106 protein-coding genes, 1 other RNA gene, 1 pseudogene and 1 riboswitch (2 of these 109 running past the window's edge) are annotated in these 113,547 nt (G+C 60.4%); of the genes and pseudogenes, 54 read left to right on the forward strand and 54 right to left on the reverse strand.

The genetic code is table 11. From position 1 onward, the window contains the following. From rapZ to ACP7C6_RS23095, 9 genes are all read right to left on the reverse strand, one after another. Positions 1-819 carry the 5' portion of an RNase adapter RapZ gene (rapZ, locus tag ACP7C6_RS23055; RefSeq protein WP_028618857.1) on the reverse strand. It extends 39 nt beyond the left edge of the window, so the window shows 819 of its 858 coding nt (coding positions 1-819); it begins with the start codon at positions 817-819; its stop codon lies off the left edge, out of view. Positions 820-821: 2 nt separating this feature from the next. After that, complete coding sequence (gene ptsN, locus ACP7C6_RS23060) at positions 822-1,286, reverse strand: PTS IIA-like nitrogen regulatory protein PtsN (RefSeq protein WP_028618858.1); 465 nt, start codon at positions 1,284-1,286, stop codon at positions 822-824. Between the two features lie 10 nt (positions 1,287-1,296). Beyond that, positions 1,297-1,602, reverse strand: coding sequence for a ribosome hibernation-promoting factor, HPF/YfiA family (gene hpf, locus ACP7C6_RS23065; protein ID WP_003171804.1), 306 nt, complete (start codon positions 1,600-1,602; stop codon positions 1,297-1,299). Positions 1,603-1,677: 75 nt separating this feature from the next. Beyond that, positions 1,678-3,171, reverse strand: a complete 1,494-nt coding sequence (locus tag ACP7C6_RS23070) for an RNA polymerase factor sigma-54 (protein WP_016974289.1) — start codon at positions 3,169-3,171, stop codon at positions 1,678-1,680. 185 nt (positions 3,172-3,356) lie between these two features. Continuing rightward, positions 3,357-4,082, reverse strand: coding sequence for an LPS export ABC transporter ATP-binding protein (gene lptB, locus ACP7C6_RS23075; protein ID WP_003171806.1), 726 nt, complete (start codon positions 4,080-4,082; stop codon positions 3,357-3,359). Continuing rightward, positions 4,082-4,615 (reverse strand): lipopolysaccharide transport periplasmic protein LptA, encoded by a 534-nt coding sequence (gene lptA / locus ACP7C6_RS23080; RefSeq protein ID WP_028618859.1) that lies wholly within the window; start codon positions 4,613-4,615, stop codon positions 4,082-4,084. Before lptA ends, lptB begins: the two co-directional genes overlap by 1 nt. After that, positions 4,602-5,174, reverse strand: coding sequence for an LPS export ABC transporter periplasmic protein LptC (gene lptC, locus ACP7C6_RS23085; protein ID WP_028618860.1), 573 nt, complete (start codon positions 5,172-5,174; stop codon positions 4,602-4,604). The genes lptA and lptC overlap by 14 nt, the downstream gene beginning before the upstream one ends. Positions 5,175-5,182: 8 nt before the next feature. Then, positions 5,183-5,707 carry a KdsC family phosphatase gene (locus tag ACP7C6_RS23090; RefSeq protein ID WP_426109286.1) on the reverse strand — a complete coding sequence of 175 codons (525 nt, stop codon included), beginning with the start codon at positions 5,705-5,707 and terminating at the stop codon, positions 5,183-5,185. Then, positions 5,708-6,682 carry a KpsF/GutQ family sugar-phosphate isomerase gene (locus tag ACP7C6_RS23095; RefSeq protein WP_028618861.1) on the reverse strand — a complete coding sequence of 325 codons (975 nt, stop codon included), beginning with the start codon at positions 6,680-6,682 and terminating at the stop codon, positions 5,708-5,710. Positions 6,683-6,979: 297 nt separating this feature from the next. On the opposite strand from ACP7C6_RS23095, the gene ACP7C6_RS23100 reads away from it, so the two are divergent. The 10 genes from ACP7C6_RS23100 to hisC all read left to right on the forward strand — a co-directional run bounded on the left by ACP7C6_RS23100 (position 6,980) and on the right by hisC (position 15,021). Next, positions 6,980-7,789, forward strand: a complete 810-nt coding sequence (locus ACP7C6_RS23100) for an ATP-binding cassette domain-containing protein (protein WP_003171811.1) — start codon at positions 6,980-6,982, stop codon at positions 7,787-7,789. After that, positions 7,789-8,586: a lipid asymmetry maintenance ABC transporter permease subunit MlaE gene (gene mlaE / locus ACP7C6_RS23105; protein WP_028618862.1), complete on the forward strand. Its 798-nt coding sequence runs from the start codon at positions 7,789-7,791 to the stop codon at positions 8,584-8,586. The genes ACP7C6_RS23100 and mlaE overlap by 1 nt, the downstream gene beginning before the upstream one ends. After that, entirely contained in the window at positions 8,586-9,053 is a 468-nt protein-coding gene (gene mlaD, locus ACP7C6_RS23110; protein WP_003171814.1) for an outer membrane lipid asymmetry maintenance protein MlaD, read from the forward strand. The genes mlaE and mlaD overlap by 1 nt, the downstream gene beginning before the upstream one ends. 11 nt (positions 9,054-9,064) lie before the next feature. Continuing rightward, entirely contained in the window at positions 9,065-9,712 is a 648-nt protein-coding gene (locus tag ACP7C6_RS23115; RefSeq protein WP_028618863.1) for an MlaC/ttg2D family ABC transporter substrate-binding protein, read from the forward strand. Beyond that, the gene (locus tag ACP7C6_RS23120) at positions 9,709-10,014 is read left to right on the forward strand and encodes an STAS domain-containing protein (RefSeq protein ID WP_426109287.1); all 306 of its coding nucleotides are present in this window, start codon (positions 9,709-9,711) and stop codon (positions 10,012-10,014) included. The genes ACP7C6_RS23115 and ACP7C6_RS23120 overlap by 4 nt, the downstream gene beginning before the upstream one ends. Positions 10,015-10,128: 114 nt before the next feature. Next, positions 10,129-10,368, forward strand: a complete 240-nt coding sequence (locus tag ACP7C6_RS23125) for a BolA family protein (RefSeq protein ID WP_003188597.1) — start codon at positions 10,129-10,131, stop codon at positions 10,366-10,368. A gap of 23 nt (positions 10,369-10,391) precedes the next feature. Further along, positions 10,392-11,657: a UDP-N-acetylglucosamine 1-carboxyvinyltransferase gene (gene murA / locus ACP7C6_RS23130; RefSeq protein WP_010213103.1), complete on the forward strand. Its 1,266-nt coding sequence runs from the start codon at positions 10,392-10,394 to the stop codon at positions 11,655-11,657. Positions 11,658-11,878: 221 nt separating this feature from the next. Beyond that, on the forward strand, positions 11,879-12,514 hold the full coding sequence (gene hisG / locus ACP7C6_RS23135; RefSeq protein WP_010213102.1) for an ATP phosphoribosyltransferase: 636 nt from the start codon (positions 11,879-11,881) through the stop codon (positions 12,512-12,514). 128 nt (positions 12,515-12,642) lie between these two features. Continuing rightward, a complete protein-coding gene (hisD, locus tag ACP7C6_RS23140) occupies positions 12,643-13,965 on the forward strand; it encodes a histidinol dehydrogenase (RefSeq protein ID WP_426109288.1) in 1,323 nt (440 codons plus the stop codon). A gap of 3 nt (positions 13,966-13,968) precedes the next feature. Then, entirely contained in the window at positions 13,969-15,021 is a 1,053-nt protein-coding gene (gene hisC / locus ACP7C6_RS23145; RefSeq protein WP_426109289.1) for a histidinol-phosphate transaminase, read from the forward strand. Positions 15,022-15,149: 128 nt separating this feature from the next. On the opposite strand, the gene ACP7C6_RS23150 is transcribed toward hisC, so the two are convergent. Beyond that, positions 15,150-16,424 carry a uracil-xanthine permease family protein gene (locus tag ACP7C6_RS23150; RefSeq protein WP_068938000.1) on the reverse strand — a complete coding sequence of 425 codons (1,275 nt, stop codon included), beginning with the start codon at positions 16,422-16,424 and terminating at the stop codon, positions 15,150-15,152. A 2-nt stretch (positions 16,425-16,426) separates the two neighbouring features. Next, entirely contained in the window at positions 16,427-17,065 is a 639-nt protein-coding gene (upp, locus tag ACP7C6_RS23155; protein WP_010213094.1) for a uracil phosphoribosyltransferase, read from the reverse strand. A gap of 164 nt (positions 17,066-17,229) precedes the next feature. Here upp and ACP7C6_RS23160 point away from each other — a divergent pair, with 164 nt between their 5' ends. The 4 genes from ACP7C6_RS23160 (at position 17,230) to ACP7C6_RS23175 (ending at position 19,141) form a co-directional block, all read left to right on the forward strand. Further along, positions 17,230-17,787: a hypoxanthine-guanine phosphoribosyltransferase gene (locus ACP7C6_RS23160; protein ID WP_028618868.1), complete on the forward strand. Its 558-nt coding sequence runs from the start codon at positions 17,230-17,232 to the stop codon at positions 17,785-17,787. A 3-nt stretch (positions 17,788-17,790) separates the two neighbouring features. Continuing rightward, positions 17,791-18,258, forward strand: a complete 468-nt coding sequence (locus ACP7C6_RS23165) for a WbuC family cupin fold metalloprotein (RefSeq protein ID WP_028618869.1) — start codon at positions 17,791-17,793, stop codon at positions 18,256-18,258. Between the two features lie 35 nt (positions 18,259-18,293). Continuing rightward, positions 18,294-18,779 carry a hypothetical protein gene (locus tag ACP7C6_RS23170; RefSeq protein ID WP_311894585.1) on the forward strand — a complete coding sequence of 162 codons (486 nt, stop codon included), beginning with the start codon at positions 18,294-18,296 and terminating at the stop codon, positions 18,777-18,779. 74 nt (positions 18,780-18,853) lie between these two features. Then, positions 18,854-19,141, forward strand: coding sequence for a PA4642 family protein (locus tag ACP7C6_RS23175; protein WP_003188614.1), 288 nt, complete (start codon positions 18,854-18,856; stop codon positions 19,139-19,141). A gap of 69 nt (positions 19,142-19,210) precedes the next feature. Here the strand turns inward: ACP7C6_RS23175 and mqo are convergent, their stop codons facing one another. Beyond that, a complete protein-coding gene (gene mqo, locus ACP7C6_RS23180) occupies positions 19,211-20,719 on the reverse strand; it encodes a malate dehydrogenase (quinone) (RefSeq protein ID WP_236318198.1) in 1,509 nt (502 codons plus the stop codon). A 718-nt stretch (positions 20,720-21,437) separates the two neighbouring features. After that, positions 21,438-21,671 (reverse strand): hypothetical protein, encoded by a 234-nt coding sequence (locus tag ACP7C6_RS23185; RefSeq protein ID WP_010213085.1) that lies wholly within the window; start codon positions 21,669-21,671, stop codon positions 21,438-21,440. Positions 21,672-21,865: 194 nt separating this feature from the next. Here ACP7C6_RS23185 and ACP7C6_RS23190 point away from each other — a divergent pair, with 194 nt between their 5' ends. Continuing rightward, positions 21,866-22,453: a YajG family lipoprotein gene (locus ACP7C6_RS23190; protein WP_323989088.1), complete on the forward strand. Its 588-nt coding sequence runs from the start codon at positions 21,866-21,868 to the stop codon at positions 22,451-22,453. Positions 22,454-22,510: 57 nt separating this feature from the next. Here ACP7C6_RS23190 and ACP7C6_RS23195 read toward each other — a convergent pair whose 3' ends face one another. Then, complete coding sequence (locus ACP7C6_RS23195; RefSeq protein ID WP_016978307.1) at positions 22,511-22,720, reverse strand: hypothetical protein; 210 nt, start codon at positions 22,718-22,720, stop codon at positions 22,511-22,513. A 182-nt stretch (positions 22,721-22,902) separates the two neighbouring features. Between ACP7C6_RS23195 and ACP7C6_RS23200 the strand changes: the two genes are divergently transcribed. Further along, on the forward strand, positions 22,903-23,160 hold the full coding sequence (locus ACP7C6_RS23200) for a hypothetical protein (RefSeq protein ID WP_311894588.1): 258 nt from the start codon (positions 22,903-22,905) through the stop codon (positions 23,158-23,160). A gap of 118 nt (positions 23,161-23,278) precedes the next feature. Here the strand turns inward: ACP7C6_RS23200 and ACP7C6_RS23205 are convergent, their stop codons facing one another. Further along, positions 23,279-24,442, reverse strand: coding sequence for a 1-acyl-sn-glycerol-3-phosphate acyltransferase (locus ACP7C6_RS23205; RefSeq protein ID WP_178083538.1), 1,164 nt, complete (start codon positions 24,440-24,442; stop codon positions 23,279-23,281). Between the two features lie 131 nt (positions 24,443-24,573). On the opposite strand from ACP7C6_RS23205, the gene ACP7C6_RS23210 reads away from it, so the two are divergent. Genes ACP7C6_RS23210 through ACP7C6_RS23220 form a run of 3 tightly spaced genes read left to right on the forward strand, consistent with a single transcriptional unit; the run spans position 24,574 to position 25,685 of the window. Beyond that, positions 24,574-24,756, forward strand: coding sequence for a CPXCG motif-containing cysteine-rich protein (locus ACP7C6_RS23210; protein WP_122686111.1), 183 nt, complete (start codon positions 24,574-24,576; stop codon positions 24,754-24,756). A gap of 11 nt (positions 24,757-24,767) precedes the next feature. Further along, positions 24,768-25,028: a putative signal transducing protein gene (locus tag ACP7C6_RS23215; protein ID WP_068938004.1), complete on the forward strand. Its 261-nt coding sequence runs from the start codon at positions 24,768-24,770 to the stop codon at positions 25,026-25,028. A 36-nt stretch (positions 25,029-25,064) separates the two neighbouring features. Further along, positions 25,065-25,685: an SOS response-associated peptidase gene (locus tag ACP7C6_RS23220; protein ID WP_068938005.1), complete on the forward strand. Its 621-nt coding sequence runs from the start codon at positions 25,065-25,067 to the stop codon at positions 25,683-25,685. Between the two features lie 58 nt (positions 25,686-25,743). On the opposite strand, the gene ACP7C6_RS23225 is transcribed toward ACP7C6_RS23220, so the two are convergent. After that, a complete protein-coding gene (locus tag ACP7C6_RS23225; protein WP_394365198.1) occupies positions 25,744-26,586 on the reverse strand; it encodes a methyl-accepting chemotaxis protein in 843 nt (280 codons plus the stop codon). A 15-nt stretch (positions 26,587-26,601) separates the two neighbouring features. Continuing rightward, positions 26,602-27,945, reverse strand: a pseudogene (locus ACP7C6_RS23230) (HAMP domain-containing protein); the annotation flags it as partial. Positions 27,946-28,123: 178 nt separating this feature from the next. Here ACP7C6_RS23230 and ACP7C6_RS23235 point away from each other — a divergent pair. Next, on the forward strand, positions 28,124-28,942 hold the full coding sequence (locus ACP7C6_RS23235; protein WP_010213075.1) for a M48 family metallopeptidase: 819 nt from the start codon (positions 28,124-28,126) through the stop codon (positions 28,940-28,942). 63 nt (positions 28,943-29,005) lie between these two features. Here the strand turns inward: ACP7C6_RS23235 and ACP7C6_RS23240 are convergent, their stop codons facing one another. From ACP7C6_RS23240 to ACP7C6_RS23250, 3 genes are all read right to left on the reverse strand, one after another. After that, positions 29,006-29,590: a TMEM165/GDT1 family protein gene (locus ACP7C6_RS23240; RefSeq protein ID WP_005784895.1), complete on the reverse strand. Its 585-nt coding sequence runs from the start codon at positions 29,588-29,590 to the stop codon at positions 29,006-29,008. An 88-nt stretch (positions 29,591-29,678) separates the two neighbouring features. Next, a riboswitch (yybP-ykoY riboswitch) is annotated at positions 29,679-29,800 on the reverse strand. A 50-nt stretch (positions 29,801-29,850) separates the two neighbouring features. Further along, positions 29,851-30,849 (reverse strand): methyltransferase, encoded by a 999-nt coding sequence (locus tag ACP7C6_RS23245; protein ID WP_426109290.1) that lies wholly within the window; start codon positions 30,847-30,849, stop codon positions 29,851-29,853. A gap of 30 nt (positions 30,850-30,879) precedes the next feature. Further along, positions 30,880-31,845, reverse strand: a complete 966-nt coding sequence (locus ACP7C6_RS23250) for a 2-hydroxyacid dehydrogenase (RefSeq protein WP_236318199.1) — start codon at positions 31,843-31,845, stop codon at positions 30,880-30,882. A gap of 85 nt (positions 31,846-31,930) precedes the next feature. On the opposite strand from ACP7C6_RS23250, the gene ACP7C6_RS23255 reads away from it, so the two are divergent. The 7 genes from ACP7C6_RS23255 to ACP7C6_RS23285 all read left to right on the forward strand — a co-directional run bounded on the left by ACP7C6_RS23255 (position 31,931) and on the right by ACP7C6_RS23285 (position 42,617). Then, positions 31,931-32,563 (forward strand): LysE family translocator, encoded by a 633-nt coding sequence (locus ACP7C6_RS23255; RefSeq protein WP_016978297.1) that lies wholly within the window; start codon positions 31,931-31,933, stop codon positions 32,561-32,563. A 131-nt stretch (positions 32,564-32,694) separates the two neighbouring features. Then, positions 32,695-34,377, forward strand: a complete 1,683-nt coding sequence (locus tag ACP7C6_RS23260) for a fatty acid--CoA ligase (protein ID WP_123478194.1) — start codon at positions 32,695-32,697, stop codon at positions 34,375-34,377. Positions 34,378-34,710: 333 nt separating this feature from the next. Then, positions 34,711-36,549 (forward strand): DUF1302 domain-containing protein, encoded by a 1,839-nt coding sequence (locus ACP7C6_RS23265; RefSeq protein WP_122686121.1) that lies wholly within the window; start codon positions 34,711-34,713, stop codon positions 36,547-36,549. A gap of 28 nt (positions 36,550-36,577) precedes the next feature. Next, positions 36,578-37,942: a DUF1329 domain-containing protein gene (locus tag ACP7C6_RS23270; protein WP_122554848.1), complete on the forward strand. Its 1,365-nt coding sequence runs from the start codon at positions 36,578-36,580 to the stop codon at positions 37,940-37,942. A gap of 249 nt (positions 37,943-38,191) precedes the next feature. Continuing rightward, the gene (locus ACP7C6_RS23275) at positions 38,192-40,921 is read left to right on the forward strand and encodes a LuxR C-terminal-related transcriptional regulator (protein WP_323989099.1); all 2,730 of its coding nucleotides are present in this window, start codon (positions 38,192-38,194) and stop codon (positions 40,919-40,921) included. An 85-nt stretch (positions 40,922-41,006) separates the two neighbouring features. Further along, positions 41,007-41,651, forward strand: coding sequence for an MBL fold metallo-hydrolase (locus ACP7C6_RS23280; RefSeq protein WP_028618886.1), 645 nt, complete (start codon positions 41,007-41,009; stop codon positions 41,649-41,651). Positions 41,652-41,843: 192 nt separating this feature from the next. Next, positions 41,844-42,617, forward strand: a complete 774-nt coding sequence (locus ACP7C6_RS23285) for an OmpA family lipoprotein (protein ID WP_012722283.1) — start codon at positions 41,844-41,846, stop codon at positions 42,615-42,617. Between the two features lie 59 nt (positions 42,618-42,676). Here the strand turns inward: ACP7C6_RS23285 and ACP7C6_RS23290 are convergent, their stop codons facing one another. The 4 genes from ACP7C6_RS23290 to ACP7C6_RS23305 form a co-directional block, all read right to left on the reverse strand. Next, positions 42,677-43,258: a BON domain-containing protein gene (locus ACP7C6_RS23290; RefSeq protein ID WP_012722284.1), complete on the reverse strand. Its 582-nt coding sequence runs from the start codon at positions 43,256-43,258 to the stop codon at positions 42,677-42,679. Then, positions 43,255-43,848: a phosphoheptose isomerase gene (locus tag ACP7C6_RS23295; RefSeq protein WP_007904374.1), complete on the reverse strand. Its 594-nt coding sequence runs from the start codon at positions 43,846-43,848 to the stop codon at positions 43,255-43,257. Before ACP7C6_RS23295 ends, ACP7C6_RS23290 begins: the two co-directional genes overlap by 4 nt. A 92-nt stretch (positions 43,849-43,940) precedes the next feature. Beyond that, the gene (locus tag ACP7C6_RS23300; protein ID WP_073860065.1) at positions 43,941-44,312 is read right to left on the reverse strand and encodes a YraN family protein; all 372 of its coding nucleotides are present in this window, start codon (positions 44,310-44,312) and stop codon (positions 43,941-43,943) included. Beyond that, positions 44,312-46,123 carry a penicillin-binding protein activator gene (locus ACP7C6_RS23305; RefSeq protein WP_426109291.1) on the reverse strand — a complete coding sequence of 604 codons (1,812 nt, stop codon included), beginning with the start codon at positions 46,121-46,123 and terminating at the stop codon, positions 44,312-44,314. Before ACP7C6_RS23305 ends, ACP7C6_RS23300 begins: the two co-directional genes overlap by 1 nt. Before the next feature lie 176 nt (positions 46,124-46,299). Between ACP7C6_RS23305 and rsmI the strand changes: the two genes are divergently transcribed. From rsmI to lpxC, 18 genes are all read left to right on the forward strand, one after another. Next, a complete protein-coding gene (gene rsmI, locus ACP7C6_RS23310) occupies positions 46,300-47,205 on the forward strand; it encodes a 16S rRNA (cytidine(1402)-2'-O)-methyltransferase (RefSeq protein WP_161634132.1) in 906 nt (301 codons plus the stop codon). 96 nt (positions 47,206-47,301) lie between these two features. After that, positions 47,302-47,655, forward strand: an RNA gene (gene rnpB, locus ACP7C6_RS23315) — RNase P RNA component class A. Between the two features lie 354 nt (positions 47,656-48,009). After that, positions 48,010-48,465: a division/cell wall cluster transcriptional repressor MraZ gene (gene mraZ / locus ACP7C6_RS23320; protein WP_003171868.1), complete on the forward strand. Its 456-nt coding sequence runs from the start codon at positions 48,010-48,012 to the stop codon at positions 48,463-48,465. Beyond that, positions 48,462-49,409: a 16S rRNA (cytosine(1402)-N(4))-methyltransferase RsmH gene (rsmH, locus tag ACP7C6_RS23325; protein ID WP_028618890.1), complete on the forward strand. Its 948-nt coding sequence runs from the start codon at positions 48,462-48,464 to the stop codon at positions 49,407-49,409. The genes mraZ and rsmH overlap by 4 nt, the downstream gene beginning before the upstream one ends. Continuing rightward, positions 49,406-49,699 (forward strand): cell division protein FtsL, encoded by a 294-nt coding sequence (gene ftsL, locus ACP7C6_RS23330; protein WP_016974953.1) that lies wholly within the window; start codon positions 49,406-49,408, stop codon positions 49,697-49,699. The genes rsmH and ftsL overlap by 4 nt, the downstream gene beginning before the upstream one ends. After that, positions 49,699-51,441 carry a peptidoglycan D,D-transpeptidase FtsI family protein gene (locus ACP7C6_RS23335; protein WP_017738701.1) on the forward strand — a complete coding sequence of 581 codons (1,743 nt, stop codon included), beginning with the start codon at positions 49,699-49,701 and terminating at the stop codon, positions 51,439-51,441. The genes ftsL and ACP7C6_RS23335 overlap by 1 nt, the downstream gene beginning before the upstream one ends. Further along, the gene (locus ACP7C6_RS23340) at positions 51,441-52,904 is read left to right on the forward strand and encodes a UDP-N-acetylmuramoyl-L-alanyl-D-glutamate--2,6-diaminopimelate ligase (RefSeq protein WP_426109292.1); all 1,464 of its coding nucleotides are present in this window, start codon (positions 51,441-51,443) and stop codon (positions 52,902-52,904) included. Before ACP7C6_RS23335 ends, ACP7C6_RS23340 begins: the two co-directional genes overlap by 1 nt. Then, complete coding sequence (locus ACP7C6_RS23345) at positions 52,897-54,267, forward strand: UDP-N-acetylmuramoyl-tripeptide--D-alanyl-D-alanine ligase (RefSeq protein WP_122686127.1); 1,371 nt, start codon at positions 52,897-52,899, stop codon at positions 54,265-54,267. The genes ACP7C6_RS23340 and ACP7C6_RS23345 overlap by 8 nt, the downstream gene beginning before the upstream one ends. Next, positions 54,267-55,349 carry a phospho-N-acetylmuramoyl-pentapeptide-transferase gene (mraY, locus tag ACP7C6_RS23350; protein ID WP_028618893.1) on the forward strand — a complete coding sequence of 361 codons (1,083 nt, stop codon included), beginning with the start codon at positions 54,267-54,269 and terminating at the stop codon, positions 55,347-55,349. Before ACP7C6_RS23345 ends, mraY begins: the two co-directional genes overlap by 1 nt. A 6-nt stretch (positions 55,350-55,355) precedes the next feature. After that, positions 55,356-56,702, forward strand: a complete 1,347-nt coding sequence (gene murD / locus ACP7C6_RS23355) for a UDP-N-acetylmuramoyl-L-alanine--D-glutamate ligase (RefSeq protein ID WP_028618894.1) — start codon at positions 55,356-55,358, stop codon at positions 56,700-56,702. Then, a complete protein-coding gene (ftsW, locus tag ACP7C6_RS23360) occupies positions 56,699-57,922 on the forward strand; it encodes a putative lipid II flippase FtsW (RefSeq protein ID WP_032864492.1) in 1,224 nt (407 codons plus the stop codon). The genes murD and ftsW overlap by 4 nt, the downstream gene beginning before the upstream one ends. Next, positions 57,912-58,982: an undecaprenyldiphospho-muramoylpentapeptide beta-N-acetylglucosaminyltransferase gene (murG, locus tag ACP7C6_RS23365; protein WP_028618896.1), complete on the forward strand. Its 1,071-nt coding sequence runs from the start codon at positions 57,912-57,914 to the stop codon at positions 58,980-58,982. Before ftsW ends, murG begins: the two co-directional genes overlap by 11 nt. Further along, positions 58,975-60,420: a UDP-N-acetylmuramate--L-alanine ligase gene (gene murC / locus ACP7C6_RS23370; RefSeq protein WP_028618897.1), complete on the forward strand. Its 1,446-nt coding sequence runs from the start codon at positions 58,975-58,977 to the stop codon at positions 60,418-60,420. The genes murG and murC overlap by 8 nt, the downstream gene beginning before the upstream one ends. Continuing rightward, entirely contained in the window at positions 60,417-61,373 is a 957-nt protein-coding gene (locus tag ACP7C6_RS23375; RefSeq protein ID WP_028618898.1) for a D-alanine--D-alanine ligase, read from the forward strand. Before murC ends, ACP7C6_RS23375 begins: the two co-directional genes overlap by 4 nt. A 4-nt stretch (positions 61,374-61,377) precedes the next feature. Further along, entirely contained in the window at positions 61,378-62,247 is an 870-nt protein-coding gene (locus tag ACP7C6_RS23380) for a cell division protein FtsQ/DivIB (protein WP_016974963.1), read from the forward strand. Positions 62,248-62,262: 15 nt separating this feature from the next. Next, complete coding sequence (gene ftsA / locus ACP7C6_RS23385; protein WP_010213031.1) at positions 62,263-63,525, forward strand: cell division protein FtsA; 1,263 nt, start codon at positions 62,263-62,265, stop codon at positions 63,523-63,525. A 65-nt stretch (positions 63,526-63,590) separates the two neighbouring features. After that, a complete protein-coding gene (gene ftsZ, locus ACP7C6_RS23390; protein ID WP_017526184.1) occupies positions 63,591-64,796 on the forward strand; it encodes a cell division protein FtsZ in 1,206 nt (401 codons plus the stop codon). Between the two features lie 112 nt (positions 64,797-64,908). Beyond that, a complete protein-coding gene (gene lpxC, locus ACP7C6_RS23395; RefSeq protein WP_003171886.1) occupies positions 64,909-65,820 on the forward strand; it encodes a UDP-3-O-acyl-N-acetylglucosamine deacetylase in 912 nt (303 codons plus the stop codon). A gap of 316 nt (positions 65,821-66,136) precedes the next feature. Here the strand turns inward: lpxC and ACP7C6_RS23400 are convergent, their stop codons facing one another. The 6 genes from ACP7C6_RS23400 to ACP7C6_RS23425 form a co-directional block, all read right to left on the reverse strand. Continuing rightward, on the reverse strand, positions 66,137-67,630 hold the full coding sequence (locus ACP7C6_RS23400; RefSeq protein ID WP_426109293.1) for a sensor domain-containing diguanylate cyclase: 1,494 nt from the start codon (positions 67,628-67,630) through the stop codon (positions 66,137-66,139). 86 nt (positions 67,631-67,716) lie between these two features. Then, positions 67,717-69,039, reverse strand: coding sequence for an OprD family porin (locus ACP7C6_RS23405; protein ID WP_426109294.1), 1,323 nt, complete (start codon positions 69,037-69,039; stop codon positions 67,717-67,719). Positions 69,040-69,389: 350 nt separating this feature from the next. Beyond that, the gene (locus ACP7C6_RS23410; RefSeq protein ID WP_100491465.1) at positions 69,390-70,754 is read right to left on the reverse strand and encodes a heavy metal sensor histidine kinase; all 1,365 of its coding nucleotides are present in this window, start codon (positions 70,752-70,754) and stop codon (positions 69,390-69,392) included. Continuing rightward, a complete protein-coding gene (locus tag ACP7C6_RS23415) occupies positions 70,744-71,421 on the reverse strand; it encodes a heavy metal response regulator transcription factor (protein WP_068933630.1) in 678 nt (225 codons plus the stop codon). The genes ACP7C6_RS23410 and ACP7C6_RS23415 overlap by 11 nt, the downstream gene beginning before the upstream one ends. A 26-nt stretch (positions 71,422-71,447) precedes the next feature. Next, positions 71,448-74,537, reverse strand: coding sequence for a multidrug efflux RND transporter permease subunit (locus tag ACP7C6_RS23420; RefSeq protein ID WP_028618903.1), 3,090 nt, complete (start codon positions 74,535-74,537; stop codon positions 71,448-71,450). Then, complete coding sequence (locus ACP7C6_RS23425) at positions 74,534-75,700, reverse strand: efflux RND transporter periplasmic adaptor subunit (protein WP_068933626.1); 1,167 nt, start codon at positions 75,698-75,700, stop codon at positions 74,534-74,536. Before ACP7C6_RS23425 ends, ACP7C6_RS23420 begins: the two co-directional genes overlap by 4 nt. 217 nt (positions 75,701-75,917) lie before the next feature. Between ACP7C6_RS23425 and ACP7C6_RS23430 the strand changes: the two genes are divergently transcribed. The 3 genes from ACP7C6_RS23430 (at position 75,918) to ACP7C6_RS23440 (ending at position 78,777) form a co-directional block, all read left to right on the forward strand. Further along, on the forward strand, positions 75,918-76,151 hold the full coding sequence (locus ACP7C6_RS23430; RefSeq protein WP_426109295.1) for a hypothetical protein: 234 nt from the start codon (positions 75,918-75,920) through the stop codon (positions 76,149-76,151). A 164-nt stretch (positions 76,152-76,315) separates the two neighbouring features. Further along, entirely contained in the window at positions 76,316-77,086 is a 771-nt protein-coding gene (locus ACP7C6_RS23435; protein WP_028618906.1) for a transporter substrate-binding domain-containing protein, read from the forward strand. Positions 77,087-77,193: 107 nt separating this feature from the next. After that, positions 77,194-78,777, forward strand: coding sequence for a methyl-accepting chemotaxis protein (locus ACP7C6_RS23440; protein WP_426109296.1), 1,584 nt, complete (start codon positions 77,194-77,196; stop codon positions 78,775-78,777). On the opposite strand, the gene ACP7C6_RS23445 is transcribed toward ACP7C6_RS23440, so the two are convergent. The 5 genes from ACP7C6_RS23445 to ACP7C6_RS23465 form a co-directional block, all read right to left on the reverse strand. Further along, the gene (locus tag ACP7C6_RS23445; RefSeq protein ID WP_028618908.1) at positions 78,755-79,498 is read right to left on the reverse strand and encodes a YkgJ family cysteine cluster protein; all 744 of its coding nucleotides are present in this window, start codon (positions 79,496-79,498) and stop codon (positions 78,755-78,757) included. The two genes, ACP7C6_RS23440 and ACP7C6_RS23445, sit on opposite strands and share 23 nt — an antisense overlap. A 107-nt stretch (positions 79,499-79,605) precedes the next feature. Next, positions 79,606-80,088, reverse strand: coding sequence for a GNAT family N-acetyltransferase (locus ACP7C6_RS23450; RefSeq protein ID WP_068933620.1), 483 nt, complete (start codon positions 80,086-80,088; stop codon positions 79,606-79,608). Beyond that, entirely contained in the window at positions 80,085-80,987 is a 903-nt protein-coding gene (locus tag ACP7C6_RS23455; protein ID WP_016974976.1) for a chemotaxis protein CheV, read from the reverse strand. Before ACP7C6_RS23455 ends, ACP7C6_RS23450 begins: the two co-directional genes overlap by 4 nt. Positions 80,988-81,178: 191 nt before the next feature. Beyond that, on the reverse strand, positions 81,179-82,153 hold the full coding sequence (locus ACP7C6_RS23460) for a 2-hydroxyacid dehydrogenase (RefSeq protein WP_028618910.1): 975 nt from the start codon (positions 82,151-82,153) through the stop codon (positions 81,179-81,181). 62 nt (positions 82,154-82,215) lie between these two features. Next, entirely contained in the window at positions 82,216-83,184 is a 969-nt protein-coding gene (locus ACP7C6_RS23465; protein ID WP_028618911.1) for a LysR family transcriptional regulator, read from the reverse strand. A gap of 182 nt (positions 83,185-83,366) precedes the next feature. Here ACP7C6_RS23465 and ACP7C6_RS23470 point away from each other — a divergent pair, with 182 nt between their 5' ends. Genes ACP7C6_RS23470 through ACP7C6_RS23485 form a run of 4 tightly spaced genes read left to right on the forward strand, consistent with a single transcriptional unit; the run spans position 83,367 to position 88,118 of the window. Then, positions 83,367-84,878 carry an efflux transporter outer membrane subunit gene (locus tag ACP7C6_RS23470; protein ID WP_323989134.1) on the forward strand — a complete coding sequence of 504 codons (1,512 nt, stop codon included), beginning with the start codon at positions 83,367-83,369 and terminating at the stop codon, positions 84,876-84,878. 10 nt (positions 84,879-84,888) lie between these two features. After that, complete coding sequence (locus tag ACP7C6_RS23475) at positions 84,889-87,066, forward strand: FUSC family protein (protein ID WP_068933615.1); 2,178 nt, start codon at positions 84,889-84,891, stop codon at positions 87,064-87,066. After that, on the forward strand, positions 87,056-87,256 hold the full coding sequence (locus ACP7C6_RS23480) for a DUF1656 domain-containing protein (protein ID WP_012722318.1): 201 nt from the start codon (positions 87,056-87,058) through the stop codon (positions 87,254-87,256). The genes ACP7C6_RS23475 and ACP7C6_RS23480 overlap by 11 nt, the downstream gene beginning before the upstream one ends. Positions 87,257-87,266: 10 nt before the next feature. Next, a complete protein-coding gene (locus ACP7C6_RS23485) occupies positions 87,267-88,118 on the forward strand; it encodes an efflux RND transporter periplasmic adaptor subunit (RefSeq protein WP_028618914.1) in 852 nt (283 codons plus the stop codon). 17 nt (positions 88,119-88,135) lie between these two features. Here ACP7C6_RS23485 and ACP7C6_RS23490 read toward each other — a convergent pair whose 3' ends face one another. Together ACP7C6_RS23490 and ACP7C6_RS23495 are read right to left on the reverse strand one after the other, a co-directional pair. Next, positions 88,136-88,537, reverse strand: coding sequence for a DUF4440 domain-containing protein (locus ACP7C6_RS23490; protein WP_311894629.1), 402 nt, complete (start codon positions 88,535-88,537; stop codon positions 88,136-88,138). Beyond that, positions 88,534-89,718 (reverse strand): MFS transporter, encoded by a 1,185-nt coding sequence (locus tag ACP7C6_RS23495; protein ID WP_426109297.1) that lies wholly within the window; start codon positions 89,716-89,718, stop codon positions 88,534-88,536. Before ACP7C6_RS23495 ends, ACP7C6_RS23490 begins: the two co-directional genes overlap by 4 nt. A 111-nt stretch (positions 89,719-89,829) precedes the next feature. On the opposite strand from ACP7C6_RS23495, the gene ACP7C6_RS23500 reads away from it, so the two are divergent. After that, positions 89,830-90,687, forward strand: a complete 858-nt coding sequence (locus ACP7C6_RS23500) for a LysR family transcriptional regulator (protein ID WP_028618917.1) — start codon at positions 89,830-89,832, stop codon at positions 90,685-90,687. Between the two features lie 2 nt (positions 90,688-90,689). Here ACP7C6_RS23500 and ACP7C6_RS23505 read toward each other — a convergent pair whose 3' ends face one another. The 17 genes from ACP7C6_RS23505 to yaaA all read right to left on the reverse strand — a co-directional run bounded on the left by ACP7C6_RS23505 (position 90,690) and on the right by yaaA (position 112,308). After that, a complete protein-coding gene (locus ACP7C6_RS23505) occupies positions 90,690-91,319 on the reverse strand; it encodes a TIGR02646 family protein (RefSeq protein WP_308908369.1) in 630 nt (209 codons plus the stop codon). Beyond that, on the reverse strand, positions 91,312-92,658 hold the full coding sequence (locus tag ACP7C6_RS23510; protein WP_426109298.1) for an AAA family ATPase: 1,347 nt from the start codon (positions 92,656-92,658) through the stop codon (positions 91,312-91,314). Before ACP7C6_RS23510 ends, ACP7C6_RS23505 begins: the two co-directional genes overlap by 8 nt. A 91-nt stretch (positions 92,659-92,749) precedes the next feature. After that, positions 92,750-93,562 carry an SDR family oxidoreductase gene (locus ACP7C6_RS23515; protein ID WP_308908370.1) on the reverse strand — a complete coding sequence of 271 codons (813 nt, stop codon included), beginning with the start codon at positions 93,560-93,562 and terminating at the stop codon, positions 92,750-92,752. Positions 93,563-93,576: 14 nt separating this feature from the next. Next, positions 93,577-94,041: a hypothetical protein gene (locus ACP7C6_RS23520; protein WP_028618919.1), complete on the reverse strand. Its 465-nt coding sequence runs from the start codon at positions 94,039-94,041 to the stop codon at positions 93,577-93,579. 144 nt (positions 94,042-94,185) lie between these two features. Further along, the gene (locus ACP7C6_RS23525; protein ID WP_028618920.1) at positions 94,186-95,637 is read right to left on the reverse strand and encodes a mannose-1-phosphate guanylyltransferase/mannose-6-phosphate isomerase; all 1,452 of its coding nucleotides are present in this window, start codon (positions 95,635-95,637) and stop codon (positions 94,186-94,188) included. A gap of 210 nt (positions 95,638-95,847) precedes the next feature. Then, positions 95,848-96,504 (reverse strand): alginate O-acetyltransferase AlgF, encoded by a 657-nt coding sequence (locus tag ACP7C6_RS23530; RefSeq protein ID WP_016978194.1) that lies wholly within the window; start codon positions 96,502-96,504, stop codon positions 95,848-95,850. 16 nt (positions 96,505-96,520) lie between these two features. After that, positions 96,521-97,693, reverse strand: coding sequence for an alginate O-acetyltransferase (locus tag ACP7C6_RS23535; RefSeq protein ID WP_028618921.1), 1,173 nt, complete (start codon positions 97,691-97,693; stop codon positions 96,521-96,523). A gap of 11 nt (positions 97,694-97,704) precedes the next feature. Further along, positions 97,705-99,246: an MBOAT family O-acyltransferase gene (locus ACP7C6_RS23540; protein ID WP_028618922.1), complete on the reverse strand. Its 1,542-nt coding sequence runs from the start codon at positions 99,244-99,246 to the stop codon at positions 97,705-97,707. Positions 99,247-99,482: 236 nt separating this feature from the next. Continuing rightward, on the reverse strand, positions 99,483-100,592 hold the full coding sequence (locus ACP7C6_RS23545) for a mannuronate-specific alginate lyase (protein WP_028618923.1): 1,110 nt from the start codon (positions 100,590-100,592) through the stop codon (positions 99,483-99,485). Between the two features lie 24 nt (positions 100,593-100,616). After that, entirely contained in the window at positions 100,617-102,062 is a 1,446-nt protein-coding gene (locus ACP7C6_RS23550) for an alginate O-acetyltransferase (RefSeq protein ID WP_028618924.1), read from the reverse strand. 11 nt (positions 102,063-102,073) lie between these two features. Continuing rightward, a complete protein-coding gene (gene algG, locus ACP7C6_RS23555) occupies positions 102,074-103,648 on the reverse strand; it encodes a mannuronan 5-epimerase AlgG (protein WP_028618925.1) in 1,575 nt (524 codons plus the stop codon). Beyond that, on the reverse strand, positions 103,648-105,135 hold the full coding sequence (locus ACP7C6_RS23560) for an alginate export family protein (protein WP_068932442.1): 1,488 nt from the start codon (positions 105,133-105,135) through the stop codon (positions 103,648-103,650). The genes algG and ACP7C6_RS23560 overlap by 1 nt, the downstream gene beginning before the upstream one ends. Continuing rightward, positions 105,132-106,523 carry an alginate biosynthesis TPR repeat lipoprotein AlgK gene (gene algK, locus ACP7C6_RS23565; RefSeq protein ID WP_028618927.1) on the reverse strand — a complete coding sequence of 464 codons (1,392 nt, stop codon included), beginning with the start codon at positions 106,521-106,523 and terminating at the stop codon, positions 105,132-105,134. Before algK ends, ACP7C6_RS23560 begins: the two co-directional genes overlap by 4 nt. 2 nt (positions 106,524-106,525) lie before the next feature. Next, complete coding sequence (locus tag ACP7C6_RS23570; RefSeq protein ID WP_028618928.1) at positions 106,526-107,692, reverse strand: alginate biosynthesis protein Alg44; 1,167 nt, start codon at positions 107,690-107,692, stop codon at positions 106,526-106,528. Between the two features lie 50 nt (positions 107,693-107,742). Then, positions 107,743-109,224, reverse strand: coding sequence for a mannuronan synthase (gene alg8, locus ACP7C6_RS23575; protein ID WP_161634133.1), 1,482 nt, complete (start codon positions 109,222-109,224; stop codon positions 107,743-107,745). Between the two features lie 83 nt (positions 109,225-109,307). Then, the gene (locus ACP7C6_RS23580) at positions 109,308-110,624 is read right to left on the reverse strand and encodes a nucleotide sugar dehydrogenase (RefSeq protein ID WP_028618930.1); all 1,317 of its coding nucleotides are present in this window, start codon (positions 110,622-110,624) and stop codon (positions 109,308-109,310) included. A gap of 904 nt (positions 110,625-111,528) precedes the next feature. Further along, positions 111,529-112,308: a peroxide stress protein YaaA gene (gene yaaA, locus ACP7C6_RS23585; protein WP_311894643.1), complete on the reverse strand. Its 780-nt coding sequence runs from the start codon at positions 112,306-112,308 to the stop codon at positions 111,529-111,531. 120 nt (positions 112,309-112,428) lie between these two features. Here yaaA and ACP7C6_RS23590 point away from each other — a divergent pair, with 120 nt between their 5' ends. Continuing rightward, a protein-coding gene (locus ACP7C6_RS23590) for a polysaccharide deacetylase family protein (RefSeq protein ID WP_123478252.1) crosses the window boundary here: on the forward strand, positions 112,429-113,547 show its 5' portion. 6 nt of this gene lie beyond the right edge of the window; 1,119 of the gene's 1,125 nt are visible here — the first part of the coding sequence; the start codon lies at positions 112,429-112,431; its stop codon lies beyond the right edge, outside the window.

Below are 113,547 nucleotides of genomic sequence, written 5' to 3' on the forward strand. Positions count from 1 at the left end.
GGTTTGTTGCAACACCTGGCCCAGGCGCTCAGTCAGGTAGACGGAGCGGTGATGCCCACCGGTGCAGCCGATGGCAATGGTGACATAAGCCCGGTTGCTGGCGGCAAAACGCGGAAGCCACTTAAGCAGGTAACTGGAGATGTCCTGAAACATCTCCTCCACATCCGGTTGCGCGGCCAGGTAATCGGCCACGGGCTGGTCCAGCCCCGACTGTTCGCGCAGTTCCGGCTTCCAGTAAGGGTTAGGCAGGCAGCGCACGTCGAACACCAAGTCGGCGTCCACCGGCATGCCGCGCTTGAAACCAAACGACTCGACCAGAAACGCCGTACCTGGCTCGGGCTGGTTCAGAAGGCGCAGCTTGATGGCATCGCGCAACTGGTACAGGTTGAGGCTGGTGGTGTTGATCTTGAGATCGGCGAGGTCAATGATCGGCCCCAGCAGCTTGGTTTCGTCTTCGATGGCTTCGGCCAGGGAGCGGTGAGGGCTGCTGAGGGGGTGACGCCGGCGGGTTTCCGAGAATCGCTTGAGCAGCGTCTCTTCGTCGGCATCCAGGTAAAGCACGTCGCAATGAATGTGCTTGGCCCGCACTTCCTCGAGCAATTGCGGGAAACGCTCAAGGTGGCTGGGCAGGTTGCGGGCATCAATCGAGACGGCGACCAGGGGTTGCGCCAGTTCGGTGTGAATCAACGCGCGTTCCGCCAATTCCGGCAGCAGGCCGGCGGGCAAGTTGTCGATGCAATAGAAACCGTTATCCTCAAGTACGTTGAGGGCGGTGCTTTTACCCGAGCCGGAGCGGCCGCTGACGATGATCAAACGCATGATTACTGCCCGTTCTGTTCATCCAGGACAACCTGATACAGCGCCTCGTTGCTGCTGGCACTGCGCAGTCTGTCGCGTACTTCCTTGCGGTCGAGCATGCTGGCGATCTGCCGAAGCAGTTCCAGGTGCGCATCGGTGGCGGCTTCCGGGACCAGCAGCACGAACAGCAGGTCGACCGGTGCACCATCGATAGCATCGAAATCAATGGATTTTTCCAGGTGCAGCAAGGCGCTGACGGGTGTCTCGCAGCCTTTGAGTCGGCAGTGGGGGATGGCGATGCCGTTGCCAAAACCGGTCGAACCGAGTTTTTCACGGGCAATCAGAGCCTCGAAGACATCCTGCATCTCCAGATCAGGCACTTGGCTGCTGATCAGGTTGGCAATTTGTTCAAGGGCTTTCTTTTTACTGCCGCCCGGCGCGTTCACAAGGGAACGGCCGGGGGTCAGGATGGTTTCAAGTCGGATCATGGGGGGAGAGTTAGCGACCTGTACCTTGCATCAGGTGCAGATTCTTTTCCTTATGCTTTATGAGTTGGCGGTCCAGCTTGTCGTAGAGCGAGTCGATCGCCGCGTACATGTCTTCATGCTCCGCATTGGCGACGAGCTTTGCATTCGGTACGTGCAGGGTGGCCTCGATTTTCTGCTTGAGCTTATCGACCTCCATGATGACCTGCACGTTTGTGATCTTGTCAAAATGCCCTGCCAGCTTGTTCAGCTTGCTTTCGGTGTATTCACGCAGGGGTTTGGTGACTTCCAGCTGGTGTCCACTGATGTTGACTTGCATACAGCTTCTCCTTCGTTGCCAGTGCATAAAGCGGCGGGTAGGAATACCCGCCACTGGAACGCTATGGCCCGCCCGTCACATCAAACGCTTACGCTCGCTGGAAGGCGCGATCCCGAGGGACTCGCGGTACTTGGCGACGGTTCGACGGGCGACCTGAATGCCTTGTGCCTCCAGTAAACCAGCGATCTTACTGTCACTCAATGGCTTTTTCTGATTTTCCGCGGCAACCAGTTTTTTGATGATCGCGCGGATCGCCGTGGACGAGCATTCACCGCCTTCGGAGGTGCTGACGTGGCTGGAGAAAAAGTATTTCAGCTCATATATACCCCGTGGGGTATGCATGAATTTTTGCGTGGTAACCCGCGAAATCGTCGATTCATGCATGCCGACCGCTTCGGCGATATCATGCAGCACCAGCGGTTTCATGGCTTCGTCGCCGTACTCCAGGAAGCCGCGCTGGTGCTCGACGATCTGGGTGGCCACTTTCATCAGGGTTTCGTTGCGGCTTTGCAGGCTCTTGATGAACCAGCGGGCTTCCTGCAGCTGGTTACGCATGAAGGTGTTGTCGGCGCTGGTGTCGGCGCGACGCACGAAACCGGCGTATTGCGGATTGACCCGCAGGCGTGGCACCGATTCCTGGTTCAGCTCCACCAACCAGCGCTCATTGTCCTTGCGCACAATGACGTCGGGCACTACGTATTCGGCTTCGCTGGACTCGATCTGCGAGCCGGGGCGTGGGTTGAGGCTCTGTACCAGCTCGATGACCTGGCGCAGGTCGTCTTCCTTGAGCTTCATGCGACGCATCAACTGGCTGTAGTCGCGACTGCCCAGCAGGTCGATGTAATCGGTGACCAGGCGCTGGGCCTCGGCGAGCCAAGGCGTCTTGGCCGGCAGTTGGCGCAATTGCAGCAGCAGGCATTCGCTCAGGGTGCGCGCGCCGATCCCGGCAGGCTCGAATTGCTGGATGCGGTGCAGGACGGCTTCGATCTCGTCCAGCTCGATATCCAGTTCCGGGTCGAACGCTTCAAGAATTTCTTCGAGCGTCTCGTCTAGATAACCCTGGTTGTTGATGCAGTCGATCAGGGTTACGGCGATCAGGCGGTCGGTGTCCGACATCGGCGCCAGGTTCAGTTGCCACAGCAAGTGGCTCTGCAGGCTTTCACCGGCGGAGGTGCGGGTGGTGAAGTCCCACTCGTCATCGTCGTTGCTGGGCAGGCTGCTGGCGCTGGTCTGGTAGACGTCTTCCCAGGCCGTGTCGACGGGAAGTTCGTTGGGGATGCGTTCGTTCCATTCGCCTTCCTCAAGGTTATCCACCGTTGGGGCGGTTTCCTGATAGGAAGGTTCCTGCACGTCGGAATTGGGTTTTTGCTCGATGTTATCGGCCAGCGGGTCTGCGTTATCGAAGTCGTCGCCTTCTTCCTGGCGTTCGAGCATCGGATTGGACTCCAGGGCCTCCTGGATTTCCTGTTGCAGGTCCAGGGTCGACAATTGGAGCAGGCGGATGGCCTGTTGCAGCTGCGGTGTCATCGTCAGCTGCTGGCCCATTCTCAGGACTAGCGATGGTTTCATGGCAGGGGCTTAACACCTTATTCGCCGGCGCAATGCGCCATCCACGACAGGGCGCGTGAGCGCCAAACATAAGCAAATTATATGCCTGATGTCGGGGGCTTTGCCTAGAGCGCGGTAACAATAAAAATCCGGAGGTTTTCATTGACTCCCGCGCACCTCGGCAAACGGCCGTGACACCACGGTGTTTACAGGCGGAACTCGTGACCCAGGTACACTTCCTTGACCAGTTCGTTGGCCAGGATGGTGGCGGAATCACCTTCGGCGATCAGTTGGCCATCGTTGACGATATACGCGGTCTCGCAGATATCGAGGGTCTCACGGACGTTGTGGTCAGTGATCAACACGCCAATGCCCTTGGCCTTGAGGTGATGGATGATCTGCTTGATGTCGCCGACCGAGATCGGGTCGACGCCGGCAAACGGTTCGTCCAACAAGATGAACTTGGGCGCAGTGGCCAGCGCGCGGGCGATTTCCACGCGACGACGCTCGCCGCCGGACAGGCTCATGCCGAGGTTGTCGCGGATGTGATTGATGTGGAACTCCTGCAGCAGGCTTTCCAGCTCCTTGCGACGGCCGTCACGGTCGAGTTCCTTGCGGGTCTCGAGGATCGCCATGATGTTATCGGCGACCGACAGTTTGCGGAAGATCGACGCCTCCTGCGGGAGATAGCCGATACCGGCGCGCGCACGGCCGTGCATTGGCTGGTGGCTCACGTCCAGGTCGTCGATCAACACGCGGCCCTGATCCGCCTGGACCAGGCCGACGATCATGTAGAAGCAGGTGGTCTTGCCGGCGCCGTTGGGGCCGAGCAAGCCGACGATCTGGCCGCTGTCGATCGACAGGCTGACGTCGCGCACGACCTGACGGCTTTTATAGGCCTTGGCCAGATGCTGGGCTTTCAGGGTTGCCATTACTCGGCCTTCTTCTTCGGCTGGATAACCATATCGATACGTGGGCGTGGCGCGGTGACCTTGGAGCCATTGGCGCGCCCGGCGTTAGCGATCTGTTTCACGGTGTCATAGGTGATTTTTTCACCTTCCGTGGAGTTGCCGTCGGGGCTCAGTACCTTGGCCTGGTCGATCAGCACGATGCGGTTCTGCTGGGCATGGTACTGGATAGTCTTGCCATAGCCTTTCATCGGGCCGGTATCGGTCGCGGACTGCTTCTGTTCGAAGTAAGCCAGGTTGCCTACCGACGTCACCACGTCGATATCGCCAGTTTGGGTGCGCGTAAGCGTCACGGTATTGCCGGTGATCTTCATCGAACCCTGGGTGATGATCACGCCGCCGGTATAGGTAGCGACGCCTTGCTTGTCATCCAGCTGCGCATCGTCAGCCGAAATGTGGATCGGCTGCTGGCTATCGTTCGGCAGAGCCCAGGCGCTCACGCTTCCCAGTGCTGCGCCCAGACCGAGCAAAATAGGGAGAGTTTTAACGAGCCTCATACTGTCCTCTTACGTTCGATAGCAGGTGTATCCTGCTTTCTTTCAAATACGCTTTCATTCCCTTGCCAGTCGATACACCGCCAGCGCCGTCGATTCTAACGTCTTGCTCGGTCTGCGCATATTGCTTCTGCGGGAATACGGTCATGCGACTGCTGGTAATCACGGTCTCACGATTTTTATCGTCGGTGCGCGCAACGCGCACCGAGTCGATCAGTTCCACCTCGGTACCGTCCGGGTTGACCTCACCACGCTTGCTGGTGACGTGCCATGGGAACTCGGTGCCGCGGTAAATGTTCATGTCAGGGTTGGTCAGCAGCGTAATTTCGCTGGCCTTCACGTGCTCGACCTTGTCTGAGGTCATCTCGTACTGCACCTTGCCGTCGGGCAGGAACTGCACGCTCTTGGCATTGATGGCGTAATAGTCGATAGCCCCCTCATCAACCTGCGCGGCAGGCTGGTCGAGAAAGCGCTCCGGGCTGATGTTCCAGTAGCCCACCGCCAGGAACAGCGCAGCGATGACCCCGAATATCAGAAAGTTGCGAATCTTTTTGCTCAGCATAAAACGCTCTATAAGTAGGCGGCGTGGGCCGCTTCAAGGCTGCCCTGGGCACGCAGGATCAGCTCGCAGAACTCGCGGGCGGCACCTTCACCGCCACGGGCGGTGGTGATGCCATGGGCGTGCTCGCGAACAAACGCCGCCGCATTGGCGACGGCCATGCCCAGGCCTACTCGACGGATCACCGGCAGGTCTGGCAGGTCATCGCCCAAGTAGGCGACCTGCTCAAAGCTTAGGTTGAGTTGGCCAAGAAGCTCGTCCAGAACCACCAGTTTATCCTCGCGGCCCTGATACAGGTGAGGAATCCCCAGGTTTTGTGCGCGGCGTTCCACAACCGGAGTTTTCCGACCGCTGATAATCGCCGTTTGCACGCCCGATGCCATCAGCATCTTGATGCCCTGGCCGTCGAGGGTGTTGAACGTCTTGAATTCGCTGCCGTCTTCGAGGAAGTACAGGCGGCCATCGGTCAGCACGCCATCAACGTCGAAAATCGCCAATTTGATGTTTTTACCGCGTTGCAACAGGTCGCTGGTCATTTACATCACTCCCGCACGCAGCAAGTCGTGCATGTTCAGGGCGCCGATCGGGTGGTCATTGCCATCGACCACCACCAGCGCGCCGATCTTATGGTCTTCCATGATTTTCAAGGCTTCGGCCGCCAGCATCTCGGGACGGGCGGTCTTGCCGTGGGGGGTCATCACCGCGTCGATGGTGGCGGTGTGGATATCAATGGTGCGGTCCAGGGTGCGACGCAGGTCGCCGTCGGTGAAGACCCCGGCCAGGCGGCCGTCGGCTTCTAGGATCACGGTCATGCCGAGGCCCTTGCGGGTCATCTCCATCAACGCGTCCTTCAGCAAGGTGCCGCGCTGGACGTGGGGCAGTTCATCACCGGAATGCATGACGTTTTCCACTTTCAGCAGCAGGCGGCGGCCCAGGGCGCCACCTGGATGGGAAAACGCGAAGTCTTCAGCGGTAAATCCACGGGCTTCCAGCAACGCCACGGCCAGGGCGTCGCCCATGACCAGTGCGGCGGTGGTGGAGGAGGTGGGTGCCAGGTTCAGTGGGCAGGCTTCATGGTCCACGTGAACATTCAGGTTCACTTCGGCGGCCTTGGCCAGCGTCGATTCCGGGTTGCCGGTGAGGCTGATCATCTGGATGCCCAGGCGCTTGATCAGCGGCAACAGGGTCACGATTTCGTTGGTGGTGCCTGAGTTTGACAGCGCCAGGATGATGTCATCCTTGGTGATCATGCCCATGTCACCGTGGCTGGCTTCGGCCGGGTGCACGAAAAATGCGGTGGTCCCGGTGCTGGCCAGGGTGGCGGCGATCTTGTTGCCGACGTGGCCCGACTTGCCCATGCCGACCACGACAACGCGGCCTTTGCTGGCCAGAATCATCTCGCAGGCGCGTACGAAATCTGCGTCGATATGCGCCAGCAAGCCTTCTACGGCTTCAAGCTCGAGGCGGATGGTGCGTTGTGCGGATTGAATAAGGTCGCTGGATTGGCTCATGTCTGAAATCGTATAGCCTGACGAAAAGTCGGCGATTATAGCGGTAATGATCAATTCCCTCACGCTAGTTCGTCAGGCTTTGTTCGCAATGCGCCTGAGATTCATCCTAAGCAACAAGTTTTCCCTGTCCCCAATCTGAACAAGCGCTGTTCCGGCCTTGGGCGCCTTGTACCAGCAGTGATATAGTTCGCCGCCAGTTCGGTCCGCCCAGCCCACGTGCCAACTATTGCACAACGGTTGCAAACGTTTGTCGCAAGCGTGGTGTCTGAGTGAGAGGCTGCATCCCAAGGAGTTTAGATGAGTGCCGATAACGCCTACGCGGTCGAGCTGAAGGGACTGACCTTCAAGCGCGGGACGCGCAGCATCTTCAATAACGTCGATATCCGCATTCCGCGCGGCAAGGTCACGGGCATCATGGGGCCTTCCGGTTGCGGCAAGACCACCCTGTTGCGCCTGATGGGCATGCAATTGCGTCCCAGCGCCGGCGAAGTGTGGGTCAATGGCCAGAACCTGCCGACGCTGTCGCGCAGCGATCTGTTCGATGCGCGCAAACATATGGGCGTTCTGTTTCAGAGCGGTGCGCTGTTCACCGACCTCGATGTGTTCGAGAACGTGGCCTTTCCGCTGCGGGTGCACACCCAACTGTCCGATGAAATGATTCGTGACATCGTGTTGCTGAAACTGCAGGCCGTAGGCCTTCGTGGTGCCATCGACCTGATGCCTGACGAGCTGTCCGGTGGGATGAAGCGCCGTGTGGCCCTGGCGCGCGCCATTGCCCTCGACCCGCAGATCCTCATGTATGACGAGCCCTTCGTCGGCCAGGACCCCATCGCAATGGGCGTGCTGGTGCGCTTGATCCGCCTGCTCAATGATGCGCTGGGCATCACCAGTATCGTGGTTTCCCACGATCTTGCAGAAACCGCGAGCATTGCCGATTACCTCTATGTGGTCGGCGATGGCCAGGTGCTGGGGCAGGGCACGCCTGAAGAGCTGATGAACGCAGACAACCCGCGCATTCGCCAATTCATGACCGGCGATCCTGATGGCCCGGTGCCTTTTCACTTTCCGGCAGCGGATTACCGCTCAGATCTTCTGGGGAAGCGCTGATGCGCAAGACATCTCTTATCGAGAAGGTTCGCCTTTTCGGTCGCTCGGGTATCGACATTGTCGAAGTGCTCGGCCGTTCGACGATTTTCCTGTTCCACGCCCTGCTCGGTCGCGGCGGTATTGGCGGCGGCTTCGGCCTGCTGGTCAAGCAGCTGCATTCGGTCGGCGTGATGTCCCTGGTGATCATTGTGGTCTCCGGGGTGTTCATCGGCATGGTGCTGGCGTTGCAGGGCTTCAATATTCTTTCCAGCTACGGTTCGGAGCAGGCGGTCGGGCAGATGGTCGCCCTGACGCTGCTGCGTGAGCTGGGGCCGGTGGTGACCGCCTTGCTGTTCGCCGGGCGTGCGGGTTCCGCGCTGACCGCCGAAATCGGCAACATGAAGTCCACCGAACAGCTGTCCAGTCTGGAAATGATCGGTGTGGACCCGCTCAAGTACATTGTTGCCCCACGCCTGTGGGCCGGCTTCATTTCCCTGCCACTGCTGGCGATGATCTTCAGCGTGGTCGGTATCTGGGGCGGTTCGTGGGTGGCGGTGGACTGGCTGGGCGTCTACGACGGTTCCTACTGGGCCAACATGCAAAACAGCGTGACCTTCAGCGGTGACGTGCTCAACGGCATCATAAAGAGCATCGTCTTCGCCTTTGTCGTCACCTGGATCGCCGTATTCCAAGGCTACGACTGTGAGCCCACTTCAGAAGGGATCAGTCGCGCCACCACCAAGACCGTTGTGTACGCCTCACTGGCGGTACTGGGCCTTGACTTCATTTTGACCGCCTTGATGTTTGGAGATTTCTGATGCAAAACCGCACTGTGGAAATCGGTGTCGGCCTTTTCTTGCTGGCTGGCATCCTGGCTTTACTGTTGTTGGCCCTGCGAGTCAGTGGCCTGTCGGCCAGTCCCACCGCCGACACTTATAAACTTTACGCGTACTTCGACAATATCGCCGGTTTGACTGTCAGAGCTAAAGTGACCATGGCCGGTGTGACTATCGGCAAGGTCACGGCAATCGATCTGGATCGCGACAGCTTCACCGGGCGAGTGACCATGCAACTGGACAAGAAGGTAGATAATCTGCCAACTGACTCCACTGCATCTATCCTCACTGCGGGTCTGCTGGGCGAAAAATACATCGGTGTCAGCGTGGGTGGGGAGACAGCCCTGCTCAAGGATGGCTCGACAATCCACGACACACAGTCGTCGCTGGTGCTTGAAGACCTGATCGGTAAATTCCTGCTTAATACGGTCAATAAAGACGCCAAATGAGGAATCTGTTCATGATCTCTACCTTGCGACGTGGCCTGCTGGTGTTGTTGGCAGCGCTGCCGCTGATGGCTAACGCTGCAGGTTCTGCCCACGACCTGGTGCAGGACACTACCAGCAAGATGCTGGCTGACCTGAAAGCCAACAAAGAACAGTACAAGCAAGACCCTTCCCGGTTTTACGAAGCACTCAACACCATTGTTGGTCCGGTGGTCGATGCTGAAGGCATTTCCAAAAGCATCATGACGGTCAAGTATTCGCGCAAAGCTACCCCTGCGCAGATGCAGACGTTCCAGGAAAACTTCAAGAAGGGCCTGTTCCAGTTCTACGGTAACGCTTTGCTTGAGTACAACAACCAGGGTATTACCGTCGCTCCAGCCGGTGACGAGTCCGGTGATCGCACCAGCGTCAACATGAGCGTCAAGGGCAACAACGGCGCCGTCTACCCGGTCCAATACACGCTGGAGAAGGTCAACGGCGAGTGGAAGCTGCGTAACGTGATCATCAACGGGATCAACATCGGCAAGCTGTTCCGTGACCAGTTCGCCGACGCCATGCAGCGCAATGGCAACGATCTGGACAAAACCATCAATGGTTGGGCCGGTGAAGTCGCCAAGGCCAAGGAAGAAACCGATAAAGCTGCCGGGAAGCCTGCGCAATGACCGAGTCGGCTGTTCGTCTAGGCGATGCCGGCGAGCTGTTCATCAGTGGCGTGCTGGACTACCGTTCCGGGCCTGACCTGCGCAAGCAGGGCCAGGCCTTGATCAAGACCAGCACTGCCCCTGCGCTGGTGCTGGATTGTTCGGCTGTGACCAAGTCCAGCAGCGTCGGCTTATCGTTGTTGCTGTGCTTCATTCGTGATGCCGAAGCGGCTAAAAAGTCCGTCAGCATCCGTGCTATGCCCGAAGACATGCGTGAAATCGCCGAAGTTTCCGGGTTGACCGAGCTGCTGGCGCATCCTTAATACACATTATTAGAGAGGCCCCCCGTCAGAGTCCTGCTATGCGGGGTTCGCAGGCGCGGGGCTTTTTTGTATGATGTGCGACCCGCGCGCACTGGGCGCCGATAGAGGTTGAGCATGCAGGCCCTAGAAGTTAAGAGCTTTCTTGAAGGAAAGCTGCCGGAAACGACCGTTGAAGTTGAAGGCGAAGGCTGCAACTTCCAGCTGAACGTGATTAGCGATGAACTGGCGGCACTCAGCCCGGTCAAGCGTCAACAGCAGATCTATGCCCATTTGAACCCGTGGATCACCGATGGCAGCATCCATGCGGTCACTATGAAATTTTTCAGCCGCGCGGCCTGGGCCGAGCGCACCTGAGCCCCCAAGGCGTCGAGATTCTTATGGATAAATTGATTATTACCGGCGGTGCCCGCCTTGATGGCGAGATTCGCATCTCCGGTGCAAAAAACTCCGCCTTGCCGATCCTGGCAGCGACCCTGCTGTGCGATGGCCCGGTCACCGTGGCCAACCTGCCGCACCTGCACGACATCACCACCATGATCGAGCTGTTCGGTCGCATGGGCATTGAGCCGGTGATCGACGAGAAACTGGCTGTCGAAATCGACCCGCGCACTATCAAGACCCTGATCGCCCCGTACGAACTGGTGAAAACCATGCGTGCGTCGATCCTGGTGCTGGGCCCGATGGTTGCTCGTTTCGGTGAAGCCGAAGTCGCCCTGCCTGGCGGTTGCGCCATCGGTTCGCGTCCGGTGGACCTGCACATCCGTGGCCTCGAAGCCATGGGCGCAGTGATCGACGTCGAAGGCGGCTACATCAAGGCCAAGGCGCCGGAAGGCGGCCTGCGTGGCGCGAATTTCTTCTTTGATACCGTCAGCGTAACCGGTACCGAGAACATCATGATGGCCGCTGCCCTGGCCAAAGGCCGCAGCGTGCTGCAGAACGCCGCGCGTGAGCCGGAAGTGGTCGACCTGGCCAACTTCCTGAACGCCATGGGTGCCAAGGTTTCCGGTGCCGGCACCGACACCATCACCATCGATGGTGTAGAGCGCCTGCACACCGCTACCTATAAGGTCATGCCAGACCGCATCGAGACCGGCACCTACCTGGTTGCCGCCGCCGTGACCGGTGGCCGCGTCAAGGTCAAGGACACCGATCCGACCATCCTGGAAGCGGTCCTGGAAAAACTGCGCGAAGCCGGTGCCGAAATCACCACCGGTGAAGACTGGATCGAGCTGAACATGCACGGCAAGCGTCCTAAAGCCGTCAACGTGCGCACCGCTCCGTACCCGGCGTTCCCGACCGACATGCAGGCGCAGTTCATTTCATTGAACGCCATTGCTGAAGGCACCGGCGCCGTGATCGAGACCATCTTCGAAAACCGCTTCATGCACGTGTACGAACTGCACCGCATGGGCGCGAAGATCCAGGTTGAAGGCAACACCGCCATCGTTACCGGCACCGAGAAACTCAAGGGCGCGCCAGTGATGGCCACTGACCTGCGGGCTTCGGCCAGCCTGGTGATCTCGGCGCTGATCGCCGAAGGCGATACCCTGATCGACCGTATCTACCACATAGACCGTGGTTACGAGTGCATTGAAGAAAAACTGCAGATGCTCGGCGCAAAAATCCGCCGCGTACCGGGCTAGTTGCTGTTTGTAGTGAGCGGGCTTGCCCCGCGCTGGAGTGCGAAGCGCTCCCAAGATTTTTAGGGCCGCTTCGCAGCCCAGCGCGGGGCAAGCCCGCTCACTACAAATTAAAGAAGCAGTATGCTGAATTTGTTTCAAATCGAGGCTGTAATGGCCTCGATCTGTGTCCGGCGCCGTTTGCGACCGGGCAGCAATAGCCTGATGAAGGACTGACGTTTCCCATGTTGACCATCGCACTGTCCAAGGGCCGCATCCTTGACGACACTTTGCCGCTTCTGGCTGAAGCGGGCATCGTGCCGACCGAGAATCCGGACAAGAGCCGCAAGCTGATCATCCCCACGACCCAGGACGACGTTCGCCTGTTGATCGTGCGGGCTACCGACGTGCCGACCTACGTTGAGCATGGCGCGGCCGACCTGGGTGTCGCCGGTAAAGACGTGTTGATGGAATACGGCGGCCAGGGCCTGTACGAGCCATTGGACCTGCGTATCGCCCTGTGCAAGTTGATGACCGCTGGCCGTGTCGGTGATGTCGAGCCCAAAGGCCGCCTGCGCGTCGCGACCAAGTTCGTCAACGTTGCCAAGCGTTACTACGCCGAACAAGGTCGTCAGGTCGACATCATCAAGCTCTACGGTTCGATGGAGCTGGCGCCGCTGATCGGCCTGGCCGACAAGATCATCGACGTGGTCGACACCGGCAACACGCTGCGTGCCAACGGTCTTGAGCCGCAAGAATTCATTGCCGACATCAGTTCCCGCCTGATCGTCAACAAAGCATCGATGAAGATGCAGCACGCCCGTATCCAGGCGTTGATCGACACCCTGCGCAAGGCAGTGGAGTCGCGACACCGCGGTTGACTTACCTGCGTAGCCGGAAGGCTGCGCCCGTCTATCCGCCTCATAGCCAGAATTCTCAGGTGCCCAAGCGGAAACGACTGCTAGTTTAGGGCGCCTGAGTTTTTGCCAATTCTATTGAGGCCCTCGCTATGACCACGTCCACTGCAATTGCCCGACTCAACGCTGCCGATCCGGATTTTGCCCATCATCTGGATCATCTGCTGAGCTGGGAAAGCGTGTCCGACGATTCGGTCAACGGGCGAGTACTCGACATCATCAAGGCCGTGCGCGAGCGCGGTGATGCGGCGCTGGTGGACTTCACCCGCCAGTTCGATGGCTTGGACGTCGCGTCGATGTCCGACCTGATCCTGCCCCGTGAACGCCTGGAACTGGCCCTGACACGCATTACTTCACCTCAGCGCGAAGCCCTGGAAATTGCGGCGGCGCGCGTGCGCAGCTACCACGAAAAACAGAAACAGGACTCCTGGAGCTACACCGAGGCCGACGGCACCGTGCTGGGCCAGAAGGTCACGCCACTCGACCGCGCTGGCCTGTACGTGCCGGGCGGCAAGGCGTCGTACCCGTCGTCCGTGTTGATGAACGCGATCCCGGCCAAAGTGGCGGGCGTGACCGAAGTGGTTATGGTGGTGCCAACCCCGCGCGGTGAAATCAACGAGCTGGTGCTGGCCGCCGCCTGCATCGCCGGTGTCGACCGCGTGTTCACCATTGGTGGCGCCCAAGCCGTCGCGGCCTTGGCTTATGGCACTGAGAGCGTGCCGAAAGTCGACAAGGTGGTCGGCCCTGGCAATATCTACGTCGCCACCGCCAAGCGTCACGTGTTCGGCCAGGTCGGTATCGACATGATCGCCGGCCCGTCGGAAATCCTCGTGGTGTGCGACGGCCAGACTGATCCGGACTGGATCGCCATGGACTTGTTCTCCCAGGCCGAGCACGACGAAGACGCCCAGGCGATCCTGGTCAGCCCGGACGCGGAATTCCTCGACCAAGTCGCCGCCAGCATCAACAAGCTGCTGCCGACCATGGATCGCGCCGAGATCATCGAGAAGTCGATCAATGGCCGTGGCGCGTTGATCCTGGTGCGTGACATGGAGCAGGCCATTGAAGTGGCCAACCGCATCGCGCCGGAGCACCTGGAGCTGTCCGTCGCCGATCCGCAAGCCTGGTTGCCGTCGATCCGCCACGCCGGTGCGATCTTCATGGGTCGCCACACCAGCGAAGCCCTGGGCGACTACTGCGCGGGCCCGAACCACGTGCTGCCGACGTCCGGCACTGCGCGTTTCTCGTCGCCGCTGGGGGTGTATGACTTCCAGAAGCGTTCGTCGATCATCTTCTGTTCGCCACAGGGTGCCTCCGAGCTGGGCAAGACCGCCTCGGTGCTGGCCCGTGGTGAGTCCCTGAGCGCTCACGCCCGTAGCGCTGAATACCGCATCCTTGAAGAGAAGGGGAACTGAGACATGAGCAAATTCTGGAGCCCTTTCGTCAAGAACCTCGTGCCTTACGTGCCCGGCGAGCAACCCAAGCTGACCAAACTGGTCAAGCTCAACACCAATGAAAACCCCTACGGCCCATCGCCCAAGGCGTTGGCCGCGATGCAGGCCGAGTTGAACGACAACCTGCGCCTGTACCCGGACCCAAACAGCGACCTGCTCAAGCAGGCGGTCGCCAAGTATTACGGGATCGATGCTGGCAAGGTGTTCCTTGGCAACGGTTCCGATGAAGTCCTCGCGCACATTTTTCACGGCCTGTTCCAGCACGATCTGCCGCTGCTGTTCCCGGATATCAGCTACAGCTTCTATCCGGTTTACTGCGGGCTCTATGGCATCAAGTCCGCTCCGGTGCCGCTGGACGAACAGTTCCAGATCCGCGTGGCGGACTACGCCAAGCCGAACGGCGGGATCATCTTCCCCAACCCGAACGCGCCCACCGGCTGCGTGCTGGCGCTGGACGCCGTGGAGCAGATCCTCAAGGCCAGCCCGGACTCGGTGGTGGTGGTCGATGAAGCCTATATCGACTTCGGCGGTGAAACCGCCATCAGCCTGGTGGACCGCTACCCGAACCTGCTGGTGACCCAGACCCTGTCCAAATCGCGCTCACTGGCCGGTTTACGCGTGGGCCTGGCCGTGGGTCACCCGGACCTGATCGAAGCGCTGGAGCGCGTCAAGAACAGCTTCAACTCCTATCCGCTGGATCGCCTGGCGATTGTCGGCGCAGCGGCGGCGTTCGAGGACCGTGAGTACTTCGAGAAGACCTGCCGATTGGTTATCGATAGCCGTGAGAAAGTCGTGGCACAGTTGGAAGCTAAAGGCTTTGAAGTGTTGCCGTCGGCAGCCAACTTCATCTTTGCCCGTCACCCACAGCATGACGCGGCGGGCCTGGCGGCCAAGTTGCGTGAGCAAGGGGTGATTGTTCGTCACTTCAAGCAGGAGCGGATTGCCCAATTCCTGCGGATCAGCATTGGCACGCCGGAGCAGAACCAGGCGCTGATCGACGGCCTCGGCGAGCTCTAAGCCACACTGAAGATCAAAAATGTGGGAGCGGGCTTGCTCGCGAAGGCGGTGTATCAGTCAAACATGTATCGACTGACACTCCGCCTTCGCGAGCAAGCCCGCTCCCACATTTGGTTTTGCGGCGTTAGTTACAGCAGCGGTTCGTCAGGCTTCTTGTTCTTCCAACCATCATTGCCCGGCAGCAGCAGGTTCAAACCAATCGCCACCACCGCACACAGGGCGATGCCCTTGAGGCCGAAGTCATCCGGGCCGGTGCCGGTGCCGACCAGCACACCGCCAATCCCGAACACCAACGTCACCGACACGATCACCAGGTTGCGCGCCTCGCCCAGGTCGATCTTGTGGCGGATCAGCGTGTTCATGCCCACCGCAGCAATCGAACCGAACAGCAGGCACAGGATCCCGCCCATCACTGGCACGGGGATACTCTGCAGCAGTGCGCCGAACTTGCCGATGAACGCCAGGCTGATGGCAAACACCGCCGCCCAGGTCATGATTTTCGGGTTGTAGTTCTTGGTCAGCATCACCGCGCCGGTCACTTCCGCGTAGGTCGTGTTAGGTGGGCCGCCAAACAGGCCGGCGGCCGTGGTGGCAATGCCGTCGCCCAGCAGGGTGCGGTGCAGGCCGGGCTTCTTCAGGTAGTCGCGACCGGTCACGCTGCCGACCGCAATCACACCGCCGATATGCTCGATCGCCGGGGCCAGGGCCACGGGGACGATGAACAGGATCGCCTGCCAGTTGAATTCCGGCGCGGTGAAGTGGGGTAGGGCGAACCACGGTGCGGCGGCGATCTTCGCCGTGTCGACCACGCCAAAGTAGAACGACATGGCAAAACCCACCAGCACGCCGGAAATGATCGGCACCAGGCGGAAAATCCCCTTGCCGAACACCGCCACGATCAAGGTGGTCAGCAGCGCCGGCATCGAGATCAGCATCGCCGTCTGGTAATGGATCAGCTCGGTGCCGTCACCGGCTTTACCCATCGCCATGTTGGCGGCGATCGGTGCCATGGCCAGGCCGATGGAGATAATCACTGGCCCGATCACCACGGGCGGCAGCAGCCGGTCGATAAACCCGGTGCCCTTGATCTTCACGGCCAGGCCCAGGAAGGTATAAACGAAGCCGGCGGCCATCACCCCGCCCATGGTCGCCGCGAGGCCGAACTGGCCCTTGGCGAGAATGATCGGGGTGATGAATGCAAAGCTCGACGCCAGGAAGACCGGCACCTGCCGCCCTGTCACCAGCTGGAACAGCAACGTGCCCAGGCCCGCGGTGAACAGTGCGACGTTTGGATCAAGACCTGTGATCAGTGGCATCAACACCAGCGCGCCAAATGCTACGAAGAGCATTTGTGCGCCAGACAGGATCTGGCGCCAAAGCGGGTCGTTGAATTCATCCTGCATGCTCACGCGTCCTTCTGCTTGGTGCCGAAGATCTTGTCACCGGCATCGCCCAGGCCTGGGATGATGTAGCCGTGTTCGTTCAGGCGCTCGTCGATGGACGCGGTGTAGATCTGCACGTCCGGGTGGGCCTTCTCGACGGCCGCAATGCCTTCGGGCGCAGCGACGAGAACCATGGCGCGGATGTCCCGGCAACCGGCTTTTTTCAGCAGGTCGATGGTGGCAACCATGGAACTGCCGGTAGCCAGCATCGGGTCGATGATCATCGCCAGGCGCTCGTTGATTTCCGGAACGAGTTTTTCCAGGTAGGTGTGGGCTTCCAGCGTCTCTTCGTTGCGGGCTACGCCCACGGCGCTGACCTTGGCGCCCGGGATCAGGCTGAGGACGCCTTCAAGCATGCCGATACCGGCGCGCAGGATCGGGACCACGGTGATTTTCTTGCCAGCGATTTTTTCCACCTGGACGGGACCGGCCCAACCGGGGATCTCGTAGGTTTCCAGGGGTAAATCCTTGGTGGCTTCGTAAGTGAGCAACGCTCCGACTTCCTGAGCAAGCTCACGGAAGTTCTTCGTGCTAATGTCGGCGCGGCGCATAAGGCCGAGCTTGTGTCGGATCAGCGGATGGCGGATCTCGCGAGTGGGCATGGGAAAGGCTCCGGCGGCGGGCAAAAAAACCGGCCTAGATTAATCTATCCGAGGGTGTTGTCCTATAGACATCTAGTACGTTAGTCCATTAAGGCTTGCTCGGAGCGCACGAGAAGCGTACCTTCGCCCGCTTTTCTTGCCACAGCACCCCCTTGGAGAGCGCCATGTCCGCTGATCTCGAGCATATCCGTCAAATCATGCGCGAGGCTGACTGCCTGTACACTGAAGCGCAAGTCGAAGAGGCGATCGCCAAGGTCGGCGCGCACATCACCCGCGAAATGGCCGACACCAACCCGGTGGTCTTCTGCGTGATGAACGGTGGCCTGATCTTCGCCGGCAAATTGCTGACCCACCTGCAATTCCCACTGGAAGCCTCCTACCTGCACGCCACCCGCTATCGCAACGAAACCAGCGGCGGCGACCTGTTCTGGAAAGCCAAGCCGGAAGTCTCGTTCATCGACCGCGACGTGCTGATCATCGACGACATCCTCGATGAAGGCCACACCCTGGGCGCGATCATCGACTTCTGCAAGCACGCTGGCGCGCGCAAAGTGCACACAGCCGTATTGATCGACAAAGAGCACGACCGCAAAGCTCGCCCAGACCTGAAGGCCGATTATGTCGGCCTGCCGTGCATCGACCGCTACATCTTCGGTTACGGCATGGACTACAAAGGTTACTGGCGCAATGCCAACGGGATCTACGCCGTCAAAGGGATGTAAGCGATGACCCGTTTTCTTGATCAGACGCTGTTTGCCGAGCTGGCCGAGAAAGCGGGCGCGAGCCCTCGTGGCCGCCACCATCACAATTTCCATCAGATGGAAGAGCCCTGCCATCGCCTGGCGGTGGGCCTGCAACCGGACACCTACGTGCCGCCTCACCGGCACCTGAGCGCGGACAAGGCGGAAACCTTGCTGGTGCTGCAGGGCCGTTTGGGTTTGCTGGTGTTCAGCGAAACGGGCGAAGTGCTCGCCAAGCGTGTGATGCAGGCCGGTGGTGAATGCGCCGGCGTCGATCTTCCGCCCGGTGTATTCCACGGTTTGGTGGTGCTGGAGCCCGACACCGTTATGTTCGAGTGCAAGGCTGGGCCCTATCGTCCGGTGGGCGAAGGCGAATTGGCCGACTGGGCCCCCCGCGAAGGCGATGCCGGCGTGGCCGAGTATCAACGCTGGATGCTTGACCAGTTCGATTGAGCTACAGTGCTGGGCCCATCTTGCCGGAGCGGCCCATGAGCCTGTTGATACGCACCTGCGCCGCCCTGGCGCTGACCCTCAGCCTGCCGCTGGCCGCGGCGCCTGCACCGATGCACAGCCAGTTCCTGCCCTCGGACGACCTGAGCCTGCGCGCCGAAGCGCCGGATCAGCAGCAATTGCTGCAAGTCACCGAGTACGCGGTGGTGGTGGGCAACCAGCGCCAGTCCAGCCAGCAGCCGATCCCGGTGACCTCGCCGCTGATGATCCGCCTCAAGGGTAAGCCCCTGAACAAAGGTGCGACCATCGCCCAAGTGGTGCTCAATTTCGACGCCGAAAGCAAAAGCCTGAAAAAGCCGGGCTACGATGACAAGAGTAAAACCCTGACCTTGTCCTACCCGGTGGCCCAATACCGCGTGATTGTCGACCTGCTGCGCAATGACGCCGTGTATGTGCAGTTTCTCAGTTATTCCAACGGGCATATCTGGGCGGATCTGCACACGGGTGCTGTAAAGGCCAGGTAGCCCCGCCTACACAAGCCTGCGCCTCACAGGTAGACTTCAAACCCCGTGTAAATGTCTGCAGGCTGGAGTCGGTAATGCGTAAAGATAAGAAACAGGTGATTGGTGACGAGATCGGCGACGATCAGATCAAGTTGTTCCTGGACTTCGAGCCGGTCGACGCGACTTCACCGTCCCTGCACAAACTGATCAAGGCCTACCGTGGCCTGCGTATCGACGACTTCGAACGGTTCCTGGGCTTCTTCAAGGAAGCCGGCCTTGACCTCGACGGCAAGGATGAACATGGCCAGACCTTTGTCGATCTGATCAAGGACCAGCGTAATGCCGCCGAGTACATCGAGCTGATCGATAACGCCCGCGGCTGATTATCCTAGACACACAAAAACGCCCCGCTCTCATCATGAGATCGGGGCGTTTTTTATGGCGTCACGACCTCAAGCGTAGCTTTCGGTCTCGGCGGCAGGTGCCACCAGCTCAAGGCTGATGTTGTTCTGCGTGTTGATCTTGCGATACAGCTCGGCATCCGTCTCCAGGACCTTTTCCCGCGCCGGGAAAATTTCCTGCAACTTGGCGGCCCATTCACCCGCCGCTTTGCTTGGGAAGCACTTCTCGATCAGTTCCAGCATGATCGAAACGGTCACCGAGGCACCTGGGGATGCACCCAGCAGGGCGGCCAACGAACCGTCTTTGGCCGCGACCAGCTCGGTGCCAAATTGCAGCACGCCACCTTTCTTCGGATCTTTCTTGATGATCTGCACCCGTTGGCCGGCCACTTCCAGGCGCCAGTCTTCGGCTTTCGCCTCAGGGTAGAAGCGGCGTAGGGATTCCAGGCGCTGTTCCATCGACTGGCGCACTTCGCTGACCAGGTACTTGGTCAGGTCCATGTTGTCGCGGGCCACGGCGAGCATCGGGCCGATGTTGCCGGCGCGAATCGACATCGGCAGGTCGAGGAACGAGCCGTGTTTGAGGAACTTGGTCGTAAAGCCGGCGTATGGCCCGAACAACAGGGACTTCTTGCCGTCCACCACACGGGTGTCCAGGTGCGGCACGGACATCGGCGGCGAACCCACGGCGGCCTGGCTGTAGACCTTGGCCTGGTGGTGCTTGACCACTTCCGGGTTGTCGCAACGCAGCCACTGGCCGCTGACCGGGAAGCCGCCAAAACCTTTGCTTTCTTCGATGCCCGAGGCCTGCAGCAGCGGCAGTGCTGCGCCACCGGCGCCGAGGAACACGAACTTGGCGTCCACTTCACGGCTGTTGCCGCTGTTGACGTCCTTGATGCTCACGGTCCAGCCCGCGCCGTTGCGCTTGAGGCCGGTGACGCGCTTGCAATACTTGACCTGGGCGTCTGCCGAGCTGGTCAGGTGGCTGAGCAGTTGGTTGGTCAGCGCGCCGAAGTTGACGTCCGTGCCGTTCATCACACGGGTGGCCGCGATTTTTTCGTCGAGCGGACGGCCCGGCATCATCAGCGGCATCCACTCGGCCATTTCGCTACGGTCTTCGGTGTAGTGCATGTCCGAAAACGCGTGGTGCTGGCTGAGGGATTCAAAGCGCTTCTTGAGGAAGTCCACGCCTTTTTCGCCCTGCACGAAGCTCAAGTGCGGCACCGGGCTGATAAAGGACTTGGACGAGCCAAAGGTGCCCTTTTTGGTCAGATACGCCCAGAACTGCTTCGACACCTCGAACTGGGTGTTGATGTGCACGGCTTTCTTGATGTCGATGGAGCCATCGGCGGCCTGGGGTGTGTAGTTCAGTTCACACAGCCCGGCGTGGCCGGTCCCGGCGTTGTTCCACGGGTTGGAACTTTCCGCGGCACCCGAATCCATCAGCTCAACGACTTCCAGCTTGAGACCGGGGTCGAGCTCTTTGAGCAGTACGGCCAGGGTGGCACTCATGATGCCGGCCCCTACCAGTACTACGTCGACTGCTTCGTTATGCGCCATTTAACGCGTCTCCAAAATCTGCAGCACCAAATTGACGGCATGGCTGCCAGGAGTGACGGGGCGGTTCACGTGTTGCCCCAGGTTACCCATGGCCAGGATCGCCATGTCCGATTCGCAATTCTTTGCATGTTCAGCGCACGCTTCCTGCCGGGCTAATCTGCCTATGAACGCATTCATGGGCGCCTGTGGCAATTCGACTTATGGTCAAAGCGTGCGATTCGTGCAACCAATCCGTAGCGGACAGGCTCAAGCTCCGGTTTTTAAGGCGTGCTCGGTCCTGTGTGGTTGGGCTGTTCCAGACGCTGATGGTGCTTGTACAAACGCCAAACTATTCATTTGCTCGCCACACTCTTGTGAAGTTGTGAAAACCCGTTTTTTCACGCTCTTTTGAAGACGTGAACCTCAAAAAAGGGCTGCCCCAGCTTGGCACCTGGCCCCTAGCCGACACGCGGCAAAACGGGCAAACAACTCAAGTGGCCGAGCGCAATGGCAGCTCTGGCAGATTCGGTAAAGGCGGGTGGTTTGCAAAGAAAACAGCAAGCGCGCCAGCTTCACTCGATCTGTGTGGGCGGCTCTCTGTGGGCGATTGGGGGGTTAGTGCCGAGGCATTAACGATGCTGCGAGGCCCGATCAGGAGACGTCCTTATAATCGGGGGGAGATTGTAGCGAAGAACGCCAAGGAAATGGGCGTGTTTTATGACTTTTATTAGGTGTTCGGTCAGGCGGCCAACGGCTGGTGCCGGGGCGACCGCGCAGGACGCGGGCTGACGCGGGCACGGGCCGGCAATGGGTGGTGCATCCAGCTCAGGCGGATTTCATCGATTTCCACCCAACCGTCACCTACAGGAGGCTGGCTGCATTCTTTGAAGGCCTGGCAACGACCTTGCGCATCCAGCAGGGCGAACTGGCGAAGGGCGGGCTTGCGCGTAAACAGTGACCAGAGAAAATGCATGGCGTCAGACCTCCTGAGATTGGGGCCAAGCTTGCCTGTCGGGCATGACGAGCCTGTGTATCAGTCGTGACATATCAGTGACATCGAACCGCTAGAGTCCACGCGGGTCTCAGGTTGTAACTGGCGCTAGTTCCCGGCACAGGCGCACCGCTATACTGCCGGCCTGTCGGACCCTGATTTCTGGAGAGAAAAGCATGTTGCAACGCCTGTTGTTCGGTTTGATCACTGTGACCAGTTTGACCCTGGTTGGCTGCGCCAACAGCCCGCAACAACTGACCCCGGAACCGAAGATCACCACGCAGCTGGCCCCTGTGGGCCACGGCCAGCCGGTGTCGGTGCGTGTGGTGGATGGTCGTCCTTCACCAACCCTCGGCTCGCGCGGTGGCTTGTACCCGGAAACTGCTCTGGTTTCGGTGAATGCCCAGGATGTGCTGCCCAAGTTGCAGGCCCAGGCTGAAGCCGCCGTGCGTTTGCTGGGTTTCACCCCAAGCCCCAACGCGCCGGGTGCGCCGCAGCTGACCATCACTCTGGCTGAACTGAAGTATCAGTCGCCTAAAGACGGCCTGTACGTGACCGAAGCGTCCATCGGCGCGACCTTCAAGTCCGACGTCAGCGCCGGCACCCGTCGCTACAGTGGTCGCTATGGCGCGTCCCTGAACCAGCGTTTCGGCATGTCGCCGAACCAGGAAACCAACACCAAGCTGGTCAGCGACGTTCTCAGTGATGCCTTGACCCGCCTGTTCAAGGACCCAAGCGTCGGTTCGTTGCTCAGCTCGCAGTAAGCGATTCAGCAAAAAGCCGGGCTCAGTGATGAGCCCGGCTTTTTTTCGTCTCCAGTTTCACGCGGCGGTGTCGATACAGAAATCCAGCAGGCTCACCCCTGTCAGCAGATCGGTCTCCGGCAGGTCCGCATGCTGGTGGCCGCCGAGGGCGCAATACACCAGCCAGTGGCGATCCTGGACGTTGAAGGCCAGGCCGCCAACCAGTGCTTCTTGCTCATCACTTTGGGTGATCAGGTACAGCCGATCCTGGTTTTGCGCGTGCAGCATGACAAGCTCCTAAGCGTCGAAGGGCAACAGAGTGGCTTGTTAAGGTGACGTTCAGGTGACGGCGTAAATTACTGGATACATTAGCCGTCAATGGAGGAGGGAGCATTTACGGCGCCGGAGGCCACTATCGTTCAGGTTTGTATCTGAACCGATACCAAAATACTGTTCTACCGAGGTTTGCGATGGCGCTGCCTGCCCTTTTTATCAACGTTGTTGCGTTAGCCGTGGCCTGCCCGGGGGCTGCGCTGCTGTTCATAACCCGCCTGCGCGAACAGCGCGCAATGGCCGACCTGACCGCGCAAGGTGAAGAGCGCGGGATCGACCAACCGATGTTGTTTCTGGATGTGCGCACCGAGCGGGCGCATCGTCTGGCTTACCGAATTGGGTTCGCCTGTCTTGGGCTGGCGCTGGCCATCTCCTGGCTCAGCACCCGCCTCTAAAACGCCACAACACAAATGTGGGAGCGGGCTTGCTCGCGAATGCGGTGTATCAGTCAATTATGTATCGACTGACATTCCGCATTCGCGAGCAAGCCCGCTCCCACATTTTTTTCAGTGTTTACAAAGGTATTCCGGCTTTAACACGATATTGATTACGCACCGGTGTTGCATATTGCACCACCAGAAACGGTCGGTGCTCGGCCGGGCATTCGTTCAAGCGCCGCTCCCACTCCGCTTTGGCCTTGGCCAGTTCGTCCGCCGGGAACACTTCGGCGGCGGTCGGCACCTGCAATTGCGGGTCGGCATCGCTCCACTGGGCGTAGGCCAGGTAATGCACCGGGAACAAGCGGTATCCGCCGAGAATCTGCCGGTCCATTTCTGCCGCCAGCAGCTTGGTGTCTTCGAAGCGCTCGGTGATCGGCGGTGCGAAGTTGATGTGCACCCGACCTTTGTAGCCGGTGATACCGAGGGCGATGCTCACGTCGTCCTCGCCCGGTGCCTTGCTGTAGGTGCCGGTGGTGGCGCGGATGTAGAGTTCGCGGGCCTTGGCGGTATCGCACGGGTCATATTCGTAGCTGATGGACACCGGCGTCAGGTTCAACGACTGGATTACCTCGGCAAACGGCTCATCCTTGCGGCTGACATGGAACATCTTGAGGATCGCTGATTCGGTGCGATCATCCCCATCCTTGGCGCGGCCTTCAGCCTGGGCGATCCAGATCGACGCCCCGTCGTTGCGGATCGAATGGTTGATGTAGGCCGACAGCAGGTTGAATGCCGCCATCTTTTCCTTTCGCCCGGTGATCGAGCGGTGCACGATAAAGCTCTTGTTCAGGCGCATCAGGTCGCTGACGAACGGCTTTTGCAGCAGGTTGTCGCCAATGGCGATGCGCGGCGTCGGCAGGCCGGCGTGGTACACGGCGTAGTTGACGAAGGCCGGGTCCATCACGATATCGCGGTGGTTGGCCAGGAACAGGTAAGCCGTGCCGGACTTGAGCTGCTCGACGCCCGTGTAGGTCACGCCGTCGGTCGCCCGGTCAATGGTATGGTCGACGTAGTACTCGACTTTGTCCTGCAGCGTGGCCACGGTGGTGACGCCGGCGAACTCACGGCGCAATTTGCGGGCGATCATCGGCTTGAGCAGCCAGCCCAGGGCGCCGGCAAAGCGCGGGAAGCGGAAGTGGGTCAGGATGTCCAGAAAGGCCTTGTCACTGAACAGACGTGCCAGCACTGCCGGGACTTCGCTGTCGTTGTAAGGTCGGATGGTATCGAATTCGCCCATCATGCTCTCTTGTTAGAAACGGCTAGGGTAAGTAAAGGAAATACCAGGGGGCGGACTGAGGAATGGCCCAGCCGGAAATAGCCCTGTAAATAGACCGGCGATTATACGCACAAGTCACCTTGGAGGCTGCGATGCTGGAAAACGCGACGTACGATTGTCCTTATTGCGGTGAAGAGGTCGTGACAACCGTGGATTTGTCCGGCGGTGACCAGACGTATATTGAAGACTGCCAGGTCTGTTGCCGGCCAATCACTTTCGATCTGCAGGTGCATGGTGACGAGTGGATGCTCGAAACCCGAAGCGAAAACGAATAACGGATACATCCATGCAGCGAATCTACGAACCGGAAAACCTGATGGAAGGCGAGCTGCTGCAACAGATGCTCGCCAGCGAAGGCATCGAGGCGCACCTGGTCGGTCGGCATTTGCTCGGCGGTACCGGCGAATTGCCCATCTTCGGCCTGCTGGGCCTGGAGGTGGACAATGACCGGGCTGCGTATGCCCGCGAGCTGATTACCGCCTACATCGGCGCACAGCCGCTACCCGGTGACGAACCCGACAGCTTCCCCGACGTGCTGGTCTGTTAGGCTGTCGGTCGGTTTACCCAAGAGTCGTGTTGCCCCATGTGTGGACGTTATGCCCTGTTTCGCTGGAATCCCGCCTTCGCTGCCTTGCCGGGCTTCCCCGCCGACCAGCAGGCTCAGTGGAACATCTCTCCGAATGATTCGGTGCTGATCCAGCGCGCCACCGACGGCCAGCGCACCCTGGCCCGCGCCCGTTGGGGCCTTACGCCGCCGTGGTTGACCGATCTTTCCCGCACGCCCGCCCATGCCCGCGCCGAAACCCTGGCCGAACAACCGATGTTCCGCGAAGCGTTCCGTCAACGCCGTTGCCTGCTGCCCGCCAATGGGTTCTACGAATGGCGCGGCACCCAGCGTAAACGCCCGTACTGGCTGACGCCGGGGGAGGGCTCCACGTTGTTTTTCGCCGCGATCTGGGAAGCCTATCCGGTGCAGGAGCAGGTGTGGCTGAGCACGGCGGTGGTGACCCAAGCGGCGCAGGCCCAGCGTCGCCCGCTGATTCTGGATGAGGCCGGGCAGGCAGCATGGCTCAATCCCGAGACGCCGTTGCATGTATTGCAAGGCCTGCTGGCCAGTGAACCCGTCGCGTTGCGCGAGCGAGTGCTGGCCAACATGGTCAACGATCCGAAGCTCAATGGGCCGGAGTGCCTGACGCCGGCGTGATTCAGTAAGTGTTGGGTTAGGTTGACTGGCCCCTTCGCGAGCAAACCACCGAAAATGCCTAGACTTTGAACTGATTGATCAGCCGGCGCTGCTGTTCCGCCAGCTTGGTCAAGTCCGCACTGGCGGCGCTGGATTCATCCGCGCCGCCTGCTACTTCATTGGCCACCTGGCCGATATTGATCACGTTGCGATTGATGTCCTCGGCCACCGCGCTCTGTTCTTCGGCGGCACTGGCGATCTGGGTGTTCATGTCGTTGATCACCGAGACTGCCTGGGTGATCGTTTCCAGCGCTTCGGCCGCCTTGGCCGCGTGTTGCACGCTTTCATCGGTGCGGTTCTGGCTGTCCTCCATCACCCGCACTACATCACGCGTGCCTTGTTGGAGCTGCTGGATCATGGTCTGGATTTCCTCGGTGGCCTTCTGGGTCTTTTGCGCCAGGTTGCGCACTTCGTCGGCGACCACCGCAAAACCACGGCCTTGCTCGCCAGCCCGCGCCGCCTCGATGGCCGCATTGAGCGCCAGCAGGTTGGTCTGTTCGGCAATCCCGCGAATCGCCGTGAGGATGGCGTTGATGTTCTCGCTGTCCTTGGCGAGCGCCTGCACGACGCCGACTGCCTTGCCGATTTCCTCGGCCAGTGCGCCGATGGAGGTCGAGGTGTCGCGCACAATGCGCATGCCCTGGCTAGCGGCCTGGTCGGCGTGGCTGGCGGCTTGTGCGGCCTGGGTGGCGTTGCGCGCAACATCTTGCGCAGTCGCGGTCATCTGATGCACAGCTGTGGCGACCTGGTCGATTTCCACCATCTGTTTGTGCACGCCCTGGTTGGTGCGGATCGCGATGTCGGCAGTGTGTTCCGAGGAGTCGCTGACCTTCTGCACCGAACTCACCACCTGGGTGATCATGCCCTGCAGCTTGATCAAGAAGGTGTTGAAGCCGCTGGCGATCGCGCCCAGCTCATCGGCGCGGTCACTGGTCAGGCGCCGTGTCAGGTCGCCTTCGCCCTGGGCGATGTCATTGAGCATCGCGACCATTTGCTTGAGCGGACGAGCGATGCCGTGGCCGACCAGCCAGATCACCAGCAAGCCGATACCCGCGATCAACAAACCGGCGATGGTCATGCCGAAGATGTCAGTCTTGCGCTGGGCTTCCAGGTCGCTTTGCAGCTTCTGCGAATCGGCCATCACGGCGCTGAGGGGCAGTTGCAGCATCAGCGTCCAGCGTGCGTCAGCCTGGCCGATATTGAACGGTAGGAACAGTTCGATATGCCCGTGTTCCTTGTCGATGTCGTAGCGCACTTCACCGACTTTCAACTGGCCAAGGTTGGCCAGTTCATTGTTGTCGAGCAGGTCGGTGGCCTTTTCGCCGAGCTTGCTGGCGTCCTTGGTGTAGGCCACCAGGCGACCGTTGCTGGAGATCAGCGCGAGTTCACCGGCGCCGTTGTAGAGTTTTTGATCGGCGCTGGTGAGCATGTCCTGGATGAAGTTGACCGACAGGTCGGCACCGACGATGCCTTGGAAGGTGCCGTCGATCATAATCGGTTCGATGAACGAAGCCAGCATCACCATTGCGTTGCCCACCTTATAAGGGGCAGGGTCGATGGCGCAGGCCTTTTTGTTTTCCTTGGAGCAAAGGTAGTACTCACTGGCGCGCACGCCAGTGGAGAGGATGTTCTGATCGTTGACATCGGCGAGCTTGTCCAGGCCCAGGCTGCCATCGGCGTTGCGATACCACCAGGGAAGGAAGCGGCCGTCTGCGGCCATGCCGACAATGGGGGTGTTCACGTAGGCTGCGTCGTTGTGGTCGATCGCATTGGGCTCCCAGCCGATGTAGGCGCCGAGGATCTTCGGGTTACGCACCACGGTTTCATGCAGCAGATTGATCAGTTGCTCGCGGCCGACTTGCAGGGCCGGCTCGCCCTTGGCGTCTTTCATGCCGAGCAGGGCGTTGGCGGTGGCCAGGCTCTTGGCGGTCACCAAGGGGGCTTCCAGTTCGCGCTGGATCAAGGTGGCCTGGGTTTGCGCCAGGGCGGTCAGGCGCTGCTCGATGATCTGGTCGAATTGCACCTGGGTGCGATCCTGCACCATTTCCTGGGTCCGCGCTCCGGCAAACAAGGCGTACAGCACCAGCACCGCGACCACGCTGAGGACAATCGCCCCGGCCAGTGCCGCGACAGAAAATTGGATCGACTTGAATTTCATGAAAACTCCGGGCACAGGGGAGAGAATCCGCCTTTTTGTATCGGCCACGGGCGCGCTGGGCATGAGGGGGTGTCCTGCAAAAATGTTCGGAGTGTCGCAAATGGAAAGCCCATCGCCGTTATTGGCGCCGTGGGATGTATCCGAAAATCAGCGGTTACACGTCTGGTGTATCTGGCGTCGATACAAACGAGCGCCTACGATACGCGCCATGTTTGAAGGGCGTGTTTTCAGGGAGAGGTTCATGAAGAAGTCATTGGTAGTTAGCGGTCTGGTTGCAGCGATGCTGCTGGCCGGGTGTCAGTCGGTCAACACCACCAGCGGCGGCGCCGTTGGGGTTGAGCGCAAGCAGTACATGTTCAGCATGCTGTCGAGCCAGGAAGTCGACCAGATGTATGCCCAGTCCTACCAGCAGACCCTGGGGGAGGCCAGCAGCAAGGGCCAACTGGATAAGACCAGCGCCAACGCCAAGCGCGTGCAGGCCATCGCCAACCGCTTGATCGCCCAGGCGCCGACGTTCCGTGCGGATGCCGCGCAGTGGAAGTGGGAAGTGAACCTGATCAAGAGCGACGAGATGAACGCCAACTGCGGGCCTGGCGGCAAGATCTTCGTGTACAGCGCCTTGATCGACAACCTCAAGCTCACCGATGACGAGCTGGCCGCCGTGATGGGCCATGAAATTGCCCACGCCTTGCGTGAACACGGCCGTGAAGCCATGTCCAAGGCCTACGGGATCGAGATGGCCAAGCAGGGCGCCGGTGCATTGTTCGGCCTCGGCCAGGACAGCTTGGCATTGGCGGATACCGTGGCCAACTACGGCATGACCTTGCCCAACAGCCGCAGCAATGAAAACGAAGCGGACCTGATCGGCCTGGAGCTGTCGGCTCGTGCGGGCTACAACCCGAACGCTGCCATCACGTTGTGGAACAAGATGGCCAAGGCTTCGGAAGGTGCGCCGCCGGAGTTCATGAGTACTCACCCGGCGTCCGACAGCCGAATCGCGTCGTTGCAGGCGGCGATTCCGAAGGTGATGCCGCTGTACCAGCAGGCAAAAAAATCCTGAGTTAACGCTGACCCTTTGTAGGAGCCCGGCTTGGCGAATCGCCGGACTCCTACAAGGTGTGTGCTAGATCCAGCCGCTGCTTTGCATAGCTTTGTACACGGCCACAATCGCCAGGACGAAGAACGCAGTAGCCGCCAGTCGACGAATCAAGGTCAACGGCAGTTTCTCCGCTGCAAAATTCCCCGCCAAGACCACCGGCACGTTGGCAATCAGCATGCCCAGGGTCGTCCCGATAATCACCAGCCACAACTCCGGGTACTGCGCCGCCAGCATCACCGTGGCGATCTGCGTCTTGTCACCGATTTCCGCGAGGAAGAACGCGATCAGCGTGGTCAGGAACGGGCCGAATTTGCGTGTGGTGCTGGCTTCGTCATCGTCGAGTTTGTCTGGAACCAGTGTCCACAAGGCCGTGGCGCAGAAACTCGCTGCGAGGATCCAGTGCAACACTGCATCCGAGAAGAAACTGCCGAACCAGGCCCCCACGGCACCAGCGGCCGCATGGTTGGCCAGGGTCGCGGCGACGATGCCGGCGATGATCGGCCAGGGTTTGCGAAAGCGTGCGGCAAGGATAAGCGCGAGCAGTTGCGTCTTGTCGCCGATTTCGGCCAAGGCAACGATTGCGGTAGGAACGAGTAATGAATCCAGCATCAGGTAAGTTTCCAGGGGCGGGTCGACACGGCTATGACACGTACAGCCTTCCCGCCCCGGGTAAGGTGTGCGTGTCATAGGTCTTGTCAAACCCCGGTCCGTCTGTGCGGACTCCTGGGTCGCATACGCCATGGTCTGCTGACCAAGTATGTTGACGTATGCCGGACGAGCGTGGCGCTCGTGGGAGACTACTCCCCTAGGACGGAGCGGATTCTGCCTAGGCAAAATCCATTCGGCAAGCCTTCTTTTTCAAACGCCCGTCAGCCGCGCTTGGCACGGTAGATGCGAAAACCGTTGCCTTCGGCCTTGATCGCGCACACGCCCAAGTGTTCTTCGATCAGCGGTTGGTACTTCAGGAAGCTGTTAGCAACCAGGCGAAGTTCGCCGCCTTTTGCCAGGTGTTTCGCCGCTTTTCGCAGCAGATTCTCAGTGGCGAAATAATCGGTATGCACACCGACATGGAACGGTGGATTGCTCAAAATCGCGTTCAAACCCATCGGTGCCGCGTCGATGCCATCGCCGGTCAATACCTCGGCTTCCAGACCATTGGCGGCCAGGGTCAAGCGACTGCTGGCGGCGGCGAAGGCATCCACGTCGAGCATCGTCACTATGTTGTGCGGGTAGCGACGTTTGACCGCCGCCCCCAGCACGCCGGCGCCACAACCAAAGTCCAGTAGATGGCCGCTTGGCAGCTTGTCCAGGTGCTCCAGCAACAGTTCCGTGCCGCGATCCAGGCGCCCGTGGCTGAACACCCCCGGCAAGCTCACCACCTTCAGCGGGCCCTCGGCCAACGGCACGTCGAAGACCTGCGCGAGGCTCTCCAGCTTAACCGCTTGCGGGGCGTTGACCACAGTGATCTGCCACAGTTGGCAATGCCGCGCGCTGTCGAGTTTGCGCGGTTTGCCGAAGGGGATCAGCTGTTTGGCGGCGCTTTCGATCCCGGCTTTCTTCTCGCCGACCAAAAACAGCTCGGCGCCGGGCAAGCGCGAGGCCACGGCGTTGAGCAGGTAGTCGGTGAGGTCCTTGGACTTGGGCAGGAAGATCACTGCAGTATCAAACGCCTGCTCCGGCACGTTTACGCCGAACTGGCTGCGTTCAGGGAAGCGTGCATCGAGCGCCGCCTGATCGCCGGCATGCCAACACCAGCCGTGAGCGTTGGGCAGACGACCCAGCAGGTCGTCGGCAGGCAACCCCACCAACAGCAGGTTGCCTTGAAAAAGTTCGGCCTGACGAAGCAGTACTTCACTGCGCGGATCCATGGTCTGCTCCTTGAAAAGGGGCGCAGTTTATCAACTGACGACGCGCAGCGGGGCCCCGTTGAAAAAGCCCCGGGCGTTTTCCGCCAGTTGGCCGACGATGCGCTGGCGCGCTTCGCGACTGCCCCAGGCGTTGTGCGGGGTCACGATCAGCCGAGGGATGTCACCGGCCAACAGCGGATTGCCCTCCACCGGCGGTTCCACGCTCAGTACATCGGTGGCCGCGCCGCCCAGATGGCCGCTGCGCAAGGCGTCCGCCAGGGCCTGCTCATTGATCAAACCACCGCGCGCGGTGTTGACCACAAACGCGCCAGGCTTGAGCAGCGCCAGCTCGCGGGCGCCGATAAAGTCGCGGGTGTGTTCGTTGAGCGGGCAGTGCAGGGTGAGTGCGTCCACCTGCGCCAGCAACTCATCCAGCGGCACGCGGTCAGCGCGGGCCGGGCGGCCTGGAATCGCGCCGAGCAGGACACGCATGCCGAACGCTTCAGCCAGTCGCGCGACGGCGCCGCCCAATTCGCCATGGCCGAGCAGGCCGAGGGTCTTGCCTTCCAGTTCCACGATCGGATGGTCCAGCAGGCAGAACTGCTTGGCCTCCTGCCACTTGCCGGCGCTCACGTCTCTTTGGTAATCCTTCAAGCGCGTCGCCAGGTTGAGCAACAGCATGATCGTGTGCTGCGCCACCGACGGCGTGCCATAGCCCTGGCAGTTGCTCACGGTGATGCCATGGGCGCGGGCGGCGTCGAGGTCGACGTTGTTGGTGCCGGTGGCCGACACCAGGATCAGCTTGAGGTCCGGGCAGGCCGCCAAGGTTGCGGTGTTGAGGGCGATCTTGTTGCTGATGACCACGTGGGCACCTTGCACGCGTTCGATCACATTCTGCGGCGTGGTGCCGGTAAACAGCTGCAACTCGCTGAAGGTGTCTCGAAGCTCGCTGAGGTCGAGGTCCCCCAGGTCCAGGGACGGGTGATCAAGGAAGACGGCGCGGCGATTGTTCGTCATCAACTGTACCTTTTGCGACAGGGTTCGAAGGCGTAATCTCCCGAGCCTATCAGATGAAATAATCAGTTACTTAATTGGAGTGAGCATGTACGCCGCCGAATTTTTGACCGTAGCCCTGATTCACTTGTTGGCGGTGGCCAGCCCCGGCCCGGATTTCGCGGTAGTGGTGCGTGAAAGCGTGACCCACGGCCGTCGCGCCGGAACCTGGACTGCGCTGGGCGTCGGCTCGGCGATTTTCCTGCACGTGGGTTATTCGTTGCTCGGTATCGGCTTGATCGTGTCCCAGTCCATCGTGCTGTTCAACGCCCTGAAATGGGCGGCCGCCGCCTACCTGCTGTACATCGGCTTCAAGGCCCTGCGCGCGCAGCCGGCCAAGCCTGTAGCTGAGGGCGAGTTGCATCGCGAAGCGGGCGAGCGCACGCCGCGTGGTGCGTTTACCGCCGGTTTCGTGACCAATGGCTTGAACCCCAAGGCCACGTTGTTCTTCCTGTCGTTGTTCACCGTGGTGATCAACCCCCACACACCGCTAGCGATCCAGGCCGGTTACGGTGTGTACCTGGCAGTGGCGACGGCGCTGTGGTTCTGCCTGGTGGCGATGCTGTTCAGCCAGCAGCGCGTGCGTGCCGGGTTTGCGCGGATGGGCCACTGGTTTGATCGGACCATGGGCGCGGTGTTGATTGCCATCGGCGTGAAACTGGCATTCACCAGCATGAAATAGGCTGGATGCTGGCGCAAAGCTAGCATTCATTGGGGGCTGCAAATCATTCCTTTGGCTGATTTGGCTGAAACATATGCGCTCTACAGTGCAGTTCTTTCAGCCAAGACCGTGCAGTCATAAAAGGGATTCGTATGTTGCAGACCCGTGTTATCCCGCCCGCCGAAGGTGCGTACCAATACCCGCTGTTGATCAAACGCCTGTTGATGTCCGGCACCCGCTATGAAAAGACCCGGGAAATCGTCTACCGCGACAAACTGCGCTACACCTACCCCACCCTGATCGAGCGCGTTGCGCGCCTGGCCAATGTGCTGACTGAAGCGGGCGTGAAGGCCGGTGATACCGTGGCGGTGATGGACTGGGACAGCCACCGTTACCTGGAATGCATGTTTGCCATCCCGATGATTGGCGCGGTGATCCATACCATCAACGTGCGCCTGTCGCCGGAACAGATCCTCTACACCATGAACCACGCCGAAGACCGCTTTGTGCTGGTCAACAGTGAGTTTGTGGGGCTTTACCAGGCAATTGCCGGGCACCTGACCACGGTCGACAAGACCCTGCTGCTCACCGATGGCGAGTCCAAGACCGCCGAGCTGCCCAACCTGGTGGGCGAGTACGAAACACTGCTCGCCGCCGCCAGCCCGAAGTATGACTTCCAGGACTTCGACGAACACTCCGTTGCCACCACCTTCTACACCACTGGCACCACCGGTAACCCCAAGGGCGTGTATTTCACTCACCGCCAGTTGGTGCTGCACACCATCGGTGTGGCGACCATTATGGGCAGCGTCGACAGCGTGCGGTTGCTCGGCACCAATGACGTGTACATGCCGATTACGCCGATGTTCCACGTGCACGCCTGGGGCTTGCCGTACGTGGCGACCATGCTCGGCCTGAAGCAGGTCTACCCTGGCCGCTACGACCCGGAATACCTGGTGGAGCTGTGGCGCAAGGAAAAGGTCACTTTTTCCCACTGCGTGCCGACCATCCTGCAAATGGTGCTCAATGCCAAGGCTGCCCAGGACGTGGATTTCGGTGGCTGGAAAATCGTCATCGGCGGCAGCGCGCTCAATCGTTCGCTGTATGAAGCCTCCAAGGCGCGTGGCATTCAGTTGACCGCCGCGTATGGCATGTCCGAGACCGGGCCGCTGGTGTCCTGCGCCCACCTCAACGAAGAGTTGATGGCTGGCAGCGAGGATGAACGCACGACTTACCGCATCAAGGCCGGCGTGCCCGGGCCGTTGGTGGAAGCCGCGATCATTGATGGCGACGGCAACTTCCTACCGGCCGACGGTGAGTCCCAGGGTGAGCTGGTGCTGCGCGCGCCATGGCTCAGCGAAGGCTATTTCAACGAGCCGCAAAAGGGCGCCGAGCTGTGGGAAGGCGGCTGGATGCACACCGGCGACGTCGCCACGCTGGATGCATTCGGCGTGATCGACATCCGCGACCGCATCAAGGATGTGATCAAGACCGGCGGCGAGTGGATCTCGTCCCTGGCCCTCGAAGACCTGGTCAGCCGCCACCCGGCGGTACGCGAAGTAGCGGTGGTGGGCATTGCCGATCCGCAGTGGGGCGAGCGCCCGTTTGCCTTGCTGGTGGTGCGTGATGGCCATGTGATAGGGGCCCGTGAGCTCAAGGAACACCTCAAGCCGTTCGTGGAGTTGGGCCACTTGAGTAAGTGGGCGATTCCGAGCCAGATTGCCGTTGTTACTGAAATTCCCAAGACGAGTGTAGGAAAACTCGACAAAAAACGTATCCGTATCGACATCATCGAATGGCAGGCCAACAACAGCACCTTCCTGTCCACCCTGTGACGCCCCCCGCCGTGCCCTTTCGGGCACGGCAATGCTCTATCTGGCGCCTTTACTTGTGATTTGCCGATTTTCAGCCATCCTTGCCGCGTCGGCCTTCGCCGACGTGGCGAAAGGGTCGTGGCAGACGGGTCGGTGATGCAAATCACACTTTAGAGGGATCAAGCACTACCCCCTGCTGGCTATAGTCCCTTCCAGAGTTTTTCACGGATGTTCCGCTTCGGGCCATGGGGGCTCGGCTGCCGAGCGGCATTGGAATCGTTGTATTCCGGCCGTTACACGCATCACAGAAAGAACTCACTGCCATAACAATAAAATGCACATGGAGTAGCGTCGATGACCTCAGTAAACCAGTTCTGGCGCCGGGCAAGACTGCCCCTGGCCGTCAGTCTCGCTTCTACGCTCGCCGGGCCCGCATTCGGCGTCAGTTTCAATATCGGTGAAATCGAAGGGAGCTTTGACTCGTCGCTTTCCGTGGGGGCGAGCTGGTCGACGGCCAAGCCCAACAGCGATCTGATCGGCGTCAACAACGGTGGCAAGGGCCTGTCCCAGACCTCCGATGACGGTCACTTGAACTTCAAGCGTGGGGAGACCTTCTCGAAGATTTTCAAGGGCATTCATGACCTGGAACTGAAGTATGGCGATACCGGTGTGTTTGTGCGGGGCAAGTACTGGTATGACTTTGAGCTCAAAGACGAAAGCCGTCCCTTCAAGGACATCAGTGACAACAACCGTAAAGAAGGCGCCAAGTCCTCTGGCGGGCAGATTCTCGATGCGTTCATCTACCACAACTACAACATTGCCGATTTGCCAGGATCGGTGCGGTTCGGCAAGCAGGTAGTAAGCTGGGGTGAAAGTACCTTCATCGGCGGCGGTATCAACTCCATCAACCCGATCGACGTGTCTGCGTTCCGTCGTCCCGGCGCCGAGATCAAGGAAGGCTTGATCCCGGTCAACATGTTCTATGTGTCGCAGACCTTGACCGATAATCTCTCGGCCGAAGCGTTCTATCAGCTTGAGTGGGACCAGACGGTTACCGATAACTGCGGCACGTTCTTCTCCCAGCCCGATGTGATTTCTGACGGTTGCACTGATAATCTGCGCGTGCTGAACAGCCGTCGCACCTTGACTCCAGCCCAACAGGCGGGTCTGAGAGCGTTTGGTGTGGACGTTAACAATGAGGGCGTCCTGGTTCGTCGTGGTCCGGACCGTGACGCTCGTGACAGCGGCCAGTTCGGCGCTGCATTTCATTACAACTATGAGCCGCTGGACACAGAGTTCGGTGCTTATTTCATGAACTACCACAGCCGGGCGCCGATCTTTAGTGCACAAGGCGCGCGACCCTCTGTTTATGCAACGAATAACCCGCTGATTGTCGCAGGCAACTCCAACTACTTCGTCGAGTATCCGGAAGATATCCGCCTCTACGGATTGAGCTTCTCCACCACGCTGCCTACTGGCACTGCCTGGAGTGGCGAGTTGAGCTATCGGCCGAATGCGCCTGTGCAACTGAGCACGACCGACATTCTTTTCGCGGGTGTCACGCCGATTCCTGGTTACGGCAACGCGTCGGTGCTCAAAGGCAAACCCGGCCAGGACCTGCATGGCTACAACCGCAAGGAAGTCACCCAGTTCCAAACCACCTTCACGCACTTCTTCGATCAAGTCATGGGCGCCAGCCGCTTGACCACTGTTGGTGAAATCGGCGTTACCCACGTCGGTGGGCTGGAAAGTAAATCCGAGGCACGTTATGGCCGTGACCCAGTCTTTGGTCCGGGTTCGTTACCTGGGGGGTTCTGCAACGCGCTCAACAACTCCACAGCACAAGGCGGTGGTTTGCCTAATGCCGCCAGCCTGAATACCAACTGCAACAACGACGGTTACACCACCGCCACCTCCTGGGGCTACCGCGCTCGCGCCATCTGGGAATACCCGGACGTGTTCGCAGGCGTCAACCTCAAGCCAAACGTGGCGTGGTCCCACGACGTCAAAGGTTACTCGCCAGGCCCTGGCGGTAACTTCGAAGAAGGTCGCAAGGCGGTCAGCCTGGGCCTGGATGCCGAGTACCAGAATACCTACACCGCCAGCCTGGCCTACACCAACTTCTTTGGTGGCAAGTTCAGTACGGTGGATGACCGCGACTTCGTCGCTTTGAGCTTCGGCGCCAACTTCTAAGCACACTGCATTTCAGGAAGACCAGAACATGAAAATAACCAAAAGTCTGTTGCACGTGGGTGTGCTTGGGCTGTCGATCCTGGCGAGCAATGTCATGGCGGCAGTGTCGGCGGATGAAGCCGCCAAGCTGGGCACGACCCTGACGCCGATGGGCGCCGAAATGGCCGGCAACGCGGCGGGTACTATTCCAAAATGGTCGCCGCTGCCCACCAACGCTGGCGCTGTTGACGCCCGTGGATTCCTGGCCAACCCATACGCCAGTGAACAACCGCAATTCACCATCACCGCGGCGAACGTCGAGCAGTACAAGGACAAGCTGGCGCCGGGGCAGTACGCGATGTTCAAGCGCTACCCGGAAACCTTCAAGATGCCGGTCTACCCGACCCATCGCGGCGCCACGGTGCCAGCGGATGTGTTTGCGGCCATCAAGAAGAACGCCACCACCACCAACCTGGTGTCTGGTGGCAACGGCCTGGAAAATTTCGAAACTGCCGTACCGTTCCCGATTCCAAAAAGCGGCGTGGAAGTGATCTGGAACCACATCACCCGTTATCGCGGTGGCAGCGTGACCCGCCTGGTAACCCAGGCCACACCGCAAACCAATGGCTCGTACAGCCTGGTGTACTTCCGCGACCAGTTCGTATTTCGCGACAAGATGAAAGACTTCGACCCGAAAAATCCGGGCAACGTGCTGTTCTACTTCAAGCAGCAAGTGACTGCGCCGGCACGTCTGGCCGGTGGTGTACTGCTGGTGCACGAAACCCTGGACCAGGTGAAGGAACCGCGTTCGGCGTGGGTCTACAACGCCGGCCAGCGCCGTGTGCGCCGCGCGCCACAAGTGTCCTATGACGGACCTGGCACCGCAGCCGATGGCCTGCGTACCTCCGACAACCTCGATATGTACAACGGTGCTCCGGATCGCTACGACTGGAAGCTGGAGGGCAAGAAAGAAATCTACATCGCCTCCAACAGCTACAAGATCGATGATCCGAAGCTCAAATACGCCGACATCATCAAGGCTGGCCACATCAACCAGGACCTGACCCGCTACGAGCTGCGCCGCGTCTGGCATGTGGTCGCCACCTTGAAGGAAGGCCAGCGCCACATCTATGCCAAGCGTGACTTCTTCATTGACGAAGACACCTGGCAAGCAGCGGTCATCGATCACTACGACGGTCGTGGCCAACTGTGGCGCGTGGCGGAAGCCCATGCCGAGAACTACTACGACAAGCAAGTGCCGTGGTACGCCCTGGAAACCCTCTACGACCTGCAGTCCGGCCGCTATCTGGCGCTGGGCATGAAGAACGAAGAGAAGCAGGCGTATGACTTTGGCTTCACCGCCACCACCAGCGACTTCACCCCGGCGGCGTTGCGCCAGGATGGTGTTCGCTAACCCCAAGCCCCCCAATCTGGGAGCCGCCCCCCTGTAGGAGCTGGCTTGCCAGCGATAGCATCCCCTTGGTGTAACAGACACACCGAGGTGCCTGCATCGCCAGCAAGTCGGCTCCTACTTTTTTGTGGCGAGATTTTTTGTCGCAGTTCTTTTCAGGCAAATGTTGCAAAGATCTACAAACCCGCCGCTTTTACCGCTAGTCTGCGGACATCTGCAATGCCGACAACAGCCTTCTACAAGAGCCCGGCGATGACTGATCTGTCCCGAATCCAAGGGCCTGCCAGTGCGGTAATCCCGACCCTGGAAGGTCGCTTCTACAGGCCACCGCTGCCTGACGGCTATGTGCTGCGCCCGCGCCTGTGCGAACGCCTGAGCGCCGGGCTGGAAGGGCGGTTGCTGCTGGTCAGCGCGCCGGCTGGGTTTGGCAAGAGTTCGTTGGCGGTGGAGTTCTGCCAGAGCCTGCCGGCCCATTGGCAAAGCCTATGGCTGGGCCTCAGCCCACGGGATAACGACCCCGGGCGTTTCCTCGAACGCCTGCTCGACGGCTTGCAGCAATTTTTCCCGCAACTTGGCGCCCAATCCCTGGGCCTGCTGAAAATGCGCCAGCGTCACCAGCCCTTTGCCTTTGAAGAATGGCTCGATGGCCTGCTCGACGAGCTGGCTGTGCACCTGTCCGCCCGTGCGCCGCTGTTGCTGGTGCTGGATGATTACCATCTGGCCCAGGGGCCGGTGCTCGACCGTTGCCTGCAGTTTTTCCTCAATCATTTGCCTGATGGCCTGGTGGTATTGGTCACCAGCCGCCAGCGCCCGGACTGGCATCTGGCGCGACTGCGATTGTCGCGTCATCTGCTGGAGCTGCACGAACAGGACTTGCGCCTGACGCACGACGAATCACTGGCAGTGCTGGATCGCCACAGCAACTCATTGCGTGGCGAAGCGCTGGATAACCTGATCCGTCGCAGCGAAGGCTGGGTTGCCGGCCTGCGCTTCTGGCTGTTGGCCGCCTCCGAGGCCGGCAGCGACGGCGCCTTGCCGCAAAGCCTGCACGGCGGCGAAGGGCTGATTCGCGATTACCTGCTGGAAGAAGTCATCGACTGCCTGCCGACCGAAGTGCAGGCGTTTTTGTACGACACCGCTCCTCAGGACCGATTTTGCAGCGCACTCTGCGACGCGGTGCGTGAAGCCCACGACAGTGCCGAAATCTTGCGTTACCTGCAGGCGCACCAAGTGTTCTTGGTGCCGCTGGACGAGCAGGGGCATTGGTACCGTTATCACCATCTTTTTTCGGACTTGCTGCGCACGCGTCGTGCCAGCAGCAATGTGCTGCCGGCTGCCAGCCTGCACCTGCGCGCGTGCCGCTGGTTCAATGCCCAAGGCTTGATCGATGAAGCGGTGGAGCAGGCGTTGCGCGCCGGTCATCTGGATGTGGCTGCGAATCTGGTACAAAACCTTTCCGAAGAACAGCTGCTGGCCGAGCAGAACGTAGGCATGTTGCTGCGCTGGAAAATGGACTTGCCTGACAGCCTGCTGATCAGCACGCCGCGCTTGATCGTGCTCTACAGCTGGGCTTTGGGCCTGGCCTGCCAGTTGGATGCGGCAGAAGAGCTGTCCAGCTACCTCAGCCGCTTCCTGCCGGCACCGTCGGCCACCGCGCAGAAATCGATGTTGGCCCAGTGGCTGGCTCTGAGCGGGATTATCGCCCGTGGTCGGGGCGATCGCGAGCTGACCCAGCGCTATTGCAGCGAAGCGTTGGAAAGCTTGCCGCAACGGCGTTACGGCCAGCGGTTGATGTGCTTGTCGACCCTGTCCAACCTGGCCATTGTCGATGCCGACCTCTGGCGTGCGCGAGGCCTGAACCGCGAATCCCTGGAGCTGGCGCAGCGCGTCGGCAATCCCTTGTTCGAAGCCCTGGCCCATTACGACCGTGCGCGAGTATTGCAGGCGCGCGGTGAAATCCTGCGTTCCCTGGACGAAGTGCGCCAAGGCCTGCAACGCCTGCACGGCTTGGCGCCGCAGCGCTTGTATGCGGTGCGTGCGCGTTTATCGCTCTACGAGGGTTTTTTGTTGCTGGTGCGGCTCCAGCCCGAAGCCGGGCTCGCCCGTTTGCGCGCCGGTCTTGCTGAAGCGAGGGCTTGCCGCGACATCAGTGTGTTGATCGGCCATTGCGTGATCGCCAATTTCGAAGGGCGCCGCGGTGACTTTGGTGCAGCCTTCGCCGAACTCTCCGAGGCTGAGCGGCTGATGCATATCTGGGATGTGCCGCCGATCTACTACCTGGCAATGATCACCCTGATCAAGTGCGAGCTGTGGCTGGCCCAGGGCCGAACCGACTTGGCTGACGCCTGGTTGACGCGTCTGGGGCAAACCTACAATGGCGAACACGCCGCCGCCGCGCCGGAGTTCCACCCACACCTGCCGCAGCACATCGGGCTTCAACAGGCTGCGTTGGACGCGACTCGCCACCAACCGGCGGCGGCGTTGCAACGTCTCGAAGAGTTGGCAATACAGGCTCATAACAGTGGGCGTCAGATGATCGCGCTGATGGCCCTGACCCAGCGGGTGCAACTGTTGCTGGGGGAGGGGCAGGAGGCAAAGGCGCGTCCAGTATTTGCCCAAGCCCTTGAGGCCGGGGCAGGTGGCGCGTTGCAACCCTTCGAACGATTGCTGGAAACCCACCCGGACTGGATGCGCGAGCAGCTTGCCAAAGATCCCCATGGGCTGCTGAGCCAGAGCCTGCTGGCGCTGTTACCGGCGGTTGCAGTGGTGGAGGCAGCTTCGACTCATGAGACATTGAGCGCCCGAGAGCTGGCGGTGCTGCAATTGATCGCTCAGGGTTGCTCCAATCAGGAGATCAGCAACCGGTTGTTTATCTCACTGCACACGGTCAAGACTCACGCGAGCCATATCAACAGCAAGCTGGGTGTGGAGCGTCGTACCCAGGCGGTGGCGCGGGCGCAGGAACTGAGGTTGATCGGCTAGGGACGCCCCAGTCTGTTTTAATGGCGCAATTGTTCTGGTGATATTCGCCCGGAATCGACATTTCATTTGCACGACAGGACCCCGAATGGAAACCGCCAAGCCGACCCTTATCCGTGAAACCTTCCCCGTCGGCCCCTTGCAGTGCAACTGCACCATCATCGGCGACCCCATCAGCAAAAAGGCCATCGTGGTCGACCCAGGCGGCAACCATGAGCTGATCCTGGCGCGGCTCGATGCCCTGGGATTGAAAGTGGTGAGCATCATCCACACCCATGCCCATCTGGATCACTTCCTGGCGTCCGGCCAGTTGAAGGAGAAGACCGGTGCCACCTTGCACCTGCACAAAGAAGATCAATTCCTTTGGGACAATCTGGAAATGCAATGCCAGATGTTTCGCGTGCCCTATATCCCTGTGCCTTCGCCGGACCGTTGGCTGGAACATGATGAAGAGTTGGCCTGCGGCTGTGGCGTGGCTTTGCACACACCTGGTCACACTCCGGGGTCGATGAGCTTCTGGTTTGCTGATGCCAAGCTGCTGATTGCCGGCGACACACTGTTCCGTCGCGGTATCGGGCGCACCGATTTGTGGGGCGGCGACCAGGCGACCATCGTGCGCTCGATCAAGCAGCGCCTGTACACCCTGGACGAGGGCGCGACGGTGGTGACCGGTCACGGGCCGGATACCCGGCTGGGCGATGAAATGCGCGAGAATCCTTTCGTGCGGGCGTGAAGGAATAATTGCCGGGCAGAGCGCGTTCTATTTCAGGTAAACCTTGTAGCAAAAACTCAGGTCGTGTTCAGGATGCGTCTGCTACGGTTTCTGTAGCCACGGAATTTTTACCGTTTGTCGCGTTCCAAACTCGGCACAGGTCCATTGCCAATGTCCTTTGCACCATAGAATGCAAACGTAGGAGCTCCCTTCATGTTCACTTCGCGTCGTCTGCTTGTTGTCGCTACCGTTGTAGCCCTGTTGTCCGGCTGCGCATCACCTAATCCTTATGACGGCAGCAGCCAGGGACAGGCGAGTAATGAATCCGGCGGGATGAGCAAGACCGCCAAGTACGGCGGCCTGGGTGCCCTCGCCGGTGCATTGGCCGGTGCGGCCATCGATCACAACAACCGTGGCAAGGGCGCGCTGATCGGTGCCGTCGTTGCGGGTGCCGGTGCCGCAGGGTACGGCTACTACGCCGACCAACAGGAAAAGAAACTGCGTGAAAGCATGGCCAACACCGGTGTTGAGGTTCAACGCCAGGGCGACCAGATCAAGCTGATCATGCCGGGCAACATCACCTTCGCGACCAACTCGGACGCGATCTCCAGCAGCTTCTACCAGCCGCTGAACAACCTGGCCAACTCGCTCAAGCAGTTCAACCAGAACACTATCCAGATCGTTGGCTACACCGACAGCACCGGTAGCCGTCAGTTGAACATGGACCTGTCTCAGCGTCGCGCCCAGAGCGTGGCTAACTACCTGACCTCCCAGGGCGTCAACGGCGCCAACCTGAGCGCCCGCGGTGCCGGCCCGGATAACCCGATTGCCAGCAACGCCGACGTCAACGGCCGTGCCCAGAACCGTCGTGTTGAAGTCAACCTCGGCCCGATCCCAGGCCAACAGTACGGCCAGCCAGGAGCCCAGCAACAGGCGCCACAACAGAACAACCAGTTCCAGGGCAATCCGTACTCGCAGTACCAGTAAATATTCGTTAATAAAAAAGGGCGCCGTAAGGCGCCCTTTTTTGTGGCTGTGTCATTACATCAATCGATGTATTCGAACACCTTCACGATTTTCTGCACACCAGACACACCCTGCACCAGGTTGGCTGCACGAGTGGCTTCAGCCTGGGTGAGCAGGCCCATCAGGTAGACGATGCCGTTGTCGGTCACGACCTTGATGCGCGAACCAGGGATCGCGTTATCGGTGAGCATCTGTGCCTTGATCTTGGTAGTCAGCAGTGCGTCGTTGCTGATGGCCAGCAGGGTGATCGGGTCCATCACCTGCAATTCGTTGTGGACCTTTTTCACGCGTTGTACGGCAGCGGCGGCTTGTTCGGCCTGGGCCTTGAGGTCGGCGCGTGGCGTCTGGCCAGCGAGCAGCACAACGCCGTTGAAGCTGGTCACTACGATACGCGAAGCACCGTTGCCCAGATCGGGCGCGGCCTTGGCGACGTTGACTTCAACCTTGGTCTCGATCAGCGAGTCATCGATCTTGCTGCCGAAGGTGCGGGTGCCCTTGTCATCCTGAATAGGGGTGTCGCGTGTTGCAGTGATGGCCGTGCTGCAGCCGCTGATAGCGAGGCACAGGGTGATGGCCAAAAGGCTGAGGCGGTTAACGGTCATTCTTCACTCCCAAACAGTTGGCTGTCGATCAGATCGCACAGGCAGTGGATCGCCAGCAGGTGGACTTCCTGGATACGTGCGGTGACATTGGCCGGGACACGGATCTCAACGTCTTCAGGCAACAGCAGCGAGGCCATTCCACCGCCATCGCGTCCGGTCAATGCTACGACAATCATTTCGCGATCATGTGCGGCCTGGATCGCCTGAATAATATTCGCCGAGTTGCCGCTGGTAGAAATCGCCAGCAGCACATCGCCGGGTTGGCCTAGGGCGCGGATCTGCTTGGAGAAGATTTCGTTGTAGCTGTAGTCGTTGGCGATCGAAGTAATCGTCGACGAATCGGTGGTCAAGGCGATGGCCGGCAGGCTCGGGCGCTCACGCTCGAAGCGGTTGAGCAGCTCGGACGAGAAATGTTGGGCATCGCCGGCCGAACCGCCGTTGCCGCACGAAAGCATTTTGCCCTCGTTGAGCAAGGCATTGACCATGACCTGACTGGCTTGCTCGATGTGCGGTGCAAGTACGTCCATCGCCTGTTGCTTGGTGTCGATGCTGGCCTGGAAAAGCTGGCGAATTCGGGATTGCATGTCCATCTGTGTGACCTTAAGTAGCGCGGCTGTTTGGCACAGGAATGTGCAGCCCGCAAAGCAAAGAGCAAAAGTGTGTGGTGAAGATGTCCGGCGAATCAGCTGTCGAAGGCATCTTTGAGCCAGTTCAGATCAGCCTGACCAGACGGTGTGCTTTCTATGGCAACCACATCGAAACGGCAGGGGGCGTCGGCCCAGCGATGCTCTTCTTGCAGGAAAAACTGCGCGGCGAGTATCAGCTTTTGACGCTTGCGCCCATCAATACTGGCGAGCGCGCCACCCCATTGTGCGTGTTTTCTGTAGCGGACTTCGACGAATACTACTGTATCGCCGTCAAGCATGACCAGATCAAGCTCGCCGCGTTTACACAACCAGTTCTGCGCCAGCAGGCGCAGACCCTGTTGTTGCAAGTGTTTCAGAGCTTGTAGTTCGGCATCCTTGCCGCTTTGTGCGCTGGACCGCTCAGGCATCAGCGTGGGGTGTCCGGCAGGCGCTGGATCTCGCCGCCGACAAACTTGGCCCACGGCATCTGGCGATCAACGCGCTGGTTGGTGCTGATGCCCAGGTTGCCCGAAAGACCGTCAACACGGGTGTCCGGCAGGGCCTTGAGTTGTCCCAGGCGCGGCGCCAGGCGGTAGGCATCGACGCCCATCGCGTACAGGCGGCCGAGGCTGCCATTGGCTTGCGGCCATTGCGCGGCAACCTGATTGCGCAGTGGGTCGGTGGTGTTGAGCAGCCAAGGGGTTTCGCAGAACATCACGTTGGTCATGTCCAGGTACTGATTCTTGTCGCCGCTGGCGCTGAATACGTGAGACGTGGCGTAGACCGGCACATCACCGGCATATTGGAAGTTCAGGGTTGGCTTGATCTGTTGGGCCAGTTGCGGGGTCACGGCCAGGAAGATGAACTCGATGTCCTGGCGACGCGAAGGCTGCGCGGCCACGTCGGTGCCAACGGTGCTTTGCAGGCTTTTGGCGCGGCCTTCGCTTTTGCGCAATTGGAACAAGTCGGCAATCTGCTGGGCCAGTGCGACTGGTTGATCGACGTACTCAACCCCCATGACCTGGCCGCCATTGGCTTCCCAGTCCTGGCGGAAGGCCTTGTAGACACGCTCGCCCCATTCGCCACGCGGCACCATTGCGGCCGCACGGTGCAGGCCGTCGGCACGGGCGCGACGCGAGACTTCGCGGGCTTCGTCTTCTGCGGCCAGGCCGAATTGGAACAGTTGCGCGGGGCCTTGATCGGTCTCGCTGTAGTTCAACGCCAGCGTGGTGATCGGCAGTTGCGGGCGAGCGCTCAACTGTTTGACCAGCGGTTTCTCCAGTGGGCCGACCACCAGTTGCACACCGTCAGCCTGGGCCTTGGCGTAGAAGTCGTCGAGAGAGTTGAGGCGCGAGCTGTCATAGAACTCAATCACCGGCGGCTTCTGCCCGGCTTGTTCAGCCTGGTAGTGCGCAGCCATGAAACCTTCACGCAGTGCCTTGCCGACGGAGGCCAACTGGCCATCCTGTGGCAGCAGCAGGGCGATCTTGGTCAGGGGCTGGCTCGCCAGCTCCTTGAGCTTGGTCAGTGGCATCGGCAATTGCACAGCGGCTGGGTGGCCTGGGTTCTGTGCGCGCCAAGTGTCGATGGCCGCTTGTTGTTGCTCCAGCGTGCCCGCGCCTTTTACCGCCTGGGCCAGGGTGATCCAGCCGTCGAGCGTGGAGTGGCCGCTGGCTTGCAGCTGTTCGGCCGGCAGGGCGGCAATCAGTACCCAGATGGCTTCATGGTTGCTTTTGGCGGCATCGCCTGTGAGCAGTGGGGCCATGGCCACGCGTTCGCGGGCGGCGGCCAAGGTCTGGCCATCGGCTTCATACGCACGGGCGTGCACGCTGCCAGTGCGGATCTGCTGTTCAGGCGGCAGCTCCTTCAGGCTTTGCAGGCTCGGGTGGTTCAGGGCAGTCAACGCGGCCTTGGGCTGGTTGCGCGCCATGGCCAGTTCGGCGGCCAGGGTGCTGGCAAACACTTGCGCGGCTGGCTTGAGGGCATCCAGGGGCACCTGCGCAAGAATCTGCGACGAGCGGCCAGGGTTGTTCTGTTTGTAGGCCATGTCTGCCGCACTCAGGCGCAGCAGCGCGGCCTTTTCTGGCGTCTTGGCGGTGGTGGCCTGTTCGAGCAGTTGCTCGATACTGGCGTCCGGGGTCCGTGGAAGGTCGCCAAGGCTGGACGAGGGCGAGCTGGCACACGCGGCCAGCAAGGCAGCGAGGCAGAGGGCGGAGAGCAGCCGCAGGCAAGCGATCATGTAAGTGTTCCTGATACCGATCAAATTAGCGTGGAATTGTACCCAAGCACTGGCCCAGGCGCGATGTTACTGGCGTGAAACCGTCGATTTAGGTCGTGCAAATGTTGCAACGGGCGTTAAACGGCTGAAAAGGCATCGCCCGTGATGGCATATTTTCCAGGCGCCTACGCGCTACAATGTCGCTTTTGCCAACCATCGAGGTGTGCGTTTTGACTGCTCCAGGTCCTTTGAATTCCACTGCAGGCTCGCTTTTTGTCGTGGCGACGCCCATTGGCAACCTGGACGACATCAGTGCCCGGGCATTGAAAGTGTTGCGCGAGGTTAAATTGATCGCGGCTGAAGACACCCGTCACTCCCAGCGGTTGATGCAGCATTTTGGTATCAGCACGCCATTAGCGGCTTGCCATGAGCACAACGAGCGCGAGGAAGGCAGTCGCTTTATTGTGCGCCTGCTGGCCGGCGACGATGTGGCGTTGATCTCTGACGCGGGCACGCCGCTGATCTCCGACCCTGGCTACCACCTGGTGCGACAGGCGCGGGCTGCTGGTATCAATGTAGTGCCTGTTCCGGGTGCGTGCGCGCTGATCGCTGCGTTGTCGGCGGCAGGCCTGCCGTCCGACCGTTTCATCTTTGAGGGTTTTCTGCCGGCTAAAGCAGTAGGGCGTCGTGCGCGCCTTCAAGCGCTGAAGGAAGAGCCGCGCACCCTGATCTTCTATGAGGCCCCGCATCGCATCCTTGAATGCCTGCAGGACATGGAGCTTGTGTTTGGCGGCGAACGCCTTGCGTTGCTGGCCCGTGAGCTAACCAAGACCTTTGAAACCCTCAAGGGCCTGCCGTTGGAAGAGCTGCGTGCGTTCGTCGAGGGCGACAGCAACCAACAACGCGGAGAGTGCGTGGTGCTGGTGGCGGGCTGGACCGCGCCTGAGGATGAAGATGCCGTGGGCAGCGAGGCCATGCGCATTCTGGATCTGCTGCTCAAGGAAATGCCACTCAAGCGTGCAGCGGCCCTTGCGGCGGAAATTACTGGCGTGCGCAAGAACCTCTTGTATCAAGCGGCGCTGGATAAGCAGAAAGCCGATTAGTTCCAGCGTTAAACCGGTATTCCGTCTGAACGTGATGGCAATTCTGAACTTTTATTACTTGTCCTAAGTCCGCCGTGCCGTTAACCTGCGCGGCGGAGAGTCGATTGGACAGTCGCTGCCCTCTATGAAAATTAGGGGGGGGAGGAAAGTCCGGGCTCCATAGGGCGAAGTGCCAGGTAATGCCTGGGAGGCGTGAGCCTACGGAAAGTGCCACAGAAAATAACCGCCTAAGCACTTCGGTGCCGGTAAGGGTGAAAAGGTGCGGTAAGAGCGCACCGCACGACTGGCAACAGTTCGTGGCTAGGTAAACCCCACTTGGAGCAAGACCAAATAGGGTCCCAAGGCGTGGCCCGCGCTGGGACCGGGTAGGTTGCTAAAGATGTCCAGTGATGGCCATCGTAGACGAATGACTGTTCAAGACAGAACCCGGCTTACAGATCGACTCTCCACCTTTTTCCTTCTGTCCGAATCTCGGGCAGAAAACCGGTAGTAACGCAAGAATCCCTCCCTGCCGAATCATTGGCAGATGCGTCTTCGTAATACCAAAAAAATCTTACTCTTAATAAATTACTTTAACTTCGAGCTATAGCTCTTTGAGCTATCTGCGCTTGTTGGACCAAAAACATCGCCGAACTCTGGTTTCTCCTCCCTTTACGCTCCTAAATCTCCGTTCTGTAAGGCTTTTCCTTGAATCCGCGCCTTGACGGTGTGGTGGGCGCATTCCTATAGTGTGCGCAAGTGGCGGAAAGTGGCACAAAGTGGGTTTTTTGAACGTAAAACGCTAAAATTTGGAGAAACGCATCTGTGTTTCGCGGAGCTAACGCTATCAGTCTCGATGCAAAAGGCCGTCTCGCCATGCCGAGCCGGTATCGTGACGAGCTCATTTCGCGAAGTTCCGGACAGTTGATCATCACGATCGATGCCGTTGACCCTTGTTTATGTGTTTACCCCCTCGATGAGTGGGAGTTGATTGAAACCAAATTGCGCGCCTTGCCTTCATTGCGTGAAGAAAACCGCCGCCTGCAGCGTTTGCTGATCGGTAATGCCGTCGACCTCGAGTTGGATGGCAGCGGTCGTTTCCTGGTGCCTCCGCGTCTGCGCGAGTACGCCAAGCTGGACAAGCGCGCAATGCTGGTCGGCCAACTGAACAAGTTCCAATTGTGGGACGAAGATGCCTGGGATGCTGTTTCTGCAGCTGACCTGGCTGCTATTCAACAACCGGGCGCTATGCCTGATGAACTGCGTGATTTGATCCTGTGACTATTGATAGCGGCTTTAACCACATCACCGTACTGCTTGACGAAGCCGTTGAGGCTCTCGCCGTACGCGCGGATGGCTGCTATCTGGACGGTACGTTCGGCAGGGGCGGGCATAGCCGGTTGATACTCAGCCAGCTCGGGTCCGACGGTAAACTCCTCGGGTTCGACAAAGACCCTCAAGCGATTGCCACCGGGCAAGCGCTAGCGGCCGAAGACGGCCGCTTTGTCGTTGTGCAGCGTAGCTTTGCCGAGCTGGGTGCCGAAGTCGCCGAGCGTGGCATGGCGGGCAAGGTGGCCGGGGTTTTGCTCGACTTGGGCGTGTCTTCGCCGCAACTCGACGACCCGGAACGTGGATTCAGTTTCATGAATGACGGCCCGCTCGATATGCGCATGGACCCGACTCGGGGTATCAGCGCAGCGGAGTTCATTGCGACCGCACCCCATGAAGAAATCGCCCGCGTGTTCAAGGAATACGGTGAAGAACGCTTCGCCGGTCGCATGGCCCGTGCCGTGGTCGAACGTCGTGAAATCCAGCCGTTCGAGCGCACCGCTGATCTGGCCGAAGTGCTGAAAGTCGCCAACCCGGCATGGGAAAAAGGCAAGAACCCTGCGACCCGTGCGTTCCAGGGCCTGCGCATTCACGTCAACAACGAATTGGGTGACTTGGAGGCCGGCCTTGAGGCTGCCCTCGAAGCGCTGGAAGTGGGCGGTCGCCTGGTGGTGATCAGCTTCCACTCCCTGGAAGACCGTATCGTCAAACTGTTCATGCGTCGCCTGGTCAAGGGTGAGTCAGACAACCTGCCGCGCAACCTGCCGGTGCGTTTCGAAGCCTTTGTGCCGAAAATCAAAATCCATGGCAAAGCGCAGTTCGCTTCCGAAGCCGAACTCAAAGCCAACCCACGTTCCCGCAGCGCCGTCATGCGCGTTGCCGAGAAGTTGCGGTGAGCAAGCTTTTCGCCAAGCCCCTCCCGGGCGGCAGCTTCTTTATGATGCTGCTGTTTGTCGGTGTGTTGGTTTCCGCGATTGCGGTGTCCTACAGCGCTCACTACAACCGTCAATTGCTCAATACCCTGTATGGGGAATTGAGTGTGCGTGACAAAGCGCAGGCGGAGTGGGGGCGGTTGATCCTCGAGCAAAGCACCTGGACGGCCCATAGCCGCATTGAAGTGCTGGCCACCGAGCAGCTGAAAATGCACATTCCTGGCGCGGCTGAAGTCCGCATGGTGGCGCCATGATGAAACTCGAGGGTGCACTCTACCCCTGGCGTTTCCGCCTGATGCTCGGCTTGCTGGCATTGATGGTCGGTGCGATTGCCTGGCGGATCATCGATCTGCAAGTAGTCGACCGTGACTTCCTGATCGGCGAGGGCAACGCCCGTAGCTTGCGTCATATTCCGATTCCTGCACACCGCGGCCTGATCACCGACCGCAACGGCGAGCCCTTGGCCGTTAGTACCCCGGTGACCACCCTGTGGGCGAACGCAAAGGAATTGCAGGTCGCCAAGGATCGTTGGCCGGCCCTTGCCTCTGCGCTGGGACAAGACCCGAAAGCCTTGGCTGAGCGCCTGGAAGCCCAGGCCAATAAAGAGTTTATCTACCTGGTTCGCGGGCTGACCCCTGAACAAGGCCAGCAAGTGCTCGACCTTAAAGTCCCCGGTGTCTACGGCATCGAGGAGTTCCGTCGTTTCTACCCGGCCGGTGAAACCACTGCGCATATGGTCGGCTTCACCGACATCGATGATCATGGTCGCGAAGGCGTGGAACTCGCCTACGATGAATGGCTCGCCGGGGTTCCCGGCAAACGACAAGTCATCAAGGATCGGCGCGGCAGACTGATCAAGGATGTCCAAGTCACCAAAAACGCCAAGGCCGGTAAGCCCTTGGCGTTGTCGATTGACCTGCGCCTGCAATACCTGGCCAACCGCGAGCTGCGTAACGCGATCATCGAGAACGGCGCCAAGGCCGGCAGCCTGGTGATCATGGACGTGAAGACCGGCGAGATCCTCGCCATGGTCAACCAGCCGACCTACAACCCCAACAACCGTCGCAACCTGCAACCGGCGATGATGCGCAACCGCGCGATGATCGACGTGTTCGAACCGGGTTCGACCATGAAAGCCATCTCCATGAGTGCCGCCCTCGAAACCGGACGCTGGAAGCCCAGCGACAAGGTCGAGGTGTATCCAGGCACCTTGCAGTTGGGCAAATACACCATTCGTGACGTGTCGCGCACCGAAGGTCCGGTGCTGGATTTGACAGGTATCCTGATCAACTCCAGTAACGTGGGCATGAGTAAGGTCGCCTTCGATATCGGTGGCGAAACCATCTACCACCTGGCGCAGAAGATCGGTCTGGGCCAGCCCACTGGCCTCGATTTCCCAGGCGAGCGCGTGGGCAACCTGCCGAACTATCGCGACTGGAAAAAGGCCGAGACCGCCACGCTTTCCTACGGCTACGGCTTGTCGGTAACGGCGATCCAGCTGGCCCACGCTTTCTCTGTATTGGCGAATAATGGCCGGATGGTTCCCCTGAGCCTTATCCATGTCGACGAAGCGCCGAAAGCCACCCAGGTGATCCCGGAAAACGTCGCCAAGACCATGCAAGGCATGCTGCAACAAGTGATCGAAGCACCGCGTGGCGTATTCCGTGCCCAGGTGCCGGCGTACCACGTGGCCGGCAAGTCAGGTACCGCGCGTAAAACCTCGGTGGGCACCAAGGGCTACGCCGAAAACTCCTACCGTTCGCTGTTCGCAGGTTTCGGCCCGATGAGCGATCCACGCTACGCCATCGTCGTTGTGATCGATGAGCCGAGCAAAGCCGGTTACTTCGGTGGCCTGGTATCGGCGCCGGTGTTCAGCAAAGTGATGTCCGGCACCCTGCGTCTGATGAACATCACGCCGGATAACCTGCCGCCGACGCAACAAGCGAACGCCGGACCACCGGCTGCTGCCGTAAAAGCCAATGGAGGGCGCGGCTGATGTCTCTTAGCCTGAACAAGATTTTTGCCCACGCCGGTCGCGATCTGCTGATTCGCGAATTGAGTCTGGATAGCCGCAATGTGCGTGCCGGTGACCTGTTCCTGGCCGTGCCTGGCGGTAAATTCGATGGCCGTGCGCACATCGCCGACGCGTTGCAACGCGGCGCGGCTGCCGTGGCCTATGAAGTGGAAGGCGCCACTGTGCTGCCGATTACTGATGTTCCGTTGATTCCAGTCAAAGGCCTGGCCAAGCAGCTCTCGGACATCGCCGGGCGTTTTTATGGTGAGCCGAGTCGACACGTCAATCTGGTCGGCGTCACCGGCACCAACGGCAAGACCAGCGTGACCCAACTGATCGCCCAGGCACTTGACCTGCTGGGTCAGCATTGCGGCATCGTCGGCACACTGGGCACCGGTTTCTACGGCGCGCTGCAAAGCGGCCTGCACACCACGCCGAACCCAATCGCCGTGCAAGCGACCCTGGCCGACCTGAAAAAGGCTGGCGCCAAGGCGGTTGCCATGGAAGTGTCGTCCCACGGTTTGCATCAAGGCCGCGTTGCTGCGCTGGCGTTTGATGTGGCGGTGATGACCAACCTGTCCCGTGATCACCTTGATTACCACGGCACCATGGAAGCCTACGCTGCCGAGAAGGCCAAGCTGTTTGCCTGGAACGACCTCAAGTGCCGGGTGGTAAACCTGGATGACGAGTTTGGCCGTCAACTGGCTGCCGAAGAGCGTGAATCGCGCCTGATCAGCTACAGCCTGGAAGACGCCAGCGCGTACCTGTATTGCCGCGAAGCCCACTTCAACGACGAAGGTGTGCGCGCCACACTGGTGACGCCGCAGGGCGAGCATCATTTGCGCAGCAGCCTGCTCGGTCGCTTCAATCTGAGCAACACCTTGGCGGCAGTTGGTGCATTGCTCGGCCTGGATTACGCCCTCGACGAAATCCTGCGTGTACTGCCGAAGCTGGAAGGCCCGGTCGGTCGCATGCAGCGCCTGGGTGGCGGCAAGCAGCCGTTGGTAGTAGTCGATTACGCCCACACGCCGGATGCCCTGGAAAAAGTCCTGGTTGCCCTACGCCCACATGCCAAGGGCAAGCTGCTGTGCCTGTTCGGTTGCGGCGGTGATCGTGATCGCGGCAAACGTCCGCTGATGGCCGAGATCGTCGAGCGCCTGGCCGATGGCGTGCTCGTCACCGACGACAATCCGCGCAGCGAAGACCCGACCCAGATTTTCGACGACATCCGTGTCGGCTTCAAAGACGCGTCCAAGGCCTCGTTTGTCGCCGGCCGCGGCGCCGCCATCGCCCAATTGATCGCCAGCGCCGGTGCTGACGACGTGGTGGTGTTGGCCGGTAAAGGTCACGAGGACTATCAGGAAATCAACGGCGAGCGCCACGCCTTCTCCGATCTGGTCGAGGCCGATCACGCCTTGACCGCCTGGGAGGTCGCCCATGCTTAAAGCGATGAAGTTCAGCGAACTGACCCAGGCCCTGTCGGCCCGAGTGTTGTCGAGCGATTGCAGTTTCGACGGCGTCAGTATCGACAGCCGCGCCATCAAGCCTGGGCAATTGTTTGTTGCCCTGGCTGGCCCGCGTTTCGATGGTCACGACTACCTGAATGACGTCGCTGCCAAAGGTGCCGTCGGTGCGTTGGTGCAGCGCGAAGTGCCTGATTCGACGTTGCCGCAGTTGCTGGTCGCCGACACACGTCTGGCGCTGGGCCAACTGGGTGCGCTGAACCGTGCGGCCTTTGACAAGCCCGTTGCAGCCGTCACCGGCTCCAGCGGCAAGACCACGGTCAAGGAACTGCTCGCTGGCGTGTTGCGTACGCGCGGCCCGGTCCTCGCGACCCGTGGCAACCTGAACAATGATTTCGGCGCTCCGCTGACCCTGCTTGAACTGGCCCCGGAACACACGGCGGCCGTGATCGAACTGGGTGCGTCGCGCGTCGGCGAAATCGCCTACACCGTGGCGCTGACCAAGCCCCACGTGGCGATAATCAATAACGCCGGTACCGCCCACGTTGGCGAGTTCGGTGGCCCGGAGAAAATCGTCGAAGCCAAGGGCGAAATCCTTGAGGGCCTTGATGCATCGGGCACTGCTGTCTTGAATCTCGACGACAAGGCCTTCGAAACCTGGCGTGTGCGTGCCGCCGGTCGCAAGGTCCTGACGTTTGCCGTGCTCAATGCCGCGGCTGATTTCCATGCCTCGAACATTACCGTTGATGCGCGTGGCTGCCCGTCCTTTACCTTGCATACCCCGCAAGGCAACCAACACGTGCAACTGAATTTGCTGGGCAACCACAACGTCGCCAATGCCTTGGCCGCCGCCGCAGCCGCTTACGCCCTGGGCGTGTCGCTGTTCGGTATCGCCACGGGTTTGGGCGCGGTGCAGCCGGTCAAAGGGCGTACCGTGGCGCAGTTGGCCAGCAACGGCATGCGCGTGATCGACGACACCTATAACGCCAACCAGTCCTCCATCTGCGCCGCCATCGACCTGCTCAAAAGCTTCGACGGCCGCAAGGTTTTGGTGCTGGGTGATATCGCCGAACTGGGCGAGTGGGCCGAACAGTCCCACCGCGACGTCGGCGCCTACGCCGCTGGCAAAGTCGACGCGCTGTACGCCGTCGGCCCGCACATGGCGCACGCCGTCAGCGTATTCGGCCCTGGCGCCCGTCATTTTGCGACCCAGGCCGAGCTGATCCAGGCGCTGACGGCGGCTGAACACGACAAACACACAACCATTTTGATCAAGGGATCGCGCAGCGCGGTGATGGAAAACGTCGTCGCGGCCTTGTGTGGCTCAAGTACGGAGAAACATTAATGCTGCTGCTGCTGGCTGAGTATCTGCAACAGTTCCACAAAGGCTTCGCGGTCTTTCAGTACCTGACCCTGCGCGGGATCCTGGGTGTGCTGACCGCGCTGTGTTTGTCGCTGTTCCTGGGGCCGTGGATGATCCGCACCCTGCAGAACCTGCAAATTGGTCAATCGGTTCGTAATGACGGCCCGCAGTCGCACCTGTCCAAATCCGGCACCCCGACCATGGGCGGCGCGCTGATCCTGTCGTCCATCGGAATCAGCACTCTGTTGTGGGCCGATCTGCATAACCGCTACGTGTGGACGGTGTTATTGGTGACCTTGCTGTTCGGTGCTATCGGCTGGGTGGATGACTACCGCAAGGTGATCGAGAAGAACTCCAAGGGCCTGCCAAGTCGCTGGAAGTATTTCTGGCAGTCGGTGTTTGGCCTCGGCGCTGCGATATTCCTCTACACCACTGCGCCAAGCGCGGTCGAAACCACCTTGATCATCCCGATGCTCAAGGACGCCAGCATTCCCCTGGGCGTCGGCTTCGTGGTGCTGACCTACTTCGTGATCGTCGGCTCCAGCAACGCGGTCAATCTGACCGATGGCCTCGACGGTCTGGCAATCATGCCGACGGTGATGGTGGGCGGCGCACTCGGCATCTTCTGCTACCTGTCGGGTAACGTGAAATTCGCTGAATACCTGCTGATCCCTTATGTACCGGGCGCGGGTGAATTGATCGTGTTCTGCGGCGCGCTGATCGGTGCAGGCCTGGGCTTCCTGTGGTTCAACACGTATCCCGCACAAGTCTTCATGGGTGACGTCGGCGCACTGGCGCTGGGCGCAGCCCTTGGCACCATTGCCGTGATCGTTCGCCAGGAAATCGTGCTGTTCATCATGGGCGGTGTGTTCGTGATGGAAACCCTGTCGGTGGTCATCCAGGTGGCGTCCTTCAAGTTGACCGGGCGCCGCGTGTTCCGTATGGCGCCGATTCACCACCACTTTGAACTCAAGGGCTGGCCCGAGCCACGCGTGATCGTCCGCTTCTGGATCATCACCGTGATTCTGGTGCTGATCGGCCTTGCCACCCTGAAACTGAGGTAGAAACGAGTGTCCCTGATCGCTTCAGACCACTTCCGCATCGTTGTCGGCCTCGGCAAGAGCGGCATGTCCCTGGTTCGCTTCCTGGCGAACCGAGGCAAGCCGTTTGCCGTGGCCGACACGCGGGAAAATCCACCGGAGCTGGTCACGCTGCGCCGTGACTACCCGCACGTGGAAGTGCGTTGTGGCGAGTTGGATGTCGAGTTTCTTTGCCGCGCCGACGAGCTCTACGTGAGCCCCGGCCTGGCCATCGCGACCCCGGCCCTGCAAGCCGCCGCCGCCCGTGGCGTGAAGCTGTCCGGCGACATCGACCTGTTCGCGCGTAACGCGCAGGCGCCGATCGTGGCTATCAGCGGTTCCAACGCGAAAAGCACCGTGACCACCCTGGTCGGCGAGATGGCGGCTGCGGCTGGCAAGCGCGTCGCCGTGGGCGGCAACCTCGGCACCCCGGCGCTGGACCTGCTCAGCGACGATGTCGAGCTGTATGTGATGGAGCTGTCGAGCTTCCAGCTGGAAACCACCCACGATCTCGGTGCCGAAGTGGCGACTGTATTGAACGTGAGTGAAGACCACATGGACCGCTACAGCGGCCTGCCGGCCTATCACTTGGCCAAGCACCGGATCTTCCGTGGCGCCAAGCAAGTGGTGGTCAACCGTCAGGACGCGTTGAGCCGTCCGCTGATGGGCGAAGGCCTGCCATGCTGGACCTTCGGCCTGAGCAAACCTGATTTCAAAGCCTTCGGCATTCGCGAAGAGAACGGCGAGAAATACCTGGCCTTCGAATTCCAGAACCTGATGCCGGTGCGCGAGCTGAAAATCCGTGGCGCCCATAACCAGTCCAACGCCCTGGCAGCTCTGGCGCTGGGCCATGCTGTCGGGCTGCCGTTCGACGCCATGCTGTCGGCCCTGCGTACTTTCGGCGGCCTGGAGCATCGCTGCCAGTGGGTGCGCGATCTCGACGGCGTCAGCTATTACAACGATTCCAAGGCCACCAACGTCGGTGCTGCCCTGGCGGCTATTGAAGGCCTTGGCGCCGATATCGAAGGCAAGCTGGTGCTGATCGCCGGTGGCGACGGCAAGGGCGCAGACTTCAAGGACCTTAAAGGCCCGGTCGCCGAGCATTGCCGCGCCGTGGTGCTGATGGGCCGCGACTCCGATTTGATCGCCGCCGCCCTTGGCGATGCCGTGCCGCAAGTGCGCGCTACCTCCCTGGACGATGCCATCGCGCAATGCAAAGCCCTGGCCCAGCCGGGCGATGCGGTGCTGCTGTCGCCGGCGTGCGCCAGTTTCGACATGTTCAAGAACTACGAAGAGCGCGGCCAGCTGTTCGCCCGCGCCGTGGAGGCCTTGGCATGAGTATCAACTTTCGGAACATCATCAAGCCGTACCCGTCGCCGATCATCACTGGGCGCGGTGTCGACCTCGATTTCCCGATGCTCGCCGGTTGCCTGGCGTTGCTCGGCCTGGGCTTGGTGATGATCACGTCGGCGTCGTCCGAAGTGGCGGCCGTGCAGTCGGGCAACACTCTGTACATGATGATCCGTCACCTGGTGTACCTGGTGATCGGCCTTGGCGCGTGCATCGTCACCATGATGATCCCGATCGCCACCTGGCAACGCCTGGGTTGGCTGATGCTGATCGGTGCGTTCGGCTTGCTGATCATGGTGATCCTGCCCGGCATCGGCCGGGAGGTGAACGGTTCGATGCGCTGGATCGGCTTCGGCGCGTTCAACGTGCAGCCGTCGGAAATCGCCAAGGTGTTCGTGGTGATCTACCTGGCCGGTTATCTGGTGCGTCGCCAGAAAGAAGTGCGCGAAAGCTGGATGGGCTTCTTCAAGCCGTTCATCGTACTGTTGCCGATGGCCGGCCTGTTGCTGATGGAGCCCGACTTCGGTGCCACCGTCGTGATGATGGGGGCGGCAGCGGCGATGCTGTTCCTTGGCGGCGTGGGGCTGTTCCGCTTCACCTTGATGGTGGTGCTGGCCGTGGCGGCCGTGACCATTCTGGTGCAGGCGCAACCCTACCGGATGGCGCGTCTGATTACCTTTACCGACCCGTGGTCCGACCAGTTCGGTTCCGGCTACCAGTTGACCCAGGCGCTGATCGCCTTCGGTCGCGGCGAGTGGCTCGGCGTGGGCCTGGGCAACAGCGTGCAGAAGCAGTTCTACCTGCCGGAAGCGCACACCGACTTCGTGTTCTCGGTGCTCGCCGAAGAGCTCGGCGTGGTCGGTTCGCTGTGCACCGTCGCACTGTTCGTGTTCGTGTGTGTGCGCGGCATGTACATCGGCCTGTGGGCCGAGAAGGCCAAACAGTATTTCGCTGCTTATGTGGCGTACGGCTTGTCGTTCCTGTGGATCGGCCAGTTCCTGATCAACATCGGTGTGAACGTCGGCCTGCTGCCGACCAAGGGCCTGACCTTGCCGTTCCTCAGTTACGGCGGCAGTTCGTTGGTGATCTGCTGCGCGTGCCTGGGCTTGTTGCTGCGCATCGAGTGGGAGAGTCGAACCCACCTGGGCAGCGAAGAGATGGAATTCAGCGAAAGCGATTTTGCCGAGGAGCCAACCCATGGGCGCTAACGTGCTGATCATGGCAGGCGGCACCGGGGGCCATGTGTTCCCGGCCCTGGCTTGCGCACGCGAATTCCAGAACCGTGGCTACACCGTGCACTGGTTGGGCACGCCGCGTGGCATCGAAAACGAACTGGTACCGAATGCCGGTTTGCCGCTGCACCTGATCAACGTCACGGGCCTGCGTGGCAAGAGCAAATTGTCCCTGCTCAAGGCGCCGTTCGTGTTGCTCAAGGCGGTATGGCAGGCGAGCAAGGTTATTCGTGATTTGAAACCAGTGTGTGTGCTCGGTTTTGGTGGGTATGTGACCGGTCCTGGTGGCGTCGCCGCCAAGCTCGCTGGTGTGCCGGTGATCGTGCATGAGCAGAACGCCGTCGCCGGCACCGCCAACCGCCTGCTGGTGCCATTGGCCGCTCGGGTGTGTGAAGCGTTCCCGAAAACTTTTGGCGCCTCGGACAAGCTGCGTACCACCGGCAATCCGGTGCGCACTGAACTGTTCATGGACATCGCCCGTGAAGCACTGCAAGGGCGCAAGCCGCACCTGCTGGTCATGGGCGGCAGCCTGGGCTCCGAGCCGTTGAACAAACTGCTGCCGGAAGCCCTGGCGCAACTCCCCGTGGAATTGCGTCCGGAGGTCTTCCATCAGGCCGGCAAAGATCACGGTGAAGTCACCGCCACGCGTTATCGCGAAGCCGGTGTTGAGGCGAACGTACAGCCTTTCATCAAAGACATGGCCCACGCCTATGGCTGGGCCGACCTGGTGGTCTGCCGCTCCGGTGCGCTGACCGTCAGTGAGCTGGCTGCCGCCGGTCTGCCGTCCTTGCTGGTGCCTTTGCCCCACGCGATCGACGATCACCAGACCCGCAATGCCGAATATTTGGCCGGGGAGGGCGCTGCCTTCCTGCTGCCGCAAAGAACGACTGGCGCCGCCGATTTGGCCGCACGCCTGACTGAGGTTTTGATGCAACCGGAACGACTCAATAGCATGGCGAGCACCGCAAGCCGCCTGGCCAAACCTGATGCAACCCGCACCGTGGTCGATATCTGCCTGGAGGTGGCCCATGGTTGAGAATCAGAAAGCCATGCCGCAACCGGAAATGCGCCGCATCCGTCGTATCCACTTCGTCGGTATCGGCGGCGTGGGCATGTGCGGTATTGCCGAAGTGTTGCTGAACCTGGGCTACCAGGTGTCCGGCTCCGACTTGAAAGAGTCGCCGGTCACCGATCGCCTGAAAACCTTCGGCGCGCAGATCTTCATCGGCCACCGCGCTGAGAACGCCTCCGAAGCTGACGTGCTGGTGGTGTCCAGCGCCGTGAACACCTCCAACCCGGAAGTGGCCACTGCCCTTGAGCGCCGCATTCCCGTGGTGCCACGCGCCGAGATGCTGGCTGAGCTGATGCGTTATCGCCACGGCATCGCCGTCGCCGGTACTCACGGCAAAACCACCACCACCAGCCTGATCGCCTCGGTGTTCGCGGCCGGTGGCCTGGACCCGACGTTCGTCATCGGTGGCCGCCTGAATGCAGCCGGCACCAATGCACAATTGGGCACCAGCCGTTACCTGATCGCCGAAGCCGATGAAAGTGACGCGAGCTTCCTGCACCTGCAACCGCTGGTCGCTGTCGTCACCAACATCGACGAAGATCACATGGCGACCTACGACGGTGACTTCAACAAGTTGAAGAAAACCTTCGTCGATTTCCTGCATAACCTGCCGTTCTACGGCCTGGCCGTGGTGTGCCTGGACGATCCGGTGGTGCGTGAAATCCTGCCATTGGTCAAACGTCCGACCGTGACCTACGGCTTCAGCGAAGACGCCGACGTGCGCGCCATCAATGTGCGACAGGAAGGCATGCAAACCTTCTTCACCGTGCTGCGTCCGGAGCGCGAGCCGCTGGATGTCTCGGTGAACATGCCAGGCAACCACAACGTCCTCAATTCCTTGGCGACTATTTGCATCGCCACCGACGAAGGCGTCAGCGATGAGGCCATCGTCGAAGGTCTGTCGCGCTTTGCCGGCGTGGGCCGTCGCTTCCAGGTCTACGGCCAGTTGCCGGTAGAAGGCGGTGACGTGATGCTGGTGGACGACTACGGTCATCACCCGACCGAAGTTGCCGCCGTGATCAAGGCCGTGCGCGGTGGCTGGCCGGAGCGCCGTCTGGTGATGGTGTACCAGCCACACCGCTATAGCCGTACCCGCGACCTGTACGACGATTTCGTCAATGTATTGGCCGATGCCAACGTGCTGTTGCTGATGGAGGTGTACCCGGCCGGTGAAGAACCGATCCCTGGCGCCGACAGCCGCAAGCTGTGCAACAGCATCCGTCAGCGTGGCCAGTTGGACCCGATCTACATCGAGCGTGGTGTAGACCTGGCGCCGATCGTCAAGCCGCTGCTGCGGGCCGGTGACATTTTGCTGTGCCAGGGTGCCGGTGACATTGGTGGCCTTGCCCCTAAATTACTGGCGAGCCCGCTGTTTGCCGCCGCGAAGGGGAAGTCGAAATGATCAACGACTACGGCTCCCTGTTTTCCACAATCGCACCCGCTGACTTCGGTCGCGTGGCGGTGTTGTTCGGCGGCAAAAGCGCTGAACGTGAAGTGTCGCTCAAGTCCGGCAACGCTGTGCTCGAAGCCCTGCAAAGCGCCGGCGTGAACGCCTTCGGCATCGACGTGGGCGATGACTTCCTCGCTCGCCTTCTGGCCGAGAAGATCGATCACGCCTTCATCATCCTCCACGGCCGTGGCGGTGAAGACGGCAGCATGCAAGGCCTGTTGGAGTGCGCCGGCATCCCTTACACCGGCAGCGGCATCCTTGCCTCCGCGCTGGCGATGGACAAGTTGCGCACCAAGCAGGTGTGGCACAGCCTGGGCATTCCAACCCCGCGTCACAGCGTTCTGTGCAGCGAAGACGATTGTATTTCTGCAGCCAAGGAACTGGGCCTGCCTTTGATCGTCAAACCTGCCCATGAAGGCTCCAGTATCGGCATGGCTAAAGTGAACTCGGCCGCCGAATTGATCGACGCATGGAAAGCGGCAAGTACCTACGATTCGCAAGTGTTGGTGGAACAGTGGATTTCCGGTCCCGAGTACACCATCGCCACCCTGCGTGGTCAGGTTTTGCCGCCTATCGCATTGGGCACGCCCCACACCTTTTACGACTACGACGCCAAGTACCTGGCTTCCGATACCCAGTACCGGATCCCGTGCGGCCTTGACGCAAGCAAAGAACAGGAATTGATGGACCTCACGGCGAAAGCCTGTGAGGCGCTGGGTATCGCCGGTTGGGCGCGCGCAGACGTGATGCAGGATGACCAAGGGAATTTCTGGTTCCTGGAAGTCAACACCGCACCGGGCATGACCGACCACAGCCTGGTACCTATGGCAGCCCGTGCGGCCGGTCTGGACTTCCAGCAGTTGGTGTTGGCGATCCTGGCCGACAGCATTGAGCCAAGAGGCTAAGGACATGAAAGGCGCATCGCTTCGTCATCAGCCCCCACAAGCACCGAGCCGCAAGCCGGTGCCACGGGGTGCCAGCCGAATGGTGGCTAAAGAGCCGATGTCGGCGCGCCTGCCGAAAGCCAACTTTGGTTTCCTCAAGGCGCTGTTCTGGCCGGTGTTGCTGGTGGTGCTGGGCTTCGGAACCTACGAAGGCGCGCAGCGTCTGTTGCCGTATGCCGACCGGCCGATCACCAAGATCAGCGTGCAGGGCGACTTGAGCTACATCAGCCAGCAAGCGGTACAGCAGCGCATTGGCCCGTACCTGGCGGCGAGCTTCTTTACCATCGACCTGGCCGGTATGCGCGCGGAGCTGGAACAGATGCCGTGGATCGCCCACGCCGAAGTCCGCCGCGTATGGCCGGACCAAGTGACGATCCGTCTGGAAGAACAACTGCCCGTGGCCCGTTGGGGCGACGAAGCGCTGTTGAACAACCAGGGCCAGGCGTTCACCCCGCGTGAGCTGGCGAACTACGAGCACCTGCCGCAGCTGTTCGGGCCGCAGCGGGCGCAGCAACAAGTGATGCAGCAGTACCAGGCCTTGAGCCAGATGCTGCGGCCAATGGGCTTCTCCATTGCACGCCTGGAACTGCGTGAACGGGGTAGCTGGTTTTTGACGACCGGGGCAGGCAGTTCCGGCCCGGGCATCCAGTTGTTGCTGGGACGCGACCGCTTGGTGGAAAAGATGCGCCGCTTCATTGCCATCTATGACAAGACCTTGAAAGAACAGATTACGAACATTGCGAGCGTCGACCTGCGTTACGCCAACGGCCTTGCCGTCGGCTGGCGTGAACCGGCTGCGCCCACGGCAGCGCAACCCGCTGTCGCGAAGAATTAAGAAGAGGCAGGACCCATGGCAAACGTGCAAAGCGGCAAAATGATCGTCGGTCTCGACATCGGCACCTCCAAAGTGGTGGCGCTGGTGGGCGAGGTCGGGGAAGACGGCGTCATCGAAATCGTCGGTATTGGCACGCATCCGTCCCGGGGCCTGAAGAAGGGCGTGGTGGTGAACATCGAGTCCACCGTGCAATCGATCCAGCGCGCCATCGAAGAAGCGCAGCTGATGGCCGGTTGCCGGATCCACTCGGCATTCGTTGGCGTGGCGGGCAACCATATCCGCAGCCTGAACTCCCACGGCATCGTGGCAATCCGCGACCGCGAAGTCAGCTCCGCCGACCTTGAGCGCGTGCTTGACGCTGCCCAGGCCGTGGCGATCCCGGCTGACCAGCGCGTGTTGCACACGCTGCCCCAGGACTACGTGATCGACAACCAGGAAGGCGTTCGTGAGCCGCTGGGCATGTCCGGCGTACGTCTGGAAGCCAAGGTCCACGTGGTGACCTGCGCCGTCAACGCCGCACAGAACATTGAAAAATGCGTGCGCCGCTGCGGCCTGGAAATCGACGACATCATTCTTGAACAGTTGGCCTCGGCCTATTCGGTACTCACCGACGACGAGAAAGAGCTGGGCGTGTGCCTGGTCGACATCGGCGGCGGCACCACCGACATCGCGATCTTCACCGAGGGTGCGATCCGTCACACCGCCGTGATCCCGATTGCCGGCGACCAAGTGACCAACGACATCGCCATGGCGCTGCGTACACCGACCCAGTACGCCGAAGAAATCAAGATTCGCTACGCCTGCGCCCTGGCCAAACTGGCCGGTGCCGGCGAGACCATCAAGGTACCAAGCGTGGGCGATCGTCCACCGCGTGAACTGTCGCGCCAGGCCCTGGCAGAAGTGGTCGAGCCGCGCTACGACGAACTGTTCACCCTGATCCAGGCGGAACTGCGTCGCAGCGGCTACGAAGATTTGATCCCGGCCGGTATCGTGCTGACCGGTGGCACCTCGAAGATGGAAGGCGCGGTCGAACTGGCCGAGGAAATCTTCCACATGCCCGTCCGCCTGGGCGTGCCCCATGGCGTCAAAGGCTTGGGCGACGTAGTACGCAACCCGATTTATTCCACCGGTGTGGGCTTGCTGTTGTACGGGCTGCAAAAGCAGACCGACGGCATTTCCCTGTCGGGCCCGAGTAACCGTGACAGCTACCGCAGCGACGACGAGGCGAAAGCGCCGTTGTTCGAGCGTTTGCAGGCATGGGTCAAAGGCAATTTTTAAGATTTACCGCGACACCGTTGTAAGCAGTAGGCGAAAAAACTAGAGAAAACGAAAGGAGAGGGAACATGTTCGAACTCGTAGACAACATCCCCGCAAGCCCGGTTATCAAAGTAATCGGTGTCGGCGGTGGCGGCGGCAACGCTGTCAACCACATGGTCAAGAGCAACATTGAAGGCGTTGAATTCATCTGCGCCAACACTGATGCCCAGGCGCTGAAAAGCATCGGCGCGCGGACCATCCTGCAATTGGGCACAGCGGTGACCAAGGGCCTCGGCGCTGGCGCCAACCCGGAAGTCGGCCGTCAAGCCGCGCTGGAAGACCGCGAGCGTATTGCTGAAGTGCTGCAAGGCACCAACATGGTGTTCATCACCACCGGCATGGGCGGCGGTACCGGTACCGGTGCTGCGCCGATCATTGCCGAAGTGGCCAAGGAAATGGGGATTCTGACGGTCGCTGTCGTGACACGTCCGTTCCCGTTCGAAGGCCGCAAGCGCATGCAGATCGCCGACGAAGGTATCCGTCTGCTGTCTGAAAGCGTCGACTCGTTGATCACCATCCCCAACGAGAAACTGCTGACTATCCTGGGCAAGGACGCAAGCCTGCTGTCCGCGTTCGCCAAGGCTGACGATGTACTGGCCGGTGCCGTTCGCGGTATCTCCGATATCATCAAGCGCCCCGGCATGATCAACGTCGACTTTGCCGACGTACGCACCGTGATGAGCGAAATGGGCATGGCGATGATGGGCACTGGCTGCGCCAGCGGTCCGAACCGTGCGCGTGAAGCCACCGAAGCGGCCATCCGCAACCCGTTGCTGGAAGACGTGAACCTGCAAGGTGCACGCGGCATCCTGGTGAACATCACCGCCGGTCCTGACCTGTCCCTGGGTGAGTACTCCGACGTGGGTAGCATCATCGAAGCCTTCGCTTCCGAGCACGCGATGGTCAAAGTCGGTACCGTGATCGATCCGGACATGCGCGACGAGCTGCATGTAACCGTGGTTGCGACCGGCCTGGGTGCAAAAATCGAGAAGCCTGTGAAGGTCATCGACAACACCCTGCATAACAGCCAAGCCAGCCACGCCAGCCAAGCGGCTGCCGCTCCAGCGCCTTCGCGCCAGGAACTGCCGTCGGTGAACTACCGTGATCTGGACCGTCCGACCGTGATGCGCAACCAGGCTCAGGCCGGTGCTGCGGCGTCCCGTAGCCCGAATCCGCAAGATGACCTGGACTACCTGGACATCCCGGCATTCTTGCGTCGTCAGGCCGATTAATGGAATGTATCAGGGCTATGAAGGTGATTGGTGTTCAGCAAAGGTCTGGTCTGCTATTATCGCCAGCCTTTGTTGATACCAGTTCGCAATTTGCGCTCAAGCGGTCCAAGCCATGATTAAACAACGCACCCTGAAGAATATTATCCGTGCCACAGGTGTAGGTCTGCACTCCGGGGAGAAGGTATACCTGACCCTCAAACCTGCACCTGTCGACACCGGCATCGTGTTTGTTCGTGCCGACCTGGACCCTGTGGTGCAGATTCCTGCTCGCGCGGAAAACGTTGGCGAAACCACGATGTCGACCACATTGGTCAACGGTGACGTCAAAGTGGATACGGTGGAGCACTTGCTCTCGGCCATGGCTGGCCTGGGCATCGATAACGCCTACGTCGAGCTCTCCGCGTCCGAAGTCCCGATCATGGATGGCAGCGCTGGACCCTTCGTATTCTTGATTCAATCTGCCGGCCTGGAAGAACAGGACGCAGCCAAGAAGTTCATTCGCATTCTGCGGGAAGTGACAGTAGAAGACGGCGACAAGCGCGCCACCTTCGTCCCGTTCGAAGGTTTTAAAGTGAGCTTTGAGATCGATTTCGATCACCCGGTATTCCGTGACCGCACCCAAAGTGCAAGCGTGGATTTTTCCAGCACTTCGTTCGTAAAAGAAGTCAGCCGCGCCCGTACCTTTGGTTTCATGAGTGACATCGAGTACCTGCGCAAGCACAACCTCGCACTCGGCGGCAGCGTTGAAAACGCCATTGTGGTCGACGCGGATGGTGTACTGAACGAAGACGGCCTTCGCTACGAAGACGAATTCGTGAAGCACAAGATCCTCGATGCAATCGGTGACCTCTACCTGCTGGGCAATAGCCTGATAGGCGAGTTCAAAGGCTTCAAGTCGGGCCACGCCCTTAACAACCAGCTGCTGCGCAAGTTGATTGAGCAGACAGACGCTTGGGAAGTCGTGACCTTCGAAGATGCCAGCACCGCACCGATCTCTTACATGCGTCCCGTTGCGGCGGTGTAAGTAACAACTCTCTTTCTTTAGTTTTTAAAGGCCGCCTTCGGGTGGCCTTTTTTTATGCCTGAATTTTAGGGTGCTTAGTGGCGATCGGGCCTATTGTGGTGAGCGGGCCTGTTGTGGTGAGCGGGCTTGCCCCGCGCTGGGCTGCGGAGCTGCCCCAGTACTGCCAGCGCGGTTCAGCCTGAAGAAGCGCGGCGTCTGTTTTTAGGGCCGCTTCGGGCCCCAGCGCGGGGCAAGCCCGCTCACCACAACAGGCCCGCTCACCACACCAAGCCTGTTCACAACATTAAGCCCGCTCACCGCAGAAACGCCGTGTTCATTAAAGGACCGAAGCATCCACGATACGGTTGCGCCCGGTGTGCTTGGCTTCATAGAGCGCCTGATCCGCACTTAGCAACAACGCCTCCAGCGACTGACGGCTACGCTTGTCCCAAGTACTCATGCCAATGCTCACCGTAATCGGCTGGTCATCGCCTGCCACCTTGGGCAAGTACTCGATGGCGCTGCGGATGTGCTCGGCGATCACCCAAGCGCCCTTGGCGTCGGTCACCGGCAACACCACCGCGAACTCTTCGCCGCCATAACGTGCGGCCAGGTCGGCCGGTCGGCGGATGTTGCTGCCGATCACTTGGGCCACGCTGCGCAACGCGTCGTCGCCGCCGTGATGGCCGTGGCGGTCGTTGAAGGCCTTGAAGTGGTCCACGTCAATCATCAGCACCGTTAGCGGCTCGGTGGAGCGCTGAGCGCGGTCCCACTCAAGGCGCAGGCGTTCATCCAGAACGCGCCGGTTGGCCAGGCCGGTCAACGCATCGGTGGCTGCCAGTTCTGACAGTACTCGTTCAGCGCGACGCCGCCGTCGCAGTTCCCGGCGTAGCAACCAGGTCAGCCACAACAAACCGGCGCAGAGCACCCCGGTGGCACCACTGGTCAGCAGTGCCGCGCGTCTCCAGGGCGCGAATACGTCCTCGCTGGACAACGCTACCACCACGATCAGCGGCAGGGCACCGACATTGGTAAAGGTATACAGGCGCTCTTTACCACTGATGGCAGAGATCGCCTGAAAGCTGCCGCTTCCGTCGCGCAGTATTCGCTTGAAGTTAGGCCGGTCACTCAGGTCCTTGTCGATCATGTCGCGTTCGAGCAGCGGCTGCTGCGCCAGGAGAATGCCGTTGTTGTTCAGCAGGTTGACGCTGCTGCCGTTGCCGATGGTCAGGGTGTTGAAGAGCTGGTCGAAATACGCCAGGCGCATGGTCGCGACCGCTACGCCGACAAACTCCCCCTTGGGGCCCGACACACGTCGACTGAATGCCATGCGCCAGACCTGGTCGCAGTCGCAATGGATCTTGAAGGGGCGACTGATAAACAGGCCGGCGTTGGCGTCCTTGGCATGCACCTGGAAATAATCGCGGTTGGCAAAATTACGTGGCGTGGGCCGCAGTGTGGAGGAGTCGGCGATAACCTTGCCGTCGGCATCCAGCAGCAAGACCTCACCTTTGAAAGGCGCCGCCGTGGATAAATCAAACTGCACCAAGTGCTGGATATTGGCGGCAACCTGGGACAGGTCTTCACGTTGCGTGGCCGTAATCAGCCCGTTGAGCGCCAGGTCATACAGCTCGACGTTACGCAGCACGTCGGCGTTGATCAATTGGGCGATGTTGGTGGTAGATCGCTTGGCCGCCTCCAGCGTGCTGGCGTGTTCGCGAATCAACAGCACCGCGACAATGATTACAATCAGGGCAACGCTGAGCCCGCTGCCCAGCATCAGTAACAACTCAGGATGTGCGGGTGAGGTACGAACAGGGCGTGGACTCATCGGGCAGACTTCAGCGGTGAGGATGCTGGCAGTTTAGTTCTACCCGATGAAAATTAAATACCTGGTTAAAAAGAAAAAGACGTCTGTCAGAACACGTTGATCGGGTAGTCGACGATCACCCGGTATTCATCCACATCCCGATCCACCGCCGAGTAACCATTGCTGCCACGGTTGACCGCCCATTGCAGGCGCACCGCCAGGTCCTTGGCCTTGCCGTCTTGCACTACGTATTTCAGGTCGATGTCCCGTTCCCAATGCTTGGCGTCTTTACCGTCGGCGCTGTACCACGCGCTATAGCCACGGCTCTGCGGGTCGACCTTGGTCAGGTCGGTCTTGCCGCTGATATAGGACACGGCCGAGGTCAGGCCGGGCAGGCCCAGGCCGCCAAAGTTATAGGCGTACTTGAGTTTCCACGAGTGCTCATTGGGACCGTTGAAGTCGGAGTACTGCTGGGAGTTGTCCAGGTACACGCTGTCGCCCTGGGCGATGTAGTCGAACGGTGTGTTGCCGTTGACCCGTTGGTATGCGGCCGTGACGCTGTGATGACCGACGTCCACGGTGAAGTGCAGGCTGTAGGTGTTGTTGTCGATATCCCCCAGCAGCGACTGCCCGGTGTCCTGGGTATGGTAGTAGTGCAGACCGGGGTTGAGACTGATCATCTCGTTCACCACATAGGTGTAGTCCAGGTCGTAGTAGTACTGGTTCCACACGTCCTTGAGCTCGGAGGCGTAGAGGTTGCTGGTCAGCCCGTCGATGCCGCTGAACGACACGCCGGCCCAGTTCATGTGCTGGCTATCGGTATTGCTGGGCAGCGCACCGTAGCTGGTGCCGATGCGGCGGTGGCCGCTCTGGTTGTAGAGCTTGGTGAAGCTGGCCTGGCCACCTTCGAACATCCAGCCGTCGAGGCTGTGGTTGGTCAGGCTCACGCCACGGAAGGTCTGCGGCAGCATGCGGGTTGCGCCGCCGGCGATCACTGGGTTATTGAGGAACAGGTCGCCGGCCCTCAACTCGGTATCGAACGCGCGCATTTTCAACGCGCCACCCGCCGTCGAGAACGAGCCGGGCGCCTTACCGTTGCCACTGCCGTACGGAAGGATGCTGGAACCATCCGTACCGCCACCGCCGTCCAGCTTCAGACCGAGCATGGCATGGGCATCCAGGCCGAAGCCGACGGTGCCCTGGGTGTAGCCGGATTCGAAGGTGCCGATGAAGCCCTGGCCCCATTCCTTGCTGTCATCGGTGTGGATGTCGCGCCGGTCGCGGTTCATGTAGTAGTTGCGGGTGTTGATATTGAGGTGGGCACCTTCGACGAAACCGTCGGCGGGGGTGGTGTCTGCCGCATGGGCAAGAGGGGCAATCGTTGCTGCAATCGCGAGGAATAACGGGGTGAACGTCAGCGAGTTCTTCACCGGTGGAGCTCCTTTGGTCAATCGAAAACGGCCAATGTCGTGGGGGTGCCTGGCCTTTTTTTACGGCAAAAAAAAGCCGCTGAAGTCAGCGGCTTTAAGACAGATTCCCAGTGTAGAGCCCTGGAAATAAGTCGAGGGAAATTCGGGTAAGCGGAGACTGCCTTTGCCGTCGCGCTCATCGGTGCGTCAAATTAACGCAGGCGAGCGGTACGATACAGAGTGTAACAAGATAATGACTGTTGCCCAAATCGCAACAAACACACCACGGTTCCTTTAGGCGCCGGCTTGCCGGCGATAGCGGTGGGTCAGTCATGCACACGTCGACCCGAACACCGCCATCGCCGGCACTGTCAGACGGGCAAAGTGATGCCAAAGGTATTGCCGCCGCCCTCACTGCGCACGAACACATCACCACCGTGCATCAAGGCAATCGCCTTGACGATGGCCAGCCCCAGGCCATGGTTGGCGCCGCTGTTGCTGCGTGACGCATCCACCCGATAAAACCGTTCGAACAGACGTGGCAAGTGTTCGCTGGCAATGACGTCGCCGGGGTTGGTGACGCCGATCGCCACCTGATGTTCTTGCACCTCGATATTCACCACGATCACCTGCCCAGGCGCGGTGTGCTGCACCGCGTTGCTCAGCAGGTTGATCAGCGCACGGCGCAGGTGGGCTTTTTCGATCTGCACCGTGGCATCGCCCTTTACCTGTACCTTGACCTGGGCGTCTTCAAGAATGAAGTCCAGGTAGTCGAGGGTGGTGGCTACTTCGTCGGCCAGGGAGCTTTCGATCAACTTGGTGGCCTTGCTGCCCTGGTCGGCGCTGGCCAGGAACAGCATGTCGTTGATGATCGAACGCAGGCGCTCCAGTTCTTCAAGATTGGATTGCAGCACCTCGAAGTAATGCTCGGCCGACCGTCCGCGGGTCAGGGCCACTTGGGTCTGGCCGATCAGGTTGGTCAGGGGCGAGCGCAGTTCGTGGGCGACGTCGGCGTTGAACGATTCCAGGCGTGAATAGGCCTGCTCGACGCGGTCGAGGGTGGAGTTGAACGAGTTGACGAACTGGCTCAGCTCCGGCGGCAGCGGCGACAGTTCAAGGCGCCCGGAGAGTTTTGGTGGCGCGAGCTTTTGCGCCTCGTCCGACAGCTTGCCCAGCGGCTTCAGGCCGATGCGTGAAACCCAGAACCCCAACAGCGCCGCCAGGACCACACCGACAAATGCGAGGCTGATCAACGCCACCAGCAAATGATGCTGGGTTGCACGGAAGTTCTCGGTGTCGATGGCAATCATGAAGCGCAGGGGCGGGCGCTGCTCCTTGGCCGGGAACTGGCTCACCAGCACTTTGAATGGGTGATGGTGGCCCGGCAGGCGCAAGTCGCGCTTGCCGGTAGGCCCTTCGGCAAACGCGCGGATCTGCGCGTCCGGCTCGCCATATTCATAATTCGGATCGCTGCTCACCACCCAGAAACGAATGCGTTTGTCTTCTTCACCCAGCAGCTTGAGCTTGGCCTTGATCTTTACCCAATGGTCCGGCGTGCCGAAGCGGTTCACCGAAGATTCGAGCACGCTGTAACGCGCATCCAGCTCGGCGCCTGGCAACAAGCCCAGCCCCCGGTCCACTTGCTGATAAAGCGCACCACCGATCAATACGAAGATCAGCAGCGCCACCAGGGTGAACATGCCGCTCAGGCGCAGGGCGATGGAGTTAGCTGACACTTCGGCTCTCCAGCACATACCCCATGCCACGGATGGTGTGCAGCAGCTTTTGTTCGAACGGTCCGTCAAGCTTGGCGCGCAGGCGCTTGATTGCCACTTCCACCACGTTGGCGTCGCTGTCGAAATTGATGTCCCAGACCATTTCCGCAATCGCGGTCTTGGACAGGATTTCGCCCTGGCGCCGCGCCAATACGCTGAGCAGCGAGAACTCCTTGGCAGTCAGGTCCAGGCGCAGGCCGTTGCGGCTGGCCTTGCGGCTGATCAGGTCGATCCACAGGTCGGCGACGGTCACCTGCACCGGCTCATGCCCACCGCTGCGACGGGTCAGGGCTTGCAGGCGGGCGACCAGTTCCAGGAAAGAAAACGGCTTGCCCAGGTAATCGTCGGCGCCTTCGCGCAGGCCACGGATACGATCTTCCACGCGTTCGCGAGCGGTCAGCATGATCACCGGCGTCTGTTTGCGCGCGCGCAAGGCGCGCAGCACGCCAAAGCCATCGAGGCCGGGCAGCATCACGTCGAGTACGATCACTGCGTAGTCGTTTTCGAGTGCCAGGTGCAGACCCTCGACGCCTTCGCGGGCCACATCGACCGTATAGCCTTGTTCCGTCAGGCCGCGGTGCAGGTAGTCCGCGGTTTTTTCTTCATCTTCAATAATCAGAATGCGCATGAGCCTTTTTGCTCCAGAGCCGGGCCTCAATCAGTGGTCGCCAACGCAGGCGTTGGTTTGGGCCGGTGGAAAAACTTCTCAAGGTACAAGTATATGACCGGTGTGGTGAACAGCGTCAGTGCCTGGCTCACCAGCAGGCCGCCGACCACCGCGATACCCAGCGGCTGGCGCATTTCCGCACCGGGGCCGGCGCCGAGCATCAGCGGCACCGCGCCAAGCAGGGCGGCGAGGGTGGTCATGATGATCGGCCGGAACCGCGTGACGCAGGCTTCATAGATCGCATCTTCCGGCGACAGGCCCCTGACACGCTGAGCCTCCAGGGCAAAGTCGATCATCAGGATGCCGTTCTTCTTCACGATGCCGATCAACAGCACCAGGCCGATCAGCGCCATGATCGAAAAGTCCTGCCCCATCAGTGACAGCATGATCAGCGCGCCCAACCCTGCCGAGGGCAAGGTCGAAATGATCGTCAGCGGGTGCACGAAGCTCTCGTACAGCACGCCGAGGATGATATACACCGCCACTAGCGCCGCCAGGATCAGCCACGGTTGGCTGGCCAGCGAACTCTGGAATGCCTGGGCTGCACCCTGGAAGTTGCCGATGATGGTGGTCGGCATGCCGATTTCATTCTTGGCCTGGTTGAGCATGATCACTGCATCGCCCAAGGCCACGCCCGGTGCCAGGTTGAACGACAGGTTGGCGGCCGGAAACATGCCGTCATGGCTGATCGAAAGTGGCCCCACGGTGGGCGGATCGACTTTGGCCAGGGCCGACAGCGGCACCATCTCGTTTGTCAGCGGCGAGCGCAGGTAAAAGTAGTTGAGGCTCTCGGCTTTGCCGCGTTGCTGGGTATCCAGTTCCAGCACCACTTGGTACTGGTTGATCTCGGTCTGGAATTCGTTGATCTGGCGCTGGCCGAACGCGTCGTACAGCGCCTGATCCACATCGGTGGCGGTGAGGCCAAAGCGCGCGGCGGCCTGGCGGTCGATGCTGATGTGGGTGATGCTGCCGCCCAGTTGCAGGTCGTTGGACAGGTCGCGAAACGCCGGGTTGGCGCGCAGTTTTTCGGTGAGGCGCTGGGTCCAGGTATTCAGCGTCGGGCCGTCATTGCTCTTGAGTACATACTGGTACTGGGCGCGGCTGGGGCCGGAGCTCAAGTTGATGTCCTGGCCGGCGCGCAGGTACAGGACGATGCCCGGCACCTTTGCCAGTTTCGGGCGGATACGGTCGATGAACTGGCTGGCGGACACATCGCGGTCGCCGCGGTCTTTCAAGGCGATCCAGAAACGGCCATTGGCGATGGTCTGGTTGCTGCCGGTCACACCCACTGAATGGGAAAACGCTTCCACCGCCGGGTCGGCCTTGACGATCTCGGCCAGGGCTTTGTGCTTGGCGACCATGTCCGGGTAGGACACGTCGGCCGCCGCTTCGCTGGTGCCCAGCACAAAACCGGTGTCTTGCACGGGGAAGAAGCCCTTGGGGATAAACACATAGCCGACCACGGCCAAGGCCAGGGTCACCACGAAAATTGCCGCCATGCTGCGTTGATGGGCCAGGGCACGACGCAGGTTGCGTGCATAGCCGGCCAGCAGTCGCTCGCTGAAACCGGGTTTGTCGTGGGCATGATGAGTGGGCGCGCGCATGAACAGCGCGGCGAGTGTCGGTGCCAACGTCAGCGAGACCACCACCGAAATCAGGATGGTGGAGGTGGCCGTCAAGGCGAACTCCTTGAACAGCCGCCCGACCACGCCGCCCATGAACAGCAGCGGGATAAACGCCGCCACCAGCGAGAAGCTGATGGACACCACGGTAAAGCCGATTTCACCAGCGCCTTTGATCGCCGCTTCGCGCTTGTCGAGCCCGGCTTCCAAGTGGCGGTGAATGTTTTCCACCACCACGATGGCATCGTCCACCACAAAGCCCACTGCGATGACGATCGCCACCAGCGTGAGGTTGTTCAAGCTGAAGCCCATCAGGTACATCAGCGCAAAGCTGGCGACCAGCGAAACCCCGAGCACACTGGACACAATCATCGTCGCCGACAATTGGCGCAGGAACAGCGCCATCACCGCCACCACCAGCAGGATGGCGATCAGCAACGTCACTTCCACTTCATGCAGGGAGGCGCGGATGGTCTTGGTGCGGTCGGTCAACACGCTGACCTGCACCGACGCTGGCAGCATCGCTTGCAGGCGCGGCAGCTCGGCTTGAATGCGGTCCACGGTCTCGACGATGTTCGCGCCCGGCTGACGCGAAATCACCAGGTTGACCCCGGGTGTGTCGCCGGACCAGGCCTGTACGTAGGCGTTTTCCGAACCGTTGATGACCTTGGCGATATCCCGCAGTTGAACCGGTGCGCCGTCCTTGTAGGACACGATCAGCTGCGCGTAGTCCTCCGGGTGGAACAACTGGTCGTTGGTCGACAGGGTCGACACGCTGTTCTCGCCGTAGATCGCGCCCTTGGCCAGGTTGAGGCTCGATTGCTGGATGGCCAAACGGATATCGGCCAGGGTCAGGCCGATGGCGGCGAGTTTGTCCGGCGATGCTTGGACGCGGATTGCCGGGCGCTGCTGGCCGGTGATGTTGATTTGGCCTACGCCGTCGATCTGGCTGATCTGCCGGGCCAGCAGGGTTTCCACGTAATCACTCAGTTCTGTGCTGGGCATGCTGTTGGAGCTGACGCTGAGGATCAGTACCGGGCTGTCCGCCGGGTTGACCTTCTTCCAGGTCGGCAGGCTCGGCATATCGCTGGGTAGCTTGCCGGACGCCGTGTTGATCGCCGCCTGTACTTCCTGCGCGGCAGTATCGATGCTTTTGTTCAAGGTGAATTGCAGGGTCAGCAAGCTTGAGCCCAGTGCACTGCTGGAGGTCATCTGGGTCATGCCGGGGATGGCGCTGAATTGCACCTCCAACGGCGTGGCCACGGACGAGGCCATGGTGTCCGGGCTGGCGCCGGGCAAGGTGGCAGTGACCTGGATCGTCGGAAATTCCGCTTCCGGCAGTGGGGCGATCGCCAGGCGCGGGAAGGCAATCAGCCCGAGCAGTACCAGGGCAAAGGTCAGCAGCAGGGTGGCGACCGGGTGGTCGACGCACCAGGCTGACGGCGAACGGCTCATGGCTGCACCTTGGCATCGACGGTCTGAATGACTTGCGGCGGCTCCTTGAGTATTTCCACCTGCGCACCCGCCTTGAGCCGTGACTGGCCATCGCTGACCAGCACATCGCCGGCCTGTACGCCCTTGATGATGTTCACGTCGCTGTCCTGGTAGGTGACCTGCACCGGCACCACGTCGACCTTGTCACCGTTGACCCTGTACACAAAATGCGAGTCCAGGCCGCGTTGCACGACGGTCGGTGGCACCACCAAGGCGTTTTTGTCGAGGGCGGTCTGGATCTTGATGGTCACCAGTTGCCCAGGCCACAGGCGCTGCGAGGCGTTGTTGAATTCGGCCTTGGCGCGCAGGGTGCCCGTGGTGGAGCTGATCTGATTGTCGATCAGGCTCAGGTGACCTTCGCCGAGCAAGTCGCCGGTCTGGCCATCGGTGTCGGCGCCCAGGTAGGCATCGACGCTGGCTTTTGTGGGCGCCGCGATCAGGCCCTGCAAGGTGGGCAGCATTTGTTGCGGCAGGGAGAACTCGACGGCAATCGGGTCGATCTGGGTCACGGAAAACAGGCCCTGGGTATCGGCGGTGCGCAAGAAGTTGCCTTCATCCACGGTGCGAATACCGACGCGTCCGCTGACCGGCGAGCGAATCTGAGTGTAGGAAAGTTGTACCTGAGCTGAATCGATTGCGGCCTGGTTGCCTTGGGCAGTGGCCTTGAGCTGGTTGACCAGGGCTTGTTGCTGGTCATAAGTCTGCTTGGACACGCCGTCGTCGACGCTCAACTCCTTGTAGCGCTTGAGGTTGACCAGCGCCACCTGCAACTGCGCCTGGCTTTCGCCCAGTTGGGCCTTGGCCTGGTCCAGGCTGGCACGGATCGAGCGGTCATCGATGGTCGCCAGCAGGTCACCGGCCTTGACCAGCTGGCCTTCCTTGACCAGTAATTTAGTCAGGATGCCGTCCACTTGCGGGCGAATCACCACACTGTGTAGCGACAACACTGAGCCGATCCCGCTGACAAAGCGCGGAATGTCCTGCTGCGCCACGCTCACCACCCGCACCGGAATCGCGGTGGGTGCCGCCAGTTTGGACTTGGCCGGTCGGGTCAGTGCCCAGGTTGCAACGGCCAACACCACGAGGACCCCCACGATCAGGGCGGTTTTTCGTTGAATGTGCATCGACGGACACCAGAGGCGCAGTTGCACGTTTCAAGCTGCAAGCTGCAAGTTGAGGTTTGGATAAAAGCTTTATAGCGCGGCGACCCGGTCAGGATCGTGACGTCAAACTGACAGCCATGACAGCTAGTGCTTTAAACTTGCCGCTTGAAGCTTACCGCTTGGCCCTCCGGCCCCGCTATACTCGCGCTTTTACACCAATACCCGCGCCGGAGCCCTTATGACTTCCCCGACACAACCCCCTGTTGAAGCGGCCGACCTTGTCGCTCCGGCCAGCGCCGAAGGCGTTGAAAAAGCCGAGATCCCGGCGTTCAAGTTTCCCTTCAAGCCGGGTGAACTGGCTGCGGCCAAGAATGCCGCCCAGCCTTGGTACAAGAATGGAGCCAAAAACGGCCACACCAAGTCCCCGGGCATGGCCCCGCCGGGCACCCGTCGCTCAATGGGTAAACGTTAAGATTAATCGGTTGTAATATTTGGCGGATGTTGCCTACAGCTCCCGTCGATGTTTCTGCTTGTAGGCATGCGACCGTTTCTTGAAAGCTTGCACAGCTTCCGCTCTGCCCTGGTTTCGTATCGGGCCTGAGCGGAGGGTGCTCTTTCCGGAAAAGGACGTTTCCCGTGGCCCTGATACACCTTTGTGTAGCGCTTGTCCTATTGCTCGCAGTGGATGCCGTCGCAGGCATTGATCAACCACGGCGCGAAATCCGTTTTGCGGTTGCCGCATTGTTCCCTCCCTTCCAGAGTCGCGATCCGCAAGGGCAACTGGTCGGCATGCACATCGAGCTCGGTAATGCCCTGTGCCAGCAATTGAATGTGCGCTGTACCTGGATCGATCAGGTGCTGGTCGAAAACTTCAACGACCTTGACGCCCGGAAATTCGATGCAATTATGGGCATTGCCTCCACACCTCAGCGGCGCCGCCGGGTGAGTTTCACCGATAACCTCTACCCGTTCACCACGCGCCTCGTTGCGCACCGGTCCTCGGGCCTCATGCCGACTACAACGTCACTCAAAGGCAAGCGTGTCGGCGTTTTGCTAGGGAGTAATCGCGAAGCCTTTGCCTTGTCTCAGTGGGCTCGCGAAGGTGTGATCATCAGGAGTTTTTGGCTCAACGACGAACTGGTCCGTAGCCTAGTGGCAGGCCATATCGATGCGACACTGCAGGGCTCCGTGGAAATCCGCAACGTACTGCTCGACACCGCTGCCGGCGCAGATTTCGACTTCCTGGGCCCTGCTGTTTCCGCTGAGCTACTGGGCGACGGCATCGCGATCGCATTGCGCAACACGGACACTGCGTTGCGTACTGAACTCAACCGCGCCCTCGAACAGCTCAAGCACAATGGTGAGTACCAACGGATCCTTGCGCCTTATCGATTGGACCCACAATGATGGCCAATTAATTGCGCGGAACATGAGCTGGATCAGTATTTGCCCCTCCGGTGCGCTTAGAGTCGACGCCCTGCCGACTCCTCCAACAATCACGAGCGCGCTTCTCCATGAAGATCAATCTGCCGGTCACCGGTCGGAATGTGGACTTTGCTCCCGACGCCAATATCCTTTCGACCACCGACCTGACCAGCGCGATTACCTACGCCAACCAGGACTTTATCGACATCAGCGGTTACAGCCATGACGAGCTGCTGGGCATGCCGCATAACGTCCTGCGCCATCCGGATATGCCGTCCGAGGCGTTTGCCCATATGTGGCAAACCCTAAAGGGCGGGCGTTCGTGGATGGGCCTGGTGAAAAACCGTTGCAAGAACGGCGATCACTATTGGGTCAGCGCCTATGCCACGCCGGTGACCCGCGACGGAGCGACGGTGGAGTATCAATCGGTGCGTACCAAGCCGGATGCCCGCAGGATTACCCTGGCAGAGCAGGCCTACGCGCGCTTGCGAGCCGGCAAGCGTGCGACGGGGCCGGCCATCGGCATAGGCACGAAACTGGTGGCTTGGGTCGCCGTCACCTGTGGTGCGACCTTGGCATCGGGTCTTGGCCTGGCGGAATACGCGTTGGCCTGGCAATTACTCGCGCTTCTGGCGGGATCTGCGGTTGGGGCTATGGGTGTGCGGGCGATCTTGCGGCCCCTGGCCCAGTTGCAAGAACGGGCGCGCCGCATCGCCGACAATCCCCTGAGCCAGGCGATCTATACCGGACGTCGTGACGAGTGCGGGCAGATCGAGTTTGCCCTGCACATGCTCGAAGCCCAGGTGGGCGCCGTGGTGGGCCGTATCGGCGATGCCTCTCAGCGCTTGTCCGGCCATGCCGCGCAATTGGTGCGGCACCTCGACAGCAGCCACGCCAGTAGCCTGGGTCAGCAAACCCAGACCGACCAAGTGGCGGCGGCGATCCACCAGATGGCCGCCAGCGTGGCCGAAATGGCCAACCACGCGCAGCAGGCGTCCAAGGCTGCCGACCAGGCTGGCAGCGAAACCCACGAAGGCCATCAGCGCGTGGATCAAAGCCGTGATGCGGTGTTGCGCCTGTCCCAGGAATTGGCGCGTGCCACTGAGGTGATCCACCAGTTGGAAAACCACAGCGGCGAGATCAGCGGCGTGCTGGAGGTGATCCGCACGATTGCCGAGCAGACCAACTTGCTGGCGCTGAATGCTGCTATCGAAGCGGCGCGTGCGGGTGAGCAGGGGCGCGGGTTTGCCGTGGTGGCGGATGAAGTGCACGGACTGGCGCAGCGCACGCAGCAATCGACCGATGAAATCCAGCGCATGATCAGCACCCTGCAAGGCGGCGCCCGTGATGCGGTGCAGGCCATGGCCCAGAGTAGCGAGCACGTCGAAGCCAGCGTCGAACAAGCACAACGTGCCGCCGCCGCGCTGGATGGCATCAGCCAGCGCGTCACACAAATCACCGCCATGAGCCAGCAGATCGCAACGGCTGTGGAAGAACAGAGCGTGGTGAGTGAAGACATCAACCGCAATATCGTCGGCATTCGGGACGCCGGGGAGGCCACCGTCAGCGCCGGGCAGCAAAGCCAGCTCAGCTCAAGCGATGTGGCGGCGTTGGCGGAGGATCTGCGTCAATTGGCGAGAGAATTCTGGTCTAAGCCGCGCGTAACGGGATAAACGCATAGTTGGCCGGCACTTCGGTGGCAATCTGCGCCCCGGCATCCAGCACCTGCTCGGCGATGTCCAGCCCCGACACATGGAACACCCATTCATTGGCCACGGACGGCTGACTCACCGCCAACTCAATCGCCTGGGCAAATGCGCCCATGTCCGGCAAGTAAGCGGTAAAGCCATCACCCTTGAGCGCCGTGGTGCGAATACCCAGCAAGGCGCACACCGCCTCCTTGGTCTGCACATCGTCGCGGTCGGCCTGGCGCGAGCGGCGGATCAGTTCAGCCAGGTCCTGGTCCATCAGCTCACCGCCGACGATCAGCGTCGGGCCCTGTTCCCAGGATTCCGGCGGGCAATCCTTGGCGGCGGGGTTCAGCGGGATATGCGGGTTGATCTCCATCGGATAGATGCGGCACACCAACGGGCGACGTTCATAGATGCGGCACCGGTTGTCTTCGTCAAGATTCCGGCAGCGCCCGGCGTTGTAGGCGGCAAAGGTGATTGCCACAAACGCCTCGGTACTGCCGCTGGGCACCACTACCGAACGGCGCTCGGCATGTTCGCGTTGCTGCTGGGGCAGCCCCAGGCCGTTGACCAGGAAACCTTCCGCCAGAACGATGACGTTACCGCCGTCCGCCGCCCACATCCGGGCTTCTTCGAGGGTCAGGGGCACGTGGTGGTCGGAGCAGCATTTGCCGCAACCGACGCAGGAAAATTGAGTATTCATGGCGGATCTGTCACCAGGCTAGGTCAGAGGGCACGCAAGAACGGTGACGGGTTTTTACCTCTGTTCACCGATTCGCTCTCTGGAAGCAAGTAACACGCCAGTGCGTATCAGTCCTGAGCGACTACGTCGCGTAGGACAAATTTCATCCCCGCACTTTCATACAGTTGGCGGGCACGCAGGTTGCTCTCCAGCACCTTGAGGTCCACATAGGGTTCGCCGCGTTGCTTGAACGCCTGGAAGCTATGCAACAACAAGGCACGCCCCAGCCCTTGGCCTTGGGCGCAAGGATGAATGGAAAGGTTCTTGATAAAGGCGCTGGTCCAGCACTGGGCCACGCCGAGAATGCCGTCGCCGTTGCTGACCACCAGGCACAGCGTGGGATCGAACTCGGCATCGGTGGTGAACTGCTGCTGCCAGGTTTCCAGGTTGGGAACGCGACCGCCACCCTGATCCTGGGTCAGGCGCAATACGGCGTGAATCGCCGGGGCCAAGTCGTCACGGTAATGATCCAACTGCGTGCCCACCGGCCACTGCGGGGCGGGCAGGCTGCCGATAAGGTCGCGGCGCAGCAGTTGGAAATATTCGCTCACAGGCCTTTTTGCGCCACCGTTTGCGCGGCCACCACCAGGCACTTGGTCAGCTCCGGCGAAGAGAATTTGGTGAGCACTGCGTCGGCGCCGGCCAGCCGGGCTTTTTCGCTGTTCATCGCGCTGTCCAGGGAGGTGTGCAGCAGTACATAGAGGTGCTGGAAATCCGGGGTTTCGCGCAGGGTGCGGGTCAGGGCGTAGCCGTCCATTTCCGACATTTCGATGTCCGACACCACCACATTGATCTGCTCAACCGTGCCTTGCAGCTCCAGCAGCACGTCGATGGCTTCCTTGGCACTACGCGCGGTGTGGCAGGTGAGGCCAAGGTTACGCAGAGTGTGCACGGATTGCTGCAGGGCGACCTGACTGTCGTCCACCACCAGGATGCGTGCATTGCCGAGCACTTCGGCCTCTTCCATGGTCAGGTCGGTCGGCGCCGCTTCGATCGGTGCCGGGGCGATGCCGTGGATGACTTTCTCGATGTCCAGCACCTGCACCAGGCCGCCTTCCACCTGGGTGACCCCGGTGATGAACGCGCGGTTGCCCCCGGAGCCGTAGGGCGGTGGGCGAATGTCGGTGGTCAGGCAATGCACGATCTTGCTCACGGCTTGCACATGCAGGCCCTGCTTGGAGCGGCTCACGTCGGTGACGATCAGGCAGCCGCCATCAGGGTCCGCCAGGGGCATTTCGCCGAGGGCGCGGCTCAGGTCGATCACCGCCAGCGAGTTGCCGCGCAGAGTGGCGATGCCTTTGACGTGAGGATGGGACTCCGGCAGCTTGGTCAGCGGCGGGCAGGGAATGATTTCGCTGACTTTCAGCAGGTTGATCGCCATCAGCTTGCCGCTGCGCAAGGTAAAGAGCAGAAGCGAGAGTGAGTCTGCGCGGGCTTTGGTGGTGGACATAAAAACCTTCTGTGGATCAGGGATGACGATCTTCTATGGAGGGTTATCGACCTGTGCACCCAAAACTGTAGGAGCGAGCTTGCTCGCGAAAAACTCAAGGGCACCGCGTTTATCCAGGATGGGCGCGTTATCGTTGATGCTTTTTCGCGAGCAAGCTCGCTCCTACAGTGGGAACGGTCAGGCCCTTGAAGTCAGCCCTTCCACACCTGGGGGTTCACCAGGTCCTGCGGACGTTGGCCCAGCAGGGCGCTGCGCAGGTTGTCCAGGGCGCGGTTGGCCATGGCTTCGCGAGTTTCGTTCGTGGCCGAACCGATGTGCGGCAAGGTCACGGCATTGTTCAGTTGGAACAGCGGCGACTCGGCCAGTGGTTCCTGCTCATATACATCCAGCCCGGCGCCACGGATGCGCTGGTTTTGCAGGGCTTCGATCAGCGCCGGTTCGTCGACCACCGGGCCACGGGAGATGTTGATCAGGATCGCACTGGACTTCATCAACCCTAGTTCGCGGGTGCTGATCAGATGACGGGTCTTGTCGCTCAACGGCACCACCAGGCACACGAAATCTGCCTCGGCCAGCAGCTCATCCAGGCTGCGAAATTGCGCGCCCAGCTCCTGCTCCAGTGCCGGCTTGCGGCTGTTGCCGCTGTACAGGATCGGCATGTTGAAACCCAGGCGCCCTCGCCGGGCCACGGCCGCGCCGATGTTGCCCATGCCGACGATGCCGAGTGTTTTGCCATGTACATCGCAACCAAACAACGGCGCGCCGACGCTGGCTTTCCATTGGCCGGCCTTGGTCCAGGCGTCCAGCTCGGCCACCCGACGGGCGCTGCTCATGAGCAAAGCAAAGGCCAGGTCGGCGGTGCTTTCGGTGAGCACGTCGGGGGTGTTGGTGAGCATGATCCCGCGTTCGTTGAAGTACGCCACATCGTAGTTGTCATAGCCCACTGACACGCTGGACACCACTTCCAGCTTGCTCGCGCCCTGCAACTGCTCGCGCCCCAGCTTACGGCCCACGCCGATCAGGCCGTGGGCGTGGGGCAGGGCTTCATTGAATTGAGCGTTGATGTCGCCCAGCTTGGGGTTGGGCGCGATCACCTCGAAGTCCTGTTGCAGGCGTTCGATCATTTCCGGGGTGACGCGGCTGAAGGCGAGGACAGTCTTTTTCATTGCAGGCGGGCTCATCGACTACGGAAGAATGCCAAGCACGCTAACATTCCTGCTGCCGCTTGTCAGTTGGCCATCCGCGCGCCGCTGAGGCTGCCACTCAACTCATACGCCACCAGTTCCGCCTGGTGCGCTGCCAGAATCTCCGGCAGCGAGCCGCGCAGGTATTCCACCCAGGTCTTGATCTTCGCATCCAGGTATTGGCGCGACGGGTAGATGGCGTACAGGTTCAGTTCCTGGGAACGGTAGTTGGGCATCACTCGCACCAGGGTGCCGTTGCGCAGGCCTTCGATGGCCGCGTACACAGGCAACAGGCCGACGCCCATGCCGCTGGTGATCGCGGTTTTCATCGCGTCGGCCGAGTTCACCAGGAACGGCGAGGTGTTGATCGCCACGCTTTCCTGGCCTTCTGGGCCGTTGAAGGTCCATTTATCCAACTGGATCACCGGGCTGACCAGGCGCAGGCAGGCGTGGTTGAGCAAGTCCTGTGGGCGCTGCGCGCAACCTTTGGCCTTGACGTAATCCGGCGAGGCGCAGGCGATGCTGTAGGTGATGCCCAGGCGCTGGGACACGAAGCCTGAGTCCGGTAGCTCGCTGGCCAGTACGATGGACACGTCGTAGCCCTCATCGAGCAGGTCCGGCACGCGGTTGGCCAGGGTCAGGTCGAAGGTCACGTCCGGGTGGGTACGGCGGTAGCGCGCAATCGCATCAATGACGAAGTGCTGGCCGATACCGGTCATGGTGTGCACTTTCAACTGCCCCGCGGGGCGCGCGTGGGCGTCACTGGCTTCGGCCTCGGCTTCCTCGACATAGGCCAGGATCTGTTCGCAGCGCAGCAGATAGCGTTTACCGGCCTCGGTCAGCGCGATGCGTCGGGTGGTGCGGTTGAGCAAGCGGGTTTGCAGATGGGCCTCAAGGTTGGAGACCGCGCGCGACACATTGGCCGTGGTGGTATCCAGTTGCACGGCGGCGGCGGTGAAGCTGCCGGCTTCGGCCACGCAACTGAAGGCGCGCATGTTTTGCAAAGTGTCCATGGAGTGTTCTCAGGGGAGATAACAAATTGTGACAGAAAGTTACGCCGTCCAGTGATCCCTACCAACGGATTATCGCCTGAACGGTAACAAAGATTCACAGGAATACCAGCTTATCGTCGTTCATGCCGCCGCCTAGAATTGCGCCACCTTTCCCGCTCCACCCTCTCAGGAATACGCTTGCCGTGCCGCGTCGCATCAGCAGAGAGCTTAAGACTCTCAGTGTTTGGGCTTTATCGTTAGCAATCAGCGGCTGCATCGGAACCGGAGGAATCGCCCCACAAGGCCAGTCTCTCGACGCCAACCACCTGGCTACCGACGAAGCCATCCAGAGCGCCGCCCAGGACGCCCGCTGGCCCACCGAGCAATGGTGGCAAGCCTACGGCGACCCGCAACTGAACCGCTGGGTCGACTTGGCCACGCAGCATAGCCCGAGCCTGGCCATGGCCGCCGCGCGAGTGCGTGAGGCGCGGGCCATGGCCGGGATTGCCGAGTCGGCCGAGTCGCTGCAGATCAACAGCGACACCACCCTCAAGCGCCACAACTGGCCGAAGGATCAGTTCTATGGTCCCGGCGAGCTGAGCGGAGCCAACACCTGGGACAACAATGCCTCCCTGGGCCTGAGCTACGCCCTCGACTTGTGGGGCCGCGAAAGCAATGCCACCGAACGTGCCGTCGACCTGGCGCACATGAGCGCCGCCGAAGCGCGCCAGGCTCAACTCGAATTGCAGAACAACGTGGTGCGCGCCTATATCCAGTTGTCGTTGCATTACGCCAACCGCGATATCGTCGCGGCGACCCTGGCGCAACAGCAGCAGATCCTCGACCTGGCCAACAAGCGCTTGAACGCTGGGATCGGCACCCAGTTCGATGTCAGCCAGGCCGAAACCCCATTGCCGGAAACCCATCGGCAACTGGACGCCCTCGACGAAGAGATCGCCCTGAGCCGTAACCAGTTGGCGGCCCTGGCGGGCAAAGGCCCGGGGGAAGGCGCGCAGTTGCAACGCCCGAGCCTGTCCCTGGGCGCGCCGTTGAAGTTGCCGTCGAGCCTGCCCGCGCAGTTGCTCGGTCAACGCCCGGACGTGGTCGCCAGCCGCTGGCAAGTCGCGGCCCAGGCCCGTGGCATCGATGTGGCCCACGCCGGTTTCTACCCCAACGTCGATCTGGTCGGCAGCCTCGGCTACATGGCCACCGGTGGCGGCATGCTGGAATTCCTGGCGGGCAAGAAATTCAACTACACCGTGGGACCTGCGATCACCTTGCCGATCTTCGACGGCGGCCGCCTGCGTGCGGAACTGGGCGAAGCCAGCGCCGGTTATGACATCGCCGTCGCCCAGTACAACCAGACCCTGGTCAATGCGCTCAAGGGCATCAGCGACCAACTGATCCGCCGCGAATCGATGGACAAGCAAGCCGCCTTCGCCGCGCAGTCGGTGGCCTCGGCGCAGAAGACCTACGACATCGCGATGATCGCCTATCAACGTGGCCTCACCGATTACCTGAATGTCCTGAATGCGCAGACCTTGCTGTTTCATCAGCAACAGATCGAGCAACAGGTACAAGCGGCTCGCCTGAGCGCCCACGCCGAACTGGTGACGGCCCTGGGCGGCGGCCTCGGCGCCGGCAACGATGTGCCGCAAGACGCCAAGACCCTCCCGAGCAAGACCCCGGCGGCGCTGGCCGTGTTTGATCACTGAGTAGGATCTGATGACTCCCTTGCCTGCACCGCTGCGCTGGCTGCATTCCCTTGAGTGGCGCCGTGGCTTTTTCGACTGGGCACGCAGCGACGGCGTGACCTGGGTGTATATCTTCAAGGTGCTGATCGCCGCGTTCCTCACGCTGTGGCTGGCCATGCGCCTGGAACTGCCGCAACCGCGCACGGCGATGATCACGGTATTTATCGTGATGCAGCCGCAAAGCGGTCAGGTGTTCGCCAAGAGCTTCTATCGCTTCCTCGGCACCCTGGCGGGGTCGGCGGTGATGGTGGTGTTGATTGCCCTGTTTGCGCAGAACACCGAGTTGTTCCTTGGCGCGCTGGCGATCTGGGTGGGCATCTGCACCGCTGGCGCGACGCGCAATCGCAACTTCCGCGCCTACGGGTTTGTACTTGCCGGCTACACGGCGGCGATGGTCGGTTTGCCGGCCCTGGCGCATCCGGACGGCGCTTTCATGGCGGCGGTGTGGCGGGTGCTGGAAATTTCCCTGGGGATTCTGTGTTCCACCCTGGTCAGCGCCGCGATCCTGCCGCAAACCTCCAGCGCCGCCATGCGCAACGCGTTGTACCAGCGCTTTGGCGTGTTTGCGCTGTTCGTCACCGATGGCCTGCGTGGGCGCAGCCAGCGCGAAGGTTTCGAGGCCAGCAATGTGCGTTTTATCGCCGAAGCGGTGGGCCTGGAAGGGCTGCGCAGTGTGACGGTGTTTGAAGACCCACACATGCGTCGGCGCAACGGCCGGCTCAGTCGCCTCAACAGCGAATTCATGAGCATCACCACACGCTTCAATGCCTTGCACCAGTTGCTGGAGCGCTTGCGCACCGATGAAGCGGACCATGTGGTCGCGGCTATCAAGCCTGGGCTGCAAGACCTTGCTGAAGTGCTCGACGGCTTCTCCGGCCGTGCGCTCACCAGCCCGGACGCGGCACGCTTGGTCAGCCAGCTCAGCGCTTACAAGGACGGCCTGCCCGCCAAGGTCCGCAGCTTGCGGGCGGCTTTCCAGGAAGAGAACCCCAGTGAAGCCGAACAACTGGATTTCCACACCGCCTACGAGCTTCTTTACCGTTTTGTCGACGACCTGCATAACTACGCGCAAACCCACGCTTCCCTGGCGGATCACAGCCATGCGCGCGAGCAGTGGGACGAAACCTTCATCCCCAAGACCAACTGGCTGGCCTGCGCCGCCTCGGGAATTCGCGCGTCATTCATCCTGATCGTATTAGGCAGCTATTGGGTGGCTACCGCCTGGCCCAGCGGCGCGACCATGACCCTGATCGCCGCTGCTACCGTGGGCTTGTCCGCCGCCACGCCGAACCCAAAACGCATGGCGTTCCAGATGGCGTGCGGCACCTTGATCGGGGCCTTAGTGGGCTTTGTCGAAATGTTCTTCGTGTTCCCCTGGATCGACGGTTTCCCGCTGCTGTGCGTGATGCTTGCGCCGGTGATCATCTTTGGCGCATTCCTCGCTTCGCGCCCGCAATACGCGGGTGTCGGCGTGGGGCTGCTGATCTTCTTCAGCACCGGCTCGGTGCCGGACAACCTGACGATCTACAACCCCTACACCTTCATCAACGACTACATCGCCATGGTCATCGGCATGCTGGTGTGCGCGGCGGCGGGGGCGATCATCCTGCCGCCCAACAGCCGCTGGCTGTGGCGCCGGTTGGAGCAGGACCTGCGCGAGCAAGTGGTATACGCGATCAGCGGCAAGCTCAAGGGCCTGGCGTCGAGTTTCGAAAGCCGTACCCGCGACCTGCTGCACCAGGCCTACGGCCTCGCGGTCGGCCAGCCGCAAGTACAGCGCGACCTGTTGCGCTGGATGTTCGTGGTGCTGGAAGTCGGCCACGCGATCATCGAGTTGCGCAAGGAGCAGGCGATTCTGCCGGTGCATCCGGCCTATGCCGAGTCCCAGCCGTGGCGCCAGGCCATCCGCGTGATGGGCCGCTCGCTGGTGCGGCTGTTCCTGCAACCCAGCGCGAGCAACCTGGAGCGCGGCCTGATCGCCGTCGACCATGCGATCAGCCGCGTGCAGGCCACCGATGAACCCTTCGCCCCGCACTTCGACACCTCGGCCCTGCGCCGGGTGAAAAGCTACCTGCACTTTATCCGCACCTCGTTGCTGGACCCGCAATCGCCGCTGGCCGCCCTTAAAGGATCCCCGCATGCCCCGTGAAATCGCCTTCCATGGCGTGTACATGCCAACCATGACCCTGATGTTCCTGATCGCGGCCGTGTTGGCCTGGGCGCTTGATCGCTTCCTGGCCGGGTTCGACCTGTACCGTTTTTTCTGGCACCCGGCGTTGCTACGCCTGAGCCTGTTTGTTTGCCTGTTCGGCGCCCTGGCGCTGACCGTCTACCGTTGAGAATGCCCCGATGAAAAAGTTTTTCAGCCTGCTCGCGACCTTGCTGGTACTGGCCTTGGCCATCTGGATTGGCCGCACGCTGTGGGTGCACTACATGGAAACCCCGTGGACCCGCGACGGGCGTGTGCGTGCCGATATCATCAACGTCGCCGCCGACGTCACCGGCGAAGTGGTCGACGTGCCGGTGCGTGACAACCAGTTGGTCAAAAAGGGCGACCTGTTGATGCAGATCGACCCCGAGCACTACCGCATTGCGGTCAAACAGGCGCAATCGCTGGTGGCGTCGCGCAAAGCCACCTGGGAAATGCGCAAGGTCAACGCCCATCGCCGTGCCGACCTTGATGCCCTGGTGATCTCCAGGGAAAACCGCGACGACGCCAGCAACATCGCCGACTCGGCGCTGGCCGACTACCAACACGCGCTGGCGCAACTGGAGGCGGCCGAACTCAATTTGAAACGCACGCAGGTGGTGGCGGCGGTGGATGGTTATGTCACCAATCTGAACGTGCATCGCGGTGACTACGCCCGCATCGGCGAAGCCAAGATGGCCGTGGTGGATATGAACTCGTTCTGGGTTTATGGCTTCTTCGAAGAAACCAAGCTGCCCCACGTCAAGGTCGGTGATAAAGCCGATATGCAATTGATGAGTGGCGAGACCTTGAAGGGGCATGTGGAAAGCATCTCGCGAGGCATCTACGACCGCGACAACCCCGAAAGCCGCGAACTGATTGCCGATGTGAACCCGACCTTCAACTGGGTGCGCCTGGCCCAGCGGGTGCCGGTACGGATTCATATCGATGAGGTACCGGAAGGGGTGTTGTTGGCGGCGGGGATTACCTGCACCGTCATCGTCAACCCATAATCCTGCAGGAACTGGCGTTATGCCTTGATGAAGGTTTCATGCAAATGGCGCCACAGCAGCGCGCCACTGGCCTGCTTCTCGAACACCACCGTGGCACGGCGGTCGGTCTGGGTGCCGCTGGCATCGATCTGATGCTCGCGATAGGTCACCGTTGCGCCGCGCGCATGCCGGTCAATCCCGGTCATTTCACTCAAGGTGATCTTCAACCCCGGGCGCATGCCGCCCAGACGCGTGAATAAAGCATTGACCCCAGCCGCATTCACCCTGGTGCCAGTGGCGGGGGCGACCATGCTGAACTCAGGCGAGAAACGCGCGAGCAAGCTTTCCAGGGTGCCCTGCGGCGCAACGCCGGCAAACCATTGTTCGATCTCGACATGGGTCTGGATCACTTCGTCAAAAAAATCGCTGTAATCGATCATCGGTGAGGCTCGCTGGCAGGGTGAAGCAGTGCGCGTATTCGGGACGTATCCAGACGCAGCACCGCAAAAAGAGGCAGCAGTGTCAGGGCTGCCGCCATCGTGAAGGTTATGGCGAAGGAATCCAAGGCCGACAGTAATGCACTTAGCGCCGCTGCGCCCAGGCAGAAGCTCAGTTGTCGGTTGATGTTCCACAGGGCGCTGGCATGGCCCATGCGTTCGGCGGGAATATCGAGAAAGGCCAGGGTCTGCGCGGTACTGCTGCACAGGCTGCCTCCCAACCCCATCAACAAATAGGCTGGAATGATCAGTGCAGGGCCATTCAGCAACAGGATGCCCAGGCATTGCAGCAGCATGCCCGCCAACAACAATGGCTTCGGACCACAGCGGTTGAACAGTTTTTTGCTGAGGAAAATCGCCAGTGCCGACGCCAGTGCCCACGGCAGCATCAAGGCGCCGGTCTGTGTGGCGTCGTACCCGAGGCCGCGAAGATAGAGTATGGCGATGAGGCTAGTACCGATGAACACGCCGGGGATGCACAGGTAGATCAGCATCGCGGTGCGCAGCATTGGGCTGCGTATCTGTTGGAAAATACTGCCCACGTCCAGTGGCACACGACGGCTCGACGGCCTGTCAGGTTTTATCCACAGCACGGTCAGCAGCAGGGTCATCAACGCCAGTGGCAGATTGGCGTAGAAGATCCAGCGCCACGACACGTTGTCGACAATCAAACCACCCAGCGCCGGCGACAGCGCCGGTACCAGCAATGCCACCGACATCACTCGCGCTGTCAGTTGGCTGCGTTCAGCCGCCGGGAAATGCCGGTAAGCCATGGCCTGCCCGACGGGAATCAGCAAGCCACCGCCCAGCCCTTGCAGGGCACGCCAGCCGATCAGTGTTTCAATCGAACTCGCCTGGCCCACCATTACCGATGCCCCGGCGAACAGCAACAGGCTTGCCGCGATCAGAGTTCGCTCCCCCATCACCGCAGCCAACCAGACACTGAGCGGAATGATCACGGTCAGGCCGAGCAGGTAGGCGTTGCTGATCCATGCCAGTTGCGTGACCGAGGCATGCAGTTCGTGGGCGATATCCGGGTAGGCGACCGTGGCGACAAACATGTTCACCAGGTCCAGGGCAAAACCTAATAAAAAGATCCAGGCGACTTTCGAGCGGTAGGTCATGAGTGCGATCCAGCGAGTGAAGCGGGCAGGGTAGGTGGGTCGTGCTGTTTGGGATACGTTGGTTTGCCTGTTACTTTGTCAAAAATATTTTGACAAAGGAGGCCGCCGCCGATGGTCAGCCTGGACCGATTCGACACCTTCAAGGCCGTGGTCGAGGCCGGCTCTCTCACCGCTGCCGCTGACCTGCTGGGCCAGACTCGCGCCGTGGTCAGCTTCAACCTCAAGCGTCTGGAAGCAGAACTGGGCGTCACTCTGCTGACCCGCAACACCCGTCAACTGGCGCTGACCGATGCCGGCGAGCGCTTCTACCTGCGCTGCACACGCATGCTCGAAGAGGCGCGATTGGCGGTGGAGGAGGCGCGCTCGGAGCATGCCCAACTCAAAGGCACGTTGCGCATCACTACCACCGTGGAATACGCATTGGCCGTGGTTGCCCCGGCGGTCGAAGCCTTCCGCCGCCTGCACCCGGACCTGGACATACACTTATCCACATCCTCCACTCACGCGGACCTGATCTCCGAGCGTTTCGACGTGGCGATTCGGTTGGGACGCTTGCTGGACTCCAATCACCGCGCGGTGCAGTTGTCGACGTTCGAGGTGTTCGCCGTGGCGGCACCACAGTTTGGAGGGGTTGATACGCTGGATGACTTGGAACAGTTGCCCAAGCTGGGACATAGCCGATTGACGGAGTTGAGCGTGACCGATCCACAAGCCGGCGAACATTCTTATCGCCCCGGCCATGCGTCGCTAGTCGCCGACAGCGCAGCCGTTCTCCAAGCCTTCGCCGTGCGTGGGCACGGTGTGGCGGTGTTGCCGCAATGGCTGGTGCAGGATGACCTGGACGCCGGACGATTAGTGCGCCTGTTGCCGGACCATCGCTTTGCCCCGCAAGGGATCTACGCGATGTATCCGGACACCCGGCATTTGCCCCTGAAGGTGCGGGCGTTTATTGACTTTATGAAGGGTTAGGGTCAGGCGTTGATTTGGCGAATAACATTTATCAAGACCGGCGAGAATGGCTTGAGCTGTCTGTTTTCATCGGGTTGTTGCAGCTCTTCTTCAAGAATTGTCAGTAGGTCGATATTTTCTGTAGTGAGATCAGAACCATCCATGCGGCTGTTGAAAAGAAGCGCATTGATGATGTCTCTCCGATCATTGAATAGTGCTCGATTCCTTTCGCGACTGTCTCCCAAATTCAGTACTTGAATAGACGTGACAGCTCTTGGGCTCAGCCCTTCCACTCGCCCCGAGAGATAAAATTTCACCTCGGTTTCGCATTCATCCATCAGCGCAGTGAGCGGCAATGCCTGATGGGCGTGCGAATCTCCGCACTGGTTGGGACGATTACAGCTCGCGACGATATTGGAATAGTCCACTGTGCGATTGGGTGAGATCCTCTGAGCTTCCATATGCTCATTATGCGCACTGTCGAGCGTGATTGCGTTGCAACAGTGAGCACATAGGCCGTATTGCTCTTCTATGCAGGCTTGGCGAATGGCGTTTCTTTCTTCGTGCGTTAACTCGGGGTAGCGACCTCTCGGGTTCGCGCGTCTCCAGCGCGTCAATGCTGCTGGTTCACGTCCTTTAGTGATCTTACGCACTGCGCAACTCCAACTTGCGAATCAGGAGAGCTGCTTTAGTCAGCTCAATGTGATCAGGGGGAAGGTCTGCTGAAAGTTCTTCGAAAAGGGCCTTAGCCTCTTTCAAGTTTTTGTCTTGCAGAAGATCCAGTAGACGATCCAGGCGGTCCTGCACTTCACTGTTGCGTGCATCCGTGTCCATGACGCTGAGCAGCACCTGATTGGCATCGAGGCCATAAAGGCCATTGCGTTCTTCCAGCTCACCGTCGTCGAGGACGTAGCACAGGACGTCCTTGGTATCGCTGATTACCAGTGGTGAGTGAGTGGTCAGGATGAATTGGCAGTTGGGGAAGGTTGCCGTTAGTTGTTGGATCAGGCTGCGTTGCCATTTGGGATGGAGATGGAGATCTACTTCATCAATCAGCACCACACCATTACCGTGTAAAGGATTTTCGAGCGCAGGATTCATTATGGAGAGACGGCGCGCAATATCCCCCACCAGAGCCATCAGGGACTTTTCACCTTGAGAAAGCTGCGCAACATTAAGTGTTTCACCATTCTTATCGATAGCCATATGCAGGTTCGGCGATCTTTGAACCCGTAAATTATTAAAGCCGGGCATGAAAAAGGCTACGGCGGAACGTACAGCAGATAGCTGCTTATCTCTTGAAGCGTTCTGTACTCGGTTAAGCTCGTTGACGAATTTTTTATCTGATTCAAACGTACTTTTTAAATGAGTCAAAACATTCAAGGGAATCCCAGCTTCATTTTCACTGTCTTCCCTATCGCGGAACCATTCAAAAAAGCTAGCGAAATTCACGCCTCCGCCAAGTGCGCTTTCATATCCAGCAAGTTGATCCACCTTCTTATTCGATTTTTTTATATTCAGCGGAATTTGCAAAACAGATCTTTCTACCGGATAAAAAGCTACGAGAGGTAAAGAGATGTTTTCGTCTACCAATGCCCAATGATAACGGTAGTTACCAGCTAGCTCAGTGGCATTTGCGAGCTCGCTTACAGCAGATGCCGCACGACCCTGGCGTGATTGAGATAGTGTCCAATAGTAGTCGGAGCGATTTGAATGAGCGGCATCGCTGATGAGAATGAAGATGGCAGCAGTGTTGGCTGAGTTATTGATTGCCTCAGTGGGAATCGGCGAGCCTCTTCCTTTATCGGTCCTCACCCTGGCAACGAACCAACTCAGTGCCGTAGCCAACGACTTCAAAATCGTCGTCTTCCCCGCCCCGTTATTCCCCACGAACACCGTCACCTTCGACGCGTGCTTTTCGGTAGGCGCAAAGGCGACTTCCAAGTCGGTAAAACGACCGACGTTGTTCAGTCGAATTTTTCTGATTTCCATCGCATTACCCTTGTGGGGCCAGTCAGTTTCAAGAGGCAGGCCGCGATTATGGCACTCATCCCAGATTTTGGCAGGTGGGCTTCATGCTTGCTTACAACATGCCACTTAAGCCGAAGCGTTTCTTCAACACCTTCTCCAGCAACCCTTTGGGCAACAACGCCGCCATCAACGGTAACGCGCGGCTCCCATTGCCCGAGCGCAGCAGGCGGGGCGGTTGTGGTTGTTGCACAGCTTTCAATACATCCGCCGCAAACACATTGGCTGGCGTCGGCTTGTCCTGGGAAGCCTGGCTGCGCGCACGGATGCCGTCGCGCAACGGCCACCATGGCGATTGTTCATTGATCAACAGTTCGGCCTGGGCGCCGGCGTTTTTCGCAAAACGGGTGTTGATGGCGCCGGGTTGCACTTCCATGACCTGCACGCCAAACGGCGCCAGTTCCATGCGCAGCGCGTCGCTCAACGCATGCACGGCGGCTTTTGACGCGCAATAGGCCCCCGCAAACGGCGTTACCAGCACACCGGAAACACTGCCGATATTCACCACCAATCCCTTGCTGCGCCGCAGGGCCGGGAACAGCGCCTGGGTCACACCGACGATGGAAAACACATTGGTCTCGAATTGGCGTTGCATCGCCTCGGTGCCGCCGTCGAGCAACGGCCCCATGGCGCCATAACCGGCGTTGTTGACCAGTACATCCAATTCGCCCAGTTGTTCGGCCAGCTGTTGCAAAGCGGCGCTGTCGTTGACGTCCAGTTCGACGGCATTAAAGCCGGCAGCGGCGAGGGCGGCGACGTCTTCCGGGCGGCGGGCGCTGGCCCACACCGTGTAGCCGGCGGCTTTGAATGCGTCCGCCAGGGCACGGCCGATGCCGCTGGAACAACCGGTGATCAGTACGTTGGGCATGGATCAATCCTTTGTCAGTCCGAAAAACTGCCTTGCAGGTGCTCGGCGCGAAATTCCAGGGTTTGCGGGCGGTAGCCGGGGCGCAGAGGCGGAGTGGGCAGGCAGTCGTCCCACGTGGCGCCGGCTTGCAACTCACCGGGCCCGCGATAGCGTGGTGCGGCATAGACGTTGTCCGCGAGGTTCACCGTATCGCCCGGTGCGTAGGCGGCGACGCGCCAACGCAGTTCGGTGAGCGGCACATCGTTGCCATTGTTCAGCGTCAGTTTGAGCGGTCGGTCGGTGGGGCATTCGTCGGCAGCATAGGTGATGCGCAGCTCCAGGCGGGCCAGTTGCGAGGCTTCCCGGCTGTCCAGCCACACCACCCAGATCGCGACGAAACCCAAGCCCACGGCGGCCGCAAGGGATACGGGCAGTGCCTTGGCGGGGTAGCGCAGCAACAGGATCAGCCAGGTGATGATCAGTAGAACGCCGAAAAACATGGAGACCACCTCAAGTAGGGAATGAGCATCCTAACTTAAGCGTAGGTGGGATTGATCACCACGGCCCCAAAGAAAAAGCCCCCGCCCAACCGGCTGCGGATAGGGGACGCAGTCGGCTGGACGGGGGCTTCTTGTACGACTGTTTTACTGCGCGATAGTTTTCACCGAAACACCACGTTCAACCGGCGTCGAGCGACCGTAGATATCTTCAAAGCGCTCGATGTCGTCTTCACCCAGGTAGCTGCCCGATTGCACTTCGATGATCTCCAACGGGATCTTGCCCGGGTTGCGCAGGCGGTGCACCGAGGCGATCGGGATGTAGGTGGACTGGTTCTCAGTGAGCAGGAACACGTTCTCGTCACAAGTTACTTCGGCAGTACCGCTGACCACGATCCAGTGTTCGGCACGGTGGTGGTGCATCTGCAGCGACAGGCACGCGCCCGGCTTGACCGAGATGTGCTTGACCTGGAAACGCCCGCCCATGTCCACCGAGTCGTAGGAGCCCCACGGACGATAGACTTCGCAGTGGTTCTGGGTTTCGCTGCGGCCCTGGTCGTTCAGGGTGTTGACCATCTGCTTGACGCCCTGGACCTTGTCCTTGTGGGCAATCATCATCGCGTCCTTGGTTTCCACCACCACGATGTTATCCAGGCCGATCACCGACACCAGTTTGCCGTTGCCATGGATCATGCAGTTGCGGCTGTCCTGGATCACCACGTCACCTTTGCTCACGTTGCCGTGCACGTCTTTGTCGTTGACAGCCCACAGCGAGGCCCAGCAACCCACGTCGCTCCAACCGGCACTCAGCGGCACCACGCAGGCGCGCTGGGTTTTTTCCATCACGGCGTAGTCGATGGAATTGTCCGGGCAGCAGGCGAAGGTGGCTTCGTCGAAGGTCACGGTGTCGGCGGTCTGTTCGCTGCGCTCAAGCGTCAGCAGGCAGGTGTCGTAGATGTCCGGATCGTGCTTTTTCAGCTCTTCGAGGAAGCGGCTGGCGCGGAACAGGAACATGCCGCTGTTCCAGAAATACCCGCCGCTTTTGACGAACTCGACGGCGCGTTTTTCATTGGGTTTTTCCACGAACTGCTCGACGCGGCTCACGCCCTCGGGCAGCAGCGAATCGTTAGTAGACTTGATGTAGCCATAACCGGTTTCCGGACGGGTCGCCGGTACGCCGAACAGCACCATCTCGCCACGCTCGGCGGCCACGGTGGCCAGGGCCAGCGCACGTTGCAGGGCTTTCTGGTCGTCGATTACGTGGTCGGCGGGCAGCACCAGCATCAGTTCGTCGCGCCCCTCATTGACCAGCATCATCGCGGTGAGGGCCACGGCCGGCGCGGTGTTGCGGCCGAACGGCTCCATCAGGATGCGCTGGCTTTCCAGCTTGCGGGCGGCCAGTTGCTCGTTGACGATAAAGCGGTGGTCCTTGTTGCAGACCACGATTGGAGCGTCCATACCTTCAAACACCAGGCGTTCCAGGGTTTGCTGGAACAGTGTGTGTTCACCGGTCAGAGCCAGGAATTGTTTAGGGAACTGTTTACGGGAAAGCGGCCAAAGACGTGAGCCGCTACCACCGGAAAGGATGACTGGAATCATGGGTGTTTCTCCTTGAATCGATTTGGGTCAGAGCTACGAAGGTTTGTCGTTTCACTCTTGTTTTTGTCTCGGTCCGACCGGACTCCTCGGTCCCTGTGGGAGCCGGGCTTGCCCGCGATGCAGACGACTCGGTTTGTCAGGGATACCGAGGTGATGCCATCGCAGGCAAGCCAGCTCCCACAGGGGAGCGGAGCCAGGTCGAAAATCTAATTAGCGGGTCGATACAGGGCGTTTCACCCACACTGGCGACAGGCTCGAACCGGAACCGGTGACGTAGAGCACCGCTGCCTCACCACGCTCCAGGGCCACTGGCTTCACATCGCCGACTTTCTTGTCACCGTCATACAACGCCAGGCTCACCTTCACCGGGTTGATTTCACGTTCGCCACGACCTTTGGCCGCCACCGACTTGACCACATCAGTCTTGCCGTCAGCCGTCTTCAAGGTCAGGGCCTTGTCGCTGAGGTTCTGCACGCGGACCAGGGATTTCTGCTTGTTCTTGAACGGCGGTTCTTCGATCAGCTGGGGCTGGCCGCTGCCGCTGTTGACCAGGGTGTAGTAATGGTCGGCGGCGAGTTTGACCGGCACGGTCTGGCTGCCGACTTTGGCGCTGTAGTCACCGCCAGGCATGAAGCTGAAGTCGCTGCTGGCCAGTGGTGCAACATCGCTCAGGTTGGTGGCGCCAACAGTGGCGCTGACTTCCTGGTTGCTGGCGTTGTAGATCCGCACGAAGCTCGAGCCTTTTGGCGCGGTCGGGCCGTAGAGGGCGGCGTCGCCGCCGGCGAACGCGGACATCGATACGAAGCTCAAACCGGCTGCAATGGCCAGGGTTTTAGCGAGACGACGAGGAGTTGTAGTGAAAGTCATGTGAGTTACCTCTCTTTCAGTTTTGCGCCCGGTCGGGCGTCTCGGATTTTGTGGTGTTGATTGCCATGTTCTGTTGGCGCGAACCGGCTTGTTTAAGCTGCGCAACCCACGCGGGGTCGGCATCACCGATTTCGTTGTTCACGGGCAGATAACGTTCAGGAAACTCCCAGATCAGCACCTGGGGCGGGCTGTTCTTGAAGTCATCGCTTTTCAGGTAACTGAGCATCGGCAGGATCGGGCCGTGGCCGTCTTCGGCATAGCTGACCACGTCGCTGCCCAAGGCTTGCTTGAGGGCGCCGACGAAGTTCCAGTTGGGGTTGGCGCTGTAGCTGGTGCCTACCAGGGCCACTGGGGTTTCGCTGTCGCTGAACAGGGCGTCGTCGCCTTTGGTTTCGGCCAGGTGCGTGACGCGTTTTTCCAGCGGCTCTTTAGGCGGCATCAGGTTTTCGAACAGCGGGTCCAGCGGCAGGAACAGACGCAGGTCGCCTTTATGCGGCTCGGTTTTTTCCGCCTCGGTGACAAATCGCTGTGGCTCGCCGCTCAGTGGGGTCTTGTCGGCGATGGTCTTGGCCAACTGTTTGGCGGCGATTTCAGCGCCGTCCGGAGTCCAGTGGGTGTCGGTACGCAGGAACACTTGCTTGCCGCCGAGCTTGGCCTGTTGCAGCGGGCCGAGCAGGTCCGGGGCGATGATCTTGTCGGCGGCGACGCGAGCGTGGAAGTCGTCGTACAGGTTGGCGTGGATGCTCGCCGGTTTCACTTCACCCAGGTGTTCCGGGTAGAGGCGCACCTTGGCTGGCACGATCGCCATCACCAGCTGAATGCCTTGGGCTTTGAGCTTCTGGCGCACGCCTTCGACCAGCGCGTAGTTGCCTTGCAGGTTCTGGTCTTCGTTGACGGCGGGGTTGAACTCCTCATCGCTGTACAACCAGTGATCGCGGCCCAGCACCACGCCAGGGCGGCCTTCATTGAACAGCTTGTAGTCCAGCGCCGCCCATAGGTTGGTGCCGATGCGCTTGATCGGGAATTCGTCGTCGTAGTGGGTCTCGACGGCTTTGGTCCAGCGACCGTTGAGCACAGTGGCGTCGGCGTTGGTGCTGAAGCCGAAGAAACTGCGCAGCGACCAGGCACCCAGGGCTAGCAGCAGCACCAGGAACAGGCCGATATAGAGGACGCGTAATGAACGGGTCATGGTCGGCTCCCTCAGAATTGGAAGTAAAGGAACGGCGAGAAACTCTGCGCCGACAGTTTGAGAATCGACGCCACGAACAGCAGCAGCACCGCAGCGCGCATGGCGTAGCGTGGCCAGTCAGCGGTCCAGTAGGCCGGTTGTACGGCGGCATCTTTGCCCACGGTGAAACCGGGCTCGTGGATGCTGCCTGGGTTGTCGCCCGGTACGGCCTTGATCAGGCTCGGATCGGCCGGCTTGGTTTTCTCGGTCTTCTCGGCAGGACGGTTGGTGTAGAAGTCGCGCAGGCCAAAGAACGCCAGGGTTGCGTACGCCACCACCAGGGTTGCCACTTGCAGGCCGGTCAGGTTGGCGCGGTTGAGTTCCGACAGCGACCACTCGCCAAAGCTGAACATCGCACCGTACATACGGCCGGCGACGTGCAGGTTCTCGGCGCGGAAGATTACCCAGCCCATCACCACCAGCAGGAAGGTGAAGGCCCAACGCACCGGGTTGAAGCTGCGCGGCGAAGTGTTGAGGCCGATGGCTTTTTCAATCGCCAGCCACATGCCGTGCCACGCACCCCAGACGATGTAGGTGATGTTCGCACCGTGCCACAGGCCACCGAGCAGCATGGTCAGGAACAGGTTGCGGTAGGTGGTCAGCGTACCTTTACGGTTGCCGCCCAGGGTGATGTACAGGTAGTCACGCAGCCAGGTGGACAGGCTGATGTGCCAGCGCCGCCAGAACTCGGTGATCGACTGGCTGATGTACGGCTGCTTGAAGTTCTCCATGAAGCGGAAACCCATCATCAAGCCCAGGCCGATGGCCATGTCGCTGTAGCCGGAGAAGTCGAAGTACAGCTGCGCGGTGTAGGCCAGGGCGCCGAGCCAGGCGTCGCCCGTGGTCGGGTTTTGCAGGGCAAAGCAATGGTCGGCCACCACGGCGAGGGTGTCGGCAATGAAGACCTTCTTGATGAAACCCTGCATGAACCGCGTGCAGCCCTCGGAGAACTTGTCGAGGGTGTGGGTGCGGTTGTTGAACTGGTCAGCCAGGTCGCGAAAGCGCAACACCGGGCCAGCAATCAAGTGCGGGAAAATCGCCACGAACGCCGCAAAGTCGATCAGGTTGCGGGTCGCCGGGGTATCACCACGGTACACGTCGATGATGTAGCTGATGGACTCGAAGATGTAGAACGAGATACCGATCGGCAGCAGCACGTGGGTGAGGATGAATGGCTCCAGGCCGGCCGACTTCATCATGACGTTGATGCTGTCGACGCCAAAGTTGGCGTACTTGAAGTAGCCGAGGATGCACAGGTCAACCACCACGCCGAGCAGCAGCCAGCGCTGGGCCGGCTTGGTGCGCACGCCAGCTGCACCGACCTTGAGGCCGATCCAGTAATTCCACAGCGTCACGGCGGCGAACAGTGCCAGGAAGTCCACTCGCCACCAGGCGTAGAACACGTAGCTGGCCAACAGCAGCAGCAAGTTGCGATAGCGTTGCCCGCTCAAATAGTACAAGCCGAGAAAGATCGGCAAGAACAGAAACAGGAACACATTGGACGAGAAAACCATCCCGATCTCTCCATGTTTAACCAACAGTCAAGGGCCAGAGCCCCCCCAAACCCCCCATGGTTTCCATGGACGGCGATGCAGCTTTTTGTGGTGAGCGGGCTTGCCCCGCGCTGGGCTGCGTAGCAGCCCCAAAACCCCACGTCGCGGTATACCTGGCACACCGCGACGAATCGATTAGGGCCGCTTCGCAGCCCAGCGCGGGGCAAGCCCGCTCACTACAGGTAATCCATTCAGCCTTAGGAACCTTTGTTGCCTTTTTCATGCGTCGGGTCGTAGACCTTGGTCAGGTCACCCCCGAGGCGGAACGTCTTGAACGGCTGCATCCCGTGCTTGCGCTCGAGCACATCCGGCGCGCAGGTGTAGAGGGTGCAGAAAGGTTCGAGCCAGGCGAATTTCATGTCCTGTTTCAAGTCCTTCATGTCCTGCTCTTTGCCATTCTTCTGTTCGAAGATCTCCGGGTCTTTCACCCCGGCCAGCACCTTGTCACCCAGGCGTTTGAGCGCGCCGTTGTTTTCCTGGCGCAGGTCCACACCGTTGACCAGCGCGAAACTGGCGATCATCGACAGCGGCGGCAGCGCGTAGTTGTGGTAGGACAATGCGCGTTGCTGACGCTTCAATTCGTTCGGCAGGAAGCCCTGGTCATCGACCTGGTTCGCGCCGACCTTGTATTCCTTCACCGCCCAATCAAACAGGTCGCGACGGTTGACGGCGACGGACGTTGCCATCACCGACCAGGCGGCCCAATAGGAGTGGTTGTTGGTTTTTTCCAGCGGCAGGTTGTCCCAGTCGCTCACCACCTGATCGGCCAGTTTGTTGAACCAGGCTTCGATCAGCTGCGCTTCCTGCTGGTGGTTGGCCAGCGGGTGCGAGTCGGAGAACTTCAGGCGTACATAGGCCGAGGCCATGCTGCCCAGCGCCCATTTGCGCATGGACTTGCCGGTATGGTTGAAGTCCTTGGACATCAGTGCGTCTGCCCGAGCCCAAGTAGCCAGCCAGTTGAGCGTGCATTCCAGCTGCTCCGGGCGACCGTCGCGCATGAACTGCATCACGCGCTTGCTGGTGTCTTTTTCCAGCTTGGTGATGTCGGCGGTGCTGTCGCGGAAGGCTTTTTCGGATTGCACATTCAGCGTGGAACGGGCCTTGTCCGAACCTTCGTACTTGCTGCGAAACTGCAGCGAGCCGGTGTACGGCGCCGGCATGGCGTCGCAGTCATTCTTGAAGTCGCCGGTCTTGAACGCTTCCACCGGGGCGAAATAGCCCTGGGGTGGACGCAGTGGCGCGGCGGCGTTGACTGAACCGGCGAAGATCGCCAGGCCCAGCAGCGTTGGAATCAATAACTTCTGCATAGGTAACCTCATTGCGCACTTACTTCACGGCAGCGAAGCAGTCTTCTGACCGCCGCTAGGGAATACGTTGCGTGTGCAAATTTTCGCTTCGACTTTCTGCGCGGCAGCGCCCGCTTCCGGACCCTGCACTTCCACGGCCAGCAAGTTCTGCGAGGCCCAGTCTTCATCAGTGCGCAGTTCAAAGGCGAAACGCCCGTCTGTATCGGATGTTTCGGGTTTCTCGATCTTGATGTCCTCGTGGCGACCGTTCATGTACCAGAGGGTGGCTTGCAGGGTTTTCACCGACGGGTCGGCGAAGCGGATATCAACCTGGTGATTGGCATTACGCAGGTCTTTGTTCGAACTGTTCACCATCAATTCGTTCTTGCCGGGTTTCAAGGTGGTGCTGGCTGTCATCTGCGCGGGTTTGCCTTCGCAGCCGTTGTCCAGCAGCGACATCATCTGGCGGTAGATGGTCTCCTGATCCAGGCGATACAGCGGCGAGAATTCCCAGATGAGGATTTTCGGCGGGGTCTTCTGGAATTCGTCGCTGCCCAGGTACTGGATCATCGAGCCTTCCAGGCCACCGCCGGGGAAGGCGACGTTGAGGATGTCAGCACCGATTTCCTGTTCCAGGAACCCGGCGAAGTTGTAGTTCTTGCCGCTGTGGCTGGTACCGACCAGGGTGATCTGCGGGTTGCCCGAATCGCCGAACAGGTCGCCGTCGCCAGCCTCGCCTTTGGGCTCGGTGGTGAACTGGTCCATGTACTGGATCGCGTAGCTGGTGCCGCACAGTTGCCCGGCCATGTTGTGCAGGGTGCCGGTCTTGCCCATGCGCCCGGAGCGTTTAGTCTCGAATTCACGCTGTGGGATGCCGGCAAATTCAGGCATTGCACGCACTTTGGCGCCGACGATTTTCGCGGTGCGCTGGGCGCCATATGGCGTCCAGTGCTGGTCGCCGCGGAAGTAGAAATCGTGGGCCGGCAGCTCATCCGGCAGTTGCTCATTGGTCAACGGCGACAGGTCCGGCACCACGTAGCCCATCTTGGCGAAACGGCCGAGCATGGTCTTGTAGTTGCCCAGTGCCTTGTCGAAATCGAACTTGGCTTTTTCTTCAGGATTGAGCTTGTTGCGGTTCACCAGGCCGCGAGTCGGCTGGTAGACCACCACCAGTTCCACGCCCTTGGCCTTGAACGCATCGTGCAGCTGTTGCATGCGTTTGTAGCCGGACGGTGTGGTGTCGAATTCGGTGCGTAAGTCTTCTTGGGTACGGAACAGCCAGTCGCCCTGGGCTTGCACCAGGGTGGTGAAGTTCTGCTGGTAGCGCGTGGTGTAGTTCTTCGCATCGTGAGCGGCCGGGCACAGGCTGCAGCACGGCTCGGCGGTAAAGGTCGGCGCCTTGATTTCGTCGGCGCGTACGCCCTGGCTGGCCGCGAGCAGGCCGAGGGTCAGACCCGAGAGGCTCAGCAGTTTGATCATGTGTGGGTGCATAAGGGTCATCCTCAGTCCTGCAATTCGGTCTGGCGTTCGACAGGGTCGATCAGCACGGCTTTCTGCTGGCGCACCAGCAGGTCGAGAATCTCTTCCTGGCGATCGCCCAGCACGCCGTTGAAGCTGATACCGCTGGACTTGGTCGGCGCCAGCATCGACACGCGGTACAGCTCAACGCTCAATGGCGAGTCGATGGACAGCGGCCCGCTGCCGTTACCCGCCAATTCACCGCCGACCACGATCAGCGAGACCTTGGCGTCGAACGGGTCGAGGGCGATGTCACGGTCGGTGTCGGTCAAGTCCTTGATGTGGCCGTACAGCCCGGTGAGGCCGTTGGCCATCGAGGTGTTTTCGTACAGCTTGATATTCACGCTGTTACGCACCCGGATGCCGTGGCGACGGTTGGCGATCACCTTGTTGCCCCACAGCAGGTTGTCACCGCTCTCATAGAGGGTGATGCCATCGGTGTGGTTACGGTAAAACTCATTGTCGGCCACGATGTTGTTGACGCTGTTACGGTCGAGTACCAGACCCGAGAGCTTGTTGTCGTAGCTGCGGTTGTTGAAGATGAAGCTGTCGTTCACTTCCCGGGAAATGATGATGCCGTGCTTCTTCTTGGTGCCGTAGACGGTGTTGTCCGCGATGATCAGGCCGTGGGAACGGTCATGGGGGTCAATGCCGTAGACGATGTTGTCTTTGTAGGTATTGCCCTTGATCACGAAGCCTGTGGTCTCGTAGCAGTAGAAGCCGTACCACATGTCCGAGAACTCGGAGTCGATGATCCAGCCGGTCGGCTCCGCACGCTTGAGCACCTTGGCCATGTTCGGCGTGTACTGGGAAATACTCACCCCGTACGACTTACTGTTGGCGTAGCCGAAACTGGCCATCTTGGTGTTGGAGATGTACGTCTCGGTACCGCCCCAGGCCAGCAGGAACGGGCGAAACTCCTTGGGCGACTTGAACAGTGCCGGGCCGTTGGCCTTTTCGCTCCAGCCGGTGACTTTGGTGTCACGCACAAACAGCTGGCCATCGTTGATCAGGAACGAACCGGCTTCCTGAGACAGGCGCAGCTCCTGGGTCTTCTTGTCGATTTCCAGGATGCCCTTGCGGCCCACCACGATCGGCAGTTTGGCCACGAACACGCCCGGCGAAGTCTCGCTCAGGTACTGCTTGGGCACCTTGCCCAGCAGGTCTTTGAGGTTCATGTAGCCGTCGTCGACAAAGATCGCCTGGGGAATGCCGTGCTGGCGCACTACCCACTCGGCCATCTTGTTGTCACCGCCGATGAAGTCCTTGAGGGCGTCTTCCTGCATCATGCGGCGGATGCTGATCTTGCCCGGCTTGCTTCTGACGATCTTTTTTTCCATTGCCGCATCGGTGTAGCCCGACAGATCCGGCAGGGCCGGCTTGGCCATTTCCAGCGGCGCGGTAGGCGGGCTGGAGATGGTGTAGGTCTTGGCCTGTTGCAGCTCTTTGGCGATGGTTGGCGCCTTGACCGGCTGCGCGGTGTCGGCGAAGGCGGTGGCGTTAGCCATCAGCATCGCCGCGACCAGCAACTTATGAGGTTTCATAGCGCAGGCTCCCATCAGAATTTCCAGATCACGTCGACGAACGCGCGGTGCATGTACGAGTCGACGTTGCTGCCATAGGCGTCGCCCGGCTTGAATACGCCAGCACGAAAGCGCACCAGGGCCGACGGTTCGTCAATGGACTGGCTGAGGGCGGCCGGAAGCAGGCCGGTCTTGAAGTATTTGGTGACGACCAGGTCCATTTCCTGGCCCAGGTCTTTCTTGCCGTCTTCAAGCGGCAGGGAAGTGCTGGACAGGATCGCGCCGGTCACATCGTCGGTATTGTTCTGCACCGCGTCGATGCCGTTGCTGCCGACTGGCTTGTTGCCGTCGACACGCCAGAACTTGTGGTACACCAGGCTGGCGTCGTAGTCCTCACGCAGCTGCCAGGAACCGAACAGGCTCATGGACTGCATGTTGTTCATCTCGCCACGGAAGGCTTCACCGAAGCGATGCACGCGGGACTGGGTACCGGTCCAGTTCGACCGGTTGCTTTGCAGGCCGTTCTGTTCGTACTCGGCGCTGGCGCGGGAGTAGGCCGCACCGACTTGCCACTGGGGATCAAGGCGCAGACGCACGCCGAGGTCGGTGGCCCAGCCGCTGACATCGTCGCTGCGCTTGGCGTTGGTCGGGCGAGTGCCGTCGGCGTTCAATGCGTTGACCGAATCACGGTCACCGCGCATGCCGGTGACGCTGGCCCAGTAGTTGACCGTGTTGGTGTTGCGCCAGTTATAGGCGTCACTGTTGGCTTCGATGCCGAGCCAGCTCAGGTCGCCATTTTCACGCTTGTCCAACGAGTCGGTCGGTACGCCGGGCTCCGGGTAGTCGAGCTTGCCGTTGTCATGGGTGTGGTGACCGCGCAGGCCGATCCACTGGCCGGGCGTCCACTGGTAGGCGGCGTCGGCGTACAGGTGCTGACGGTCCTTGTCTTTGGGCGACAGCTCCTTGAGGTCAGTGCGGTATTCGCTGAAGCGTTCGGCAACGCCGACATTGGCCTTGAGCAGGGTGGTGTCGAAAGTCCAGTTCAGCGCTTCGATGTTGGTGTCGCGCCATTGGCCGTCGTCGTTGCGCAGGCGTTGGCGACCCAGCTTGAGGATCTCGCCAGGGTAGGGCGTGAAGCCGCTGTAGCCGACCCAGAACTCGCGCATGGCCAAGTAGTTTTTCTTGGTCTTGCGGTCGTTGTTGGTGGTCTGCTGGTTTTCGTCATCGGCCGACTGTTGCAGCGGGTCGGTCTCGATGATGTCGCTGGAGACCACCGCCTGGCCCATGGCGTAGGCGCTCCACGCACCGCTTTCACCGTAGATCCAAGGGCGCAGGTCGAGGCCGACACCGTTGACGTCGCCGCCTTTCTGCGTGCCGAGGTCGCGGTCGTCTTCGGACTGCGCGGTGGCTTTGACTTCCAGGCCGAAGTTCTTGGCTTCGGTCAGCGCGGCCAGGGTCGGGCACGACCACAGCAGGGCGAAGGTCAGGCCGATGCCGGCCTTGACGAATGGATTGAGCTTCATAGGGATTCCTCGCCGTCTTCTTCTTCCAGGGCGTGCAGTTGCAGCGTGCTCTGGGCCAGGGTGCCGCGCGCGGCCAGCTCCTGTTGCACCAGGCGTTGGCCTTGAGCGCGTTGCTCTGGCGTCAGCGGGGCTTCGAGCTGCGTGGCCAAGTCATTGGCTTCTGGCGTGTCCTGGGCTTTGGCCAATTGGCTGAAGACATAGGCATTCAATGGGTCGGGCTTGGTGCCCTTGCCTTGGGAAAACAACTGGGCGATGGCGAAGTCGGCGCTGTTCTGGCCGTTGCGCGCAGCGGTCAGCAAGTGGTCCAGGGCTTTTTGCGGATAGACCTTGCCCAGGTAGCCACGGCGGTAGATCTGGCCGAGGTAGTAATCGGCGGCGACTTCCTTGCCCACGGCTTTTTCGAAGTGGGCTTCAGCGGCCTTGGCGTCGGCCGGCACCCATTTGCCTTCGTAGTAGAGCTTGCCTAGCAACAGCTCGGCGCGCGGTTGGTCGGCGGCACGGCCGTTGTCCAGATACTTCATCATCTGGTCGACGTCGCCCAGTTCCGGGAAGTCGTAGAGCAATTGCGCCAGGCTGACCCACGAAGCCGGGTAGCCAGGAGCGATTTTTTCCAGCAGCGCCTGGGCGGTTTTTTCGTCCGTCTTTCCCAGCGAAGCGTCGCCCAGCACGCGTGCCACGCTATCAACACGTTGTGCGGTAACGGTGCCACGGCTGTAGCCGGCTTCCATCTGCTTGAGCAGCTCGGCCTGTTTCTCAGGTTCGGCTTTTTTCTGGTAGACCGTGGCCAGCTCGACGTAGCAGATATCGGTGGTGTTCAGCGCGGCTTTACAGATGCGCTCCACATCATCCAGATGCTGGTCGTAGGTGTCCTGGGTGCGATACAGCAGCACTTGGGCCAGGCCGGCTTCCGGGTAACCGGCGGCCTGCCACTTGCTGATCTGCTGCTGGGCATTCACGTTCGGGAAGCTGTGCGGGTATTGCAGGTACAGCATCGCCAGCGGGATCAGGGTGTTGCCTTCGCCATTGGCAAAGGCTTTTTTCAGCAGGCCTTCGGCTTCATGGTGTTCGGCTTCGGTGCTGCCAGGCTTGGCCACCAGCAGGCGACCGAGACGGGCCTGGGCGCGGGGCGAAGTGTCCGCCGCCGCACGGTAGGTGGCTTCAGCCTGTTTGATTTGCGCCGGATCGCGGGTGCCTACCTGGATATCGGCCAGGCCCACCTGGGCCTCGCTATAACCCAGGTCTGCCAGTTGCTGGTAATTCTGCTGCGCGGTGACGGTGTCGCCACGTTTCAAAGCTTCGTTAGCCAGGCGTTGGTCGGGCAGGCCGGCGCAACCGGCGAGGGCGATGGCCAGCGCCAGGGGCACCGGCAGGTTTCGAAGGGCGCTCATGATTAAAGACCCGCAGCCATGGCTTTATCGATCAGCCAGTTCAGCGAGGGACCACGGTCGCTGGTCACTTCCACCGGGCGGCCGGCGTAGGTGCTGTCCAGCGGTGCGTCAGGCTTGATCTGCACGCGGATGTCGGAGGACAGGTCGGCGCTGTTCAGGCTGGTGCTGCTGACGATGGTGCCGGTGCGAATCTGTTCTTCGTCGGCCACCTGGAAGCTCACCGGCGTACCTGGGCGAACGTCGGCGAACTGGCGATAGGTGAAGCGTGCTTCAACATTGGCCAGGCTGCCGCGTGGCACCAGTTGGAAGATCACGTCGCCTTTGTTGGCGTACTGACCGTCGGCGACCATTTGCTGGGCCACCACGCAATCGCACGGCGAGGTCAGGGTGCCAGTCATTTGCTTGCCGAACAGCTCTTCGACCTTGGCCGGTTGCAGTTGGTCTTCGTCCAGGTGGCCCTTGAGCACATCGAGCATGCTGGTGCTGAAGGTGGCGAGCGGCGCGCCTTTGGCGGCGATCGCATCACCTTTGAGCAGGCTTTGCACGGTGCCGTCGCGCGGCATGGTCACGTTCATGCCAGGTACGCTGACCAAGCCGGCCTGGGCATGGCTGACGAAATACATGCCGTACACCGATTTGAAGATGAAACCGAAGGCAGCCAGGCCGACGATGAAGATGCCTGCGCTGAACACCACGGCGCGTAGACGGCCGGCGGCGCTCATGTTGCTGCCGCCGTCCTTGACCTTACGCGCCTTGGTGAAGTTGTCGCGTTGCAGGGTCGCCAGCACGTCGCCCATGGTCACGATATCGCCGGACAAGTGCGAGGTGATCAGGTGGCGCAGGGTGGAAATATCCTGGGGTTCAAGGTTCTGGAACTGGCAACCGGTGCGGCCGGTCTGGCGGTCGAAGGAGCGGATTTGCAGCTCCACGTCCATCGCCAGGCCCAGGTTATCGATCACAAATTGCAGGCGGCCCTTGTGCACTTCGCCGACGGTCAACGGCTGGGTCGAGGTGAAGGCCAGGCCGCCGGCGGACAGGTCGATCACCCGGGCTTCGGTCGGCGTACGGTCAGTGTTGAAAAAGCGCAGCTTGGCCGGGATTTTCACGCGGGCATGTTGGCGCTGGGCTTCGGATTCGTGGACAACGTTGACGTTTGCTTGGCTATTCATGGTGTTCTGACTCATAGGTGTAGCTCCTAGTTAATTCAGGCTTGGCAGGGTCAGACCATCATCAGCAACACGGCGACGAAAATGCTGCCGGCGGAGAAGGTCATGGTCCGAGACGACCAGGTGTTGAACCAACGTTGAAAGCTGGCCAAATCGCGGGTCAGTTTGGTGTCCTGGCGGGTCCAGGACTGTTGATCAAGGCGGAAGAACACGTAGATCTTCACCAGCGCGCCCATGATCTGGTTGTAATAGAGAATCACCGGGTAGGCCGGGCCGATCTTGTGGCCGGAGCACGACAGCAACAGGGTGAGAATCAGGCGGGTGATGCCGATCCACAGCAGGTAAGCGAGGATGAACGCGCCGCCGTACTTGAAGGTGGCGATGATCGCCACGGTCAGGCCGAGCAGGGAGGTCCACATCGACACACGCTGGTCGAACAGCACGATGCTGGTGAACAGGCCGAGGCGCCGCACACCCAGGCCAAGGGCGCGGGAGTTCTGGCGCAGGTTGTTGCCGTACCAGCGGAACATCAGTTTGCGGCTGGCCTTGATGAAGCTCTTTTCCGGCGGGTGTTCCACGGTATTGATCGCGGCGTCCGGCACGTAGAAGGTGTCGTAGCCCAGGCGCATCAGGCTGAACCAGCTGGACTTGTCATCGCCGGTGAGGAACTTGAAGCGGCCCAGGCGCCAGTGTTGCAGCGAGTCGCTTTCCACGTCGGCGATAAAGCCGGGGTCGGTGACCACGCTGGCGCGGAACACCGACATACGACCGGTCATGGTCAGTACGCGCTTGGACAGGGCCATGGAGCACATGTTGATGTGGCGTTGGGCGAAGCGCAGTTTGTGCCACTCGCTCATGATGTAGCCGCCGCGCACTTCGCAGAACTCGTTGGTGGTCAGGCCGCCGACATTGCCGAACAGCTGGAACCACGGCACGGTCTTGCGGACTACGCCCTCGGCGAGCACGGTGTCGCCATCGATCACCGCAACTACCGCTCGGTCATCCGGCAGGTGGCGGGAGATGGCGCGGAAACCGAAGGCCAGGCCATCACGTTTGCCGGTACCGGCGATACGCACGAAGTCGAGCTTCACGTGTTCCGGCGGGTTCATGCGTTCCCACAGGCTTTTCACCAGCAGCTCATCGGACATTTCCACCAGCGAGCAGACCACGGTGGTCGGGAAGCCGCATTCGATGGCTTCACGGATCACCGAGCTGTAGACCTGCGCGGTGGTCAGCGCGTCGATACGGAAACTGGTGACCATCAGGAACACATGGGACGGGTCGGCCGCCTTGCCCAGCTTGCGCACTTTGCGGCGCAGGTGCGGGTAGACGACGTACAGGAACAGCATGCCGCGAAAGAAATGCGTAGCACCCATCGAGTAGCGCCAGATACCGACGGCGCCAATCAGGAAAATAAAATTCTTCGACTCCGAGTCGAACGTACTCGCCGGCAGCAGCAGCGCGAGTCCCATCAGCAGGCTGAGAAAGAACAGCCAGCCGGCGGATTGCATCAGTACATGTTTTAACTTGGACATAAGCGTCATCCGAAGGTGATGAAGGCTCCCGGCTGCAAGCGCTGGGGATGGTTACGCTTGCAGCCCGGAACTGGCCGTTGCTGTTACCAGCAAATGCCTTCGGTACGACCGCTCGTGCTGGTGGCCTTGGACATGAAGCCCACCAGGTCGATCACTTGCTTGCCGTGTGGTGCGTTCTGCGCCAGGGCGCGGAACTTCTCATCGCGGTTGCCCAGGATGATCACGTCGGAGTTGTTGATCACGTCGTCGAAGTCCGAGTTGAGCAGGGACGACACGTGCGGGATCTTGCCTTCGATGTAGTCTTTGTTCGCGCCGTGGACACGGGCGTACTCCACGTTGCTGTCGTAGATGCTCAGGTCGAAACCTTTGCCGATCAGCATCTCGGCCAGTTCGACCAGCGGGCTTTCGCGCAGGTCATCGGTGCCGGCCTTGAAGCTCAGGCCCAGCAAGGCGACTTTGCGTTTGTCGTGGCTGGAGACGATGTCAAAGGCGTTCTGTACCTGGGACTCGTTGCTGCGCATCAGCGAGTTGAGCAGCGGCGCTTCCACGTCCAGCGAACTTGCGCGGTAGGTGAGGGCGCGCACGTCTTTGGGCAGGCACGAACCGCCAAAGGCGAAGCCTGGGCGCATGTAGTACTGGGACAGGTTGAGGGTCTTGTCCTGGCAGACCACTTCCATCACTTCGCGACCGTCGACGCCGACAGCCTTGGCGATGTTGCCGATCTCGTTGGCGAAAGTCACTTTGGTGGCGTGCCACACGTTGCAGGTGTACTTGATCATCTCGGCAACGGCGATGTCCTTGCGGATGATCGGTGCGTCGAGTTCTTCGTACAGCGATTGCAGGACATCGCCGGAGGCTTTGTCGAATTCGCCGATGACGGTCATCGGTGGCAGGTCGTAGTCGGCGATGGCGGTGGATTCACGCAGGAATTCCGGGTTGACCGCGACACCGAAGTCGACGCCGGCTTTTTTGCCGGAGCAATCTTCGAGGATCGGGATCACCACGTTGGCCACGGTGCCTGGCAGCACAGTGCTGCGTACCACTACGGTGTGGCGGGTGGCTTTATCGCGCAGGACAAAACCGATTTCGCGGCACACAGCCTCGATGTAATCGAGTTCCAGGTCGCCGTTTTTCTTGCTCGGCGTACCAACGCAGATCATCGACAGGTCGGTGTCACGGATGGCTTCGGCGAAGTTGGTGGTACCGCGCAGCCGGCCGGTCTGGATACCCTGGCTCAACAACTCGCCCAGACCTGGTTCAACGATTGGCGATTTGCCCGCATTGATCAGGTCAATCTTGTCCTTGGAGATGTCTACGCCAACCACTTCGTGGCCACGGGCAGACAGGCAACCGGCACATACTGCGCCAACGTAACCCAAACCAAATATGCTGATGCGCATCGCATTTACCTCTTTGTCATTGAAGACGTTGTCATTGAAGACGGTATTAATCATGCCAAATAGATGGCGAGTTCATGTTTGCAAGCGTTACTGATGCCACGGAAGTTAGGCGAATAGACGCCGACTTACCGCGTACAGGCATGTTAATTAGTGAGTGACTAACTATTGCACTCAAGTTGTGCGAAACTTGGCCTTGTTATTGGGGCTTGCCCTCAAATGCAGCCGGCCTTCCTGGGGGAAGGTGCCGACGCCAGTGCCGCAGGGTGCAGATAGAGGCTCTAAGCCTTTATTTATCAACACCTTGGGTGTCATCACTGACACATTTGGGTAAGCGCTGCCTTGGCCTGTAGGGGATAGCAATTCATCCTTATCGCCGCCCTCAACTCATATCAGTTGATGATATGACCCATGAGTCAAAGTTGATGGGGCAACTTCGCTACTTCCTTGGGTCGTTATGTAAGTCATCTCTTACAGGAACAGAGAATTTCGTTACCGGTGGTATGAGCCGTGCGTTTAGACGAAGTTCCAGGCCGCTCATCCTGTTTCCGGAAATTTCTTGAAATATTAGGAAAGATGGCACTGGTACTATATTGATAGCACTTGCTATTTGGACCAGTAGTTGTGGGGAGTTGGGAGGGAGAGATAGTTTTGTGCCACTAGTGTTTAAAAAAAGTGGTGCCACTACGAAAAAAAACGACGGATGTCGAGTGAAAGAATTGTTAGAGATGCGTCAGGATGTTTTTTGACGTCAAAATAATGACGATTAGCGAATTAAAATGCGGTTAAAAATGTGGGAGGGGGCTTGCCCCCGAAGACGGTGTGTCAGCTAAAGATAAGCTGGCTGATCCACCGCCATCGGGGGCAAGCCCCCTCCCACATTTGTTCATCAGTGTTCTCGGGAGCTTTATTCCGGTGCGTGATCGCGCAAGAACACCAGGTTATCCGGCTTCGACTGCTCCGCATTGAAGCGATAGCCCTGCACATCGAATTCCTTCAGCTTGGCCGGGTCGTTGATGCGCTCTTCGATCACAAAGCGGCTCATCATGCCCCGCGCTTTTTTGGCATAGAAACTGATGATCTTGTACTGGCCGTTCTTCAGGTCCTTGAACTCGGTGTTGATGATCCGCGCGTTCAGCGCCGTGCGCTTGACCGCCGAGAAGTATTCGTTGGAGGCCAGGTTCAGCAGGACGTCATCGCCTTGTTCAGCCAACGCTTCGTTCAGCCACTCGCTGATGCGCGTGCCCCAGAACGCGTACAGGTCCTTGCCACGGGCGTTGGGCAGTTTGGTGCCCATTTCCAGGCGATAAGGCATCATCAGGTCCAGCGGGCGCAGCAGGCCGTAGAGGCCCGAGAGCATGCGCAGGTGGTCCTGGGCGTAGGTGAAGTCGACGTCGCTGAAGGTCTCGGCATTCAGGCCGGTGTACACGTCGCCCTTGAAAGCCAGCAGGGCCTGCTTGGCGTTTTCCTGTGTGAACGCAGGAGTCCAGCTGCCGAAACGCGCGGCGTTGAGACCGCCGATCTTGTCGGATACGTGCATCAATTCGCTGATTTGTGCCGGGCTCAGTTCGCGCAATTGTTCGATCAACTCCTGGGAGTGGTCGAGGTATTGCGGCTGGGTAAAGCGCTGGGTCGCAGGCGCAGTCTCGAAATCGAGGGTTTTGGCGGGTGAAATCACCATCAGCATGAAGTCGTCTCCTGTAATCGTGGAAGGGATTCTAGGGGCTGGGGCGTTTTGACTCCACCTATGATGGCGATAGGCGTGATCCGCTATGATGGCCGGTGACTCTGGAGAGGGAGACCCCGTGTGCGAATAGCGCTTTTGTTATCGGCATGCCTGCTATGCCTGAATGCCCAGGCAGCGCCCGTCGATGTGGCGAGCCTGGACCGTGGTACCTGGCCCGAAAAGCTCGGCAGCCCGGCGCTGTTCGATGTGGCCTCACGCGCCGAAATCCTCATGTTCGCCCACAGCCTGCTGGCCAGTGAGAGCCAGGACGAAGCCGCGCTCAAGCAGCGCCTGGGCCTGAAGATCATCAACCTGTCCGCCATCGACGACCTGCGTCGCCAGCTCTGGCAGCGCTTGCTGGAGAACTATACGTTCGCCCAGCAGAGTTGCGAGGTCGACGCCTCGTTCTGCTATCTGGTAGAGAACATGGACGATCTGCGCGAGCAGGCTGGCAAGTTCGAGGTGAGCGAAGACTCCTTCTATATAGGCTGGGCCAACCCCAGCCATGTGTTCCATGAACGTTATTTGGACGAGCTGCTGCGCAAGGCCGCGCTGTTCCCGCAGATCAGCAGCGAAGTCGCGCGCTTCGGCGACCATGAGCGCAAGGGTGATGAATTCAACGACCGCCTGTTCCTGCTCACCTTCGACGGTGGCCCTGCGCCGGTCAGCGGCAATACCGATTGGCTCACCGACTACCTGCGCAAGCAAAAAATGAACGCCACCTTCTTCGCCCTCGGCAGCAGCCTGCAAACCCGTGTCGAGCGCAGTTCGGTTGCCGATGTGCAGGCGCTGTACCAGGGCCAGTGCGTCGGCACCCAGGGCTGGCAGTATCGCTCCCACAGCCATTGGGTGGAGTGGCAGAGCTCGATCACCCGCAGCGCGTCGTTGGCGCAGAACCTGATGCCGGAAAACTACGTGCCGCTGTTCCGTCCGCCCTATGGCCAACGTCGCGCGGACAGCCAGGGTTTCTTTCAAGCCCAGGGCTTGCAGGTAGCGTTGTGGGACATCGACTCCCAGGACGAACCCGGCAAGCTCAAGGCCGATGAATCAGCGCAACGGGTGCTGACCTTGATGCTGCTGTGGCGCAAAGGCGTGATTGTGTTTCACGACACCCAGGACAAGGCGCGGGTGGCTTTACCCATGCTGTTGCAGGCGACGGCGCAGAGTGGTCTGGGGTGGCAGGACTGCCGGGAGGCGTTT

The sequence above is a fragment of the Pseudomonas sp. TWR1-1-4 genome (assembly GCF_049897165.1).
GTDB classification, from domain to species: Bacteria; Pseudomonadota; Gammaproteobacteria; order Pseudomonadales; family Pseudomonadaceae; genus Aquipseudomonas; species Aquipseudomonas canadensis.

Coding starts and splice junctions, on each gene's coding strand:
- ACP7C6_RS23190 (WP_323989088.1), top strand. CDS start 21,866: ATGTTGCAACGCCTGTTGTTCGGTTTGATCACTGTGACCAGTTTGACC.
- ACP7C6_RS23290 (WP_012722284.1), bottom strand. CDS start 43,258: ATGACCGTTAACCGCCTCAGCCTTTTGGCCATCACCCTGTGCCTCGCT.
- ACP7C6_RS23520 (WP_028618919.1), bottom strand. CDS start 94,041: ATGTTTTTCGGCGTTCTACTGATCATCACCTGGCTGATCCTGTTGCTG.
- ACP7C6_RS23420 (WP_028618903.1), bottom strand. CDS start 74,537: ATGAGCCGTTCGCCGTCAGCCTGGTGCGTCGACCACCCGGTCGCCACC.
- ACP7C6_RS23560 (WP_068932442.1), bottom strand. CDS start 105,135: ATGAAGCTCAATCCATTCGTCAAGGCCGGCATCGGCCTGACCTTCGCC.
- ACP7C6_RS23160 (WP_028618868.1), top strand. CDS start 17,230: ATGTCCGCTGATCTCGAGCATATCCGTCAAATCATGCGCGAGGCTGAC.
- ACP7C6_RS23095 (WP_028618861.1), bottom strand. CDS start 6,682: ATGAGCCAATCCAGCGACCTTATTCAATCCGCACAACGCACCATCCGC.
- ACP7C6_RS23235 (WP_010213075.1), top strand. CDS start 28,124: ATGAAGAAGTCATTGGTAGTTAGCGGTCTGGTTGCAGCGATGCTGCTG.
- ACP7C6_RS23340 (WP_426109292.1), top strand. CDS start 51,441: ATGTCTCTTAGCCTGAACAAGATTTTTGCCCACGCCGGTCGCGATCTG.
- mlaD (WP_003171814.1), top strand. CDS start 8,586: ATGCAAAACCGCACTGTGGAAATCGGTGTCGGCCTTTTCTTGCTGGCT.
- ACP7C6_RS23455 (WP_016974976.1), bottom strand. CDS start 80,987: ATGTCCACCACCAAAGCCCGCGCAGACTCACTCTCGCTTCTGCTCTTT.
- ACP7C6_RS23150 (WP_068938000.1), bottom strand. CDS start 16,424: ATGCAGGATGAATTCAACGACCCGCTTTGGCGCCAGATCCTGTCTGGC.
- rsmI (WP_161634132.1), top strand. CDS start 46,300: ATGTCGCTTTTGCCAACCATCGAGGTGTGCGTTTTGACTGCTCCAGGT.
- ACP7C6_RS23115 (WP_028618863.1), top strand. CDS start 9,065: ATGATCTCTACCTTGCGACGTGGCCTGCTGGTGTTGTTGGCAGCGCTG.
- ACP7C6_RS23335 (WP_017738701.1), top strand. CDS start 49,699: ATGAAACTCGAGGGTGCACTCTACCCCTGGCGTTTCCGCCTGATGCTC.
- ACP7C6_RS23170 (WP_311894585.1), top strand. CDS start 18,294: ATGAGCCTGTTGATACGCACCTGCGCCGCCCTGGCGCTGACCCTCAGC.
- ACP7C6_RS23495 (WP_426109297.1), bottom strand. CDS start 89,718: ATGACCTACCGCTCGAAAGTCGCCTGGATCTTTTTATTAGGTTTTGCC.
- ACP7C6_RS23430 (WP_426109295.1), top strand. CDS start 75,918: ATGACTTCCCCGACACAACCCCCTGTTGAAGCGGCCGACCTTGTCGCT.
- ACP7C6_RS23535 (WP_028618921.1), bottom strand. CDS start 97,693: ATGACCCGTTCATTACGCGTCCTCTATATCGGCCTGTTCCTGGTGCTG.
- murC (WP_028618897.1), top strand. CDS start 58,975: ATGGTTGAGAATCAGAAAGCCATGCCGCAACCGGAAATGCGCCGCATC.
- ACP7C6_RS23485 (WP_028618914.1), top strand. CDS start 87,267: ATGAAAAAGTTTTTCAGCCTGCTCGCGACCTTGCTGGTACTGGCCTTG.
- ACP7C6_RS23255 (WP_016978297.1), top strand. CDS start 31,931: ATGTACGCCGCCGAATTTTTGACCGTAGCCCTGATTCACTTGTTGGCG.
- ACP7C6_RS23300 (WP_073860065.1), bottom strand. CDS start 44,312: ATGCCTGAGCGGTCCAGCGCACAAAGCGGCAAGGATGCCGAACTACAA.
- ACP7C6_RS23490 (WP_311894629.1), bottom strand. CDS start 88,537: ATGATCGATTACAGCGATTTTTTTGACGAAGTGATCCAGACCCATGTC.
- ACP7C6_RS23510 (WP_426109298.1), bottom strand. CDS start 92,658: ATGGAAATCAGAAAAATTCGACTGAACAACGTCGGTCGTTTTACCGAC.
- ACP7C6_RS23205 (WP_178083538.1), bottom strand. CDS start 24,442: ATGGGCGAATTCGATACCATCCGACCTTACAACGACAGCGAAGTCCCG.
- ACP7C6_RS23345 (WP_122686127.1), top strand. CDS start 52,897: ATGCTTAAAGCGATGAAGTTCAGCGAACTGACCCAGGCCCTGTCGGCC.
- lpxC (WP_003171886.1), top strand. CDS start 64,909: ATGATTAAACAACGCACCCTGAAGAATATTATCCGTGCCACAGGTGTA.
- hisD (WP_426109288.1), top strand. CDS start 12,643: ATGACCACGTCCACTGCAATTGCCCGACTCAACGCTGCCGATCCGGAT.
- murA (WP_010213103.1), top strand. CDS start 10,392: ATGGATAAATTGATTATTACCGGCGGTGCCCGCCTTGATGGCGAGATT.
- ACP7C6_RS23295 (WP_007904374.1), bottom strand. CDS start 43,848: ATGGACATGCAATCCCGAATTCGCCAGCTTTTCCAGGCCAGCATCGAC.
- ACP7C6_RS23275 (WP_323989099.1), top strand. CDS start 38,192: ATGACTGATCTGTCCCGAATCCAAGGGCCTGCCAGTGCGGTAATCCCG.
- ACP7C6_RS23425 (WP_068933626.1), bottom strand. CDS start 75,700: ATGCACATTCAACGAAAAACCGCCCTGATCGTGGGGGTCCTCGTGGTG.
- mlaE (WP_028618862.1), top strand. CDS start 7,789: ATGCGCAAGACATCTCTTATCGAGAAGGTTCGCCTTTTCGGTCGCTCG.
- ACP7C6_RS23165 (WP_028618869.1), top strand. CDS start 17,791: ATGACCCGTTTTCTTGATCAGACGCTGTTTGCCGAGCTGGCCGAGAAA.
- ACP7C6_RS23380 (WP_016974963.1), top strand. CDS start 61,378: ATGAAAGGCGCATCGCTTCGTCATCAGCCCCCACAAGCACCGAGCCGC.
- ACP7C6_RS23270 (WP_122554848.1), top strand. CDS start 36,578: ATGAAAATAACCAAAAGTCTGTTGCACGTGGGTGTGCTTGGGCTGTCG.
- ACP7C6_RS23375 (WP_028618898.1), top strand. CDS start 60,417: ATGATCAACGACTACGGCTCCCTGTTTTCCACAATCGCACCCGCTGAC.
- ACP7C6_RS23100 (WP_003171811.1), top strand. CDS start 6,980: ATGAGTGCCGATAACGCCTACGCGGTCGAGCTGAAGGGACTGACCTTC.
- ACP7C6_RS23210 (WP_122686111.1), top strand. CDS start 24,574: ATGCTGGAAAACGCGACGTACGATTGTCCTTATTGCGGTGAAGAGGTC.
- ACP7C6_RS23125 (WP_003188597.1), top strand. CDS start 10,129: ATGCAGGCCCTAGAAGTTAAGAGCTTTCTTGAAGGAAAGCTGCCGGAA.
- ACP7C6_RS23550 (WP_028618924.1), bottom strand. CDS start 102,062: ATGCACCCACACATGATCAAACTGCTGAGCCTCTCGGGTCTGACCCTC.
- ACP7C6_RS23530 (WP_016978194.1), bottom strand. CDS start 96,504: ATGACTTTCACTACAACTCCTCGTCGTCTCGCTAAAACCCTGGCCATT.
- ptsN (WP_028618858.1), bottom strand. CDS start 1,286: ATGATCCGACTTGAAACCATCCTGACCCCCGGCCGTTCCCTTGTGAAC.
- ACP7C6_RS23250 (WP_236318199.1), bottom strand. CDS start 31,845: ATGACGAACAATCGCCGCGCCGTCTTCCTTGATCACCCGTCCCTGGAC.
- ACP7C6_RS23445 (WP_028618908.1), bottom strand. CDS start 79,498: ATGAATACTCAATTTTCCTGCGTCGGTTGCGGCAAATGCTGCTCCGAC.
- murG (WP_028618896.1), top strand. CDS start 57,912: ATGGGCGCTAACGTGCTGATCATGGCAGGCGGCACCGGGGGCCATGTG.
- ACP7C6_RS23525 (WP_028618920.1), bottom strand. CDS start 95,637: ATGATTCCAGTCATCCTTTCCGGTGGTAGCGGCTCACGTCTTTGGCCG.
- ACP7C6_RS23240 (WP_005784895.1), bottom strand. CDS start 29,590: ATGCTGGATTCATTACTCGTTCCTACCGCAATCGTTGCCTTGGCCGAA.
- algG (WP_028618925.1), bottom strand. CDS start 103,648: ATGGGAGCCTGCGCTATGAAACCTCATAAGTTGCTGGTCGCGGCGATG.
- ACP7C6_RS23260 (WP_123478194.1), top strand. CDS start 32,695: ATGTTGCAGACCCGTGTTATCCCGCCCGCCGAAGGTGCGTACCAATAC.
- mqo (WP_236318198.1), bottom strand. CDS start 20,719: ATGGCGCATAACGAAGCAGTCGACGTAGTACTGGTAGGGGCCGGCATC.
- ACP7C6_RS23460 (WP_028618910.1), bottom strand. CDS start 82,153: ATGAAAAAGACTGTCCTCGCCTTCAGCCGCGTCACCCCGGAAATGATC.
- lptA (WP_028618859.1), bottom strand. CDS start 4,615: ATGAGGCTCGTTAAAACTCTCCCTATTTTGCTCGGTCTGGGCGCAGCA.
- ACP7C6_RS23070 (WP_016974289.1), bottom strand. CDS start 3,171: ATGAAACCATCGCTAGTCCTGAGAATGGGCCAGCAGCTGACGATGACA.
- ACP7C6_RS23215 (WP_068938004.1), top strand. CDS start 24,768: ATGCAGCGAATCTACGAACCGGAAAACCTGATGGAAGGCGAGCTGCTG.
- ACP7C6_RS23545 (WP_028618923.1), bottom strand. CDS start 100,592: ATGCAGAAGTTATTGATTCCAACGCTGCTGGGCCTGGCGATCTTCGCC.
- ACP7C6_RS23570 (WP_028618928.1), bottom strand. CDS start 107,692: ATGAATAGCCAAGCAAACGTCAACGTTGTCCACGAATCCGAAGCCCAG.
- ACP7C6_RS23415 (WP_068933630.1), bottom strand. CDS start 71,421: ATGCGCATTCTGATTATTGAAGATGAAGAAAAAACCGCGGACTACCTG.
- ACP7C6_RS23265 (WP_122686121.1), top strand. CDS start 34,711: ATGACCTCAGTAAACCAGTTCTGGCGCCGGGCAAGACTGCCCCTGGCC.
- ACP7C6_RS23285 (WP_012722283.1), top strand. CDS start 41,844: ATGTTCACTTCGCGTCGTCTGCTTGTTGTCGCTACCGTTGTAGCCCTG.
- ACP7C6_RS23400 (WP_426109293.1), bottom strand. CDS start 67,630: ATGAGTCCACGCCCTGTTCGTACCTCACCCGCACATCCTGAGTTGTTA.
- ACP7C6_RS23280 (WP_028618886.1), top strand. CDS start 41,007: ATGGAAACCGCCAAGCCGACCCTTATCCGTGAAACCTTCCCCGTCGGC.
- hpf (WP_003171804.1), bottom strand. CDS start 1,602: ATGCAAGTCAACATCAGTGGACACCAGCTGGAAGTCACCAAACCCCTG.
- ftsA (WP_010213031.1), top strand. CDS start 62,263: ATGGCAAACGTGCAAAGCGGCAAAATGATCGTCGGTCTCGACATCGGC.
- mraY (WP_028618893.1), top strand. CDS start 54,267: ATGCTGCTGCTGCTGGCTGAGTATCTGCAACAGTTCCACAAAGGCTTC.
- ACP7C6_RS23090 (WP_426109286.1), bottom strand. CDS start 5,707: ATGACCAGCGACCTGTTGCAACGCGGTAAAAACATCAAATTGGCGATT.
- ACP7C6_RS23200 (WP_311894588.1), top strand. CDS start 22,903: ATGGCGCTGCCTGCCCTTTTTATCAACGTTGTTGCGTTAGCCGTGGCC.
- upp (WP_010213094.1), bottom strand. CDS start 17,065: ATGCCCACTCGCGAGATCCGCCATCCGCTGATCCGACACAAGCTCGGC.
- ftsW (WP_032864492.1), top strand. CDS start 56,699: ATGAGTATCAACTTTCGGAACATCATCAAGCCGTACCCGTCGCCGATC.
- ACP7C6_RS23465 (WP_028618911.1), bottom strand. CDS start 83,184: ATGGACACTTTGCAAAACATGCGCGCCTTCAGTTGCGTGGCCGAAGCC.
- ACP7C6_RS23220 (WP_068938005.1), top strand. CDS start 25,065: ATGTGTGGACGTTATGCCCTGTTTCGCTGGAATCCCGCCTTCGCTGCC.
- ACP7C6_RS23500 (WP_028618917.1), top strand. CDS start 89,830: ATGGTCAGCCTGGACCGATTCGACACCTTCAAGGCCGTGGTCGAGGCC.
- ACP7C6_RS23120 (WP_426109287.1), top strand. CDS start 9,709: ATGACCGAGTCGGCTGTTCGTCTAGGCGATGCCGGCGAGCTGTTCATC.
- hisC (WP_426109289.1), top strand. CDS start 13,969: ATGAGCAAATTCTGGAGCCCTTTCGTCAAGAACCTCGTGCCTTACGTG.
- ACP7C6_RS23195 (WP_016978307.1), bottom strand. CDS start 22,720: ATGCTGCACGCGCAAAACCAGGATCGGCTGTACCTGATCACCCAAAGT.
- ACP7C6_RS23440 (WP_426109296.1), top strand. CDS start 77,194: ATGAAGATCAATCTGCCGGTCACCGGTCGGAATGTGGACTTTGCTCCC.
- ACP7C6_RS23185 (WP_010213085.1), bottom strand. CDS start 21,671: ATGCATTTTCTCTGGTCACTGTTTACGCGCAAGCCCGCCCTTCGCCAG.
- ACP7C6_RS23475 (WP_068933615.1), top strand. CDS start 84,889: ATGACTCCCTTGCCTGCACCGCTGCGCTGGCTGCATTCCCTTGAGTGG.
- yaaA (WP_311894643.1), bottom strand. CDS start 112,308: ATGCTGATGGTGATTTCACCCGCCAAAACCCTCGATTTCGAGACTGCG.
- ACP7C6_RS23480 (WP_012722318.1), top strand. CDS start 87,056: ATGCCCCGTGAAATCGCCTTCCATGGCGTGTACATGCCAACCATGACC.
- ACP7C6_RS23225 (WP_394365198.1), bottom strand. CDS start 26,586: ATGATCACCCAGGTGGTGAGTTCGGTGCAGAAGGTCAGCGACTCCTCG.
- ACP7C6_RS23305 (WP_426109291.1), bottom strand. CDS start 46,123: ATGATCGCTTGCCTGCGGCTGCTCTCCGCCCTCTGCCTCGCTGCCTTG.
- ACP7C6_RS23515 (WP_308908370.1), bottom strand. CDS start 93,562: ATGCCCAACGTACTGATCACCGGTTGTTCCAGCGGCATCGGCCGTGCC.
- algK (WP_028618927.1), bottom strand. CDS start 106,523: ATGAGCGCCCTTCGAAACCTGCCGGTGCCCCTGGCGCTGGCCATCGCC.
- alg8 (WP_161634133.1), bottom strand. CDS start 109,224: ATGTCCAAGTTAAAACATGTACTGATGCAATCCGCCGGCTGGCTGTTC.
- ACP7C6_RS23540 (WP_028618922.1), bottom strand. CDS start 99,246: ATGGTTTTCTCGTCCAATGTGTTCCTGTTTCTGTTCTTGCCGATCTTT.
- lptC (WP_028618860.1), bottom strand. CDS start 5,174: ATGCTGAGCAAAAAGATTCGCAACTTTCTGATATTCGGGGTCATCGCT.
- ACP7C6_RS23175 (WP_003188614.1), top strand. CDS start 18,854: ATGCGTAAAGATAAGAAACAGGTGATTGGTGACGAGATCGGCGACGAT.
- lptB (WP_003171806.1), bottom strand. CDS start 4,082: ATGGCAACCCTGAAAGCCCAGCATCTGGCCAAGGCCTATAAAAGCCGT.
- hisG (WP_010213102.1), top strand. CDS start 11,879: ATGTTGACCATCGCACTGTCCAAGGGCCGCATCCTTGACGACACTTTG.
- ACP7C6_RS23580 (WP_028618930.1), bottom strand. CDS start 110,624: ATGCGCATCAGCATATTTGGTTTGGGTTACGTTGGCGCAGTATGTGCC.
- ftsZ (WP_017526184.1), top strand. CDS start 63,591: ATGTTCGAACTCGTAGACAACATCCCCGCAAGCCCGGTTATCAAAGTA.
- ACP7C6_RS23245 (WP_426109290.1), bottom strand. CDS start 30,849: ATGGATCCGCGCAGTGAAGTACTGCTTCGTCAGGCCGAACTTTTTCAA.